Origin of the sequence: Pseudoselenomonas ruminis (assembly GCF_008271295.1) — a bacterium.
Classification (GTDB): Bacteria; Bacillota; Negativicutes; order Selenomonadales; family Selenomonadaceae; genus Selenomonas_A; species Selenomonas_A ruminis.
Window position 1 is genome coordinate 230,687 of sequence record NZ_VTOY01000002.1, and the last position, 115,343, is coordinate 346,029.

The window sequence follows — 115,343 nt, forward strand, 5'->3', positions numbered from 1 at the left end:
GCCTTTCTTGCAAATAATCGGTGTAGCCATACACGTCTTGAAGGGAGAACTGCTCCCTTCCTAACTGCTCCACACAATAAAGTACGTCCATCAGCCAGCCACGAGAGTTTATTTTGGTAGCGGCTAAAGCAGCAGTGGCAGAAACCCTTTCACAAACAAGCTGCGAATCTATGACTTCTTGCTGACTGATAACTGGAATAATTCCCTTGGAAGGAATATTTTTCCATGCAATATTACAACCAGTCCAACCTGCACGTCTAGCATTTTGTCCCAAGGGTTTGCGCTTAATAATGATTTCTGGGGTAAAAAAGTATTTGGGAATAAGCCAAAGATTTTCCACCATATACTCCGGTCGTCTATATTCCATAACGAACAAATGCGGATTATGGTCATCTGCCAGTCTTGCCATCATGGTATCATAGGCCCCATCAGTTATCACACTACCAAAGGGGCCATTATGGCTTTTCAATTCAAAAACATTATGGCAGTGAGGACACTGTAAATCTGCCACAGGCTTGTTATTTTTCAAAGCGTTCAAGTGCAGCGCCCCACACATCACACAGTACATATTGTCTGCCGCCCATGCCTCCGTTTATTACCCGGGCCTTTTGCTGCGGGCTGTGGTATGAATTGCCTAGCTCAGCATCCATATGTATATCCATGCTGTTTCTCCTTTTAGCGAATATCTAATTAAACAGCAACCTCTTTCGCAAAATAACACGATTTTATTTTATCATGCAGCCACTCCAAAAAACAATGCCAGTATCTGCCACGCCAAAAGGCACCCCCATAACTGATCCTATTGGTGGTATTGCGGAGCACGCAGAAACTCGGGTGGGCTTTGACGCCGCGGTCGCGGTAGCCTTGGTCGAGGGGCGCGAGGCTTTTGACGAGCTGGGTTTGGATGCAGGTGGCGAGCTTTCCGCCCGCGCCTTCCGTGCTATAACAGTAGGTTTCGGCGCCCCTGCCGCCGCCCTTGTTACCCGACAGTTACCCGACAGTTACCCGACAGACACCCCAAAAACACGCACAAAAAAAGCCTCGTGAAAACTCACGAGACCAATGATTTCAATGGCAGAGAGGGTGGGATTCGAACCCACGGTGGCTATTAACCACACTTGATTTCGAGTCAAGCACCTTCGACCACTCGGACACCTCTCCGTGTTCGTTGCGAACAAAAATATTATACCACATGCTATTGGCTATTGTAAAGATATCTCAGGCAATAAAAGGAAATTTATATCGTTAAAAGTTTCTTAAAAATTTTATCGTTTCTTATTGCATATCTTGATTCTTTCCTCTATAATAAACTTGCGGTCCTGCACAGACCGACGACGCTCTATCGGGAGGTTTTGGTTTGAATAAACAAAACGCTGACCGGGCCACCGCTAGCTTCGCTTTATTGGAGGAGGATTTTTTCCTGCTTCAAGCCAAAGCCGAGGATGTCCTTCTTGATGCGGTCGGACTAGGTCAAAAAATGCAGGCAGCTTTTGACCGCCATAGTGACATTATGAGCTCTGCAGTGCTGAGGAAGGCTCTGTACAGTAAAAAATGAACTGATGGCGCAGAAAGCCCCCGGATTTTACATCCGGGGGCTTTTCCTTTTATACAGTCTGTATCTGATGTTTACGCCGCTGCTGGAACAACAGGATTATCGCAAAGATGGCAATACCGATAACATCGGTCAAAAGGCCCGGCTTAATCATCAGCAGGCCGCCAACGACCAGCAAAATGCGTTCTGGCGCCCGGCAATTATCTGCCAGATAACCAATGAGCGCCGAGGACAATGCCACCATGCCGATAAGCGCCGTTACCGTTGAAAGCAGCAAGTCGACAGCCGTCCCTTCCATCATCAGGATAACCGGCGACAGCACGAAAATGTAGGGAATGATGAACGCCGCAATAGCCAGCTTCGAAGCATTGACACCCGTTTTCAGCGCATTGCCACCACTTATGCCAGCCCCGGCATAAGCAGCTAATGCCACCGGCGGCGTTACATCGGCAATGATGCCAAAGTAAAACACAAACATATGCGCCGCCAAAACCGGTACACCCATCTGTACGAGCGCCGGAGCCGCAATCGTCGACGTAATGACATAGTTAGCCGTAGTCGGCACGCCCATACCCAAAATGATCGCCGTAATCATCGTGAAAAACATCGTCGGCAGCAACATTCCACCGGACAATTCCAACAGACCAGACGCCAATTTAAGTCCGACACCTGTTTTGGTTACTACACCAATGATAATACCCGCTGCAGCGCAAGCTACCAATACGCCCAAGACATTGCGGGCACCTTTTTCCAAGCCACGGACAATCTCAATCGGCTTCATGCGGGTTGACTTGCGAAGGGCCGAGCAGACAATGGACAAGACGATTGCCACCAGCGCAGCCCGCATCGGCGTATACCCTGACACGAGTAAATAGACAATAAGGATCAGCGGTAAAGCCAGATGACCGCGTTCCTTCAAAAGTGTCAGGATTTTGGGCAGCTGATCACGCGGAATCCCCTTGAGGTTCTTACGCTTTGCCTCAAAATGGACGCCCAGCCAAACGCCAGCAAAATAGAGCAATGCTGGAACCACAGCCGCTTTGACAATGTCGATATACGGCACACCGACAAATTCTGCCATAAGAAAGGCTGCAGCGCCCATTACTGGAGGCATCAGCTGACCGCCCGTGGAAGCTGCTGCCTCTACAGCGCCAGCAAAGTTCTTATGATACCCAAGCTTTTTCATCATCGGAATCGTAAGCGACCCTGTACCAACGACATTGGCAACCGAACTACCGGATACCGTTCCCATCAAGCCAGAAGACAGCACCGCCACTTTGGCCGGACCACCGCTGGCCCAGCCGGCAATGGCATTGGCCAAATCGATGAAGAATTTCCCCAGCCCCGTAGATTCCAGATATGCTCCAAAGAGGATAAATAAGAAAATAAACGTCGAAGAAACACCCAAAGGAATACCAAAGATCCCCTCGGTCGTAAAATACAGATGGCTGACCAACTGCGAAAGCGTCAGTCCGCGATGGGCCAACACGCCCGGCATGTACGGCCCAGCAAAAGCATAGCCCAGGAACACCAAGACTACGCAAACCATCGGCAGTCCTACAACACGACGGGTAGCCTCAATGACCAGCAAAATCCCCACAGCACCTACGACCAAATCGACATCCGAAACGGTACCCGCCCGCAAAACGAGATTCTGAAATTCGTAGATGATATAGGCAGGAGCAGCTGCCCCCAAGACAGCCAACACCAAATCCAATGGGTGAATTTTATGGCGCGACCAAGATTTGCAAGTCGGGTATAAAAGATATACCAACGCCAAGCCAAACCCAAGATGAATACCACGCTGCAGCTGTGCATCCAGCACGCCAAAAGTAGCGGTGTACAGCTGAAATACCGAGAACGCTATGGCAATAGCCGCCACGATTTTCGCCATAAAGCCCGTATACTCCATGGTATCGGACTCTTTATCGAATTCCTTCAGGACGTCCTCGGCTCTCTTTGCTTCAGACTCTTTCATGATAACAAACCCTTTCCTAGTGAATTGACATAGATTTCTACCGGCGTTCCCGGTGGATATGATTCATAGACACGGTATTCCCGCCCCTCCAGATAAAGTGTCAGCTTCGTACCGACTCCGGTCCGGAGTGTGAGGGCAGGAAAATGCCGCTCCATATTATCCATGATGTAGTAATCGCCCTCCTGCCGGAAATCTCCCTCTCCTTCCAGGAAAGGCAGGCCGACACCAAAGGACTGATATTTCGTAGAATGAAGGACAAAACTGCGGCCATCTGCATCAACTGCCAGATTTTCCTCCACCGGCGTTTTCTGAACCGAATGGATAAAGCGGATGGAAAACTCCGTACCGGGGACAGCCCGCATTACCGCTACGCGGTTGCCGCCTGCCTTCACAAACAAATACGGCCTGCTGAGAATATATGCACTTCCCAGCAATATGCCAATAATAAAGAGCCAAACCACCGGCCGTTTCCACCAACACAATTTTATCACATTCCCCTCACATAATTAGCCTTCCTCATTTTGATTGAGGAAGGCTAATCCCTTTTCTTATTCCTTGAAGAACTTCTCTGCACCAGCGTTCATCGGCAAGGACATTCCCTTCATAGCTCCATCTTTCGTGATGAGCTTGCCAACGGAATGGGCAGCCTGCAGACGGTCAAGGTTGGAGAAGATAGCCTTGGCAATCTCATAACCAAGCTTATCATCCACTTTGTCCGTAGCGACCAGCATAGCCATAACGGAAATCGTCTGAACTTCCTCATTGAACCCTGCATAAGTTCCGGCCGGAATCGTCGTCTTCGTATAGAACGGATACTTTGCAATCAGAGCATCAGCCTTATCACTGTCTACCGGCAGCAGGCGAATCTTGTTCTGAGAACTGATATCCTGCACCGATGCCGTCGGGTAACCTGCCGTCAGGAAAGCTGCATCAACGTTGCCGTCCTTGAGGGCACTGGCACCTTCTGCAAAGGAAAGGTACTGAACTTCGATGTCGTTATAGGTGATGCCATATGCTTCGAGAATCTGGCGGGCATTGGCCTCAGCACCAGAACCAGCTGCGCCAACAGCGACTTTCTTGCCCTTCAAATCCTTAATGGACTTGATGCCCGAGCTGTCCAGCGTTACAAACTGGCAAGTCTCCGGATACAGCGTAGCAATGCCGCGGATGTTGTCCACTTTCTTATCCTGGAACATCTCCGTGCCATTTACGGCATAATAGGTAATATCATTCTGAACAATAGCCAGATCCACCGAGCCATCCTTCAGCATATTGATATTTGCCACCGTAGCACCGGTACTCTGAGCACTGGCGTTCATACCTTTGATATCCTTGTTGAGGATTTCTGCCATTGCACCGCCAATGGGATAATACGTACCAGCTGTACCGCCCGTCGCGATATTCAGGAATTTCTTGCCGCCGTCATCGCCACCGCAGCCTGTGAGCAGCGCCGCTGAAACGACCATCGCCATACCAATGGCTGCCAATTTCTTGAATTTACCAAAGTCCATACAAACGCCTCCTATGTCCATTTTTTCATACAATATTTTTCATATCATGTATGTAATTATAGCATAGTATATATACACAATCAATAAGCACGTTATGAAAAATATCGCTATTTGTAAAGTATATCTGTATACATTACACATCAATCAGTCATAAACACTTGAAGAAGTTTCGTCAAAGCCTCTTGATCTGCCGCAGCCATAGTCTCCCGCGCTGAATGCATGGCGAGAATCGGCACCCCAATATCCATTGTGCGCATGGGAACCAATGCCGATGCCAGCGAACCAAGGGTCGAGCCGCCACGGCTGTCACTGCGATTGACGAACTGCTGCCATTTAATGCCCTTTGCCTCGCAAAGCCCGCGAATCACCGCCACCGCCTCGGCGTCACCGGCATAAGACTGGCTGCAAGCCTGTTTCAGCGTAAGGCCGCCGCCAAGCACCGGCCGGACCGACGGATCAGTTTTGTCGGCATAGTTTGGATGAACGGCATGAGCCACATCAACCGAAAGCATGAATCCGGCGGCGATATCCCGCAACAAGTCTTCCTGCTCTTTTCCCAGGGAAGTGTACATGCGCTGCAGTACCTGCATAAGTACAGCCGATGCCGCTCCCTGCTTCGTACAGCTGCCTACTTCTTCGTTGTCAAATAGGGCAATGAGCCGCACCCCGTCGCAGGATTCCACTGCACTGATCCCATCGAGGCAGGCTTTTACCGAAGTGAGATTGTCAAGGCGCGGCGAAGACAACATTTCCTCATGCAGCCCCACCGTGCAGCCATTTTCCACCGGGTAGAGCGATAACTCATAGGAAAGGATATCCTCAGCAGCTGTATCCAGTTCCGCTGACAGCCAGTCCAAAAAGAACGCCTTGGCATCGTTTTCCTCCTCCGAAGATTCAGCTCCACCGAATGCAGCCGCAAGCGGCAGCATATCCGTCTGGGCATTTAGTTTCCCCTCGTCATTCACCTCCCGGTCCATATGAATCGCCAAACTCGGAATTGTCACCAGCGGGCGCTCAAAATCAACAAGCCGGATTTCCGGATTAAAGGCATCTTCGCCACGGATTACAACTTTTCCTGCTAACGACAGGGGCCGATCGAGCCAGGTGCGCAAAATCAGGCCGCCGTATTTTTCGACATTCAGCAGGCCGCATTTTTCTTTTACCATGCCAGCCTGCGGCTTCAGCCGAAAGCACGGAAAATCCGTATGCGCCGCCGCCATTCTAAGCGGTCCCTCCGACTCGCCCACCACAAATGCCAGCAAAGTCGAATCATATACCGTTACAAAATACTTTCCCCCCCGCTCAAGCTGCCAGGAATCCGCCAGCGAAAGCTCCCGGAAACCTGCCAGCCGAAGCCGCATCGCACTTGCCTGCACCGTATGGAATGGCGTCGGGCATTCGCCAATAAAATCCAGCAATTCTTCCATTTCAGTATTCATCCAATCAGTCCTTTACTTCAATTAATAATTGTATTATACCACCTCCTTCATCATGCACCCGGCCACCAGTTCCTGTATCGCCTTGGTCGGGCACTTGGCAAGACAGGTGGGGTTATCACAGGTCTTGCAGATTTCCTGATCCACCACGGCCACGAACCGGTCAATCTTGATAGCGCCGTGTTCACAGCTGCGCATGCAGAGACCACAGCCAATGCAGGCATTCTGACAGAGTTTCTTGGCCACTGGCCCCTTGTCGTGCGAACTGCATGCGACCTGTACCGGCGCCGCAAAACTCTGGAGTGTCAAGAGGGCCTGCGGGCAGGTCGAAACGCATTTTCCACAGCCAGTACAGATTGCCTTATCGACCACCGGCAGTCCGTCTGCCCCCATCGAAAGCGCCCCAAACGGGCAGGCGCGCACGCAGTTGCCAAAACCGATGCAACCATATTTGCAGCCCTTGGGCCCGCCCTGAATGAGTTTTGCCGCCGCACAGTCATGAATGCCCTCATATCTAGCCGCCATTACTGCCGCCGTTTTCGTACCGCGGCATTTCAGCTGCGCATATTTTGGTTCGGCGGCCTCAGCTTTTTTCCCCGTAAGTTCTGCCACCTTTTCGGCTACGGCGGCTTTGCCCGGCACACAGAGATTCGGCGGCACATTCTCATCCTCGACAACAGCCTCCGCATACTTGGCACAGCCGGCATAGCCACAGGCGCCACACTGTCCCTTGGGCAGGATGTCCTCTACCTCGTGGATGAGCGGATTCACCTCCATCGCAAATCGTTTATCGGCTAGTGCCAGCACCACGCCAAAGAACGTACCGACGCTCACCAGCACGACAATAATCATAATCGCAGTATTTATCATTGCTCACGCGCCCCCTCACAGCATTCCCGAAAAGCCCAGAAACGCCAGCGAAAGCATTCCTGCCAAAATAAAGGCAATACCAATTCCCTCAAGCGGTTTCGGAACATCGGCATAGGCCAGCTTTTCCCGCAGCGATGCCATCAGGATAATTGCCAGCGCAAAGCCCAGTCCTGAGCCAATAGCAAACACAATGCTTTTGAGCAGGCTGTAACTGTTCTCCACATTGAGAAGCGGCACCGCCAGCACGATACAGTTCGTAGCAATGAGCAGCAGATAAATGCCCCACATATTGTAGAGTGCCGGGGCCTGCTTCTTGATGATGAGTTCCAGCAGCTGCACAAAACTTGCCGTCAGCACGACGAATACAATCGTCGTAAGAAACGTCAGTCCCAAGGGCTGCAGCACAAAAAAGTACACAATCCAAGCCAAGATCGAACTCATGGTCATAACTGAAGTAACCGCCATGCCCATGCCCACGGAGGCACTGAGATTTTTGGAAATCCCAAAGAAAATGCAAAGCCCCAGAAACTTTGTCAGCACAAAGTTGTTGACGACAACTGCGCCGATAAACAAGGTAAGATATTCTGCCATTACGACTCAGCTCCCTTCATCAACTCCATGCGGCGCGCTTCCTTCGCCTTCTTTTCCTCTACGTGTTTGTTCCAAGTTTTCGTTGCCGCTACCAGATAACCAATCAGGATAAACGCCCCTGGCGGCAGTACCATCATCAGCATCGGATTATAGCCGTCACCGAACACCGGCATTCCCAGAATCGTCCCAGCACCGACAAGCTCACGGATCACCGAGATAATCAGCATGGCCAGCGTAAACCCGCACCCCATGCCAAAACCATCCGCAAAGGATTTCACCACACCATGCTTGGACGCATAGACTTCCGCCCGGGCCAAAATGATGGCAAAAACGACCACCAGCGCCAAATAGATTCCCAGCGCCTTGTAAAGCTCCGGGAAATACGCCTGCAAGACCAGCTGGGCCACCGTAACAATTGTCGCGATTGAAGTGATATAAACCGGCACGCGTACCTTGGGATTTACCCAATTCCGCACGATGGAGACTACCACGTTATTCGTCGTAATGACAAAGGTAACCGTAAGCCCCATCGTAAGGCCGTTGATGACGGTTGTAGTCACAGCCAAAGCCGGGCAAAGCGACAAGGCAAGGATAAAAATCGGATTCTCAGCCACGAGGCCTTTGCTGAAGATATTCCATAATTCCTTCATGTCATTTTCCTCCCTGCAAAGCTGCCACTTCCTCGACAGCCTGTTTGACTCCCCGCGTCACTGCCCGCGAGGAAATCGTCGCACCGGTCATCGCCTGAATGTCCTCTTTATCCGCAGGGTCCTTCGTGACCACAAGATGTTCCCTTTCCTTGCCAGCGAACTGCTGCCGGAAGGCGGGCTTCTGAGCATTATCACCGAGACCCGGCGTCTCGTTGTGTTCCAGGATATTGTAATCGATGACCTTGGCGTCCACCGTCACCGCTACCAGCAGCTTGATTTTGCCGCCATACCCCTTCGTCTCACTGGGGACGATATAGGCGGTGATCCTGCCGTCCTTTTTCGCGGCAAACCAGCCCTCATGACCGCTCACTTCCTCAAAAGACTCCGCCTCGGGGACCAAAGCCTTCATGGATTCCTGCTTCATCAGCTCCGCCTTCTGCGCCGCCACCGGAGCCGTCACGTAATAGACCGAACCAATGACCACGCCAGAGATAAAGCAGGCCATTGCCAGATTCGAAGCAATCTTCACAATCGAATGTTCCTCAGCCATCACTTGTCACCTCCAGCCCCAAAGATACGCGGTTTGGTAAAGCGGTCAATCAGCGGCGTCAACGCATTCATCAAGAGAATCGAATAGCAGACCCCCTCTGGATAACCGCCCACAAGACGAATCAACACCGTAATAGCTCCAGCCCCGATGGCAAAGATAACCTGTCCCTTGACGGTCATCGGAATCGTAACCATATCCGTAGCCATAAAGAACGCCCCCAGCATCAATCCCCCGGCCATCATATGGAAAAGCGGATCCCCGGAAAACAGCCCTGCGGGACCAAAGACGAAGGTCAATACCCCCACCGTACCAATCATAACTACCGGTACGATCCAATTCACATACCCTTTTCCAATCAGATACAGTCCACCGATAAGCAGTAATACCGTGCTGGTCTCCCCCAATGAACCATTGCGGGTTCCGATAAACATATTCCAATACAGATTAGCCTGTCCGCCAAACGTCGATAACAGCGCATCATACCCCTGCAGCTTGAGGATATTCAGCGGAGTTGCACTGGTCATAGCATCAACACCAGCACGCATATCCTGCATCTTCGTCCAGGTGGTCATCGCCACCGGCCAGGAGACCATCAGCGCCGCGCGGCCGATATGGGCCGGGTTGAAAATATTGAACCCCAAACCACCCATGGACTGTTTGGCTACGACAATAGCCAGTACCGAGCCAATTGCCACCATATACGGCGGCAGGACAGGCGACATCGACATCGCCAATAGCAGGCCCGTTATACAGGCACTGCCATCAAAAGCCGTGACCGGCTGATGCATGGCCTTCTGCCAGACGTATTCCGACGCCACGGCAAAGACGACACCTACTACCATATTGACAAGTGCCGGAACGCCAAACCACCAAACGGCAAACGCCGCCGCTGGGAGCAGCGCTGCATTTACGCGCCACATAATCCCCGAAATCGTCTCGCCATCGCGAATATGCGGGGAACTGGAAATCGTATACTCACTCATGCCTTCGCCCCCTCTTTCTTCGCCTGCTCCGCCTTGGCTTTGGCCTTTGCCATCTCAGCGCGCACAAATCCCTTGGCATTGCGGATATACTGCACGATATTCCGCTTCGCCGGGCAGATATAGGTGCAGCAGCCACACTCCACGCAATTCATCAGACCATACGAATCACGGCAGGCAGTAAAGTCCTGACGCTGCGACAAAATCGAAAGCATGCTGGGCACCAGCCCCATCGGGCAGGCTTTGACACAGCGCCCGCAGCGGATACAGTTCATTTCCGGGCCATGTTCCGTAAGCTTGCGCGTCAATGCCAGAATACCAGACGAGCCCTTCATCACCGGAACTTCCTCGGTAAACTGCGCCATGCCCATCATCGGGCCGCCCGCGAGCAATTTGTCCGGCTCTTCTTTAAACCCGCCGCAGAACGCGATGGCGTCGCTGTACTTCGTGCCAATGCGCACGCATAGATTCTTCGGCTCAGCAACTGCATCGCCCGAAACCGTCATAATGCGCTCCGTAAGCGGCAGGCCGCGCACTACGGCGTCATCAATTGCCGCCACAGTCCCGACATTCTGCACCACAGCCCCCACATCCATCGGCAGGCCCCCCATGGGAACCTCACGGTCTGCGATAACCTTAATCAGCATTTTCTCCGCGCCCTGCGGATACTTCGTCTTCAGTGCCGCCACCTCAATTTCCGTGCCCTCGCAGGCCTTTTTCATGGCGGCAGCCGCCTCAGGTTTGTTATCCTCAATGCCGATTACACTGCGTTTGACACCCAGCACCCGGGCAAGAATCTGTGCCCCTTCCACAATCTTTGCCGGCATCTCCAGCATCAGCCGGTAATCCGCTGTCAAATACGGCTCACACTCTGCGCCGTTAAGAATCAATATATCCACTGGTTTCGCCGGTTTAAGCTTGATATGTGCGGGGAACGTCGCTCCCCCCATACCGACAATACCGGCGGACTGGATGGCGGTTAGAATCTCCTCATTCGTCATCGCCTGCCAATCCCGCGCCAGCGGCAAACCATCAGCCCAGCTGTCCTCGCCATCGTTTTCAATCACGACTGCCTGACAGCTGATGCGCCCCGAATGCGGACGCTCCTCAATGCGGATGACCTTACCGGATACCGGGGCATGAATATCCGCATGCATAAAAGCCGGACTCGTGCCAATAAGCTCTCCCCGCTTTACGAGATCACCAACCTTCACACATGGCGCACAAGGCGCACCGATATGCTGGCTCATCGGTACGACAACTTCGGCCGGCGCCGGCATCACCTCGATAGGCTTATCCTTTGCCAGCTCCTTGCCATCATGCGGATGAATCCCGCCTAGAAAACTCCTGAACATGAACAATCACCTCATAGCTCCCTAAAATATCTGAAACGGTCAATCATCCAAAATCTCTACGATTACCGGTTTCATCCTTTGCTGCTTTGCCACCTGCCGGTCAAATAACCGGATTGTGAATAGCGACAAAACGAAAAAAAAGCCCGCGCCAGCTTCCGCCCAAAACGGATAGTCCTCCCCAATGCCAATCGCCAGCTGCCAGCCGAGCACGGCTCCCACCGCCGCCGACAACAGCGGCAGTACAAACACGACGAAAGCTCCTGTCAGCACATGGGCTTCCTGCATGGCAAACCGCACGCGCTGTCCTGGCTGGGCGCCGATTCGATTGACGGCTTCTACCATCACCTGACGGCTTGAGGGACAGGCGCCACAGCCAGAACACTCCGCATGACGCCCCACCTTGATGCTGGCCAGACCATCCTGGACCTTCACGACCAGACCTTCCTCTTGTTTCATCCAGCCACCTCCTCATTTTTCCTATTGTCTAGATTCGTTTTTTGTTCCAAATTTCCTTGTTTTTTATCATTTGTGAAAGTTTTATTTTACACGGACACAAAAAAAGCCTCCCGAAAACGGAAGACTTTTTCCTATCACTATTCAGGTTTAAAATACACGACAATGCCGCGGCCTTTATCCACCAGCGTATTCGGCGGAATGCTCTGCCCGGTCGCAAAACCTGACCCCTCGCTTTCAAAGCTCAGGCCCTTGTCGCTGGCAAGACGCGCCGCCTCACGGAGACTTTTCCCTGTGAAGTCCGGCATGACAATCATCCCGTCCGGCACAACGCCTTCATAGCCTTTTATCGGTTTCGGCTGCGGCGTCTTGGGCGGGTCCATGCCCGCAAACGGGTCGCTGGACGGAGCAATCCGCAGATAGCGGAACAATTGCGAGAAAATCCGGCTGGCTACCGGCGCCGCAATCTGACCGCCGTAATAGTTGCCCTGGCTCGGGTCATCAATCATGACCAAAACCGTCAGCTGCGGATCCTCAACTGGTGCAAAACCACAGAACGAGGCAATATAACGCCCCTCCATATAACCGGCACCATCCTCACGGATTTTCTGGGCTGTACCCGTCTTACCTGCAATGCGGTAACCCTTGACGCCAGCCTTGGCACCACCGCCACTGGCGACGACCTGCTCCAAAAGGCCAACGAGCGTCTTATCCGTAGCCGATTCAATCGTACGGCGTACCTCCTGCGGACTGCGCTCCTCATAAACCGAGCCGTCCGCATTGCGGATGGACTTGACGATATGCGGCTTCAACAATACACCATCATTGGCAATCGCCGACATCGCCGTCACGAGCTGAAGCGGCGTCACGGCGATACTCTGGCCAATCGACATCGTAGCAATATCCGAGTCGCGCATCTGCTCGGGGTCGAAGAGAATACCACTCTCCTCAGCCGGCAAATCAATGCCCGTGGCCTCACCGAAGCCAAACTTCTTCGCATATTCCGTAATCTTGTCTGCTCCCAGCCGCAGGCCTACCTGCGCAAAACCGGTGTTGAGCGACTGCTTGACGACATCGGTAAACGTGACCGTACCAAAGCTCGTACCGCTCCAGTTCTGGATGCGGCGCCCCGACACCATGACATACCCCGGATCGACAAAGACCTGATTCGGCGTAACCACCTGTTCCTGCAGGGCCGCACCGGCCACCACGGATTTAAAGGTCGAACCCGGCTCATAAATAAACGACACCGCCCGGTTCTTCCAAACCTCTGGCTTGTAGTCCCAGAACTTATTCGGGTTATAGGACGGACGCGATGCCATCGCCAAAACCTCACCGGTCTTTGGATTCATGACTACGCAGGTAATGGACTTTGGCCGGTTCTCTGCCACGGCCCGGTCAAGTTCCTGCTCGACAATGAACTGGATACCACTGTCAATCGTGAGCTCAACCGTCTTGCAGTAATCGCCACGGTAATGGCGGCTGCTGGAAAAGATCGAATCGAGAATCGGCCGGTCCCGGCGGTCTGTCGTCAGATATTTTTCCCTGATTTCCCCCTTCAGCAGGCTGTCCAGTGCCTGTTCTACCCCGTCAAGTCCCTTGTCGTCCGTACCGACAAAGCCAAGGACATTGGCCGCTAAAACATCGTTGGGGTAATAGCGCTTTGCCTCATCGCGGAACCCAAGACAGGTAGAATAGCCCTTCTCCTTGATGAGTGCCCGCACTGCCTCATATTCCGACTGTTCCATGCGTCGCTTGACCCAGACAAAACCGCCGCCCACGGCAATATCATCGAGAACGTCCTGCTCCGTTTTCTCAATCAGCGGTGCCAAATCCGCCGCCAAAGCCTGCGGATCATCCACATGATTCGGATCCACGTACAGGGATTTCGTCATGGTACTAACCGCCAGCTCGCGCCCATTGCGGTCAATGATGGCGCCGCGCGGCGACTGGATGGCATAATCATGGCCTACCTGATTTTTCATACGCTCCGACAGCTCATTTCCCTGTACCAGCTGCAGCCAGCCATAGCGCAAGACGACTACTCCCAAAATAAAAAGCATAAACATAGCCAATGCGGTAATATGCTTTTGCGTCTCGTATCGTCTTTTCTTCATTCCTCTATATCACTCCTGTCGTGAAACGACATACTTACCGAAATTATACTCCTTATATCATACCACAAAAAAACCTCCCCCTAAAGGGGAAGGCTTATATTACCAGTGATACTTCTCACCGCGATTGATTTTAAAACAGCGATAAATCTGCTCGACGAGCAACAGCCGCACCATCTGATGCGTGAACGTCAGCTGTGAAAAACTCAGCCGCTCATCCGCCGCCGCCCGCACCTCTTTCGAAAGGCCAAAGGCGCCGCCAATCAGGAACGTAATATTGCTGCGTCCCTGAATCCCCAGCTGGTCCAGCTTCTCCGCGAGCTTTTCCGACGGCATCTCCTTGCCGAATACGTCGAGCACAAAGAGGAAACTTCCCGCAGGCACCAGCTTCAAGAGTTTCTCGCCCTCCTTCTGCAGAACCTGTTCTTTCTCTGCCGCCGACGGCTCATCGGGCATCTTTTCCTCGTGGATTTCCTTTATCTCCACCTGCGCAAAGGGGCGGAGCCGCTTCATGAACTCCGCAATCCCTGCACTCAGATACTTTTCTTTTATTTTGCCTGCACAGACAATCGTAATCTTCATTAATTCTTATCCTGCGGCATTTCCTCGAGAACGACATCGACATTCTTCTGCTTGCCGTTGCGGTCAAAGGTTACCTTCACCGTATCGCCGACCTTGTGGTCTGCAATCTTAGAACGGAGGTCCTGAACGCTGTTCGTCTCCTGGCCATCGAGTTTCAGGATGATATCGCCGCGCTGCAAGCCAGCTTTGCCACTCGGGCCATTGAGCGTCAGCTGGAAGACATAGACGCCCTTGTCGATATTGAGCTGATAGCCATAGCGGGCTGCCGTCTGCGGGTCAAATACCGATACGCCAAGATACGGACGAGCTACATAACCCTTTTCCATAATCTCGTTGATGACATTCTGTACGGTATTGATAGGAATGGAAAATCCCATGCCTTCAACGCCGTTGGCTGCTACCTTGGCACTATTGATGCCGATGACCTCGCCATCTGCATTGACCAAAGCACCGCCTGAGTTGCCCGGATTGATAGCCGCATCCGTCTGCAACAATTTCACGCGCTTATCGCTGATGTCGAGCGTACGGTTCAGCGCACTGATAACACCGCTCGTCACACTGCCCTGGAACTCCAGGCCCATCGGATTGCCGATAGCGATGGCCGGCTCACCAACAACAATCTTGTCCGAATCGCCAAACTTTGCCACCGGCAGATTGCCATCATCCACACGGACAACCGCCAAATCCGTCATCTCATCAGCACCAATCAGCTTGCCCTTGAGCGTGCGGCCATCGGCCAGCGAAACAATGAGTTCCTTGGCATTGCTGATAACATGGTTATTCGTCACGATATAGCTCTTGCCGCCATCATTCTTGAAGATAACGCCCGAACCAACGCCCTCGGTTTCCACCGGATTGTTGAACCAGTCGCGCGCCACGGCCTTATTCGTGATGCCAACCACCGTCGGGCCAACAACCTTAGCCGCACGAACGACCGGCGTGTTGCGTGCATCCGACAGCGTCTGATTACTTGCCGCCTGCTGAACCGCAGCTGCGCTGGAAGACGAGGAATGGTCCGCCTGTCCTGCCGAACATCCCGAGAACGAAACCACCGACATTGCTACCATCAAAGCAGCAACCAGATTTTTCTTTTTTTTATTATTCATAGACTTAAAGAACGATTTCATAAAAATCCCTCCAAAGATATATTTACCCTGATACAGCCTCAGTCTGACTCGTCATGATTATCTCCTGCCGAATCCCCTGCCGCTCAAGAATCGCCTGCACCGTATCCCGTGCCAAATCCGGACGATTATTCTCCTCTGACAAATGCGCGAGGAACACCTTCTGCGGACGCCGCTTCATCCGGGCAATCGCCCAAGCCGCATCCGAATTGGCCAAATGACCACGATTCGAAAGAATGCGCCGCTTAAGCGGCCATGGATACGAACCATTTTTCAGCACCTCGGGGTCATGATTGGCCTCCAACACCAACGTGTCGGCGCCTTCAATCGCCGCCTGGACATTGGCCGTAACAAACCCAAGGTCCGTCGCCAGCGCCATACACTGCGAACCCTGTATTCGATACCCAACAGGATCAGCCGCATCGTGCGACGTTGAAAAAGGTGTCACTGACAGCCCTGCCAGCTTGAATCCCGATTCCACCGGGCAGATGCATTCTGGTGGAAGCTGGGCGCGGCAGCTCATATTCTCAAACGTCGCCCGACGCGAAAAAATTGGCAGGTGATACCACTTCGACAGTGTCACAAGCCCCGCGATATGGTCGCGATGCTCATGGGTAATCAGCACGCCATCAAGACTGGCTGCATCGACGCCCTGCGCCAGAAGCGCCTTCTTGATACGCGTCGCGCTGATGCCTGCATCCAGCAGCAATCGGCACCCATCCATTTCCACATAAACCGCGTTGCCTTTGCTCCCGCTGGCCAACACTGAAACCTGCATATACCTGCTAACTCCTATCCTAATCTTTGACTCTGAAAACTATCTGCAAAAGCCCGGTGCCAAAAGCACCGGGCACGAGACCTATTATACACTTTTCCACTCACACTGTCATGCAGACATTGTGTCCATCATACATACTTTATAGCTATTGGCAAAAGTTCACGCATGCTATGTACTACCTCATCTGTATTAAGCACATGTATAGCAAACGGCTCCTCACCAAAGTTCATGATATTTCGCAGATTCACCGTTCGTTCTTCATCCGCCGCAATCTTCAACAGCCATTTGGCGCAATTATTGCCACATGTCGAAACATTAAACACCATATCCGGCATGAACTTCACCAGCATCAAAGTCTTCACACCGCCCGACAAACGCTCCGGCGCAATCTTTCCCAACACAGGGCTGTCGATAACACCTGACCCCAGCACTTCCGACTTATCAACATCAGCAATCATCTGCTTGGAAAAATCATCGACAATCCAATTATCATCATAACTGTTCTTAAAAAATACCGCTGTATTAAATATCGCCTCAGGCATATCACCATAAAAAACATGTAGCAAATCTATCACCATCCCCATCGATTCATTAGCGGCTTCATAACAGCCAAAATCTTCATCTTATTTGCCTCATGCAAATACACAGGGTTCAGCTTATTCTTCACATACTGATACAACGTTCCCCTCGTGCTATCCTGCAAAATCGTTGTAAAAAACTGTTCCCAACTAAAATACTTTTCACTGTCGATATAATCATAGGGGGTGGCTAATATATCCGTCAAATTTTCCTTAGTAATAAGACCCGATTGCAAAATAAGCCACTCAAACGACTCTGGCAAATAAAGATATATACCATCACGAAGCTTCATAAGCTCCGTGATGCGTTCCATCTCAGGACCAAAGGCCGCTCCATCAGCTACCACCAGCACGGGCTCGTGGCAAGCCATAATAGCCGCCGCCACATTTGACTTTCCTCCAGCCGAAGCACAGGTAACTCCCTTGTCCGTGCCCACCTCTGAGAAAAACTGATACCCCGCACGCGAATCTTCTGTAAGCAGCTTCTTTATAGGCTTCGGCTGTCCCATTGGTATGTTCTCATACAGTCTATAGAACTCATGATAAGACGCCTGCAACTTGCCATATTTCCCCGAATTACGAATCCCATATATCTCATCTACGCTATAAGGAATGTTTTCTAAACGTTCCCGTGTGACAATAACATAATAGTTAGACGTTTTCTTTATCGCCTCAGCAAACTCCTGTGACAAAACAAAATTATGCCCCTCATCGATGAACACAATACTGTTTTCCAGCTCTGCAATATCGCGCTCCCATTTGCGCCCTGACAAAACCACACATTCTTTATCGCATTTTATCGTAATACCGCTATCAATACCATTTTCATTGCAGTCACGAATCATCTCCACCAAGGTAGTCTTCCCCGTGGCACTCTGACCGCGAATAACGGTAATATTGCGCCTGATAGTAAACTTATACTGTAAACGCCGGCTATTTATCACAACATCATAACTGCCACGCAAATTCTCACCTCATTTAGACTGATTCGACACAATCTTTCACTCGATTAACACGCTCATTTATTAAACAGCTCTCCATAGAGCCGTTTAATATCTTCCCCAAACTTTATATTGCTGATATAATTCTCAAACTTTTTCATAAATCGTCACCCCATCGCGTACAATTTCCTGCAACAATTCCTGTGAGTAATCATACCTGTCCATATCTAAAATATCAAACATCAGCAAAGTCCAAACTTTCTCATCAACATCTAACGAAAAATTCGTAAAGTCTGCACAACCATAAACTGCTAAATCTACGTCACTTTTCGGATGGTTATCCCCCCGAGCTCGCGACCCGAACAAAACACCCCGCTGAACATCATACGCTTCAGCCAGTTCCTTTATCCCCGCAATAACCTTTTCTGGCAAATCCATTCCAATCACTCCGTCATCCGCCGATACCACAGTTGCATAAACTGCTCATACTCGGGTATTTGCCCTGCTAATTTTATGGCCAATTCCTCATCATAAGTATACGCAGTAAGATTGCGTGCATCGACCATCTTCAATGCCAACACCGTTTCTTCGTCTGAAAATACCTTCACATCACGCAACGCACGGATTACAGCCTTAGGCGAAGCAACATCCAAGCCCTCTGCATCACGCAAATAATCCTTGCCACACTTCCACATGATTTCAAAACAAAACTCAAACCGCTGAATCAAGCCGTCTCGTTCCATCTCTGAGAGTTGTTCCTTCGTAACAGCCTCGTGAAGTTTCGCCAATGCTCGTGAAGCAGTTGCAAAACGCTTTGTTATTTCCATTGAATACCATCCTTCCGTATTTCCTGCAAAAGCGTTTGAGAAGCCTGTTGCATATCCACCACATCGACGCGGTAAGGAATCGTCGACTCCTCCAACTGCTCACGAAGTTCGCCAATCTTTAACACTCCAGATACACCATCTGGATATTCAACAGCTACATCGACATCAGATCCCTGCCGCGCCGTCCCCTTCGCCCATGAACCGAACAAATAAATATGAACGGATTCATCACGCATGTAATCCAAGAAAAAATCCTTTACCCGCTTTACATGCTCATTCATAAAAGCATTCTCCATATTTTCCTGAAGTCCTTATTCCATATATCTCATCTACACTATAAGGAATGTATCCCACTCTCTTCATGTGTCAGCTCATTAGAATCCATATATCAAATAAATCGGCACCATCAAGGAACAAACGTTTGTTATATATACGTTTGTGCTAGTTTATCACACTCTCGTACCTCTTCCAGCATCGTCAAGCAGTTCAGGATGACGCACAAGCCACCCCGTAAGCTCACACCAGGCATCGCGCTCCTCACGGAACTGCTCTTTATCGCGCTCAAATGGCAACAATTCTTCTGCAACAGCCAATTGCTGAGCTAAACTATCCCGATAGTCACCAATCCTATCACTAGTCATCCAACAATAAGGCGTAACTACATGATCTATAGGCTCCGTCAACGGCTTAGCAATAGAATGATACTCAAATCCTTTTGGGGCAATCAATTCCACAATAGTCGGCATAATATTCATATGCCCACCAATCGTATTGCCCACCATCATATCCTTCTTTAACTCCGGATGCGACATTGCAAATGATGTTAACAACGACTCACGAAGATTGGGTTCGTTTCTCCCTATGACATCGCACTGGAACGGAATCAGGTTAATCGTATGATCTCCTGTCACCACAAACAAACTATCGGGGTATTCGTCCCGCATCTGTTCGGCAAAACGAATCAACGATTGATCCGCATACCAAATGCCGCCCATTTGTTTTACAACCTTATGATCATGCTTGAGCTTCTCCGGCGCATCAGGCATTACCTTCTCAACGTCAAAACCATACTCCTCATACGGCATATTATACGGACCATGGTTCGACGTGGTATAGACAAAATGAAATACCGGCCGGCCATCATCGGTTTCTTTGATCAGCTTGGCTGCTTCTTCCAAAAATATATGGTCATAAATCCCCAGCCAGGTCTTAGGCGAATCCGGCGGACAAAAATCCGGTCCGCCATGGCAGCGATCGAATCCAATAGCGGGTGCGAAATGTTCCAAACTCCCCCAATTCATTCCGCCGCCATACCAGAACTCGGTACGATAGCCCAGTTTCTTCAACTGCAACGGCAAAGAAGTCGGCACATTGCCATACCAGAAATCTTTATTTTCGTTAAGTTCCAAGTCTGCATCATAGATACCAGCCAGCAAACTTACCAGCGATGGCTGGGAAATCATCCCCGCCGGCAAGAAGTTATTCATGACAAAAGCATTCGACTCTTCCCGGAACCGCATACTTGCATCCATAAGATGCAAATAATGGAACGGTGCATCAAAAGGCGATTGCCCATGACTCTCTCCAAAAAGGAAAAAAATGTGTTGGGGCTTTTGTATTCTGGCGCCCTTTGCCTCATGGCAAAAAAAGGATAGCGGCGAAACATTCGCAGGCCAATCCCCCTGCAATATCGGCTTCATGATTGCACGCGCCTCATCATCCGCATGACGTAAAGCCGCACATACCTCATGCTTACATGCCAGTTCCAACGCAACCAAATCATCGATTACAGCCTTGCCCATAAAAATATCATTCTTGACAATCGCTGGCACTTCATCCCATTCCGGCTTATGACGATGATTCAAAGTTCCCCCATAGCGAAACCAATAAAAAAGCACAATGGCACAAACGAACACTATCGCATTCAGAACATACTGCATGACATTAGAAGAAAGTTCCACATATCCAATGCTGGGAAGGTGCAGTATCCCATTCCCTAAAATCCAACAAAGACAGCCATAGGGAATATATCCCAACAAAATCCAGCCGCCATGATTCTGATTGAAGAAAATATCGATAAGATTTTTTTTATCTGCATTACCCCCCAGTTTGATTGTCACATTGAACGTATCCCGAAAATGATAGTAGAAAATCATCTTCCCAAAAAAAGCTGTATAAAGCACGAGCAGATACAGCATAAGACCAAACAGTCTTACACGATCACCGATAGCATAATACGAAGGAATAAAAGCTGCCGGTATCGTGACCAACACCAAAGAAAACAGAAAAACGTATGCGTTAAAATCCATTCCCCACCAAAAACCATAGCGGAAACATTCTATCCATTTCTTCCATTCCCCAACAGGACTCTTCTTGGGGCCATAACGCATAATAAATACCAATCGAAAAATACCACAGACAATAGGTGCTACAATCATTAATTTCAAATCCTGCTGCCACCCGAACCAAAAGGCTGAACCCATATTGATCCCCCTAACTGCGAATTAAATATCATCCCTTGCTATTGTATTGCTCTCCTTCATCCCGTTTTTCGTACATCTGAAACTATCTATTTTTATTTCTACTGCAAATAATCCGGATATTATTCTATACTCCCCTTAATATCCAGCTCTTCTTCCAGCTTTTGCAAATGCTCCTTGACATTATCCCTCGTCACTAGCACACCGAAATTCCTTTGACCATTATGGAATATCCGATCTACAATCATATCGCCGACCATTGGCCGATAATGACTTGTTTCATAATAATAGTAATTATTGGTCGTAATCTCATTCAAGCCGCTGAAATCATAGTAATTGGTCAACTGAGCCAGCTGATATTTGAACGCGTTAAGCTCCGATATATCATTGCTGCGATAGGTAACCGCATTAACAGGATTAACGAAAACGATCAACTCAATCCCATTATCATCACAGAGTTCCTTTAGTTTTGTAAGGCTTTCCATGGTTTCGGCTATCCGATTCCCCTTATATTCATACGGTTTCGAAAAGCGTTCATCCTGAAGATGTTTTTCTACATTGGCTTCGATATACTCATCCACTTCCGGATGCAGCGGTCTTCCTGATCCATATATATCATAAACACTGCCTCTGCTGGCATCTTCCTTTTTCAACTTTGGTTTTTTCAGTAAATATAACGCATAGGTCTTCCATAATGTGTCGTCCCGATAAGGAACTCTTAACAAATCATTTTCATGCTGTTTCGGATCTACTCGTATCGAAAAATCATCCAAACCAATCATAACCTGCTTGATACTGACACCATGTTTGACCATATCCTGCAAATCAAGCAGCCACTCTTCTGGTAACCCTTCCGAATACGTCATATTATAATAACGCAGGCCATTATCAATTTTATTCAAATCGATATTACCAATACGCGATGAACCAAAGCAAAATGCATTATATTTTTCCGGATTAGAAAGTATATATCGCATCTTTACAAAATGCTGATTAGGTTCCACACGCTTGACACTAAAATCCGTATTTAAAACGCCAGAAGAATCAAAAATATAATTGCAAGCCATAGTTCCAAACATAGCCAGCAAAAATATCCCCAACAAACGGAAAACGTATTTTTTCATTCTGCTCATCCCTCTTTAAAATTGGAAATAAAGAAACTCGGAATAATTATTCAAATGCCACATAGCCCAAATAAGCATTGCTGCTGTAACTATCAGCCATTTATTATTCGCTGTGAATTTCTTCATCAACACCAAGGGATTCGGCACAAATGCCAATAATGCTACCATGCCAATCATTTCCAGCAAATGTCTGCTCTCCTTGCCATGAGCGCCTAGGAGACTTTGATAATCGGCCATGCTGCCTAATACCTGCATAGCTTCATGGACACTTCCCGCACGGAAAAACACCCAGCAAATTACCACACAAAGGAATGTCATCCCCCAATTCAACACTTTGGGCAGTGCGATGCCAGCTTTACGCCAAGCATGATTGATCATCAGCAAAGCACCATGCATCCCCCCCCAGATTACAAAAGTCCATCCAGCACCATGCCATAAACCGATTATCAGCATGGATACAAAGAGATTCCGCATCTTCCTGAACTCACCATGACGATTACCGCCCATCGGAATATAGAGGTAATTCTTCACCCACAAGCCTAACGTCATATGCCAACGCCGCCAAAAATCAATAATGCTTCGCGACTGATAAGGGGAATTAAAGTTGACGGGCATATCCAGATTGAATAACAACGCTAATCCAATGGCCATTTCGCTATACCCAGAAAAATCAAAGTACAATTGCAGCGTATACGACAAAGCGCCCAGCCATGCCTGCACACAAGTCAGCGAATCCGCATGGCTGAATGCCTCATTCGCATAAATAGCCAGTTTATCTGCTATAACCACCTTTTTAAACAAGCCCATGGTAAAAATCGTCAAGCCACGAGCAATATTGTCATAGTTGATACGGAACGTTTTATCCGCAATGAACTGCGGAATCATTTCCTTGTGATTGATGATTGGCCCAGCAATCAAATGCGGAAAAATCGTAACAAATTCCAGATATGTCAGGAAAGATTCGTTCCGTGCTTCTCCCCGATACGCATCCACCAAATACGCAGTCTGCGTAAAGGTAAAAAACGAAATACCAAGTGGCAGGACTATATGTGGCAAATCAAACATATCTGCCCCCGCCAAAGCATTCACCGTACCTAGGAAAAAATCTGTATACTTGAAATACCCTAACAATAGGACATTCACAACAATACCAAAAGTCAGCCATACCCGATTGCCATTGCAACGCTCCAACTGCCTCCCCACAAGATAGTTAAAGCTGATCGAAGCAAAAAGCAACGGCACATAGCGAACATCCCAATAGCCATAAAAGAAAAACGACGCCAGCACCAGCCAAAGCGTAGCCGCACGTTTCTGTCCACCATGCCCTAATGCAAAAAAGCCCGCAAAGGTAAGGGGCAAAAAGAGCAAAATAAACTCATACGAATTAAATAACACCTAAATTCTCCTTACATATTGTGTAATATAAGCGTCCCTCTAGTATTTTATGCAAATTCATTCAATTTATCGATAATATCGCTTATGATGAATTCATTTTCTAAATCTTACGCTGAAGCTTTTCAAGCACTCGAAGATTACTGCAAAAAATATCATACTTTTTCATATATAATCATCCCATTCTGTTCAATTTCCTTCTTCAACTCATCAGACACCTTAGCATCCATATACCGCTATATCCACATCAGCTCTTTTACCTTTTTAACTTTACACAATGCCATTCTAACCAATAAATACAAATATTCGCCGACTTCATAATTGAAATCAGCGATTAACGAGCATGTTTAGTTATCCATTGAACAGCCTCTTCATAAGTCCATGTATTATCAGCGATACCTATGACCATAACTTCCATTTCATCTATTGTATAGTCTAGGCTTACTCTGTTCATGATTAAGAATACTTCCATCGCATGAACAGCCGTTCGTTTATTTCCATCCACAAAAGCATGATTGTTAGCGATTCCATAGAGCAATCTCGCAGCTTTTTCGTAAATACTAGGAAATAAATCCTGACCACCAAATGTTTGAAAAGGGGCATTCACTGCCGATTCGAGCAAAGCCATATCCCGAACACCATCTTCCACCGGAATATCACTTTCTTCTAATTCAGCATGAAATTCTAAAATATCCTCTAACAGAATTTCTGTTATATAGTCTCTTGAAATCATTTAAATGCTAATCTCCTATATAGTTCCGCATTCTTTTTCATGACTTCTTTGGACACCTCGCGCATTGCCTCTTTTATAGCTATGCTGTTTTTCGAATTGAGAACAATTCTTTGCGAACTTTGCCCCTTGTTTTCTTTCCCTATTGTCTTCATCACGGATAACACCTCCTACACTTAATCAAAGCATAGCATTAATCTCAGCTGATTTCAATATGAAGTTGTCTGTGAACATGATGGAATTTGTAAATGATTTTACAAATTTAAATTTAAATAAAAGCTTCATTTCTCCACAAAAATTATCATCTCCCAACATTACCTTCTGCAACTCAATACCACATTACAAATCTTATCTACAGTGGCGTCATCCAAATCTGCATAAAGCGGTAATGTCAAAACATGCTTGCTCATATGCAATGCGACTGGTGTAGCATTTACATCAAAAGCATTATGGAAACATTCAAATGTATTGGTAAGTGGATAGAAATATTTTCTTGCACCGATTCCCTCTTTAGCCAAAGCTTCAAAAACTTCATTCCGAGTTGCACCAAACTGCTTTTCTTCAAACACTACTGGGAAGTACGCATAATTAGGGTCTACATCCTTCTGCACAGGATTCAACTGCAAACCTTCCACATCTTCTAAATGTTCTCGATAACGTTCTACTACCTTCTTGCGTTTTGCAATCTCCTCATCTACATGCCGCAGGTTACAAATCCCCATGGCTGCACAGAATTCATTCATCTTAGCGTTAGCACCTACTGCATCTACACATTCTGGGCCGCGAATACCAAAATTCTTCAGCCGGTATAATTTCAAACCAAACTCTTCATCCTTAAAACAAGCCGCACCACCTTCAATACTGTTAAATACCTTTGTTGCATGGAAGCTGAAGCAGGAGACATCACCGAAAGCAGCTGTACTCTTGCCCTTATATTTCACGCCAAAAGTATGCGCCGCATCATAAATAACTTTCAGCTCATATTTCCTGGCAATCCGCTCAATTTCTTCAACATTGCATACATTACCATAAACATGCACAGGCATAATTGCACAAGTTTTGTCTGTAATCAGCGATTCAATCTTATTCACGTCCATTGTGAAATCTACTGGATTAATATCACAGAACACAGGTGTAAGACCATTCCGAACAATTGCATGGGTAGTCGAAGCAAAGGTAAACGGCGTAGTTATAACTTCTCCTTGCAGATTCAGCGCCTGCAAGGAAAGTTCCAGTGCCATATGACCGTTAGTAAACAAATCAATATTATCAATTCCAAAATATTTCTGTAATTCTTTTTGAAGCGTCTTATGTTTTACCCCCATATTGGTAAGCCAATGCGTATCCCAAATATCTCTTATTTCATCTACAAACTCTTCGATACTAGGCAGAGACGACCGCGTCACTAAAATATTATTCATTGTATTTTACTCCTTTTTATATAAGCGTTGGAGTTGCATTTCTTCTTTAAAATCTTTCAGCATTGTTATATAATCATACTGTGGTTTATATCCCAACTCTATTTTTGCTGGAGTTATGTCCATTATATATTGTGGTGCATTTGGTTTATCTGGGCAGAACTTGATGGGATTATTATTTCCAAACACTTCTATAATCCCTTTAATTTGTTCAAGGAGAGATATTCCTTCTCCTGTCCCCACATTGTAATAACCGCCATCACGGTCAACTATTAATGCTTTATATAACATTTGACAAAAATCTTTTACATAAATCATATCCTTTACTCTGGAACAATCACCCCAAACCTCCATAGTTTTGCCAGCTGCAGCCATATCCATCAATATTCTATAGCCAATACGACGTTCTATACCATCAACATAATATCTGTCCTGTTTAGAATATAAATATATTGTTGGTAATCTAAAAATAAAATTTTTCACTCCATACATTTGATGATAGTTTTCCAAAAGATCCACTGCAAAGTTCTTTGTCATCACATATACAGTGTGATCTGAATTAAATTTAAATTTTCTTGGCATTTTCGCCGTCAACAGGACATCAAATTCACCATAATCCTTAATATCACCAAAACTTTGCATGAATAAAATTCTGTCAACTTTGTTTTGACGACCATACTCAAGAATATTCAGCGTTCCTGTAATATTAACATCGATATATTTCTGCGGATTATAGCCTTTCATTCGTGCTGGCATCAATCCTGCAAAGTCAACAATTGCGAATGGATCAGTAGGCAATACGTCAAAATCTTCTTTCCTAGAGATATTCACAGAACAGTACGAAACATTTGACGCATAATCAAAAACATGAAATTCTTTTCTATGTCCTACCGCATAAATATCATAATCTATCTTATGCGACAATAGCCAATCAACAAAATAACGTCCCACATCCCCCGTAGCTCCAAACACAACAATTTTTTTCATGATTCTCTACCATCCATTTCTACTATCAATAAAAGTCAAAAAGCGGCACACTAAAATCTTCCCATCTAAAAAGGGGATTCGACGCTATGATTCGCCTAATGGTATTGATCTCTCCAGCGTCGCATCAGTATAAGGGATTTTACTATCCGCGACAAAAGATTACGGCAAATATATAATGTATCCGCTTTATTCCAAAGCTTATCAAAGCACAGTTGATCATTATCAACAATATACAGCCGCTTATTATCCTCTAAGTTTATTGACGTAAGCAAGAAACAAACTTCTATCTTGAAATAGTGAAATTCAACACCAAAACTTATGCACCCCTCGCTCATTGAGGCACAACCATAACACAAATTACGATTATTTATTTTATACTTTCAATAAACATCACAATTAAACACACCTGCTACTTATTTTAATTCATTATCATGAACCCTTGACACTTTTATAAGAAATTATTTCTCTATATCCATCAATCTCTTTCCACATAATCATCTCTCTTACTCTACCACTACCTTCACATATCTATTCATGTGTTTTAAAGCCTGTTGAGTTTCTTCAATACTATCAAATTTCAAGACCAAAGTACCTATTGTTTCATTTGCCCCCGTGAAATCGCGAACATCATCTCCTAAATTTACCCACAAATCACATTCTATAACATGATTCTGTGCAAATTTATCATCAATAATTAATTCCTTGAACTTTCCTTTTTTATTACTATGGATAATATACTCTGCCCAAGCTCCTCTATATAGTGGATCACGCAACTTTTGAATAGGTAGGCCTAACGCACCACGAATATTTGCTTCTATCAGGTCTTCGCCACAGGCCATAAAAAGCATTTCTGACAATCTATTGCCACCACCACGCGGAGATACTTCCATAATATATGCTTTACCATCTGTACAAACGCGTGTCTCAACATTATATATAGATGTCCCTAAATGCAATAAATTAATCAAACGCTGCAACTCACTACGCAGTTCTTTCTGAGCTGAAACTGGCATATTAGAAGGCCAGCTATAACTAGATGGCGTATACGGATTTACAGCATTAGCATCAAAATATTGACAGTCAAAGCTAGCAAAAACCAGTTCATCATTAACAGAAAAGCAATCTGTATCCGATGAACACCCTACTTTTTCCAAATACGCTTCTATAATAATTCGTTTGGATAAAGAGTTATTAAAGGCAAGTTCTACAGCCTGCTGCAAACCCGACAAATCATCAACACGAGAAACGCCTTTACTACCTGCAGAATCCACGGGCTTCACAATAACCGGAAAATCAAACTCTGTTATATCCCGTATCACGTTCTCTGCCGAATCATACCCTCTTGCATTAGGAACATTAAAATTATTTTTCTTTAAAAAATCACGAAATTTATCTTTATTTTGTAAAATCTTTACAGACTCATACGGGCATCCTGGCAAATTTAATTTTTCAGCCACATATGCTGCTGTTATTACGCCTGGATCTGTAGCAAACGACATAATTCCGTCAATGTTAATTTTTTTTGCCAGTGACAAAACAGCCTCTTTATCTACAATGCTAACATTATAATATTCATCTGAATACTTATGTCCTATATTATTAGGCAAATAATCACACGTTATTACATGCACTCCCATTGCTTGAGCTTTTTCTATAACAGGAATAACATATCGAGATCCCCCAAGTATCAATAGTTTTTTCATATTTTTCCCTTTTCATTAAAATTTTATTGTACACGAAACTTGTCATGGAGTATATGGCTACGATACCATCTTTTAAGATATAAATAAAACAATCTTATATAAGAATGATGGTACGATACTTTATATAACATACTTTTTGACAATTTACCAGCATTTATTCCTCTTCTAACTTCCATAAAACGTATCAATTCTAGGCATTCCACCTGATGATCTGTCGCATTATTCTTTGCCCACTCTATAAGTTCAGCGTACCAGTGATCCATTTTTTCAAAATCATACATTAAATTTGCCGAAAAACTACTTCCCTTAGTAGTTACATGCCTATATGCTGACATCTTTTCCTGAATGCAATGAATTTTCCCACTGGCTACTAAGACAAAGAATTGTATTCTATCCCCTGGGCTAAGTGCCTTCTCCATAATAGACCAATCTAGTCCTATAAAAAATGGATTCCGATACATAACAGTTGCAGTTTGTCCTGGCAATACATCATTATACCAATGTACGTCTGTATATTCTTCATCTTTACATTCTGGATACTCCTCATCTAATGGCTGTGAATCATCACCTACAACCAAACAATTATGTGCAACAGCTATATAATCTGGATGTGCTTCTAAATACGAAATCTGCTTTTCCAATTTCAAAGGATCTATCCAATAGTCATCTCCCTCAAGGATAATAACATATTTTCCCTTTGCCATATGACTCAATCTTACAAAAGCATTATTAGTAGTATTGTATGTATTCTCATCTAAGTAGAGCATTTTAAAACGATTTGGATACTTTTTCTCATAATCTTTTAGAATATGTCGCGTATTGTCAGGAGAACAATCTTCTGCAACCAAAATTTCAAAGTCATATTTAGTTTTCTGCGCTAAAATACTATCAAGAGCCTGCCCAATATATTTTTCTTGACCATACGTAACAACACATACACTCAAAATACATTCTTTCGACATCGATTATTCTCCATTTCACAAGACACACAATAATCTACTATATAAAAAGGAATAGCTAATAATTATCAGCAATTTCTCCTACCATTTTTTATTCCGTTATAGATTGCATAAGCCCTTTTTACATGGAAATGTTTCAATTTCTTTTTCAACTGTTTATAATAAAGTGTTTCAAAACTTTCAACTTTCTCCGGATGCCATCTGCCGATGAATATCCGCCAACTCCGGATTACATGGTAATCACGGTAAGAGGTACTCTTCTTGCGGGCGCTGGCGCTTTCTTTGTGATAGATGAAACTTTTTTCCGCATAGGTAAAGTGATACCCTTTTTCCTTTGCTCTGGCTGCCAGTTCCAACTCCTCGCAGTAGAGGAAATAGGACTCATCCAATATGCCCACATCCTCAATCAATTTTTTGGACATAATGAAGGACGGGCCCGACAGGGTGTCGATAGGAAGACCTGCTTTCATCGCTTTGGCGGCAGAATTCGTACCTACACCATGCAGGACAAAATTGTCGAAATCTGCCGTATTGCCGACTAATTGCACCTTTTCCCGTTCATCATAGTAGCAGACAACGCAGCCTACGCCACCGGCACCAGTTGCCTGCTCTTTCGCTACCATCTCGCGCAGGCTGTCGGCATCGACTTCTGTGTCATTGTTCAGAATCCAGACATATTCGCAATCGTCTTGTGCCAGCGCATAGCGTATGCCTACATTATTTCCGCCGGAATAACCACGATTTTCATCCGTAGTCAGGAGAACCGGTGCCTTGCCGCTTCGTTTCTGCCAGGCCCGAATCCGCGCCACAGAATCATCTGCCGAAGCATTATCTACAACTACTGCACAATAATTGTCGTAGTTGAGGTCATACACACTTTCCAGACACTTTATCGTATAGTCTGGATTCTTATAATTGAGTATTACAATATAGACTTTTGGCTGCATCTTACACCTCTTGCCTAAAGAATGATTCCATCCAATATTCCTTCGTATAACGGCTCGTAACATCCTTATCCAACAGGAATTCCGTCGACATGAACTGTGGCAGTTCAGCCAAAACACGCTGATTCAGCAGGAATACGTTGTTCTCATTATAGAAGTCGTAGTGGACGACATCATCATTATTCGTAATCAGCTTTTTGCCAAAGAATATACATTCCATGGAGCGCAGTGTGATGCCAGATTGGCCTGCGCTGGTAAAGTCCAGAACAGCATTGCTTTCTGCAATAGCCTTGGCAATCTGCATGTAAGGAATGCGCTCCTTGAGCAGATGTGCGGATTGCTCCTGTGTGTATTTTGTCCGTTTATCCGGAACTACACGGTAATAGAACGACAACCCGTTTTTACGGAATTCCTGTTCCAAGTCCTGCAGAGACTTCATTCGTCCTTTGTCTGAACCAATGAACAGAATGTCCTGCTGGATATCCATTGGCAGGTTCTTGATTTCATCGTATTCTTCCTCATATTCGTAGAAATAATGGCGGAAGTTTATTGCAGCTTTTTTTGCCTGTCTGCGGTCAAAGCTATAGATTTCACAACCATACTTTTTGTAGCGGGCTGGATCGTTTCTGGCACCTTCGGTGAAGGTATTGACATAATAAAGGATAATCCTTGCCTGCGGATTGTTTTTCTGAATGTATTCTATGACGTCTGTCCCGCGAATGCCATCCAGGATGATGAAGGTATCATACTCCTGCACGCGGTCAGCCCAGCTGCCATACCACTCCCGCATACTATGTACAAAGGGCAGATGCTCATACAACTTGAACTTTCGCTTCGCAGGTTTGTCCGGAATATGATAGACCTCTTCTACATCGATATTGTCATATTGCATAAATCTGCCCGAACCGCCCAATAATAAAATACGATGCTTTTCAAATTCAAACATGAGCCACCTCTTCAATCAAACTCTGCCATTTATCCCATACGAACTCAGGAGCAAAGTTTTCCATGTGACGGTGTCCGGCTTCGCCCATCTGCTCACGGAGCTGGCTGTCCAGCATCAACTGCTTCAGCGACTGTGTCAGCGCATCCACACCATCATCACAGCGCCAGCCCATTTCTCCATGCTTTACGATTGTGTCATCGGGATAACATTCACGGTATACCACTACTGGCACCCCCGCACTCATAGCCTCGCACAGCGCCAGACCGAATCCTTCTATCCGACTGGGGAAGGCGAATATATCTGCCTGTTTATAAGCCTCGAAGATATCCTTTACTGTGCCGGCAAATACAATCCGATCACCGAGATTCCGATTTTTCACGAACTGCTGACATTTTTTCGCGAAACGGCGATTATCCGCCGCACCATACAGATAAAGATCCCAATCCGGGAATTCTGCAGCCAATTTGCTGAAGGCCTCTAACAATAAATGCTGACGCTTGCCGCTGCCTTCCAGCCGGCCTACGGTAACGATACGATGCTTTTGCTGGCTCTCCAGATTCGCCCTGCGCTCTTCCATATATTCAGTAGGCACCTGCACTACAGGATTCGGAATGCTGATCAGTTTAGGAATTTCCCATGATTCCATCATTGGGATAAAGCGCTCCTGCAAAACCTGCACTGCCGCACAACGTTTCCATATGGACTTGATGCGTTCCCTATCGCCCTGAATATCCAATGGATTGCCATGGTACATGGAAATCACGGGAATTTCCTGCTTCCCCAAAGCAGACAACGCAATATAAGCACTATCCGCATCGATGGTCAGGATGATATCCGGCTGCCATTCCCTTATCTTATGCCGCAATCTTTTGCTGAAAATATCTTCGATGTATTTTCTTTTCGGATCGGAAAATCTGCGACTGCCGATTTTTAATTTTTTTCCTCCCAATGCCCGCAACAACTCACGCTTAGCCCGTTGCCACTGCCAGGATAGGCTGGTAAAAGGATTCGCTCCCTGTTCATGGGCCAGGTTAAAAAAGTCCACCGCTTCATCCAACGGATGCCACGGCAGTCCTTTTTCCTTGTTCATACAGAGGATTGCAGTTTTATAGCCGCGCCGGCTCAGAACATTGGCCATTTCGCAGATGATTTTTTCTGCACCGCCAGTATACCCTACTACCTGATTTTCATCAACGATCAAAATTCGTTTCATCGAAATATCACTCATTATCTAACAGTTTCATTGCTGCGGCCAACACCATATCCGGCGTTATCTTCCAAAGACATTTCGGCTGGGGATTGCTCGGGCAATCCTCTGCCTTCACACTACAGGGGCAGCAGTCTTCCCGGCTAGTGAATACCACCGCTTTGTCATTCTGCGGATACCAGCGGTCAGGAAGCGTGCAACCATACATTGTGACCATGGGGACCCCCGTTGTCGCAGCGATATGTGTAGCACCTGTATCCACAGTAATCAGCAGATCCGCCTTGCCAATCAGTGCAGCCAGATCAATCAATGTGGTATCACCACAAAAGTTTTGTACAGGTTCATCCATGGCCGCAATCACTTCATCGGCATATTCTCGGTCACCGGGAGCACCTACGATGAAGAAGCTGGCATTATATCGCTTCGCTAAATCCGACACGACCTGCGCAAAATATTCTTTGGGCCAGGTCTTTAAAGCAAATGTCCCCTTCACACAAAGAGCAATTTTTTTATCTGCGGCCGGCAATCTCCCAATCAGTTCTGCGGCCTTGTCTTCGGCCTCCGGAGTAATTCTGGCAAACACAGGTTTTGCATGTTCCGTAAGGCCTGTGAACTTGCGCACAATGGTCTGATAAGTCTCGGCCTGCAGGGTATGGATCAAATCATGGTCAATATTCACTACATCGGTATACAACCAGGTAACCCGGCTCGGCTTATCGTCAAATACTTTACTGGGGCCAACCCGACATGGGATTCCCGCCAGCCAGCAAAGCAAGGCAGGACGCAGTTTGCGGTCAAAGGATATGGACAGATCAAAATGACGATCCTTGATGTCTTTGACCATCTCCAGCATCTTGCCCAGAGAATTCTGTTTGGCCTTGTAATCAAATACTATGACTTCATCGATGACCGGATTATTCTCCACAGCCTGACGAACCACCGGTTTGACCAGCATTGTGACTTTGGCCTCCGGGTAAGCTTTTTTCAACAAGGCTATTGCACTGGTTGTAAGAACTACATCTCCCAGATTCACCAATGCATTGACCAGAATGTTCTTATATTGTTTCATTTGAATATCTTCTCCATATTGGCTGTAATCTGTGCATCTACATCATCCTGAAAAGCAAAGCGCTTGCGGTATACAGCACGTTTGCGGGTAGGGACTTCCTCCATGGTCTTGCGCGGCTCAATCAACGGAATTTCATAGAATCTGGGATCATCCGTCACATGACCGCCAGCTTCTTCCCAAAACGCACCGAAATCGGTCTTGAGCTTGCGATCGCGACGTACATGATTCATGGCATAATACCCATCATTGGATACCGCATATATATGCCTTACCCCTAAAGCTCTCGCCACCGCCATGGTCATATAAAGGATGAGGTTCTTGGTGCGGTAACGATGTGCCCGCTTGGTGGTATCCTTGACAAGCTCCCTGGCCCCTTCCATGTTAGGCCCTTGCATGGCACCAATCCACAAGGCATCCTCCCCGTTTTTATCTTTGTTCAACCAAAACATAATCTGATATAACGGCTGGCCACCAAAAAGCATAACCACGGACAACAGGCCTTCCTTGCGTTGGCCGATATGGAAAAACAACGATGCCTGCCAATCCACATCCTCATCTGCCGATTGCCAAATCTTCACATTCCGGCTCTGACACAGATCTGTGAATTTTTCCGGCAGCAATTTTTCCTGCAGATAACGGTAATGATTCTTTATCAGCTCTGCCCGCTCTTGAAAGGTAGAACCTTTGTAGAAAAACCCCCGCGTCACCTGCTCCAATGGATAAAACTTTGCCTGAAAAGTCGCTTTGCGCAGAGAATCCTCACAAAAAAAGGTATACAAATTCTTCATATCACCATAGTGCAGATAAACGCGCAGCAAAAAAACAATCAACCTATGCTTTTCACGCCAGTTTTTCACATCATATATCTGTTTTCCTATTGTGATAAAATCTATCATCCAAGCACCTCAATCTTCCCTCTACTTACTCTGCTAACGCCGCGATATTTTGCGCCAGGATACGCGGAGAATAATCCGCATAGGCTTTTGCCAGTTCCTGCTGATACATCATTTTCTGCTCGTCGTAATGGTTCACGAAGTCCTCGAGTGCCGCCGTCAACCCTTGCATATCGCCATTGGCGAAGGATTTTCCTATATCATACCTTGCTAGTATCTCCGGATTCACATTATCCGCCATAATTACAGGTTTCTGATACCCCATCGCATTGCTAATCAAAGCCGAAGTATGGTAGAGATACCGCTCATTCCCATAGGGAATGGCGAGCGCATCTACACTGGCCAGACCTTTTTGCCATTCGATGCCAATCAAAGGCTTATGCAAAAATTCCACCAGCGGATTTTCCTTGTATTTCCGGATAATGCGGTCAAAATCATCGGCATCCGCCTGCGTCTGGGTAGCCCCCTGTACAAAAAGTTTCACCTTGCGGTCATATTTTCCGGCCAAAAATGCCTGCAGGAACAGTTCCAGATTCTTTTCACGGCGATACTGTCCAAAGAAACCAATCGTCAAGACCTCATCTGCCTCTGGAAACGATGGCGCATATTCGATGTCGCGCGGGATGTAGTTAGGCGGCCCATATACCCGCAGATGTTTGGCAGTCAAGTCCAGTTTGTCCTTGGCAAAAGTCTGCACCCCGATGCGGACATTCGGACGATGATCAAAGACCTTGGCTTCTGCGTTGAGTTTTCTTGCCTCAGCCGGCGTCGCGCCGTGTATCAGGAACAAAACCGGCAGCGGCGAATTTTTCAGCGGGCTGTGTTTCAGCGCCCGTAGGTAACGGTAGGTGGCCGAAGGGAAAATAATGGCATCGAAAGCGTCCTTTTTCGCAAAGTCATACATAGCCTTATACCATTTTTGCCGATGCCATTCCCGCTTCGCCGACAGGAGGATTTTCTTGATACCATGCGCACCACGATACGATACGCCAGTTCCCGGAATATGATGAACCGGAACACCATAGTTCCATTTGAATTCATGTCCTTCCGGCACATAGAATTCCACACTATGTCCCAACGCCGTCAATTCTTCCACCAATATACGGTCAAAATCAATCTCGTGCCCGCCTGGTGTAACTACACTTTCCATTATTGCAAAACGCATATTTAACCTTCCCTACTATGCAACATTTATACGGTCATCTGTGGATACTTTTCTATAAACCAATCGTATTCCGGTATATCGGACAAAGCCTCTCTGGGCAATTTTTTCAATTTTGTATTCGACCACCAAATACAACCTTGTTCCACCTGTTTTTTTATAAAAGCATCCCGTTCATTTTCCGGCATTTTCAGAACTTCATTGTTCATTCCATCAGACGTTGTGTATATCTTACGCTTGATTACCTCCACGCCCCCTAATGATGAAAAATGCCATCCTCCTTCTACAAGGGGTAAATTATTCCGTAACCGCCGCAATCCCTGCGGTGTCGTAAAGTTTTTACCTTTGCTGATGATGGAACCGCACCAATGATAAGGACATTCATAGTTCGCAAAGAACTCGAACATCCGTTGCTCACAGACCACCGGACTATGATCCAAAAAATCCAGCAGATTATTTTTTTTGGTGGCATACGGCAAGGCTTTCAACAGGCAGCGTCCGTTCCGCGACAGCCCCCGTACCCCGCTTCGTTCCGCCACATAGCCCGAAGGTTTGAAAATATTGACCGGAACCTGGCCTTCTTTCATTCGTCTCAATACATTAGGGTCTGGCAATTCATCCACATCGCCAATAATCACAATATCATCCGGATGGCAGTCGGTCAAACCATGACGGATGTAATTGCGCTGGTATATTTCGATGGACCAGTCATCCGTATAAGGAATACCGTCTTCTATCTGCAAATACCGTATCTTGTCCCAGTATTGCGCGATTTTATCTTTCTGCTGTTCCAGATAGAATGGCTTTACCCCATTTTGAAACGTGCGGTTTGCCTCGACAATAACGAAGAAATCCACAACATCATACAACATTTTCAAGCGCCATTCCAAAAGCTCTATTTCGTTATAAAATGTAAAGCAATCATAAATTCTCACGTGTATTCTCCCATAACGTAAAACTTTCTAACAACATATTATACCACATCCCCTATAAAAAAATCCGCACTTTCCGTGCGGATTTCGCATTTATTTCCTTACAATAGTCCACTGCCAAAGTATACGAGCAATCCCAGCAGGATAATGAATGGCAGGTATATCTTCATCCCCAAAACCAACAACTGACTTTCGTTGCCGCGGCCGACAGCGCCAATGGCGGCGACACCGATGGCAATACTCTGCGGGGCAATGAGCTTTCCTGCACATGCCCCCGTGGCATTCGCGGCTGCGATCCATACCTGCATGCTTTCGGTAGCACCGATAGCAATGGCGGCATCCATCTGCAGCTTGCCTAAAAGGATGCAAGTGCTCGTTGCTGAGCCTGTGATGAATCCGCCTACCGACCCAATGAAAGCGGCAATAGCCGGATACAGGAGCCCCGTCGCTGCCACGGTATGGTCGGCAATCGTCGTCGTCATGCCACTGTACCCCATAACCTTAGCCGTAGCAATAATGCTGACAATGGTTACAAACGTCGGCCGCAGACTGGTTATCGTTTTCCGCAGGACCAGCGCCATATCACGCGCTGGTGTTTTCTGCAGGCATCCACTGAGGAATGTGGCGAAGAAAATCACCATGCCCGGCGTAGCAATCCAGTGGAAGGTATAAGGACTGCCGCCCTCACCTTTGTAAATGAGCACCGAAGTGCGAATCTGCGAGATGGAATCATAGATTGCCGGCACCAGCTTACTTGTCAGCAGCAGCAGGATGAAAATCAGCACAAACGGCAGCCAGGCAAAAAAAGCCTGTTCTTTACTGACCGACGGGGCATCGTCCCGCTGCAACACATAGGAATCTTCCTGCGGCGGGCAGAATCGCACCACACCGACTATAGCGCCCATCGTGCAGATTGCACCAGCAACGCCTGCCAGTTCCGGGCCAAGGAAAAACGATACCCCCAGCTGCGTAAGCACGTAACTGCCGCCTGCCGCCAGGCATACCGGCACTACCCCTTTTACTGCCCGCCAGCCACCACCGGCAATTGCCACCATCAGAAAGGGACAAAACATTCCCAGTATGCTGACTTGCAAAGCCACATAAGTAGCAAGCTGAACCGGGTCCGTCCCCATGATTCCCGATAAAGTCACCAGCGGAATTCCAATCGACCCATAGGCCGAAGGCACAAAATTCGCTACCAGACAGACCGCAACTGCACAGACAGGATTTATCCCCATCCCGGCGAGCATACTTGCAGGGATAGCCACTGCCGTGCCGAATCCTGCCATGCCCTCCAAAAAACCGCCAAACCCCAAAGCAATGAGCAAAATGAGTATGCGGTAATCACTGCTGACAGAAGTAAGCATAGCTTTTATCCGCTCCATGCCTCCTGTATGCACCGACAAATGATAGGTATAGATCGTTGCCGTGATAATGAGCAGAATCGGCCAACAGGCTAGTGCTGTTCCTTCCAGCACTGCACTGGCCGTATAATCCCAAGGCAAACCAAAAAAATTGACGCTGGCCCAAAGCGATAACAGCAGGGCTACGGGACAAGCCTTCCAAGCTGCCATTTTCAACACGGAGAGGGCCAGAATCAGCCACAGAATCGGAAGAATGGCAAAAAACAACAACGTCACAAGGAATCCCCCCTTGTAATATTTTCTTGCTTCGAAAACAGATACGGTGCCACTAACATTCGTTTGAAATCCTGCCGGATTCCTGCAAAGAAACGTGAAAACATGCTACCTCACAATCTATCCTTCACGCAAGCGAGCAGACTGCCGGATTTGTAAGGGAGCCCCGTAAGCCCAGCTCTCTTCGCACATTCCATGTCGCCATCGCTGTCTCCTACAAAATAGGATTTTGACCGGTCAATCCGGTACTGCTCACAAGCCCTGTCAATCATCCCGGTTGCAGGTTTACGGCAGTCACATACTTTGGTATACACTGGGGCTTTGCCCTCCGGATGATGCGGGCAGAAAAAGAGCGCATCGAGATGCGCTCCTATCCTGGCAAGTTCCGCGTTCATCCAGTCGTAGACTTTCCTTACATCTTCTTCTGGATAATACCCACGGGCAATACCGCTCTGATTGGTAACAAGGATAGCAAGATAGCCCCGGTCATTGACGTATTTTATGGCCTCTTTAGCCCCTTCAATCCAGATAAAATCTTCCGGACGATGCAGATAATGAATATCCACATTCAAGGTTCCATCGCGGTCAAAAAAGACCGCTTTTTTATTTTCCGTATGCAAAATAACCACCATTGTCGAGGAACTCGACGTATTCTTTTACCGCATCGCCCATCTCGTGGAATCCCTCATCATAACCAGCGGCCAAAAGCTTTGTCGTATCTGCTTCCGTATAGTTCTGGTATTTGCCCTTGAGAACTTCCGGGAATTCCCGATAGGAGATTTCGCCCTTGCCCATAGCGGCGATAACGGCCTTCGCAACTTCGTTGTACGTATGTGCCTGGCCCGTACCACAGTTGTAAATGCCGCTTTTCCCCTTGTTCTCCCAGAACCAGAGGTTGACGTTTACAACATCTTTGACATAGACAAAGTCACGGCGCTGCTCGCCATCTTTGACCGGCGTGCCGTTGATATCGCCCCAGCCCTTGAACAGGCGTACCTTGCCCGATTCGTTAATCTGATTGTAAAGCTGATAGAAGATGGACGCCATCTTGCCTTTATGATGTTCCTGAGGACCGTAGACGTTGAAATACTTGAGCCCGACAATCTGGCTCTTGGCTTCCGGCATGACCTGACGGACGTAGCGATCAAAAGCCAGCTTCGAGAACGCATAGGGATTCAATGCATCTTCGCATTCATCCCCCTCGCGGAAGCCATGTTTGCCGCTGCCGTACGTCGATGCAGAAGAAGCATAGAGGAACGGAATGCGATGCTGCAGGCAGAAATGCAGCAGAGATTTGGAATACTCATAGTTGACGCGCATCATGAAGTTGACATCGTACTCCATCGTATCGGAGCAGGCACCTTCATGGAACACCGCATCGATATCGGTACCATCAAAATCATCGTTTTCGATAGACTGCATGAAATCATCTTTATGCTGATAGTCGATGAACTGCAGTCCGCGCAGATTTTTGTAGTTCTGCCCATCTTTCAAGTCGTCGACGATAAGGATATCCGTGCGTCCACGGCGATTGAGCTCCTTGACGATGTTACTGCCGATAAAACCGGCACCTCCGGTTACGATTATCATATTCGGTTCCTCCTAAGCTTACAATACTTCCAAAAGTTCCTCTTTGCTCACGGCATAAGTTCCAAGTTTAGCCACGACTACGCTGGCTGCCAGATTGGCCATCCGGGCACTTTCCACCGGCAAAATGCCGCCAGCAATCCCGGCTGTGAATACGGCGATAACGGTATCGCCTGCACCAGACACATCGTAGACCTCCTGGGCCTTTGTCGGAATATGCGTGATGCTCTCATTGGTTACCAGCGTCATGCCATTTTCCGAACGCGTTACGATGATGTTCTTCAACTGGTATTTTTCCATGGCATAATGTGCGGCTTTTTCGACGGCTGCATCTTCATTTTTGATGCGCTCGGGCAGTATCTCATTGATTTCCTTGAGATTCGGCGTAATATAATCTGCTCCGGCATATTTATTCCAGTCGCTACCCTTGGGATCGATAACGACCGGCACATTCTGTTCGTGCGCGGCCGCAATGATCTGCTGGCAAGTCTCCGGCGTGCAGCATCCCTTACCGTAATCCGAGATGATGATAGCATCCACTCCATCGGACAATGCTCTGCGGACGTAGTCATGCAGCTTAGCTGCCTCACTGCCAACCACAGGTTCTGCCTCCTCAAAGTCCAGGCGCATCATCTGCTGATGACCGCCAATGATGCGCAGCTTCGTAGTAGTCGGCCGGCCCGTACGAACGAGGCCTTTATGGGATATGCCGCGCTCGTCAAATTTATCCAGCAGGCTTTGGCAATGATAATCCTCACCAACAAAACCCGTGATGTCCGTAGCACAGCCCAACAACGCTAAGTTATGTGCCACATTTGCGGCACCGCCCAATGTCTCCTTGGACGACAGCACATGGGTGATTGGCACCGGTGCTTCTGGCGAAATCCGCGTGACCTCGCCATAGAAATATTTATCCAACATGACATCGCCCACGACCAAGATCCGGCATGACGGCAGGCCAGTCGCGACAAAATCATGTATTTTCTGCTTGTCCATACTACACCTCTTTTATGCTTCCACAATCCGGCACTGATACTCGCCGTAGTGTCGCGGCAATTTATATGCCGGCCTTCCCTGGTATTTATCCAGCAGTTCATCCACATACTTCATGACGACAGCCGGTTTTATCTGCTTCATGCAGGCGAGGTTTTCCTCGCCCTGATGGGGGCATTCGTGAATGCCGCAGGGATGGCAGTCGACCGGTGCCTTTATGAGCACGGAACGCGCATCATAGGGATAGAACCCCGGTACCGGGCTGGCACCGAACATGGTAACCACCGGCACATTCATAGCCACGCCAACATGCATAGGGCCGCTGTCCGTCGTCAGGAACAGACAGCAACGGCGCAAAAGGCCAGCAAGTACGGAAAGGCTTACTTTACCGGTAAAAATATGAAGTGCTCTGCTATCCCGATTTTCCATCTGCGCGATACACGTTTCGACAATCCGGCAATCCATCGGACCGCCGAAGAAAGCGATTTGATAGCCACGGTCGATAAGTTCATCAGCGCATTGCGCGAAATAACTATCCTGCCAGCGTTTCGTCCGCCAGCTGGCGCCGATATTGAAGGCAATGACCTTGTCCTCGGAGGCAAAATGCTCAGCCCATAAAGCATCCGCTTCTTTTTCCGCTGCTTCCGGCAGCCACATTTCCAGCCCGCCATCGTCGATTTTCTCCACGCCAACTGCCTGTTTCAGCACCTCCAAATGAGCATGTACCTGATGTTTCCAGCCCGGCACATACCGATATGGCGGCAGCAGCTGAAACGGCCCGCGGCCGATGTGATGCGCCACCGACGGATTCTGCATGACTTCGTCAAACAGCAGAGAAAATCCCGGTTTGCTGTACCCGACGATGCGTTTCGCACCACTGAAGGCTGCGATAGCCGAGGCCCGTTCGTTGCGATGCAGGTTGATGACCAAATCGAATTTTTTCTTGCGAAGGCCCGCGATAAACTGCCAAAGAGAACCGAAATGGTCGTCCTTGCCCTTTTTGTCGATTAGCAGACATTCATCGATATGCTTATTGTGCTCCACGAGGTCGCGGAGCTTCTTGTCGGCCAGCAAACTGATGCGGGCATCGGGATAATTCGCCCGAAGGGTACGCAAGACTGGCGTTGCCAGCATCAAGTCACCGATATGCATCAAATTGATTACCAGGATATTCTTGTATTCCATGAGATTCCTTCCCACTTAATTCATAGTTGTTCCTTTTTCGAGCAGCCACCAGGATAGCGTACGCATCATCGGCAGGTAGGTATCCAGCTGTGCGCGTCCGGCGGCAGCATCGCCACCAGCCACTCCCGGCAGGGATTCCGTCTGGTCATTTTCTACCTGTCCCATTACCTGATTGCTGAGCCAGTAGCCACGATTAAACGCCACTGGCGCCTCACCGATAGCCGGGGCAATCGCATGATAGGTGAACCCCTTCGGTGCAATGAGGTTGATGAGCGTCGGCGCAATCCCCGTATGCCCACCCACTGCATTGGCCGGCAAAATGTCTTTGGTCACGCCTTGCCCATACAGAACAAACGGCACGCTCTGGAACTCGAACATTGTCGGTTTGGGGCCAGGGTTCGTACGGACCGCATGGTCACCCGTGATGACAAACAAGCTGTCCGGGTATTTCGCCATGGTTTCGCGGACAAATTCTGTGACCACTTTGTCCATGTACCAATAATGCCCGATTTCTAAAGCCAGCGTATCCGGATCCGAGGCATCCGGGATGATTTCCTGCACCACGGCCTTCGCTTTCTCCAGATCAAAGCCTTCCGCTGCCACATCGACATTATACGGCGGATGGTTCGACGTCGTCATGATGAGATGCACCGTCGGCGGTTCATCCCCCAGGCTCTTTCCCAGTGCCGCAAACAAATTCCGGTCATTCGTTCCCCAAGTATTCGTCTTAGGCGCCTGGAAATCCGGATACCCATAGAAATGGTCGAACCCCTGCGCCAAGGCCAGCTTCCGGATATTATCCCAGGAAGGCGTACCACCATACCAGAAATCGACCTGATAACCCAGTTCTTTGAACTGCGGCGCCATCGCCGTCGGATAGACTTCCTTGAAGCTTCGCGGCTGGTAATTCGCCCGGACATTGACCTCTGACAGGCCGGTAATCATGCCCGTGATGGCGATAGAGGTAAAATCCCCATTGGGCATGAACGACTGCGTGTAATATCCCTGCGGAGCCTTGGCCAGGCTTTTGATTCCATCCGCCGCATGAAGCCGCTCATATTTTTCAAGCATTGGCCACTGCGCCCAGCTCTCACCAAGAATGATAAAGATGTGCTTCGGCTTAGCGATTTTCGCCCCCGGTGCCTGCCGCGTAATATACGGACGGATATCGTCCCCAACTGCCGCAGTGCCATTAAGCGCGGCCGCCTTTTCCGCCATTTCGCGGACCTGGTCTTTCTTGACGCCGTAAATGTCGCCGGCTTTCATCCGCTTTTCCGACTGGATGGCCCGATAGATGCCCTGCACGTCGTCCAAAATACATTCGTTGAGGAATTCATCCTTCGTGACACCGGCATTTTCCCAGTTGATGCCCGTCGCATAGTTGAAACCACCGCCAAAGCGGGTCACAAAGCCAAACGACACCGTTGCCAAAAACAGCACGAGCATCGTCAAGACCGGCCGCGTACGGACCATGTTCGGCAAGGCCAACGTCCCCATGCGCTCGAGCAGCACTTTTAGCATATACCAGCTCACCGCGGTAAGCGCAATGGCTATGGCCAGCCTCCATGGAAGCCCGTACTCCTGCACCATCATCATAAAGATCGCACTGCGGTCATCGTGAACGCCCTGCATGACCTGCAGTCCATACGTCATATGGAATTCTTCATAATAAGGAAACCGCGCTTCAAAAAGCACGGCCAGCAAAAACGAAGCGGCCGTACCAATCCCGAGGCGGATTTTCTCCCAGGACCAGCGCGGGTTCAAAATCCCCGGCAAAGTGACCAGCACAAAACTAAGCAAAGTGAAACCGCCGGCACTTTTGAGCGACAGCCGCAGCCCTGTCCAATTCGCCTGCAGGATGTCTCCTGTCCCCACATCGCTTCCCATGAAATTGGCCAACAATCCCATAAACGCGACACGGTAAAGGCAAAGCAAGAACAGCAGGAAGAAGAAGAGCTTCAAATCCTGCTGGATGTTGCGAAAATATTTTTCCAATCGCCCCTGCGGGCGATTTCCATTCGTATCATAGCGACTAATCCGCATCGATAATCTCCTTACCGTCAAATCGTCAGTAATTCCTTGATTTTCTCCTCAACCTGATTCACCTGGATATTGGCCAGGCAGTCGAGTTTTTTCGGGCAGGCCCGTTTCCAGCAGTACTTGCAGGAACGATCCACCTCGATGGCATTAGCAAGCTGCCCATAGGGGCCGTTGCGGTTGGCATCCGTCGGGCCCATGAGCATGATGGTTTTCGTGCCGACACCAGCTGAAAGATGGACAGGCCCCGTGTCACCGCCGATTACGAGCTGCGCATTCTGCAAGATATAGGTAAGCTGCTTGAAATTCGTACTGCCTACCAGATTGATTGGCGGTATTTCTGTCTTGGCACAGATTTCTGCCGCGCGCTGCTCATCGACAACACCGCCGCCCACGATGACAGGTATCAGCCGCTGGTCATAAAGCCAGTCGCTGAGTGCGGCGAAGTTCTCCACCGGCCAGCGTTTATTCGGCCAGTTGGCGCCGATGGCAAAAACCACATAGGGATTTTCCATATTGGCACCAGCCTGGCTGAAAATCCGGCGGGTCAAATCCGCCTCGCGTTCCGGCACTTCGAGCGGGAATACCACCTTGTCCACGCGGCAGCCGATGGCCCGGGCTACATCGAGATAACGCTCGACGATATGGCCCTCTGCATTAGGCCCGATGACCGGTTTTGATATCTTATCGCTGAACTCGCGCATGTTGCACATGCCAAGCTTTACCGGCGCCTGTCCAAGGCGGGCAATTGCCGCCGATTTGAAGAGCCCCTGCAAATCCAGCACGGCATCGTAACGGCGCTGCTGGATTTTTCGCTTGAGCGGGCCATAATTTGCCAGAAAACCGCCCAGCGATTTGAATTTTTTCTTTTCGAAAACGATGATTTCATCGATGTAGGGATTCATCGTCAACAGGTCGTAAGCCGGCGGCTCTACAACCCAGGTCAAATGCGCATCGGGATATGTTTCCTTGATGGCATGCGCTACCGGCAATGCATGAATGACATCGCCGATGGCACTTAATTTCACTACCAGTATATTTTTCATCGAGGCCTTAGTCCTCTCCCTGTTTAATCTTCTTGATGACATTCGTAGTCGAGCGTCCCTCGACCATGTTTACGAATTCGACTTTGCCGCCATAGCCCATGACAATTTTAGCTTCGGGCAGCGTATCGAGGGTGTAGTCGCCGCCCTTGACGTAGACATCCGGCTTGACCTTGGCAATCAAGTTTTCCGCTGTCTGCTCGCCAAACAGGACCACGTAGTCAACGGCCTTCAGTGCTCCTACGACCTTGGCGCGGTCCAATTCACTGTTGATCGGACGGCTCGGGCCCTTGTTGGCACGGACCGAAGCATCCGTATTGAGGCCCAGCACGAGGCAGTCGCCAAAGGAGCGGGCCTTCTCGAGGTAAGTAACATGGCCGGCATGCAAAATGTCAAAACAGCCATTGGTAAAGACGACTTTTTTGCCTCCTTTGCGAAGCACTTCGCAAAAAGCGGCGATATCGTCAGTGGAAATCAGCATATCATTTCTCCAATACTTTTTTCAGTTCATCTTTGCTAACCGTACTCGTTCCGAGTTTGCGGACGGCAATTCCGCTGGCGATATTGGAAAGCTCGGCCGCTCTTGCCGGCTCCACCCCTGCCGAAAGCGCCAGAATGACCGTAGCCACGCAGGTATCACCAGCACCGGATACATCGAATACTTCACTCTTGTCGGATACGGGGATGTTGTGAATCGCCCCATCTTTTTCGAGCAGCACCATGCCAAGTTCGCCGCGCGTTACGAGAACGCCATCGGCGTCGAGTTCTTCGAGGAGCTCCTGACCGGCCGCATAGATATCCTCCTCCGTCGGCAGTTCCCTGCCAACAGCCGCCGCAATCTCGGCGTCGTTCTGCTTGACATAGCCGATGTCTTTGAAGCGGTGGATGTCATAGCGCGAATCGACGATACTCGGGATATCATGGGCCCGGCAGAAACTTATGAGCTGCTGCTGTATCTTCGGCGTCACCGTACCCGAGCCGTAATCGCTGATAACGACACCGTCGATATCCGGCAGCAGGTTCTCAATATACTGCATGATTTCCGACTCGAACGCCGGTGTCATCGGCGCATCGCTCTCCTTATCGATGCGCACAATCTGCTGGCTGACCGTTGCGCGGCCGCCAGCAATGACGCGCGTCTTGGAAATCGTCGGACGCTTCTCATCGCAGAAAAGGCCATCGGTATTGGCGCCGTTTTTCTCCAGCGCTGCCTTGAGGCCGCGCGCCGCGTTGTCGAGGCCGAGCAGGCCAACGGCAAAGACATTGCCGCCCAGCGTGGCCACATTGTTGACGACATTGGCCGCACCACCGGCGACGATTTTTTCGCCAGCCTGCTGCAAAACGAGGACCGGCGCTTCCCGGGAAATGCGGGAGATGCGCCCATCGAGGTATATATCGGCAACCATATCACCAATAACCAGGATATTCTTTCCCTGTATTTCTTCCAAAACAGGTTCCAGTTCTTTTTTCATCGTTATAAATCCTTCTTTGAACTAGTCTCACCGCCGCCGATTACCACGGATTGAACTGCCAGCGGACGCTCCAGCGGTTGGTCATCGACTTGTAGCGCAGGATGATGTCCGAGCAGTGCAGGCTGTGGAACCAGTAATAGTCGACGTTCTTCCATTTGCTGTGGTCGAGGTCGTACTTGGTGCCAACGGCCAGACGATTCCGGTCATCGATGCGATAGCTGAAACCGCTCTGCAATTTCTTGCTGAAATCATCGGTATCATAGTTGAACAGTGAATTCTGAGCGTTCTTCTTGTCGTAATGATAGCCCGCATAAGCGGCCCAACGGTCGTTGAAGTCCTTGGTCAATACAGCCGAGCCCTTCATGCCCGATACCTTGGAATCATCATAAGACTCATGCGTGATGGTATAGCCCGTATTGAGATAGAGCGTATAGCGATGGAATTTAATCGGGTCATAGCCAAGGCCTGCCCCGTACTCGCCATGGTTGCTGTGGATTCCGCTTTCATACCAGCGCCCGTATTCGCCGCCGACATTGTAGGTGAAATGCGTGCCGGCCAGATGGTCGCTGTAATTTAAGAAATACGACGGTTCTTTCTTGAGCCACTTGTCGTCATCGTCTTCAAAATAGCCATACTTCACGCCCGTGCGCAGATAGCCATTGTTGAAGGTCAGGTCGTAGTTGCTGCGCCAGCCGTCAGCTGTAGTTACCAATACATTGGCATTCGCGCTCAGATTTTTCTGCAGCGGGAACTCCAAATCCCACTTAAGGTATAATTTATCGTCGTTGTTATAACCGATGCGCGGCAGGAAGTTTTCTTTGCCCGATGCGCCCGGCGTGATATCCTTCTCATAGTGCTTGCGCGAAAAAATCGGCGTTCCCTTGAGATAGAGTTTTACCTTGTCCATCATCATCTTCTTCTGCGGATAGATGGTGATTTTCTTGGCGGCGAAATGATAATCCGGTTTCTTGGCACTGCACTCCGTCTCCGTGGCATCATAGGCCACCATATGGTCCGGATAGAACTCAAAGCGCTTGGCCGTGATGTAATGCGCATCAGCCCTGCCCTTGACATCCACCATCGAACCGGTCTTCTTGCCATAGTTATAGTGCGCCTTATAGCCGTCGAGCGTAATCCGCATCTGTCCCGGCGTCATCTGCAGGACATGGGCCTTTTCCGGAATCTCGATATCCTGGGTCTTCACGTTGCCCGTGACGTTCTCGCCCTGGAAGCGATGTGCGTCCAGCTGCAGGATATCGACCTTGCCCTTGGCGATAAAACTGCCATCGCGTTCATCGTAGGTGAGGTCATCGCCCTCAAAGGCCACCGGCGACGGCTGCGTCTTATCAAGCGGATGGCGCAGATGCTTCTCCATTGCCTTGGCATCGGCCAGCAGTTTTTTCTGCTCGTCCGTCAGACGGTTCTTGCGCGCCTGGCGATGTTCATTTTCAATGTAATCGAGGACCTGAATGCCCGTATCCGAATCGGCATGATAATCCTTAGCCGATACCGTGCCGGAAGCTGCTGGCAGCACCACTGCCGCCGCCATAAGTCCGGCCAGGATTTTCTTCTCTTTATTCATCAAAAGGTACTCCTTCTGTAAACGCAATTAAAAATCGGCAAACCACTTTCTATTATAACGCCATTATTCCCGTTTTGCCAACGGCAAAACCTCACCGCCCGGCGAAAACGATAAAGCCTTCCTCAACGAGGAAGGCTGAAAACTTTTATTTGGTTTTACTGAGCCGTCGTCGCAACACCGTAGAGAACCGTGTCCGACTTCGTCTGCACGTAGAATTCCGTACCTTCCGGCAGTTCGATATTCTTACCGTTGATGAAAGCACCGCCGATAATGCCGATTGGTCCCAGCACCGCAATGCCGGCCAGGCTGGCACCAGCAGCCATGGCGAGGTTCTTCATTTCCTTCTGGGATTCCTCACCGATGAGCGTCTCAACATAGGTGCCATCAATTGCCTTCGTCTTCTTGAAGTCAATCTGTACTTCGGCGTTGCGGCCGAAGTTCTTGGCCTGTTTTACTTTCGTGACAACGCCCTCGCCCGGCTCGCCTTTGGCAAAGACCAGACGGTTGTTGACGATTACATCGCTTGCCACCTGGAAGCGGACCGTGTCGCCCTTCTTGAGCTCTTTGGAATTTACCGGATCAACCAGTGCCACCTTGATAAGCGTATTGGCCGGCACCTCTACCTGTGCAATCGGCAGCGTTGCCGTGCCGAAGGACACTTTGGACAATTCCGTGATACGCTTCTGATACGTTCCCTCCGACGTCTTGCCGCCAATGGTCATCTCCATATCGGCAATGCGTTTTTCTACGGAATTCATGCTGACCTTGTGGTCGACATTCCATTCGATAGCATTGAGGTCGGCCATGACCGACGTCTTGCCGTTATTGGTATAAAGCTCGTCGTAAATAGCATCAACGCGGGCCATCATGCTGCCCGTACGATGCGTTCCATTGTAATCTTTCTCCAGTTTATTGATGCGGTCAGTCAGCGCGCCAGTCTGCTCCGTACCATAGGTGTCTTTCTCAATTGCTGCCAGTTTATCCTGGACTGTTGCCGGCGTTGCGGCGGCGGCCATACTCACCGACGATGCCAGCATAATCGTGCTAAGGAATGCACTGCACAGTTTACGGAATTTCATGAACAATCTCCTCCGTTTCATTTTTTGACTTTGTCTACCATTGTACCATAAATTTTCTTGGATTACTTGAAATCCTGCTGAAATACTGATTAAGAGATTCTTATTCTTCTGTCCGCCGCTGTGAATCTTCGTAGTGACTCGATTTCGTCTCCGGATTATGCGAACCAGCCGGCTCGGGATGAATCAGAATATCAAACGTTCCGAGCTCTTCGCGAATCTTTTCTTCCAATTCATCACAGACCGCATGGACGCGCGAAAGGTGCATATTGCCATCAAAGAGCACATGAACGTCAAGCAATTTATAGGAACCAGACTTGCGCGTGCGCAGGCAGTGGCAGCTCTCTACCTCAGGAACGCTCTCGATAATCTTTACGATGTGGTCCTCCTGCTCCTCCGGCAGGCTGGCATCGGTGAGTTCCATCGCTGATTCACTCACCATGCGCCAGCCAGCCCGGAAGATAATTCCGGCCACAAAGATGGCAATGACCGAGTCGAGCCAGGCCCAGCCCGTAAGCTGCATGAGTGCGAGACCGACGAGAACGCCTACCGATGTCCAGACATCCGACTGCAAATGCAGGCCATCAGCTTCTAACGCCTGCGATCCGGTGAGTTTGGCCACATAAATCAAGCGCCGCGACACCAGCACATTGACCAGGATGGATACGACCATGATAGCGATACCATATTCCAGGAACTCTGGCACTGCCGCCTCCTGGAATTTCAGCACCGATTCGTAAAGGATACCGCCCGCGGCGGCAACAATAAGCAGCGCTTCGACGGCAGCCGAGAGGTTTTCGAATTTTCCATGACCGTAATCATGCTCTTCATCTGGCGGTACCAGCGACTTTTTTATCGCCCAAAACGCGATAAGTGCCGCCACTAAATCCACGCCGGAATGCAGGGCCTCCGATATCAAACTCACAGCGCCGACATAGATACCAACGATTAGTTTCAAGATTACCAGCATCGTGTTGGATATAATCGAAAAATACGCGGTACGCTTTTTTAATCCTGCATGTTCCATCATAATCATCCCTCTTTATACGATAAGCCTTCCTCTGTGGAGGAAGGCTGTCATTTCCGTGTTATTTTTTCTGCTCATAAATGAAGTCTACAATTTCCCGGTAGGCAGACTCAGGGCCATATTTCATCACCATCTGCGGAGTATCACTTTTCTCCAGCTGCTTGCGCGTATCGTACTGCTGGGTCTTCGACGCCAGGACCTGATATTCACTGCGGGCCGGGTCGAACTTCACATATTGAAGATAGCGCCGGTTGGTATACGCCTTGACGATAGCAATGCGCGCTGTAATAATCTCGCGGGTCTCCTCCTGCGGCGGCAAAATCACCGGCGGCTTGGCCGGGTCGGCCGACGGAATGGGGTTTGGGTAAACCGTCTCGGTAACCTCCGAAAAAGCGATGGAATTCACATCGACATAATAGCCGGTGCCACCGTCCGCATCGACAAACTGCATATTCTCCTCCGCCTGGCAAATGCTGCTGATCAGCAGCATTGCCAGCAGGCAAAGCGGTAAAAAGCGTTTTATTTGCATCGGATTCGCTTCCTTTTATAACCATACTGTTTAAACGGTTACTATTATAATGTAGGACCCCCGCCGGCGCAAGCAATTTAACCGAATTCTAAATCAGCAGATGCGCGGAACGATATTCCCCAGCGGCATATCGACCACGCGGATGCCGCCGATAGCCGTGCGCAAACCGACCTGCCCCTTGGCCGACTCCGTGACCTCGCCGATGATGCGCGCATCGCGGCCGTATTTGTTCTGCTTCATAACATCCAATACCGTGTCAGCTTTATCCGCTGGCACAAATGCCACGCACTTGCCCTCATTGGCCAGATAGAGCGGGTCGAAACCGAGGATATCGCAAACACCCTGCACTTCCTCATGAATCGGCAAAGCCTCTTCGTCGATAAGAATGCCGCAATCTGAAGCCTCTGCAATCTCATTGAGGACTGCGGCTACGCCGCCACGGGTCGGATCGCGAAGCACTGCAATATCGGGTGCCGCCTCAAGCATTGCCTTGGTCATGTGACAAAGCGGTGCACAGTCCGTCTTGATGGTATCCGGCAGCGTAAGGCCATGACGGCCAGCCAGGATTGCCGCCGCATGGTCACCGATATAGCCTGAGAGGATGACCTTCATGCCAGGCTTGACGTTTTTCGGCGAGATATGCGTACCGCGAATGACATCGCCGATACCGGCCGTGTTGATAAAGATGCCATCGGCTTTGCCCTTCTCGACGACCTTCGTATCACCCGTGACGATATAGATGCCCGCCTCGTCGGCCATCTGGCGCATCGTCGCGAGGATTTCCTTGAGGTCTTTCACCGGAAAGCCTTCCTCGATGATGAGACCGGCCGAAATATAGCGCGGAATCGCGCCCGTCATCGCCAGGTCATTGACCGTGCCGCAGACTGCGAGCTTGCCGATATTGCCGCCCGCAAAGAACAGCGGCTGCACGACATACGAATCCGTCGTAAAGGCCACCTGCCCGCCCATTTGCACCTGTGCTCCATCGTGAAGCTCATTGAGCAATGGATTGCCATAAGCCGGCAGAATAACTTCCTCCATGAGTTCCTGGCTCAACTTGCCGCCGGCACCATGCGCCAGCGTTACTTTATCACTTACCATATTCGAATCTCCCCTGACCATATTTATACCAGGCGGCACAAACACCCTCAACCGAAACCATGCAGGGTCCGATAGCATGTGTCGGCACACAGGCCTTGCCAAACAGCGGGCACTCTTTCGGCGTCACGATGCCGCGAAGCACTTCGCCGCAGCGGCAAGCCGTCTTTTTCGGTGCTGGAAGCTCTACCGCCGCCAACGGCATGACCTGTTCAATGTCGTAGGCCTTGTATGTTTCTCTCATGCGAAGGCCCGAAAGCGGCACAATGCCCATGCCGCGCCACCCCGTATCCGCAGGCTCATAGACCGTATCCGTAATGCGCTGGGACACCGGATTGCCCTCAGGCCGCACGACATCCTCATACTCATTTTCTACTTTGGCCTCACCATTTGCCACCTGTTTGACCAGGCGATAAAGGGCACGCAAAATCTGCAGTGGTTCAAATCCGGTGACCACTCCCGGCACATGGTATTTTTCTACAATAGGCTCGTAAATGCCAGTTCCTGTTACCACCGAAACATGCCCCGGCAGAATAAAGCCATCCACATGTACCTGCTCGTCATTAAGCAGCACTTCCATAACCGGCGGCACCAGTTTATGCGCAGAGAGCATAAAGAGATTCTTAATCCCCTGCTGCTCCGCAGCCAGCACCGTAGCCGCCGCCGTCGGCGCCGTCGTCTCAAAGCCAACGGCCAGGAATACGACCTTCTTGTCCGGATTATCCTTCGCCACCGGAATGGAATCCATCGGTGAATAGACGATGCGGATGTCCGCCCCATTCGTCTTGGCTTCGCCCAGGCTGGACTTCGTACCAGGGACTTTCAGCATATCGCCAAACGTCGTGATGATGACATCGGGATGCTGCGCATAGGCGATGGCCTTGTCCATATAATCATCCGGCGTCACGCAGACCGGACACCCCGGACCCGAAACGAGCTCCACATTATCCGGCAGCAGCTGGCGGATACCCGCCCGGAAAATCGCGACCGTATGCGTTCCGCAGACCTCCATAAATCGCAGTTTGCGGCCCGTCTTATCGGCCATTGCCTTTATCTCTTTGACCAGCCGTTGGGCCAGTTCGCGTTCTTCCTTCTTAGTCATGAGCAGCCGACTCCTCAATCGTATCGACGGTTCGCGGCGCACCATTCATTTCTGCCAGCAGGGCGTTGTTTTCCTCCGCATCCTTCTCGTCGACAATCTGCATGGCAAACCCTGCATGTACGAGAACGAAATCGCCAGGCTTTGCCTCTGGCAGCAGCATCATCGAAACCTCGCGGCTGACACCGGAAATCTCTACTTTACCAATGGCATTTTCTATTTCTAGCACTTTTGCTGGTACTGCAAGACACATATTACCGCTCCTTATCTTTCGTCCGGATAGCCTCTTCTGCTACCACGCCAAAATCCATCGCATCCGGAACCTCTTTTTTCTTTGGCTCAATCCCCCAGGCCCGAAGCTCTGCCAAGGCCTTTTCCACGACCTGGGGCAGCAGTTTCTGCATGCCCTCGGACAGTTCCACCCCGGCCTCCAGGTCATAAGGCTGCGCGCCCATAACGATGACTTCTGGTATCTTATGCCCCGTTACCGTAAGCAGTCCGAGGACATCCTGAATCCCCACTTCATGCGCAGACAGTTTATCCTGGAAATGCTCCATGACATTATCATTGTGGAAACAAAACAGCGTTCCCGGTTCGGCCCCGCCATTGATCGAGTCAATGACCAGCAGTTTATCCGTTCCGGTTATATACTGGGTAAGTTCGATTCCAAGCGTACCGCCATCGACGAGCTGGACATTTTCAGGAAACTCATAATGCGCATCGAGGTATTCCACCACGCGCACGCCAAAGCCCTCGTCGCGCAGAATTACATTGCCCACCCCAAGAATCGTTACTTCCGACCGGTGCAGGACGTTGTCGATGCTCGAAACATGCTCCGAGCCATTACCAAATACATCAGCCATTTTTCTTCTCCGCTACTTTTTTCTTCAGCCAGTCACACCACTCATCAATGCCCTGCCCGGTCGTGCAGGAAATCTCCAGCACCTTCATGCCGGGATGGAGCGTCGTGATGTCCTCTTTGGCCGACTCCATATTGAAATTGCAGTACGGCAGGATATCGACTTTGTTCAGCATGGCAATGGCTGATTCCTTGAAGATAAGCGGATATTTCAGTGGTTTATCGTCACCTTCGGTAATCGAAAGCACGACGGCCTTATCATCTTCGCCGACGGCAAACTCGGCCGGGCAGACCAGATTGCCGACATTCTCGACAATCAAGAGGTCCAGGTTGTCAAGATCCATCTGCTGGGCGACTTTCTGCACCATCGGCGCATCCAAATGACAGCCGCCAGCGGTATTGATTTGGATGACGGGAACGCCATGACGTTCGATGCGGTCCGCATCCTTGCTCGTAAAAAGGTCGCCCTCGATAACGGCCATCTTAAGCTCGTCTTTAAGCTTTTCCATCGTCTTTTCGAGCACCGATGTCTTGCCGGCTCCCGGCGAGCCCATCAGATTGACGACGTATACCCCCTTGGCGGCAAACATCGCCTGATTTTCCGCCGCAATGCGGTCGTTTTCCCCCAAAATATTTTTCATGACCTGAATCTCTGCCATGTCAGTCCACCTCCAAATACTCTACCTTCATTTCGCGTCCCGAAATCGTCGTAAGGACACCATCCTTACATTCCGGACACCAGAAATCATAATGCTCAATGTGGAATTCCTTGCCACACTTGCTGCATTTTCCCATAAGGGGCACATCCTTGATGACGAGCTTTGCCCCCTCGGCAATCGTCCCCTTCACCAGCATATCAAACGAAAACCGCAGGGATTCCTGCTCCACACCAGACATCTCGCCGATGAGCAGTCCGACTTCGGCTATCCGCTTGGCTTCGTTTTGTTTGGCATAATCCAGGGCAATATCTAAGATGCCCTCCGCCAGCGCCATTTCATGCATAGTTTTTCCTCCTGCACCTCAAGGCCTCCTGCAGCCTATCTGTACATAACAAAGGGACCGCCGCATTATAGCAGCGGTCCCCCTCATACTAACGCATCAATTACAAAGCAGCCTCAAGACCACGTGCGCTGAATACACCGATGATATCCATAAGCTTTGTCTTGGCCGGTGCATAATCTACCACCGTTTCGCCATCATGTGCATGGATATGGACAAAGAGCACGCCCGGAAGGCCCAGCAGAGCTTTCTCAACCTCTTTGGCGTTTTCTTCCGTATAGCCTTTTACAAAGAACTGGAGACGCGTATTGCCATTCGTCTCACCACAGCCGCATTCTTTACACATAATCTGATTCTCCTTTTGTCTGACTGATTGGTTACGTTTTATTTTGCCTCTTTCGGTGGCTCTACCTCATTGGCATCCTTCGGAACATGCTCCAGGAATTTCACCCCAGAGAACATGGAAGATGCCTCGCCTTCGGCCTCCATGATATCTGCCCGCAGTACCATGTAGACATGACCGATGGCAAAGAGGATGATGAGCCAGGCAACGATGTGATGTACCCAATGGGTCATCATCTCACCGCCCAGGACTACATTGACCCAGCCGAAAAGCAGGCCGCCGATTTCCGACGGCTCCGTCATGTAGTACATCGCAAATCCCGTGAGGATTTCTACCAGTACCATTGCGTAGAGGCCGGCATACGAAGAACGTGCCAGCGGATTACGCAAAAACGGCGCATGACTCGGTTTCAAAAGCATGTAGTGGAGTGCTACGTCAATCGTCTCACTGTAAAAGTGACCTTCCCATACGCGCGGGAAAAGGCGGTCACCCTTGTTCACGATGAAGCCATAGATGCGCAGGATAAACGCTGCACAGAAGGCAAACGCCGCGATAAAGTGGATATTTCTTACCCAGTCCATGGACATGGATGTGTAGGTCGGTTCAATGCCCAGCACAGTCACCGGTTTGGTAACCAGCAGTCCCGTGATGAACAGCACGACGATAGCCAGCACCATGATCCAATGGAAAATCCGCAAATACGGACTGAACAGGTAGTAGATTTTACGCTTTTCTTCTTTCATTCTACTGTTCCCTTCCTTTCCATCCGGTATCCGGCTTATTTCTCAACGTGCGTGCCAGAATACGGATCCGTGGTGATGACGTTTATCTTCTCGCCTTTCGCATTGAACATATGCGTTGCACAAGCCATGCACGGGTCGAAGGAACGGACGACCTTGACAATCTCGAGCGGCTTGTCCGGAACCTTGACCTGTGTGTCCATCATAGCCATCTCATAAGCGCCGTGGCCAGCCTTATCATCACGCGGGCAAGCACTCCAGGTCGTCGGAACGATGCACTGGTAGTTGTCCGTCTTGCCATCCTTGATGGCAATATAGTGGGACAGTGCCCCGCGCGGAGCCTCGTAGATGCCAACGCCTTCGCACTCTTTCGGCCAAGTTGACGGGTCCCATTTCTCGTTGCTCGCGACTTTCGTATCGCCAGTCTTGAGGTTGGCAATGAGCTTGTCGAAGAAGTACTTGTTGATCTCGGCAGCCAGCTGGCAGTCGAGTGCACGGGCAGCCGTACGGCCGACCATCGTCGGGAGCCAGACTTCCGGAGCCAGGCCGAGGACCTTCGATACGGCATCGATCTGATCCATCATCATTTTCTCCGCCCAAGTCAGCTCGCCGAGCAAGCCCTTCTTAGCCTTGACATAGATAATGATATAGCGGGCCAGCGGACCGACCTCGCAGAGCTTGCCATTCCATTTCGGCGTCTTGAGCCAGGAGTACTTGCCCGTCTCATTGAGAGCCTTCCACTCGGTAGCCGAGCCCTCTTTCGGCCCCGTGTATTTCGGCGAGGTGACGCCATCCCACGGGTTCAGTGCAGCTTCGCTCTTAGCCGGATACTCGTACCAAGAGTGATCGACGCTCTCGGTAAATACCTTGCGGTCCGCAAAATCCTCGCCATTGACCTCGGTGACTTTGCAGCCAGCGAGCCCCTTACCGAAGTCTTCAACAACACCATTGCAGCGGATCAGCAGGTTCTTGAAGAAGCCACCGTTCTTCGTGCCGCTGAACGGCTCTTCCGGATAAGCACCATAGCCGAGCACGCAGGTCTTGGCCATACCACCGCCATCGACACGGCCAGCTTTGACGTAAGCAGAGCCGATCGCCAGAAGATCCGGCAGATAATAGTTGTTGACCAGTGAACGGCCCATGTTGATAGCACGATCGACGATGTCGAGGCGGGCCGTATTGACCGGTGCATTGCCGTCCTCCAGCGAGATGGAGCACGGCATACCGCCGACAACATAGTGCGGATGCGGGTTCTTGCCGCCGAAGATGACGTGCGGCGTAACCAGCTCACGCTGCTTGTCGAGCATCTCGAGATAGTGAGCTACAGCCAGGAGATGAACCTCTGGCGGCAGCAGTTTGTAATCCGGATGGTCCCACCAATTTGCCGAGAAAATGCCGAGCTGGCCGCTCTCGACAATAGCCTTGACCTTTTCCTGGATCTGCGCAAAATACTGCGGCGTGGCAGCCGGGAAATCATGCTCAAAAGCCTCCGTTACCGACGTGCCCGGAGCACGGAAGGGAAGCTTATAGGTATTCAAGACAGTATTCTGCAGGTTAGCGGTAGCAATGGGGTCAGCGGCAGCTGCCTCCAGCGGACTTACCCAGTCCAGGGCATGCAGATGGTAAAAATGGACAATGTGGTCCTGTACCGTCAGCGTAGCTGCCATGATGTTGCGGATATAATGAGCGTTCTTCGGAATCGTGATGCCCAGAGCATCCTCCACCGCACGGACAGCTCCCAAGGCATGGGCCGTCGTGCAAACGCCGCAAATGCGCTGGATATATGCCCAAGCATCACGCGGATCACGGTCCTTCATGACGAGCTCAAGACCGCGCCATGCTGTACCGGACGAAAGGGCATCGGTTACCTTGCCCGTTGCTTCATCTACCTGAACCTCAACACGAAGATGACCTTCGATACGGGTTACCGGATCTACTACTACGTGTTTCATTTATTCTTCACCTGCTCCCTCGTTCTTCTTTTCATCAGCAATGCGTTTTTTCTTCTGAACAACGCTTGCCGCGGCATGACCGGCGACACCGACTGCCGTAGCGGCAGCCATGACAGCACCGATCTGATCGACATCACCGATTGGCTGGCCGAATTTCGGCAGACGCTCGGTCATCGCACCATCATCCCAGAAGTGCGCGTTGGAGCAGCCGATGCACGGAGCACCGGACTGGATGGGGTAGCTCATGCCCTGGAACCAGCGCAGATTGCCGCAGGAGTTATACGTCTCCGGACCGCGGCAGCCCAGCTTGTAGAGGCACCAGCCAGCCTTAGCGCCAGCATCATCAAAGCTTTCTGCAAACATGCCGGCATCAAAGAACGGACGGCGATAGCAAGTATCATGAATACGGTTGCCATAGAACTGTTTCGGACGGCCTTCGCCATCAAGGGGCGGAACCGTCCCAAACAGGGCGATATGCATGACGACACCCGTCATGACTTCCGGAATCGGCGGGCAGCCCGGAACATTTACCACCGGCGTGCCGCCAGTGAAATACCCGATCCCCGAAGATCCCGTCGGATTTGGTTTTGCAGCCTGGATACCGCCAGATACGGCACAGGTGCCATACGCGATAACTGCTTTCGCATTCTGAGCCGCATGCTGAAGCAGATGCGTGAAGGTGTGTCCGCCGGACATGCAGTATACCCCGTTGTCCTTCGTGCAGGCAGCACCCTCAACGCAAAGGATATAGTTTCCTTTGTACTTCTCAATAGTCTCCTCAAGATGCGCTTCAAACGGAGCACCGGATGCAGCGCTCAGCAGATGGTCATACTCCAGAGCAATCTGGCTCAATACCAAGTCAGATGCCAGCGGTGCACCGGAACGGATGAACGATTCATCACACCCCGTGCACTCATGACCATGAATCCAAACGACTACCGGCAGCGGTTTCTGTTCCGCAGCCTCAACGACCTTCGATACCTGATCTGTGCTGAGTCCCATCAGAGACGTCAGCGCGACGCAGCTCTTGACGAACGTGCGGCGGCTCATGCCTTTTTTGAGATATAAATCCCACATACTCTCCCGTTTGTCCACTTTTTTACCTCCTCATTATTATCCGTATGGATACTTGCATATAGAATCCCTCAGACTGATGGCTCAATATCAGCCGGCAGAAGGTACCCAACAAGATACTTCCATTATACGCTCATAAAAAATAAAAAACTACAATTAAAGTCACATGCATGTATAGATATTACTAATAAGGGTATAGGAAAAAAGATTAACCCTCCCTAGGGGATTCATACTTGTCTTATTTTCTTTCGCCATCCAGGGGAAATTTTCCTGCTTACAGCAATAAGAAATAGAAAAAAACGCAGCTAAAAAATAACTCAATTCATCGCAGAAATCATCGTTTTCCAATCAACCGCCCTGCCATCCAAAAGAACTTCCTCCAGAGATTCCCCCACATAGCGAAGCTTCAGCGAGAAAAAGTCCGAGCGCGTTTCGAGCAAGCGGAAGAAAATCTTGTCTCCCTCCCAAACGGGAAGTTCATAAACCTTGCGCTTGTCAATCCATTCCAAAGTCCCTTCATCACATTCCCCGATTTCCCCTTCGAAGCCCGTGGCCGTATAGAGAAACATATACTCGGTCTGCCAGCGGTCCGAAATAAAGGTGATGATGCCGCGCAATTTATAATCGGTCAGCTCGAGACTCGTTTCTTCCCGGCACTCGCGCAGCAGACATTCCTCCGGACATTCATCCGCTTCAAAATGACCGCCAATGCCGACCCATTTGTCCTTGTTGATGTCCTTTTCCTTTTTCACACGGTGCATCATCAGATACTTTCCCGCGCGTTCGATATAACAAAGCGTGGTCTGATTGCTTTTTGCCAACTTATTTTCCCCCGATTTTCAAACTCTCATTCATGCTGCCCGTCCGATAGCCCTGCATATCCATGGTTACATAGTCAAAGCCGATTTTTTGGAAGGCGGCCACGATTTCACGCCGGATTTCCGGCTCCATAAAACGGCCGATTTCATCCGGCAGCAATTCAATCCGGGCAAGATTGCCATGGCGGCGCACACGGAACTGCCGGACGCCCTTGCTCATGAGATATTCCTCCGCCCGGTTGACCTCCAGCAGTTTCTCCGCCGAAAGTTCCTCCCCATAGACGAATCGCGATGCCAGGCAGGCAAACGACGGCTTATTCCAGGTAGGCAGCCCCATTTCTTCCGAAAGGCTGCGGATATCCTGTTTTCCCATACCGGCATGGTAAAGCGGGCTTTTTATCGCCAGTTCCTGAAGTGCCCGCCGTCCCGGCCGGTAGTCGCCGTCATCATCGCGATTAGAGCCATCCACCACAAAATTCAGCCCATTTTGCCCGGCCAGCTCCTTAAACTGGCTAAACAGTGCATGCTTGCAGCGATAGCAGCGGTCTTCGGGATTCATGCGAATGCCGTCAAGGGCCAGCACATCAAAGTTTTTTATGATATGGCGCACGCCTTCTTGTTGTGCAAACGCCTTTGCTTCCTCCACATCGCGATCCGGCACAAACACCGACGAAGCGGTAACCGCCACGCACTTCTCCCCAAGGGTCTCATGGGCCACCCGCAGCAGGAACGTCGAGTCCACACCGCCGGAAAACGCCACCATCACGCTGCCCAATTCCCGCAAATATGCTTTTAAATTCACTAATTTCTCGTACAAATTGTTATCCATGTTTTCCTCTTTCTTTTCCATCGTCATTCAGCCAGCGAAAAATCCTGCTGGACCTGCTGCAGCATCTCATCAAAACCATGCGCGGTTCTAAGCTGCAGGCGGCGGTCGCAAATCATGCCGCGTACTTCTGTCGGCAATTTTCCCAAGAAGGCCTTTCCTTCTTCCGGTCCTAAGACAAAGACCGCCGTCGTCAGCAAATCCGAAATCATACCAGCATCCGGCAAACTGCCATCTACAACAATCGTATCGCTGACAGCACCGCTATTGGCCGGCCGGCCCGTCCGCGGGTCAAGGATATGATGGTAGCGGACGCCAGCCTGTTCAAAAAAGCGCTCATAATCTCCCGAGGTGGATAAGGCCGCATTGGATAGTTCCACTACCCCCAAGCGGCTTTCTTTGTCCTCACTTCGCGGATGGCGGATGCCCACGCGCCAGCTTCCACCTTTGGTATTTTTCCCCAGCGCGTAAATCGAACTTGCGCCAAGATTTATGAGGCCATCTCTGATGCCGTATTGCTCATAAATCTTGCGCACCTCATCGGCGGCAAAGCCCTTGGCTATCCCACCGAGGTCAAGGCTCATTCCCGGTTCCCGCAGCCGGGCGCACTTCGTTTCCGGATCTAGCTCCAATTTCTGCCAGCCGGTTTTCGCCTTTGCCTGTGCCAGTTCAGTCTCCGTGGGAACTTTTGCCTTGTCCGTTCCTATCCCCCATAGTTCTACGAGCGGCCCGGCCGTCACATCCCAAGCACCATCGCTGATCCGGCTGTATTCCTGCGATACCTCGAGCATGTGGAAGACTTCCGGGTGAAGCGGAATCCACGCACCGTTACCCGCGGCATCTGCCAATTTTTTCAGGTCACTATTCTCTCCGTGTAGGCTGGCCATCCCATCGATTTCCTGAAGCCTCACGATGCTTTCCCGCACGGCAGCATCGGCCTTTTCGCCAACCGCCGTCAGCGTCACCACGGTATCCATGACCATGACCGTCTTCTGAACGGGTTCTTTTCTCCCACAGCCCGTCAATAAAACGGTCCCCATCACCAGCAGCAAAACGATACCTGCCGCCAGCCAAAGTTTCCGCATAGCCGCCCACCTCCTAATAAATCATTATTTTTATTATAACGCCATTGTTCAAATTTTGCCGCAGGCAAAAAATTCTTCTTAGCGTTTCAACGAGGCAGGAGTTTTTTCCTCATCGCCTCCCCTTACGTTCACGGCCCCAGCTATAGCGCCGACAGAACATCTTATTCCGAGTTATAACGCCATTGTTCAAATTTTGCCGCATGCAAAATATTCCTCTTAAAAAGAATCTTTTTCTCATGACAAAAAGTGGCAGGAATTTTCGCACAACGAGCGAAATATTAATAGTATCATAATAAACAATAAGGGAAGTGATGATATGAATATTCGCCTGCACGCTGACAAATTAGCTTATTTTTTTATCGCCTTTGCGATTTATCTTTTGATTCGCGCTTTTGCTACGGCACTCATGATTCCGCTCGTCAACGTACTGCTCTATGTTTCTATCGCTACATCACTTCTTGCCAGCAACGTTCCTCGTGTCATTGACATCCCGTTGCATTACGCGTACCCGATACGTTGCGTCGAATTCTTCACCTTCGGCATCGCCATCGTCTGCTTTATCGTGCTTTGCCTGAAACACATTTGGATATAATAGCTAACAAGTAAAAGCCACCCCGTTGACCTGACTACATCAACGGGGTGGCTTTTTTACTATCCTTTATGCCTTGGCCGCGGCATCCCAGCCTACCTGCAAAGCTTTCATATTCTGTTCTACCGTATGCGGCGGGACACGCCCCGCCACCGATTTCTTAATCGTATCGAACGACACGATGCCCGTCAGATGCACCAACGCCCCCAGCGCTACGATGTTCGCAAAGAGCGGCTTTCCGACCTCTTCAATGGCCAGCTTTGTAATTGGTATGCGGACTACCTGCGGAAAATCCGGCGTTTCCGGAACCAGGCTGTCATCTAACACCAAGAGCCCTTTCGGATTAAGGTCATGATAATATTTATCCGCCGCCTTCTGCGTCATCGCCAGCACCAAATCCGGCACCAATACATGCGGATGGAAGATTTTGCCATCATCGATGATTACCTCAGACTTCGAGGCACCGCCGCGTGCTTCCGGTCCATAGGACTGGGACTGGACGGCTTCTTTTCCTTCCATAACCGCCGCCTCTGCCAAAATGATAGCTGCCGTAATAACGCCCTGTCCGCCGGAACCGGATAATCTCAGCTGTTTTCTCATTTTGCTGCACCTCCTGCCCGCTCGATGACCTGGTCATAGGCCGTATCATAATCCATCGCTTCTGCCTTGTAGAAGCAGCCGATGGGGAACTTCTCGCCGGTCTTTTTCTCCTCCGGCAGCTTGTCCCAGGCCGCTTTCATTACGGCATTATCGCGCATCCACATCATCATATTGGCCGGACTGCCCATTTTATTCTTGCGGCCATACGCCGTCGGGCACTGAACCAGTGCCTCGATGAACGAAAAGCCCTTATTGTCAAAACCATCGGCAATCATATCGACCAGATGCTTCTCATGGAAAGCCGTCGAACGGGCGACATAAGTTGCCCCGGCTGCCTCCGCCAGGTGGCAGGCATCAAACGGACGGTCAACCGAACCATACGGAGCCGTGGTAGCCTTTTTCCCCAGCGGCGTCATCGGTGAAGCCTGACCACCAGTCATACCGTAAATGTTGTTGTTAAAGAGCACTACCGTGAGGTCAATATTGCGGCGGCAGCCGTGAATGAAGTGATTGCCGCCAATCGCCGTGCAGTCACCATCACCAGTGATGACTACGACATTGAGGTCAGGATTGGCCAGCTTGATTCCCGTTGCAAACGGAATAGCACGGCCATGGGCCGTATGCAGCGTATCAAAATCCATATAGCCCGAAGCACGGGACGAGCAGCCAATACCAGAAACAATAACAGTGTTATCCTGGGACAAGCCCTTCTTCTCAATCGCCTGTACAATCGCCTTCATGGCAATTCCATTGCCGCAGCCCGGGCACCAGAGGTGCGGGAGACGGTTTTGACGGAAATATTTTTCGTAACTTCTCTCCATGATTATGCCTCCCCGCAAAGTGCATCGATGCCAGCTTCAATCTCAGCCGGCTCAAAAGCCTTCATATTGTATTTGCCGCAAAGCTCTACCTTGCACTGCCCATTGGCTGCCCGGCGAACTTCATGGACAACCTGGCCGTAGTTGAGCTCTGCCACCATAATCCCTTTGACTTTAGCTGCCAGCCGCTCAATCGCTTTATCGGCAAACGGCCAGATGGTCATAAGGCGGAGAAGGCCGACCTTCTGCCCCTTCTTGCGGGCATTCTGTACCGCTTCATAGGCCGTACGGGCCGTACCGCCAAAGGATACAACGGCATACTCCGCATCATCCATAAAGTATTCTTCCGTATGGATGATTTCCTCCCCAACACGGGCAATTTTCTCGTGCAGGCGTTGAATCGATTTTTCCGTAACTTCCGGACTGCCCACCGGGAAACCCGTATCATCATGGATAAGGCCCGTCACATGGATGCGATAGCCCGTACCAAAATCAGCAACATTCGGCACGAGGTCTTCATCCGGGGCAAAGGGCTGATAACCCTCCGCCCGGGTCTTCTTCGGCGCACGGCGCGGATAGAGCTCGAGCTCGCTCGCCTCCGGCAGTTCTACCTTTTCACGCAGATGGCCGACCACCTCGTCCATCAGCAAAACGACCGGCGTACGGAAGCGTTCCGCATAGTTGACTGCCATGACCGTTGCATCATATGTCTCACGGACACTCCACGGCGAAAGGGCAATAACCGGATGGTCACCATGCGTTCCCCAGCGGGTCTGCATGACATCGCCCTGCGACGGTGCCGTAGGCTGGCCGGTGGAGGGACCGACGCGCTGAACATTTACTAGTACGCAGGGAATCTCAGCACAAGCCGCATAGCCAATGAGCTCCTGCTTCAGCGAAAAGCCCGGACCGGAAGTAGCATCCATCGCTTTCTGTCCGGCAAGCGATGCCCCGAGAATAGCCCCCATGCTGGCTATTTCATCTTCCATCTGGACGAACTTGCCACCAACTTTCGGCAGCAGTTTTGCCATAGTCTCCGCCACCTCGGTGGACGGCGTAATCGGATACCCCGCGAAGAAACGGACCCCAGCGGCAATAGCACCTTCCGCGCAAGCCTCATTTCCCTGCATCAATCTTGCCTTGCTCATGCTTCTGCCCCCTTATCCACAAAAATCGCATAATCCGGGCAGCGTAATTCACACTGACCACAAGCGATGCATGCATCGCCATTTGCTACCTGCACCTTGCCGAGCTCATCGAGCGCCAGCACCTGTTTGGGACAAAACGCAACGCAAATTCCACAGCCTTTGCATCTGCCCATCTTGATGGTGATTTCTGACTTCATCGGGGTCCCTCCTAGTAACAACACACCATTAGGTCAATCAATACACTAATATGCCATAAATATATAGAAACTATATATATTTGCAATATACTTTTACATCATAGCAGATAGTCGTATAAAAATCCAGCTTTTATGTAAATTAAATATATGTATAAAAAAAACAGCATTCTTTTTTATATTGATTTCCACCAGCCCAAAAACAGCTATCATCCTGCCATATAAAAAAGGAGTTCGCCACAAGCGGACGAACTCCTTTTTGTTTTTTATAGAAAGACAAATCATGCTTCCACAGTCTGTTTTTTTCCTACCCGGCCCGACAAAATGACACCGGTAAGCACCAGCACCGCACCGATGAAACTGCTCAGGCTGAACGGCTCGTGAAGATAAATAACACCAATCATAGCCGCAAAAACCGGCTCGAGGCAAAAGAGAATCCCCACCCGCTCGGCCGAAGTGTACTTCTGAGCCACCATCTGAGCGATAAAGCCAAAAGCCGAACAAACGAGACCAAGATACAGCATCCCAAACCAACCGGAACCACCAGCCGGCATAGCCGGCGGCTCCAGCAGCAGCGAGAGCAAAAGGCCCCAGAATCCTGCCACCCCGAACTGGATGACGCCAAGCGGCAGCGGGTCAAGCCGCGTAAGCAGACGGCTCATATAGCAAACCTGCCCGGCATTGATCAATGCCCCCACCAGGCACAACACATCGCCAGGATTGACATGCAGCCCATCGTGCAGCGTCAAAAAGCCAATTCCGGCAACGGAAATTGCCGATGTTCCTACCACTCCGCGCTGAAGCGGACGATGGTAAACAAATTTTTCCACAAAGGGGATGAACACGACCATCAAACTCGTAATAAAGCCCGCATTCGACGTAGTTGTCGACTCCAGCCCGATAACCATGGCACTAAAGGACACCACGACCACCGAACCGATGATAAAGCCGGCTTTCAGCAAATCCCAGCCAACAGACCGCCAGGCCTTCCCCAGGAAAACAGCGGAGGCGGCAAATGCAATGAGGAAACGATATGCGACCAGGGTAAACGGGCCAATAGAAGCCAGCCCTTCCTTCATAAATAAATAAGAGGATCCCCAGCAAAAAGTTACCAATAACATGAGCATCTCTGCACGTTTCGTATTCATTCAGAAATCTCCATCTTTCTTACCAAATCTAATCTTGCCAGCCAGCCTTTCCCCAACGGAAAAACAGCGCCGACAAGACTAGATTTTAACAGAAAGGCCTGCCGTTGGCTACACTTTCCCAAAATTTTGGTGAACACTATTACAAATACCTTTTCCAAATTTATCTTGGATAAAATAAAAACAATGACTATATCATGTTATAATTAAGATCGAAAGTAAACAAAGGGAGGTTCTCTCATGCAGAATTTCAATTTCAAGTGCCCAACAGAAATCGTCTTTGGCCGCGGTGCCGAAGAACAAGTTGCTGATAAGCTGCGCGCTTATGGCGCCAGCCGGATTTTCGTCATCTATGGCGGCGGCAGTGTAGTAAAAACCGGTCTGCTCTCCAAAGTAGAGCGCATCTTGCTCGCATCCGGACTGGCTTTCCAGGTCATGGGAGGCGTCCAGCCAAATCCGCGCCTCTCACTGGTACGTCAGGGCGTGCGCATGGCCACGGCCTTCCATGCCGATTTCATTCTGGCTATTGGCGGCGGCAGTGTCATCGATTCCGCCAAGGCAATTGCCCACGGCACCGCCAACCCCGGCATCGATGTCTGGGATTTCTGGAGCGGCCGCGCCAAACTGACAAAATCCATGCCCGTGGCCAGCATCCTGACGCTGGCCGCTGCCGGCAGCGAGACCAGTGATTCTGCGGTCATCACTAACGAGGAAACCGGCAAAAAGGCAGGCCTCAACACGCCATTCAACCGCCCCGCCATCGCCTTTATGAATCCGGAACTCACCTTTACGGTTCCGAAGAAACAGCTCGTCTGCGGCAGCTGCGACATCCTTATGCACACGCTCGAGCGCTATTTCACCAGCGTCAAAGAAACCAATGCCTTCACCGACATGGTTGCCGAAGCCCTTATGAAGAATATCATCGCGCAGACCAAAATCGCTGTCGATGACCAGACCAACTACGACGCCATGAGTGAAATCATGTGGTGCGGCAGTGTTTCCCACTGCAACTTCACCGAGCTTGGCCGCTGCAAAGATTTCACCTGTCACAAACTCGGCCACGAACTCAGTGGCAAGTTCGACGTCACTCACGGTGCTTCGCTTACCACCATCTGGCCAGCCTGGGCAAAGTATGTATGGCAGGATGACCCGGAGCGCTTTGCCACCTTCGCCGAACGCATCTGGAATATCACCACCGGCACTACCGCCGAGAAGGCTAAAGCCGGCATTGAAAAAACGGTCGAATACTTCCGCTCGCTGGACATGCCGACCAACTTCACCGAACTCGGCATCGGCATCCAAGACAAGCGAAGCCTCGAATACTTGGCGGACATGGCTACTGCTGAAGACACCAAAAAACTCGGCAACTTCCATCCTCTGGACAAAGCTGCCGCCATCGAAATCTATCAGTTAGCCAATCACTAAATATGCCTTGTAAAAGGGACTGTGAAATTACAGTTTGCAGGGGAGTATTACCCAGTTCGTGTTCGAGTTAAGTCGCCGGCGGCGGTGGCCCCAGTACCAACGCTCCACCGGTGACAACCCGCTACAAGAAATTTTTGCCTTTTAATTAAGAGTTGGAAAACAGTTAAACGCGCTTCGCTTGGACGAAACTGCTTTTCCAACGAGAACGCAGGCAAAAATTTCTTGCTTCACGCGGAACGTCAAGGCTACGCTTATGGTACTGGGGCCCCCGCCGCCTCGGTTAGAGCCGGCACGAATTGCTGCTCCCTCGGAGGGTGAAGCTCGGGGAAATTCGCCACAGACTCAGCCGCCGCTAGGGGCAGTGCCATAAACGAAGCGTTTGATGTTTTCCGTGAAGAACGAAATTTTTATCCTCACCGTTCGTCGAAAAATTGCTACCGTTCAAGCGAAGCGCGTTTTGCAACTTTTTCGATGCTTAATTAAAGATAAAAATTTCGTTTAGGAAAACATCTCCCGCGTAGTGTTGGCACTGTTCCTAGCGGCGGCGAAGTGCTGTTTCGAATGAGATTCTTGTAACCTGCAAACTGTAATTTCACAGCTTCTTTTTTCGCTCCCTATTCGGCCACACAGCTGGTATTGCGCCCCTGTGCCTTAGCGGCATAAAGCACCTTATCGGCTCTGCCGTAAACATCAGAAAAACCTTCCTGATTGCGGACCATCACACCGCCGATACTGATGGTGACGCCCATCCCCAAATCTGCTTCTTCAAAATTTTTGACCGCCACAGAATTGAGCCGTTCACAGAAATCACACAAAAAATCATAGCCGGCAATTTTCGGCAGATAAATGCAAAATTCATCACCGCCCAAACGTCCTATGACATCAGTTTCACGTATCGATGCGCGAAGGCTTTCCGTGAGTTTTTGCAACACGCGGTCGCCTGCCATATGCCCCATCGTATCATTGATTTCCTTGAAGTGGTCCACATCCAGCATGACAAAACCGCTGACCGCACGTTCCGGACGCTCTTTGAGCATGCGTTCGATAAGGAAGCGCACCGTTCCAGAGTTGTAAACCGCCGTCAAACCATCAAGCTCCGCCCGGGCGCGCAGGGCTTCTTCCTCGCGTACTTCACGGGTGACGTCCATCAGGATTCCCACGGTTGAACACAAGTTTCCGTGCTTGTCATTAAACGAATTGCAGCGGACCCGGAATATTCCCTTGGTTCCATCCTGCCGGACTATCTCCAGATTATTCTCTTCCTTTGCTGCCTCCAGGATGCGCGGAATATTGTCTAGTCCCTTCCGGAGCTGGGGATTCCGCGTATTCCCCATCACCTTCGAAAACTGGAAGATATGCCTGGGAACGCCCAGCATTACCGAAAAATGCTCCGACAACAACAGTTCGTCATTAACCGCATCATATTCAAACATATACATATCCGATGCGCCCAACACCCACCAATAGCGTTCCTGCCGGGAACGAAGTTGAAGCCTCGCATAAAAAAGCTCCCCGAGCAGTAACAGGATGGCCACGCCCATCACTATGATTATCCCCCATAGTGCTTCATTGCTGAAACTGCCTACGATATCTCCCATAGGATCTCCTCATTATTTTCATCGCATTTCTTATCAATCTAAACTGCTTCTAATTTTACTACAAGAGTCCTTCAATCGCAAGGACTATTTTCCTATTTGAAAGTTTTATTCCCGTGGATTTCCCGCCCGCTATCTTTTCCCGTTTCTCCAGCTGTGTTATAATCTATCTAGATAACGGAACCATTTATGGAAAAGGTAGGATTTTATACTATGCACATGAGACACTCTCAACTTTTGAACATCGTCAACCAAAAGAAACGGGTTGCCGTCACCGAACTAGCCAAAGCACTTGACGTATCTGAAGTAACTGTCCGCAAAGATTTGAATCTCTTGGAACACAAAGGACTGCTGCGCCGCGAACATGGCTATGCTGCCATGACTGCCAGTGATGACATCGCCAACCACCTTTCCTTCAATTATGAGCGCAAACGCCTCATCGCACATCGGGCAGCGGAAAGCATCCACAACGGCGAAACCGTCATGATTGAGTCAGGCGGCTGCTGTGCCCTGCTGGCGGAAGAACTGGCGGCAAACCGTCGTGACATCACGATTATCACCAATTCAGCGTTCATTGCCGATTTCATCCGCAAACAGCCGAATGCACATGTCATCCTGCTCGGCGGCGAATACCAGAATGAGTCCCAGGTTATGGTCGGCCCGATGGTTCGCAATTGCGTCAAGAACTTCTACGTCAACAAGTTCTTTGTGGGCACCGATGGTCTCAACGAACAGGGCTTCATGTCCAATGACCTCATGCGCGCCGAAGCAGCCCGCGCTATGGCCGAAAGCGCCAGCCAAGTCATCGTTCTCACCGAGTCCACCAAGTTTAAAGCCAGCGGCGTTGTCTCCCTGCTTCCACTGGAGAAGATAAGCGCCGTCTACACCGACGACCAGGCCGACAGCGAGTCGCTGACGATGCTCAACAACAACGGCATTCATGTCTATCCCTATTGATTTTTCCTGCGGAAAAATTTATCGTCACCACGGTAAAAAGTCCTTGCGAAATTACAGAAACCTGTTATAATTGTTTCTTGTGAGTTGGTACTAATATGAACTTACAAATAAACAAACAGGAGGGAAACGATAATGCGCGACTTGGCAAAAGTCCTCGGTCAGGAAATTGATAGTCTTGAGTTCCGTGCCGCTTGGGAAGAGAGTTCCATGGAATACGATTTTATGGACCGTATTGTAACGGTATGCGCCCAGGTAGCTCGCAACGCGGAAAAGAACAACGGTTGATTCGTTGCTGAAATAAATAAGGCATCACTTCGAACCTTATCGAAGTGATGCCTTTTTTTTGCGTTTTTTGGCCGTTTCCTTAACCGACTGAACAGAATTCTTAAAGAAATGAATCTCTTTATGTTCACTGCGCGCAATGTCTGCCTCAAACATCCGGTTCCACGGGAAGGTCACCTGTATCTCTTCCAGGCTCTTAAACGGCGGCAGATTCTGCTCGGCAAACCGGGCAATCATCTGACTCGTACGGATGCCGACTGCCTTGCGTTTCTCATCAAGACTGCCGTAGTAGCCCTCCCCACGAAGCCAGCTCAGCTGGCGCTGCACGGTATTGCGTATATTGCTCTGATAGACCCAATCGTCAAGATAACGGGTCAATAACAATTCCTCAATATCATTTGGCTGCATATACTTGGTCAACATCCCGGCACCGATGACAAAGCCCGTGCTGTTCGTTGCCGTATTCCAGCCGGCATAAGCCCGGATTTTAAAGAGCAGGCCCCGTTTTCGAAGCTCTTCCATCAGTGCATTATCGGCACCATTGGCATAGAGGATATCGGCAATCCCTACGAGATAGCCCTTTTGCACATAATCTTCAACGAGACCGGCAAAATAAACGGAGCTGTGCCGCGCCGACGCGCTGTCATTTGACGGGTCATTTGCCTCATAAGTCTTGCCCTGGACATCAGTGTTGACCATCAGCACCAAATCAGCCCGCGCCGGGTCAGTAGTTAGCATTCCATTGGCCGCCGCCACCGCCGAACGGATAGAATCGCTGATTTTCTCATCAGAATAGGCTGGGACCGTAGCAGCCCCCTGCCCCCAATTGTATTTGACATAAACCGAGGGAACTTCCTTATGCGCGATATTCACCGCCCGTGAAATCAGCAGCATTCCCATTTCATCAATGCCCGCCATAATCTGGAAACGGGCCGTATCGAGGTCCTGACTCTCTTCAATCAAATGGCGGCTTTCCTTATGAGTCTGCGAATACGGGGCATTGTCATCCCGGCCCAGAATCAGATAATTAAAGGTATTCTCCCGGGCCATCCGGATGAGCTTTTCATTAATCGAATAATTCTTCTTCCGGCGGTCCAGCCAGTCCTTGAGGTCCGCTGCAGGAATCAATTTCTGCAGGAAGGCAGACTCTTTCTGCTCCCGCTTCGTCAGTCCCTTTAATTCTTCCTTGTCCTTGAGTACCGTATAGCGGAAAATATCGGAACCATAGCTCCGATAATAATCCGGTTCCTCACGCCCGGAAGCTTCGCCTGACTTTGGCGTTCGCATAATCGAACCAAAGACGTAAAGCGGCAGCTTGGGGTAAGCCTGATGAAGCTTGCGGAAGCGCTCGGTACGAGTCAAAAGCTCTGTCTCCGAGCAGCTGTGCTTTCTGGAACCAACCAGGCTGCCATACAGCATGGAGTCCGAAGAAATCACGGCTGCATCGGCATCGTCAAGGTTATCTTCCAGCCAGCCCCAAAGTTCCTCCGGATTTCCGAGATTCTGGCGGTCGCCAAGCAATTTGTCCGGTGGTACTACCACCTCAACGCCCAACTTTTGCGCCACCTCAACCGTTTGCTTATTCGATATTGGCCGGTTGTCATGCGGCACATAGATTATTTTCTGTACGGCAGACGTTTCCTTCTCCTTATGCCGGGCAGAAGCTGCTGGCAGTACCAAAACCATCATCAGCAAAACCGCCAGCAACGACAGAATTCGTCGTCTCAACGAATCGCGCTCCCTTCTTTCGTGTTTTCGTTTAGTCCTCCGTTTCATCCGCAACGAGCTGCATGAGCACGTTCTTCACAGAATCCGGAACATTGAGCTTGGTCTGGAATTCAATCCCGCCCTCTTTGGGCACAGCTCCCTCCACCTCGATGAGGTCCAACAGGCGGTAGCCTTGAAACTCCGCCTTGCCAAAATCTGAGGCAGCCAGGACTTTGCTGTAATCGATGTTTATCGTATTGCGATGAATATTCACCGGCAAATCATCCGAAATCTCGATTTTTCCCACCAAACGCTCCGCCATAGACAACGAAATACGCGAAAAAACCCAGGACATCAATCCATGCGAGGGAATATTGCGCTCCCTGACCTGATAAACCGCATAGGACTTATCACCAGAATGGACAAATTCCTTGATTTCGCCAGACAGTTCAATCTTGCCAACAGAGGTCGTATCCGTCACGATGTCCATGCGGCCATTCGCGTGTGATACCACCTTGAGCGCCGTTACCCGTCCATTGGCAGGAATCCGTTGTGCAATGGCCTCATTCACCACCTCATCGGGGACGAATAGCTTTCCCTGACTGATTTCCTGCAGGGATTCCCGATTCCAGGTATGCTGAATGACTTGAATCACCGGCCCATAATCCTGGACCTTTTCCTCAAGTTTTGACCAGTCAATTGTTTGCAGCTGTTCCTGCCAGCTGGCGGGTAAATCAATCATGTTCCTTATTCCTCCGAATCGCCGCCCTTGAGCTGGCGGATATCCTGCCACAAATCGCGGGCGCGTTTATAAATCTGGACTTCGTTGTTGCGGATGTTTTGGTCACCGATGATGCGGGAAATATACTGGGTAGATTTCTCATAATCCTTCATGCGGAAATAAATCGCACCAATCAGGTACATGGCCATCGTGTCCGACATGCCATTAATCGGATAACGCTCGGTCATCAGCGATTTATCGTAGAGTTCCGCCGCCCGTTTGAGCATTTCCATCTCATTTTCTTCGTCTTCGGCGTCGCGATAAATCCAGGCAAGTTCGAGGTAGAGTCCTGCACGTTTTGCCAGCGGCTGGTCCGTCAATTCGGCATAGAAAATCGCCAGCTTGAACGAGGCTACCGCCTCCGGTATCTTGCGCTCTTCCACAAATTCCAGACCCAATTTGCGCTTGGACAGGAATTCCTGGATTTTGCGCTTATGAAGTTCCGGAATCGTTCCTAAGAAAGTCTTCTCATCCGCAGCAAAACCGCATTTCTCACAAAACCAAATCTTGTAAAAATATGGGTTAAACCGCTGGTAATGAACGCAGAAATCTTCATCCATGCGTTCCATCAGCAGTTTGGACTTCGTCTTTACCACGCGCGTCGATTCCCCACAAATCGGACACGTTTTTTCTACTACAAAAGTAAATTCTCCCATAATGTCCCCCTTATACGAATTGATTCCTTTTAGACAATATCTTTAGCATACCACACCAATCTGGAAAAATAAATGAAGACTGATGCCTCATTCATACCGCAGGGCTTCAATCGGGTCAAGTTTGGCGGCTTTCCGTGCCGGATAGATGCCAAAGAACAACCCTGTCCCAACGGCAAACACAAACGAAATAACAATCGGTGCTACCGTGATAACCGTCTTGAAATTTCCCACCGTTGCGATAATTTGCGATACCGCGCAGCCAACTACAATTCCAATGATACCGCCAATGACACCAATGACCATCGACTCGATGAGGAACTGCGTCATGATGTTCATGAACGTAGCCCCCAGCGCCTTGCGGATACCAATTTCCCGCGTGCGCTCGGTCACCGATACCATCATGATGTTCATAATGCCAATGCCGCCAACGAGCAGGGAAATTCCCGCAATCGCACCGAGCAGCATCGTCAGCATCGTAGTGGACTGATTGACCGTTTCCATCAGACTGGTAAGATTGCGGACGTTAAAGTCATTCTCCTTGTCCCCGACCAGATGATGGCGCGTGCGCAAAAGCGTTTCTACCTCCGCCTGAACCTGGTCCATGTATTTCTGGTCACTGACCTGAATGTTGATGGACTGGACATAGGTAATGCCGAGCATGCGCTCCTGCGCAGTCGTGATTGGCACATAAATCATATCGTCCTGATCCTGGCCCATCGAGGACTGCCCCTTGGAATCGAGCAGGCCGATGACCTTATACGGCTGATTGTTGATGCGGATATTCTTGCCCACTGGATTCTCTTTGGCAAATAGATTCGATGCCACCGTCGTTCCGATAACCGCCACACGGCTTCGCTTATTCATATCATTAAGCGAGATAAACGAACCGTTGCTGACGGACAAGGATCGGATGGACATAAACTCGGGCGTTACGCCCTGTACCGTTGTCTTCCAGTTGTTATTTCCATAAACGACCTGATAAGAACTCGATACCGATGGCGAAACATAATCGATATTTTTTATCTTGTTCTTGATTGCCTCCGCATCATCGTATTTAAGCGTCTGCATTGAGCCGGCCGCGCCGCGGACACCACCGCGGTTTGACGAACCTGGCGATACAATCAGCATGTTAGAACCCAGGCTGGCAATCGAACTTGTGACATTGCTGCGCACGCCCATACCGACCGACACCAATGCGATAACCGCACCGACACCGATAATGATGCCCAGCATAGTCAGCAAACTGCGCATCTTATTGGCATAAAGGGAAGTAAGCGCCATCTGGAAGCTTTCACTAAACAACATCCATGACCACACCCTTTCCCTCGTCACGGGTTATTTTGCCATCGCGCACCAAAAGCTGACGGCTCGCACAGGCGGCAATTTCCGGTTCATGCGTAACCAGGATTATCGTGCGCCCCTTTTCGTGCATCGTCTCAAAGATTTCCATTATTTCCTTCGTCGACTTCGTATCCAGATTACCGGTCGGTTCATCGGCCATAATGATATGCGGGTCGTTGACGAGCGCCCGGGCAATAGCCACGCGCTGGCGCTGGCCGCCGGACAATTCATTAGGCTGATGGTCGGCACGGTCCCCAAGACCTACTGCCTCCAGATAGTATCGGGCCCGCTCCAGCCGCTCTTTGCGCCCCACGCCTGCATAGACAAGTGGCAGGGCGACATTTTCGAGGGCTGAGATGCGCGAGAGCAGATTGAAGTTCTGGAAGACGAAGCCGATTTTCCGATTGCGCGTAATGGCCAGCTTATCATCACTGAGGCCGGCCACTTCCTCACCATCAAGCTTGTATGAGCCCTCCGACGGCCGGTCGAGACAACCGAGGATATTCATAAGGGTCGACTTGCCCGACCCCGACGGCCCCATCAAGGCGGCAAATTCGCCTTGATAAATATTGGTCGTGATACCATCGAGGGCTGCGAGCTCCTCGCCACCGATATGATAAATTTTCCGGATGCCGGAAAGCTGTATGGTCGGATAACGATTTTCCTTTTTTTCCATAGTTTACCCTGCTTTCCTCACCTTACATCGGCGGTGGACCGCCCTGATTCTTTTTGCTGCTTGTTTTGGCTGCAGACGTTTTGGCCGTATACGTATTTACGACCTGCTCGCCTTCTGAAAGCCCGGAAATAATCTCCACGTATTCATCGCTGTAAATGCCGGTCTCCACATAGCGGTTTTCCTGCGTCCCGTCTGGATTCTTGACGATAACATAGGAACCATTCGCATCCGTCTTGAGCGTCGAAATAGGCACAGCCAAGGCATCCGGCTTTTCCGCCGTATTGATTTCAACACGAGCCGTCATCGCTGGCAGCAATTCGTTATCGGGGTCATCAACATCAAGCGTCACATAATAGTAGATGACGCTGGCCGACGTCGACGACGAACTCGACGAAGAAGAAGTATCCCAGCTATTGCTCGTATCCGTCTGCGAGATATTCGTAACGCGGGCCGTAAAGGTCTTGCCGGTATAGCTGTCCACCGTAAAGGTAGCCGTCTGGCCTACCTTTACACTGCCGATATCCGTCTCATCGACCTTAGCCTGAATCTGTTTCGTTGACAAATCGGCAATGCGCATGATGACAGTCGGACTGCTCGTCCCCTGTACCGCCATCGTACCCGGCGTCTTGGGCTCACCAATGACTACGCCCGACATCGGTGCCGTAATCGTCATCTCATTCATGTCCGACTGCGCTTCTGAAAGAGATGACACCGCCGTCTCATAATTCATCTGTGCATCCTCTAACTCCGCCTGTGTATTGGCACCGATGCTGTAGAGATAGCTGACACGGTCGTATTTCGCCTTCGTATTCGTCACCTTAATCTGCGCCTGGTCGCGTTTGGCTTCGTAGTCTTTGCCCTCCAGCGTAGCCACCGTCTGTCCGGCCGTAACCGTATCATTTTCCTTTACCAGTACGCTCTTGATACGTGCCGTGACCTTGGAACTTACCTCAACCGAATTTACCGGACGAATTGTTCCTGTCGCCGATACCGTCGATTTCATGTCCATGCGGATGACATCCGTCGTTTCCACCGCCGCGGCTTTTTTCGCCTGCTGCTGCCCTTGATAATATTTCCAGCCGCCAAAGGCTGCTGCCGCCAAAACCAGGACAGCTATTCCGGTCTTGACCTTCCAATCGAATCTAAGCTTCATTTCGTTTCTCCATCTCTTTCTGCCTGCTTCTGCTCTGCGGCCCGCAATGCCTCTGCCGTATCGCCAGCGCGTTCCGCTATGGACGACTGCGAAAGCGTCGCATCGACATCGTTTTCCAGATCACCAGCCGCCGCGGTTTCACTGGCATTCAAACCAATCCCCATCGCATTTTCTACCGTTGCCTTATAGCGCGCATAATCATACTGCGCACTGATCTGATTCAGCCGTGCTGTGGACAGCGCCTCCTGCGCATCGATGATATCGAGCATCAGGCCTTCGCCTGCACGGTATTTCTCCCTGGCGATATAGTAATCCTGCTCGGCCTGATTGACGGCATCCTTCGTAGAATTAAACCGTTTTTCCGCCTCGCGCATGCTATAGTATGCCTGACGGACCGAAAGGTCAATATCTTCCTTATCCTTCAGCAAATTGAGCCGGGCGATATCGTAATCCGTTTTGGCCGATTTCACCTCTGCCCGGGTGAGACCGCCATCAAAGATATTCCACGACAGGCCGACCCCCGCCGAAGCCCCATGACTCGACGAACTCGACGGCTTGTATTTTTCCGTCTGGTCGAGCCCCAGGCTGACCTTTAGCGATGGCAGATAGCCTGCCTTGGCGGCCTTTATCGCCTGCTCCTGCTGTTCGAGCTTATACTGGTCAACCAGCAAGTCCTTGCGGTTTTTATAAGCGTAATCGATGCAGTCATTCATATCGATGCCAAACACATCATAGGAAAAATCCGACGTGAGGTTCAGTGGTTCCGTGCGGTCCATATTCATGTAATTGCGCAGCGTCGCCAAATCGACCTCATAATTGTTCTCAGCCTTGATGAGATTCTGCTGGGCATTGCTGAGCTCTACCGAAGAGCGGATTACATCAATCCGCGCCTTAGCACCAGCGGAATAAAGCTGATTGACATTGTTGTAATGTTCCTTGTACTTGTCGACAGTCTCCTGACGGACACCTACTGTTTTCTTCGCTTCGAGCGCATTATAATACGCCTTGATTACATTGAGTTTAAGATTTTCGCGTTCGCGTTCCGTCTGCAAATCGGCCGACTGCACGCCAATTTTCGCCTGTTTAATCGTTGCCTGATTTTTCCCCCCGGAATAAATCGGAATAGAAACCGTTGCCGCTAATTTTCCCGACGCATCCGTTGCACCCGAATCCTTCTTTTCCGCATTGAGTTCACCAGTAACAGCAGGAGCAACACCATTCTGGATCTTGGCCTTTTCCAGCTTATATTTAGCAGAATCCTCGCCCTTCTGCGTGACCTTTAGTCCCGTATTCTCAGCCAATGCCCGATTGATAGCATCCTGAAGCGAAACATCTGCCGCATAAGCTGCCGGCGTCATCATAAACATAGCACCGGCCAAGGCCAGTGCCAGGTGGTTCTTTTTATTTTTCATGATGCGGTGATAATTCATGAAGGTTTTCCTCCTACAGGTTCATCTAAAAAAGTCTACTCTCTCTATTCTATACTTTACTACAAATTCCTCCAACTGTCTGAACCTATTTTATCAGATTATGATAAAATAGAATAGTTGCGTAAACATAAAGAAACGTTAAGAAAAACATTAAGATAGGAGCCATTTTTCATGGATAACCCATATTTTGACCAGGCACTGGAACTGTTGCGCCGCTTCTACGGCTATCGCAGCTTCCGCCCGGCACAGGAGCCAATAATAAACAGCCTGCTTTCCGGCAAAGACACCGTTGCCATCATGCCAACCGGTGCTGGCAAAAGCATCTGTTTCCAGATTCCCGCCATGATTTTTCCAGGGCTGACCCTGGTCATCTCTCCGTTGATTTCCCTGATGAAAGACCAGGTTGATGCCCTTGCCGAACAGGGCATCCCCGCCACCTATATCAATAGTACACTGTCACTAGCCGAATCCGACGCACGCCTCAACGCGATTGCCGCAGGGCAGTACAAGCTGGTCTACGTCGCCCCGGAGCGGCTCGATACCAGTTACTTCCAGTACATTCTCGAGCACCAGCCCATCTCCATGGTAGCCGTCGACGAAGCTCACTGCCTGTCACAATGGGGGCATGATTTCCGCCCGAGCTACCGTCAGATCGCACCATTTATCGCCGGACTCCCGCACCGCCCGCTCGTAGCCGCCTTTACCGCCACGGCGACACCGGAAGTAAAAGACGACATCATAAAACTGCTGAACTTAAGCGACCCGCAGATTCACATCACGGGCTTTGACCGTCCCAATCTCTACTTCGAAGTCCGCCGCGGCGAAGACAAAAAGAAATTCATCGTCAGCTATGTCAAAAACCATCCGGACGAATCCGGCATCATCTATGCCGCCACCCGCAAAGAAGTCGATAAAGTCTACGAACTTTTGAAGAAAAAGAAACTTGCCGTCGGCCGCTATCATGCCGGTCTTACCGAAAAACAGCGCACCAAGGCACAGGATGATTTCCTCTACGATAACGTTCAGGTCATCGTGGCCACCAACGCCTTCGGCATGGGAATCGACAAAAGCAACGTCCGCTACGTCATCCACTACAACATGCCCAAAAACATCGAAGCCTACTATCAGGAAGCAGGCCGCGCCGGGCGCGATGGCGAACCGGGCACCTGCATCCTGCTCTTTTCCCCGCAGGACCCCATGACGCAAAAATACCTCATCGATGTATCGGTAGAAGACCCGCAGCGCAAAGCCCACAATCTCGGCCGCCTGCAGAAAATGGTCGACTACTGTCATACCCCGGAATGCCTGCGCCATTTCATCATCCATTATTTCGGCGATAACACCGCCCCCGAAACCTGCGGCAACTGTGGCAACTGCAAAGCCGGTCTTGAGCGCGTTGACGTCACCATCGACGCCCAAAAGGTTTTCTCGTGCATCTACCGCATGCGCGAACGCTTCGGGCTGACGCTGGTCGCTCAGGTTCTCAAAGGTTCCAACGATAAACGCGTCAAACAGTTCCATTTTGAAGAACTCTCCACCTATGGTCTCATGAAAGAACGCAGCCTTGCCGATATAAAACTTCTTATTCAGCGCTTTATCGCCACCGACTATCTGGCCCTTACCGAAAGCCAGTATCCAGTACTCACCTTACAGCCCAGCGCCTATGCCGTGCTCAAAGGACAGGAAAAAGTCTATCAGGCCGTGCCGAAACCAGAACAGGAAAAAGAACCGGCTGCTCCGGAACTCTTTGATTACCTCCGCGCCCTGCGCAAAGAAATTGCCGCCCGTGACCACATCCCGCCATACGTGGTATTCTCCGATGCCACCCTGCGCGACATGTGCCGCGTCCAGCCCGAAACACTCGACGAAATGCTAAGCGTAAAAGGCATCGGCGAATTAAAGCTGGAAAAATACGGCGAAGCTTTCCTGGAATGTATTCGTGAACATCGGTAATACTGTAATTAAAAAGGACCGCTGACTCTCTTTTGAGTCAACGGTCCTTCTCATTCTCAGCACTGCTGTTTTACAATTTTCCCTGCAATACTTCTTTTGCTTTTTCCAGCTGAACATCGGAAGCATCACCTTCGTGGAAATCTACTTCTACATCCGGCTCGATGCCGATACCGTCGATGCAGCGGCCATTTGGTGTGTAGTACTTGGCAATGGTGAGTTTCAACCCGTCATCTTCAAACAGCGGAACGACCACCTGTACCGACCCTTTGCCGTAGGATTTCGTTCCTACCAGCGTACCGGCTCCCGTGTCCTGCAGGGCACCAGCCAGGATTTCCGAGGCACTGGCACTGTTGCCATCAATCAGCACCACCACAGGAACCTTCGGCGCTTCGAGCTCCGAGTCGTGTTCTTCCTTAGAACCATCGCGCTGTACGACCGAAACAATCGGCCCCTTTGGTACGAGCATATTCGCTACTTCGACACAGCTCTTGATGAGTCCGCCCGGATTCTCACGCAAATCGAGGACCAGCCCTTTCATGCCAGCTTCCTCAAGCTTCTGGAACTCCTCTTGGAACTCTTTGCCTGTATTCTCCCCAAATGACGCGATGCGGATATAGCCCATCTCGGTTCCCTCAATCATTTTGCCTTTCGCTGAACGAATCGTAATGGTATCGCGCTTGATGGTATAATCTTCATCCTCACTGCCTGCCCGATGGATTGTCAGCTTGACATCCGTGCCGACTTCGCCACGGATGTGCATGGAGACTTCCTCCGGCTGGTATTCGGTAACGGGGACATCGTCCACCGCTACAATCTCATCGTTGGCCTTGAGGCCTGCCGCCTCGCCTGGCGTCCCCTCGAGAACCGAGACAATCGTGACTTTGTTGTCCTTGAAGCCCATCGTCACGCCAATGCCGCCGAAGGCACCTGCCGTATGTTCCTTGAGAGATTTGTACATATCCGCCTTCATGTAAATGGAATGCGGGTCACCGAGGGATTTGACCATGCCATCGATAGCACCATCCATGAGTGCCTGCGAATCGACATCACTCACATACCGCAGCTCAATCATCCGCTTAACGCCCAGGAAACGAACCATATCGAGCGTCCGCTGTCCATCGAGCCCTAGCAGGGACGCCAGTCCCATCAGCGTCAACAAACTGGAGATAAGGGCAGTCGCCACGATTCCCAGGACGATTTTCTTTTTCTTCAAACTATGCACCTTCTATCTATTGACCGGTCAAGTGTTACAAGTAGTTATACGGACTTACGGGTTCGCCGCCGCTTCTTACCTCGAAGTGGCAATGGGGACCGGTACTGTTGCCCGTTGAGCCGCAGTAGGCAATCGTCTCGCCCTGACTGACCTGCTGGCCAGCTGACACCGCCAGCGACTGGTTATGCCCATAAAGGGTCGTGATACCGCCGCCATGGTTGATGATAACGGTGTTGCCATAACCGGAAATCCAGCCGGCGTATTCAACGGTGCCAGACTGCGCCGCCGCAATCGGCGTGCCGTAATCGGCGCCAATGTCGATGCCGCTGTGGTATTTGCGCGTTCCCGAAATCGGATGGGTACGCCAGCCGAATTCGGAAGTCACCGTACCGCCCACCGGCCAAATCATCGAACCATCACCCGATACCGGCAGATTTGCCATACTGCTTCGTTGGAGCATCAGGGCAATCTGTTTGGAAGCCGCCATGAGTTCGTCGTACTCGCGGTCGACCGTCGCCTTATCAGACTTCATTTTGTCAATGAGTTCCTGCCGGCGGCGAACCTTCTCCTCCATAACCTGCTTGGCCTGACGGGCCTTTAATTCCTGTTCCTCGCGGATTTTTTTATCCTTTTCGAGACTGGCCTGAGTGGCCTCGATATCCTTCTTTTCATCGAGAACGCCATGCACCAGGTCATAATCCTGGCGAATGATTTTCTTGAGTAAATCCATGCGGGTCATAAAGTCCGAAAAATCCTTGGCCCCAAACAGCACATCCAGATACGAAATCTGGCCATTGATATAGATATCGCGAACGCGTTTGGCCAGTCGCGCGCTTTTTACTTCATAATCTGCCTTGACTTCTTTTAGCCGCACTTCGTTATCGGCCATGCGCGCGGTCGTCTCGTCAAACGCTTCTTTGAATTTTTTGTGTTCGTTTATTGCCGCCTCGGCTTCTTCATCGAGCAGACGCTTTTCCTCCGACAGGGATTCGAGCTTTTGCGACAGCGCCTCACTGGCCGCTTTCTTCTGCTCGGCCTTGCGCTCATAGTCGGCCTTGTCATCCTCGAGCGAAGCCAGCGCCGTTTGCGCTGGCACCGTCATAAAACAGTTCACGGCAAGCATTGCCGCCGTCATCCGTTCCACAGTTTTCTTCTTCATCGTCTTCCTCCCAGCCTCATGCCTTCAGGAACCGCTTCAGGGAAATCGCTGACCCCAAAGCGCCGATTATCATGCCGGATAATACGATGACTACCGTAATATAATTCATAAACGGATACTGCGGCATCAACGGGAAAAATGCCAGCGTGCTGTAAATTTTCGCCGCCATCGCCGCATAGAAGCTGCGCAAGGATACCGCGGCGATGACACCGCCGACAAAGCCGAGCACGACGCCTTCAAGCATAAACGGCCAGCGGATAAACCAATCCGTTGCCCCGACGTATTTCATGATAGCAATTTCCTTGCGGCGGGCAAATACCGTCAGCCGGATCGTATTGGATATGATGAAGAGCGTTGCTCCTGCCAACAGCACCATAAGTGCCAGGCCGAACAAGCGGATAAGCCGCGTGATATCAAAGAGATGCTGCACGACGTCCTGTCCATATTTGGCCGACTCGACACCATCCATCTTTTCGATGACCTTGGCGGCCGTTTCAACCATATCGGGATGCGATACCGTGATTTCAAAGGCATTTGGCAATGGATTCTTATCCCCCAACGCCTCCAGCAGATATTTCTGGTCACCCAGGCGCTCGGACAAGCGCTCCTTTGCCTCTTCCCGGCTCACGTATTTCACCGATTCAATGCCCTGCATCTTCTCGATGTCCTGCTTGATCTCCTCACGCTGGCTCGGCATCACCTTGTCTTCGAGATAAACGCTGATTTGTACCTCGGACTCCAAGGTCGAGGCCAGCCGGTTCATATTGAGCACGAGCGTCAGGAAGACCCCCAGTACAAACAAGGATACGGCCACGGTACCGATTGAGGCGAATGACATCCAGTTGTTGCGCTTCAGCGAACGGGCAACCTCCTGGATATAGTATTCCCCATTCCTAAGCTTCATAGCCATAGCCTCCTCTCAGCTGGTCGCGGACGATTTGCCCGTTTTCGATGGCAATGACGCGCTTTTTCATCGTATCGACAATCGCCCGGTCATGGGTAGCCATGACAATCGTCGTTCCCGCCTTATTGATGCGCTTGAAAATATCCATGATATCCCAGCTGGTATCCGGGTCAAGATTGCCCGTCGGCTCATCGGCGATGACGATCGCCGGATCGTTGACAATCGCCCGGGCAATCGCCACGCGCTGCTGCTCACCACCCGAAAGCTGCGAGGGAAAGCATTTATACTTATCCCGCAGCCCTACGACATCGAGCACCGAATTGACGCTTCGCTGCATCAGGCGGCGCGGTGCCTCGATAACCTGCATGGCAAACGCCACATTCTCGAACACCGTCTTATCGGGCAGCAGGCGGTAATCCTGGAAGATAACACCAAGCTCGCGGCGCAGATACGGAACCTCACGGTGCTCCATATGCACGACATCGTGGCCATTGACCATCAGCTTGCCGCTGGTTGGAAGCTCCTCGCGGAACAACATCTTGATAAACGTCGATTTGCCGGCACCACTAGCACCAACGATAAAGACAAATTCGCCCTTCTTGATATCGACATTGACATGGTCTAATGCGACCGTGCCCGTATCGTATTGCTTACAAATATTGCGCATATGTATCATAAGAATCTCATCCTTTACATACTTATACTGTTCAAAAAACACTATTTTTTATTTTACCATACATATCTTAAAATTAGCAAAAAGCCTTCCTGTTTTAAGGAAGGCTTTTTATTATTTATGTGCTAAATTAAGCGCGAGTTCCGCATTGCTTGCCGCTTGGTCGCGGAGCTTCACCAGCAGTTCTGCATTCTGCTGGCGGAAGGTCTGCTTGTCGTTCCACTTCCGGCGAATCTCCGCCATCAGTTCATCGGCTGTCACATCGCGCAAATTGCCAACAGGCTCTTCGCCGATTGACTGCAGGAAGCGGTCAATTTTGGGGTCATAGGATATTCCAATCATCGGGACTCCCATTACGCCGGCAAAAATCAACGCATGAAGGCGAATCCCCAGCATGAGATCCATATTGCCAACGATTGACAGGAACTCACTCGTTGTATATTCATCTTTGAGGACGGTACAAGGTTCTTTTGTCCTCGCCGCAATAGCCTGCGCTGCCCGAACATCATCGGGGAACTGCATGGGAACAAAGACGACCCGGGCACCTAGTTCCCGAACCACCCGGTCCGAAACCTCTGCCAACACCTCTTTGTAGTGGGTCCAGCCCAGCCATTCACGAACGGAGATGCCCACCACCGGCTTGGCTCCATCGGCGTGATAGGCCTTGAATATCGCCCGCCCCGCTTCACGGTCCACCGGATGGATGGCCAGCACGGGGTCAGCCGTGCAATGAATCGGTGGCTTATGGATTCCCAACCGGGAAAGCTCTGCTAAAGACCCTTGGTCGCGAACGGTTATGAGATCCACTCGATTGCCAATCCATTTCATAGCAAAGGCCGCAACTCGTCCCAGGATAGGGCCAATCCCCTGCGCATAAAGCATCACTTTGGTGCCCAGGAATCGCGCCAGAAAAATGATTGCCAGATAATAATAGAGACTGCGCCGGCTCGTGACATTCTGCAACAGACTGCCACCACCGCTGATCAAAAGATCCGCCTGGCGAAGTTCGCGAATGATGGCGGGAAGCCCCAGCCAGGAAATCGCCGCAACGCCATGACGTCTACGCGTATCTTCGGGATTTGCAGAAATCACCGTAATATGAAGTTTTGGGTCGAGATCTCCGAGGACCTCCAGCATTGCGGCCAGCATTGCCTCGTCACCGGCATTCTTCGAGCCGTAATATCCCGATACGACGATCCTGCTCATGAATCTGCCCTACTCCCCTTTGCTTTTGCCAAAATAACCTGCCAAAGTTCCACCAAAACCATGGCAATCGCACCGATGCCAGCGCCCATAACAATACCGCCAATGCCGCGCATGAACGACATATAGATTGGCGTGCGCATATGTGCAAACGTCTCAACCATGGACCCCTGACCAATCGTAGCCACGAGAACCAAGGCAAAGAATACCATCGTCGGCCACTTCCGCAGAACAGCCATAGCCGCCAGCATAAAGGCCGGATGTCCGATCAAGAGCTCTTTCGTCCGCGGACGGGCATAGAAGGCCTGCTCCAGGAGCGCCCGGAAACGAAGTTCCGACTGTGCCACCGGCATACCAGAAGTATGACCGCTGCGGGCCACAAAAATGACACCAGCCACCAGCACGAAGAACAGCACCAACAGCGTCTTGACGCGAACCGGCATATCGAGAATCTTCTTGAGCTGATTGAGCACGCCATCCGTATCATCCATTTTGCCATCGAAAATGTCAAAACGCTGCAGGAAAGCAATGCCGACCAAAATCAATGGCATGACAAAGGTCAGTTTGATACCGCGGAAAATCTGGAATTCCAACAGATATTCCGTATCTGCCAGCGAACCAGACAGATATGCGGCACCAACGTACGACATAGCGCCCGTAACAAAAAGTGCCAGGGCTGCCGTGATGATCAAACGCGGCAGAGCGACTCCCGCTTTATTCTTGAACGAACGAATGCGGTCAAGCTGGAAGATAACCGCGAGGGCGGGGAAAACATTGGCGCTGGCCAATGCCGCCAGCACGCGGATTTTCGTGCCATTTCCCATCACCATCGGCACCGCTGCAGCCAGCGCAAACACGGCAAACAGCAAGTACGCATATTTCGGCCGCGCATTGAGCCAAGGAATCACCAAGGTCAGATACAGGACCACCGCAGCCGCCACACCTACCATTACCAGGGCGCGAAGCACCTTGCTCGGGTAGAATGGTACAAAGGTAGCAGCCGGTCCAATGGTATAGCCATGTGCTACCAACTTGTCATGCGTATCGCGGAAATATTTCATATTCGTCTCAAGAAGCGTCATATTCGGAGACGGCGTATCGTAGATGCGCATGAGGTCAATGCGGATATTGCGTTCTTCATCCGTATTCGACCAACGCTCAACGATTGCATCAATCTTTAATTTGGGCTGCTCATCTTTCGGAACCGAATAGAGGCGGGCCACTTTATCATACCCAAGCCCTTTGGCGACTTCCTCCATCCCGCTCTGCTTGAAGAACTGCAGCTGGGTCGTTGCCTCGATGAGGCCAAAGGTCAAATTGCGATCCTTCATCTCATCGATCGTAGTCTGCAACGCTTTCGGGGCACCAAGTACCTGCTTACCCGAGAATACGATTTCCGAAACCTTATAACCATCCAAACGGTCAAAAACAGCCTGAACATCTTCCGGCGTGCAGTCCTCGTAATTGCTCGGCCGCGCCAGGACATAGAATCCGGCATCATTTACCGCTTTGAGTTCATCGGTTGGCATACCAATGTTCAGCTTCAGGAAGGATTCGTAATGGGCTTTTACTGCCATGACTTCTTCCGTCCCGACCGTAAACAGCTCCACTCGGTCATTTCCCAAACGGCGTGGAAGATCCTCTTTGAGTTCTTTCCAGGTCTGGGCATCGTGACCGACAACATAGACTTCATTGCCCTTAATCTTGCCAGCAGCAATGAGATTCTGCCAGAGCGGGTCCGCTAAACGGCCACTATGATAGTCTGCGAGCAACTGACTGCCGGCAATAGCCGTAGCCTTGCCATTCTCATTGAACTTCTTAAACGTCGTTTCATATACAGCCAGCGAAGTGATACCAGCGTCTTTCGCCTGACGCAGAACATCCTCGGCCGGCAATCCTTCACGGTCAGCCAGCTCCAAAAGACCCTCGTAATCAATCGCCATATCTACTTGGCGATTTTGCTGTTCCACACCATGGCGCTGAAAACCGATAGCGAGCGCAGCCACCAGGCCGATAACAATTGGCAGTATCAGCCATCGGTTGTACTTGAATACCTTCATTATTTTTCCACCTTATTCCTTGTTATCCCGGCTGGCAGTAAGGATTACTGCCCCATCGGTCTGCTCTACCTGACGGATTTTCATGCCAAAGGGCAGTTTATTCGGTGCCGTCAGCTGGATATTGCCAAACATGTCGCCGAGCTTGGCCGTACCGATACGGGTATTTTTCATATCAAGTCTCGTCATGAAAAAATACAACGAGCCACTGTCTTCGAGAATCTTCCCCTCCATCTCGATATCAGCCACGCGGCCAAAGACCTTCGCATTAGCCGTCACCAGAATCCGCTCCCGGTTGATATCGACTTGGACATTCTCGATTTTGTCAATCTTGCGCTGGAGGACTTCGCGCAGATTTTCCTCATCCACGATTCCCTTTAAGGTAAGTTCCTCCGCATTTTGCACTTGAACGCCTTCCTCTCGGAACAGAGCCGGCATATCGAGCTGGACATTGCGGCCTTTAAGCGTCAATTCCTTCAAGTAGACCTGTCCCACCTTGGCTTGATGCAGCACGGCATCCAGGTTTTGAATCCGCCCCAACGCCAACAAGGCCGACGGACTCGAGCCAAGGGTCACCTGGACATCTTGAGTAGCAGCCCGCTGCCCCAGTTTGGTCCGGAAGGTTGACTGTGCCAGAAACGGCAGCACCGTTTCGCTTGACACGATTAATATTATGAATAACAAGCCCAGAATAGTCAAGCTTTTTCGCAAATCAAATCCCTCACAATGGAACAAGGAGCCAGGAACTACCATCCTGACTCCTCAAAAATCAAAATTCGTGATTGGCCTTGGCATTCAAGAATGCGCGAATGAACGGATCGATTTCGCCATCCATGACGGCCTGGACATTACCGGTTTCATGATTCGTGCGATGATCCTTGACCATGGTGTACGGCTGGAATACATACGACCGAATCTGGCTGCCCCACTCGATATTCTGCTGGTCGCCCTCGAGTTTGGCAAGCTCTGCTTCCTTCTTCTCGAGCTCGAGTTCAAAGAGTTTTGCACGGAGCATTTTGAGGCACTGTTCGCGGTTCTGGAGCTGTGAACGCTCATTCTGACACTGAACGACGATCCCCGTCGGCTCATGCGTCATGCGAACTGCCGAAGACGTCTTATTGATGTGCTGACCACCGGCACCAGACGCGCGGTAGGTATCGACGCGAACATCCGACATATTGATGTCGACCTCAACGGCATCGTCGATTTCCGGCATAATATCGCAGGCCGAGAACGACGTATGACGGCGGGCGTTGGCATCAAACGGCGAAATGCGCACGAGACGATGAACACCTTTTTCCGATTTCAAGAAACCATAGGCATTGTGTCCCTTGATAAAGAGCGTTGCCGACTTAACACCAGCTTCATCGCCCGGCAGCAAGTCTGCCGTCTCAACGGTAAATCCATGACGCTCAGCCCAACGGCCATACATGCGCAGAAGCATCTGCGTCCAATCCTGCGCCTCCGTTCCGCCAGCACCAGCGTGCAGCGTAAGGATGGCATTGTTGGCATCATAGGGACCAGAGAGCAATACCTCGAGCTGGAGGGCTTCCAGGCCTTCGGCTACCGCATCGAGCTCGGCCTTGATTTCCTCTTCCATGCTCTGGTCGTCTTCTTCCATGCCCATCTCGAACATGGTCTCAGCATCTTCATACTTACTCAAAAGACTCTTATACTTGTCCACGCTGATCTTGACATCGTTGAGTTCCTGATTGATTTTCTGTGCCTGCTCGGCATCGTCCCAGAAAGTCGGCTCGCCCATCTTATACTCGAGTTCGGCGATTTTCTCTTCCTTTGCCGGAACTTCCAGGGATACTTCCATCTGGGAAAGTTTTTCCTTGAGCTCTCCCAGTTGTGGTTTTAAATCTTCTAACATGGTTCCACCTTTACTTTATCGCAAATCACTGCTGGCTTATTCGTTTCTGCCACAACAGTTCTTATACTTCTTGCCACTGCCACAAGGACACGGATCATTGCGGCCAACTTTCTGACCGTCGTTTGTCACCGGCTTTTTCTTTGCGCCGGCAGCACTGACTTCATCGCCATGGGAAGCCTGCGCATTCTGCAGATGGTCGGAAAGCTGGGAACGCTGCTGCTCGATGGTCTTCTCGAGCTTCTGTTTCTGCGTCTCGTTAGCAGCGGGGGCCTCGCCCTCCGGCTGTGTTTCCATTGCCTGCTGCTGTTCCGGCGTGATGATGCTTACATGATACATCATCGAAGCGATCTGATCCTGAATTGCAGCTTCCATCTCCTCAAACATGTCAAGGGCTTCGATTTTATACTCGACAAGCGGGTTGCGCTGACCATAGGCCCGGAGGTTGATACCCTCACGCAACATGTCCATATGATCGAGGTGCTCCATCCATTTGTTATCTACGACGCGAAGCATAACGACTTTCTCGAGTTCGCGCATATTCTCTTCGCCAAAAAGGAGCTCGCGCTGATGATAGCCGTCTTCGGCAACTTTCTCCAGCTCTTCCTTGAGATCATCACGACTCATAGCGGCAAGTTCTTCCTTCTTGAGTCGTCCTGCCGGAGCGTAAATCTTCTCGGCATCCTCGATGAGTCCATCGAGCTGCCACTCCTCCGGATACAGCTGCTCATTGGCATACTGATTCATCTCGTCTTTGATGATATGCTTGACCATTCCCATGATGTTCTCGCGCAGGTTATCCCCCGTGAGAATCTTGCGGCGTTCGCCATACATGACTTCACGCTGCTGATTCATGACATCATCGTACTCGAGGACATGTTTACGAATGTCGAAGTTACGCGCCTCCACCTTCTTCTGGGCATGTTCGATGGAGTTGGTGATGAGCTTATGCTCGATTGGCTCATCTTCCTCCATACCGAGCTTGTCCATCATGCCCGAGATGCGATCCGAAGCGAAAAGACGCAACAAGTCATCTTCGAGCGACAGGAAGAAACGGGACTCACCTGGATCACCCTGACGGCCCGAACGGCCGCGCAGCTGATTATCGATGCGACGGGACTCATGGCGCTCTGTACCAACGATGAAGAGACCACCGAGCTCGGCTACCCCTTCACCCAGTTTGATGTCCGTACCACGGCCTGCCATGTTGGTAGCGATGGTAACCGCACCACGCTGGCCAGCATCGGCAATGATTTCCGCCTCTTTCTCATGGAACTTCGCATTGAGAACATTGTGCGGAATGCCGCGTTTATGAAGCACAGCACTGAGTTCTTCTGACTGCGTAATCGAAGTCGTACCGATAAGTACCGGCTGCCCCTTCTGGTGCAGTTCTTCTACCAGCTTGCCGACGGCTTTGTACTTCGCCTTTTTCGTCTTGTAGATGAGATCCGGATGATCGATACGCTGTACCGGCCGGTTGGTCGGTACTACGATAACCGGCAGATTGTAAATCTTCAGGAACTCGTCTTCCTCGGTCTTAGCCGTACCAGTCATACCGCCCAGCTTGTCATACATGCGGAAGTAGTTCTGGAACGTAATCGTAGCCAGCGTCTGGGATTCACGCTGAATCTTGACGCCTTCCTTTGCCTCGATTGCCTGATGCAAACCATCGGAGTAACGGCGGCCTTCCATGAGGCGTCCTGTAAACTCATCGACGATGATGACCTCATCCCCACGAACGACATAGTCGCGGTCACGTTTCATCAGTGCCTTGGCACGAAGTGCTGCGGTAAAGCAGTGCGAAAGCTCAATATTTTCCGGTGCATAGAGGTTGTTGATACCGAGAATCTTCTCGATTTTCGGCACCACACTGTCGGCCGGCGCAACGGTTTTCTGTTTTTCGTCGACCGTATAGTCCGTCCCCTCTTTGAGTCCGGCAACGGCACGGGCCATGACCGCATACATATCAGTCGATTTAGCGCCCGGTCCGGAAATAATCAGCGGCGTACGCGCCTCATCGATAAGGATAGAGTCAACCTCATCGACGATGGCGAAGTTGAGCTCACGCTGAACCATCTGGTCCGGATAGATAACCATGTTGTCGCGCAGGTAATCGAAACCAAACTCGTTATTCGTACCAAACGTAACATCACAGCCATATGCATATTTGCGCTCTGGGAAATCCATATCATGAACGACAAGACCAACCGTAAGGCCAAGATAACGGTAGAGCTTGCCCATTTCCTCACTATCGCGACGAGCCAGGTAGTCATTGACCGTAATCATATGAACGCCCTTGCCTGCCAAAGCATTGAGGTAAACCGGCAGCGTTGCGACAAGAGTCTTACCTTCACCGGTACGCATCTCGGCAATTTTGCCTTCATGCAGGCACATACCACCGATGAGCTGAACATCGAAGTGACGCATGCCCAGCACGCGGCGTGATGCCTCGCGTACGACCGCGAAAGCCTCCGGCAGGAGATCATCCATCGTTTCCCCAGCCGCCAGACGCTCTCTGAACTTATTCGTATAGCCAGTCAGCTTATCATCCGTCAGATTCTGCATCTGCGGCTCGAGTGCGTTGATTTTCTCGACGACCTCGCGATAACGGGCTATCTCTTTATCGTTATTGTCACCTAAGAATCTTTTGAGAAATCCCAGCAAACAAAATCACTCCACTTCATTAATAGTCTTACCTTACAATATTAACAAACTGCTTGCTATAAGTCAATTAATGCAAGATTATTATCCAACTCTTTTCCTATATATAATAAGGAAAGGCATCAAAAAAGACCTTCCCCGCAGGGAAGGTCCGAATTTTCCATGTTAGTTTCCGGATTCGATCAGGCCATAATTGCCATCCGTACGCTTGTAGACGACGTTGACTTCTTCCGTCTCAGAATCACGGAACACGAAGAAGTTGTGGTTCAGAAGATTCATCTGCATAACAGCTTCCTGAACATCCATCGGTTTTACGATGAATCGTTTCGTCTTCACGACCTTGTACTCCTCATCCTCCTGTTTCTCCGGGATAACCGAAGACTGCAGCGCCTCAGCCTTAAATCCACCACCACGGAAACGACGAGCCAGTTTCGTTTTCTGTTTATGAATCTGACGCTCCAGTTTTTCTACGACCAGATCAATCGACGTGTACATGTCCATCGTGGCTTCCTCGCCGCGAAGCAGGATTCCGCCCTGGACCGGTACCGTAACCTCCACAATATGGCGGCCTTTGGATACCGTGAGAAGCACGGAAATGTCACCGACATTTTCAAAGTACTTCGTGACTTTGCCAACGCGTTTCTCTACGTACTCACGCAGGGAAGGAGTGATTTCGATGTTCTTGCCTCTTACAGTGAATGTTGCCATAAGACACATCCCCTTTCTTATGATGGACCACGGCTTTTGCCATGGCTCTAATCGTATTAACCTTCCTCTCGGTAGGTTTATATTCTTAGTATTCGCCACAATATGCGGAATCCCTTCTTTTCCTTGCCAAGAAAAATCTGAAATTTCTATGAGAACTTGCCGCACTGCCAGCCAATCAAAAAATCCCAGTTCCAAGAACTGGGATTCGTCATCGATTATTAGGCAGTCTTTACGACATTCGAAGCCTGCGGGCCGCGAGCGCCTTCCACGATATCAAACTCTACAGCCTGACCTTCGTTCAGCGTCTTGAACCCTTCGTCCTGAATTGCCGAAAAATGTACAAATACATCATCGCCGTCTTCGCGGGCAATGAAGCCATAGCCTTTTTCTGCACTAAACCATTTAACTTTGCCAACCATTGAGATTCCTCCTAAGTAGAAACTACCTTTTCCACATTTCCTGTGGTCACTCTCAATTATAATTGTTAGTAATTAAACTGTCAATATTTCTTATGTATATCTCGCCGGTTTTGAACGATATTTTGTCTCTTTATGAGACACAAATAACCATTAAAGTACTTTCGATAAGAACAGTTTTGTGCGTTCCTGCTGCGGATTTTCGAACACATCTTTCGGTGTGCCCTGCTCAATGATGCGTCCCTCATCCACAAACAACAGGCGATCGCCAACCTCGCGGGCAAAGCCCATCTCATGGGTGACAATAACCATCGTCATACCAGCCTTAGCCAGCTTGCGCATGACATCGAGCACCTCACCGACCATCTCCGGGTCGAGGGCCGAAGTCGGTTCGTCAAACAGCATGACTTTCGGCTTCATCGCCAGTGCCCGGGCAATCGCCACGCGCTGCTGCTGGCCGCCCGAGAGCTGCGTCGGATAATTGTCCGCCTTGTCTGCCACCCCGACACGAGCCAGCAGTTCCCTTGCTTCCTTCTCGGCCGCTTCCCTCGAAACCTTGCGCACCTTCATCGGCGCCAGCATGATGTTTTCGAGAACCGTCATATGCGGGAACAGATTGAACCGCTGGAAAACCATGCCGACTTCCTCACGGACTTTATTGATATTGGCCTCACCATCGAGCAAAATGCCATCGACGCTGACTTTGCCCTTGGTCGGAACCTCCAGGTAATTCATGCAGCGCAGCAGCGTGCTCTTGCCCGAGCCAGACGGTCCAATGATGACAACGACTTCTTTTTCTTTTATGTTCAGGTCAACGCCCTTCAATACCTGGACGTCACCGTATGATTTATACAGGTTCTCAATGTTTATCATCAGTCTTGAACCTCCATTCGAGATAAGCGACAAAACGGGAAATCGACAGCGTCATAATCAGATAGATAATCGCTACACAGGTCCAGATTTCCACCGATGCATACGTCTTGGCAATAATCAGCTGGCCACGGCGCGTGAGCTCCTCAAAGCCAATGACCGATACCAGCGACGAATCCTTGAGCAAGGCGATAAACTCATTGCCAAGCTGCGGGATAACGCGTTTGAACGCCTGCGGCACGATGATATAGCGCATCGTCTGCACCCAGGTCATGCCGAGTGAACGTCCGGCCTCCATCTGTCCCTTGTCGATGGACTGAATGCCCGAACGGAAAATCTCGGCCACATAAGCACCAGAGTTTAACCCGCAGGCACTGATTGCTGCGACATAAGGGTCACTGCGCTGACCGGTCAAAAGCGGCAGCGCAAAATAAACGAGGAAAATCTGGATCAAGAGCGGTGTCCCGCGGAAAAAATCGACATATATCGCCGCAATAATACGGAAAATGCGAATGCGGACAATGCGGGCAATCCCCATAAACAAGCCGATAATGATGCCGACGGCTACCGAAAGCGCTGTAATCTTAATCGTGATTCCTGCGCCCAACAGCAAGAGCGGGAACGAATCCTGCACCAGTTGGAAATTAAAATCCATAATACCTCACCTAATCCTCTTAATGATTATTTGCTAATAATTATTCACTCACCTGTAAACCTATAAACCTATTATATTTCAATGTCTCCCACATGTCAACATTGACCAAGTTTGTCTTTTATGCAAAAAAAATCATCGGTGAAATATATCACCGATGATTTTTTATACAGGTTTACTGATTATTTTTTCTCACCAAACCATTTAGCAAAGATTTTGTCATACTCGCCGTTCTCTTTGAGTTTCTTCAGCGCAGCATTGACTTTTTCCTGAAGCTCTTTGTTGTCCTTGCCGATAGCAATACCATAATCTTCAGCCGTCAGCTTCTCTTCGAGAGCCTTGACGCCCTGAGCGCCGTTCTTCGTGATGAAGTAATCGTTGACCGGACGATCATTTACGACTGCATCGACGCCGCCAGCTTTAAGTTCCATAAAGCAGTCAGCCGGTGTGTTGAGAACTTTGACCTCAACGCCTTCAATCTTTTTGACCTCAGCCTCACTGGTCGTGCCAATCTGAACGGCTACCTTCTTACCCTTGAGGTCCGAGAACTTCGTGATTGCCTTCTCATCACTGCGGACGACCATCGTCAAACCGGACTGATAATACGGATCCGAGAAGAGAACATTCTGTTTGCGCTCATCGTTGATGGTCATGCCAGAGATGATGACATCGATATTTTTCCCCTGAAGTGCCGGAATCAAGCCATCGAAGCCCAGGTTCTGAATATCCACCTCATAACCCATCTCTTTGGCGATTGCACGAATCAGGTCCATATCAAATCCCTGATAATCCTTCTGGCTCTCGTCCTGGAACTCAAACGGTGCAAAATCGATTGAAGAACCAACCTTGAGCACCTTAGCGCCCGAGCCGCTGCCCGAAGACGTATTGCTGCTGCCACCACAGCCAGCCAGTGCAAATACCGCAAATGCACAGCCTGCGATAAGTGCAAGTACCTTTTTCATTTTCATGAAAATCCCTACTTTCTCAAATATTTTCGCGTTTACATTGAAACAAATAAAGCCCGAGCGTTTCGCTCGGGCTCCATTGCTCACGCACATTTATTATTATAGCACACACTGAGCAAACTTCAAGAGATTACTCTCTCTCAGCTCTTTTTTTGTCGAAGCAGTCACGGCAGTATACCGGACGGTCATTTTTCGGCTCGAACGGAACTTCCGTCTCTTTGCCGCACTCAGCGCAGATTACTTTGTACATCTGGCGCTGCTCGCCACCCTCACGGGTACGACGGCGTTTGTCACGGCAGTCACGGCAACGTGCCGGTTCGTTCTCGAAACCTTTCTCAGCGTAGAATTCCTGCTCACCAGCGGTGAACGTGAACTCTTTACCACAGTCTTTGCATACGAGTGTCTTGTCTTCGAAAGCCATAAGATAATCCCCTTACTAGAAAAAAAATAATTTATTAAGATGTCCCCACTTCTCAAAGTGTTATAAAACGCTAAGAATCAAGAACGTCCCTTACGGTATTATACTTGACTACTGTCAAAAATGCAAGTTTTTTTAATATAGTTTAATTTGTGCAAAAATTCTTCCATATCTGACGATAACCATTTTGCAGCGCATTCATGTATTTTTTACTGTCCATGAGCGGCGATTTGAGCAAATTAGCCCGCAAACCGGAGTGATACGCTCCCACCAGCTCGGGCGATTTCCCCAATTGAACGGCACGGCGCACGTAGTTTAAATCGTTCTCCACCACGAGTTCCCGCACGCCGGCATTCGTGAGAATCGACGCGCCGAACCGTGCCCCATGGCTGCGTCCCCGCAGGCTTACCACCGGCACCCCCATAAAGAGTGCCTCACAAGTCGTAAGACCACCATTATAAGGCATTGCATCCAGTGCGATATCAATATCCCGATACTGCTCCAAATAATCCGGACTATACGGGCGCAATTCAATCCGGGCCATATTCACGCCTAGACGCGCCAGGCGCTCCTTCACTATAGCCTTTCCCGAAGGAATGCTGCAGATTTTCCCCTTGATTACCAGCCGGGAATCGGGAACCTGATCCAGGATACTGCGCCACATCAGCAGCGTCTCATCGGTCACCTTCGCAAAGTTGTTGAAACTGCCAAACGTAACATACCCATTGCGCAGGCAAGGGGCCTCCGTTCCCGCTGCCGGTATCTCTCGGGCAAATCCCGGACGATAGCAAAGATGCGAATCGGGAAGGCGAAGAATCTTCTCCGTAAAGCCCTCAGCCGTCACTTCCCCCGTCGGCAGGCACACTTCGTCGGACAGGAAATAATCCACCGTAGAAAGCCCCGTCGTATTCATATAGCCAATCCCGGCCAGCTGCACTGGTGCCGGCCGGTAAGCCATAATTGGCAGGCAGCTTCCCTGCGTATGGCCAGACAAATCCATCAAAATGTCAATCTGATCCTCAGCAATGAGCCGGGCAGCCGTCCGCGGACTGCGTCCTCTAAGATCCCGCCAATGAACATGGCAGGCCCTTATTTTCTTCGTAACATGGTCAGAACGCCCTGTCGAATAACAGTAGACCGAAAAATGTTCGCCATCATACCCCTTTAATAGTGGCTCCAAAAAGGAGGCCACAGCATGCTCGCGAAAATCCGGAGACAAATAGCCAATGCGTAGCTTTTTCTCTGGCAGCTTCTTCACATCCTCATGAAGATACGGCGTAATCGAAAGCATCGGTTCATAAGCCTCTGCCGCTGCACGGCTCTCAAAGATAGACTGCTCCCGATAATTGCTCATAAAGAGATACTTGCTGTACATCTCTGCTTTTTCCAGCGGGTCCTCACAGATTTCACTGCGGGCTAAAAGCTCCTTTGCCGCCTTATCCGGACGTGCCGCCAGATACTCAGCATCTGCCAGCCAGCCACGGGCTTTCTTCAGGATATGCGTCAACACACCGAAGTATGCATCATCTGGTTCCAAGGCATTTCGCTTTCGTTCCACCTCGGCGATAATCTCCTGCAACAGCGGAATTTCCTCATCCAGACGGAACTCCACGGCAGCCAGGCCAGCTTTCACCATGCGTCCCCGCAAATGCTTCGGTTTCTTGGCCAGGATTTCCTCCACCAGGGCCTGCGCTTCCTCACGCTCACCGGAATACAGGGCGGCCTCAGCCATAACGGCCGCACCGTCCATACTCTCCGCATCCATATCCCAAAGTTCCCGTGCACAGGCGCGCATCCCCTTCGGGTCGCCCTCTGCCGCAAACTTATCCGCCAAGCTAAGCCAATTCAAAGCATCGTGATCCATTCCAAAAGAACTCCTAATTTGTCTCATAGTTTCGCATATTTTCCTATATTCTACAAAGTTGATTAATTTCCTGCTTCTCTTTACAAAAAAAGCCCTTCCAATTAGGAAAGGCCTTCTCTTACACTTCCGGATTCAATTCCCCACCGTATTCTTTTACAAAGATCTTCTGATATCCTTTATACTCCTTCGCCAGTGGTTTTTCCTTCGGGCAATGGATACACCAGAAATCTTTTTCTTGATTGGGAACCACAACTTTGAGCCCACGCCGCTGCATCTCCTTGCAAAGCGACGTATCATAGAGATGGAATCCCGTAAACAAATCCTCGCGCCACGGAATGTCATACTGCGTCGCGATAAAGAGACCATCGACAGCCTCCACCTCTTGGCAGTTTCCCTCCGGCTCTCGGCAATGCGAATCCACGACACTCTCGGGCTCGCAGGCGTGAAGCACGCGGCCATACGTCCGCAAACCGTCCCACCAGACACCGCTTCGCGGCAAACTACGGCAGCCAATCACACCGACCGCTCCCACCGTTTTATCTGCAAAGAGCTGCTTCAAATCGCGCACCAACTGCTTGTTGACCACCAGCGTATCCTGATGCAGATAAACTTTATATTTTGCATCCGACTGATTCATGCCAATATTATAGCCTTCGCACATCGAAGAAGCGCCCCTCACGGGGATAAACTCTGCCGTCATGCCAGCCGGAATCTTGAGGCTCTCCAAATAAAGGCGGCATTCGCTATACCAGTCCTCACTATTGACGCAGGTAATGAAGGCTACCTTTGTGTCGTCCAAATCTTTTTTTATCGTCAAATCCATCCTCAACCCTCACTTCATTCCCTGCAGCTCCTGCTCGATTTTATCAATCCACCGAAGCTCATCTTGCGAAGTAGCATTTTCGCGCGTGCATTCGAGCATCGCCAAAATCTCATCGAGCTCCCGACGCGAATACTTCATCAACCGCCGATAAAACGATTCCGGATGGAACACCGCCTGACGGATAAAATTCGCCGTATAATCGGGGAACAGCGAAATCTGTTCATAGAACGCCCAAAACAAGCGGCACTGATTTTCCGCATCCACATCATACTCAATGCGGTGCAGATAATCGGAAAGCTCTTTGCGCTGCTCTTTCGTATACATCGACTTCAAAAGTGCCATTTCCGGCATCGAACGATCCGCCTGCACCAGCCAGAACTCCGTCTCCAAATCCTCATGGATATTTTCAAAACCTGCCGCCACCAGCCGCTCCACAATATCTGTGTCAGCCCGGCGTACCTGCGGCCGCACGCGGACATTTTTATAATACGACGCATAAAGCAGGCGCTCAAACTCCGTTTTGGCATAAAGTCTCGTCACCAGATGGTAGAAATGTCCCTCCATCATCTCCTCGAGTATCGACCAGTGACGGATGTTGCGGAAACTCGTCAAAAACGAGCCCGTCTGCTTCAGATACATTGAAAAGCCCGCCGCGATATCCTGCGGATTGGCCACCGCCTCCAGCGTCAGATCCGAAATAATGTAATCAAAAAACTCCCGCTCAAAGGGCAGCCGCTCCGACAGATAGTCCACCACACGGAAATCCACCTGACAGTTCCCATAAGGCTCGATGGCCTCCTCCTCAGCCGCCACGGCAAAAATCTCCGCCTGCGGAAACATTTGTCTAAGTTCCGGCAGATAATAAAGGCTTTCCACCACCAAAATCCGATACGGCAGTCCCCCCGCCTGCAAAAATTCCAAAAGTTCCGGCTTTATCTCTTCCGCCATCGCAATCCCCCATCAGTTAAACATTCACCCAAGATTCTTATCAACATTATATCATATAGTGCGTATTTCTACCCTGTCTACCAATTCTTCATCGTTGTATATATGGATTTTATTCCATATATCTGATATAATATTAATTCATAAAGAATAAAATCTATATACCAGAAAGTGAGGGAATTATGAAACTTATAGAACGAAAAGAATACATGGAGTTTTTGAAGCGTCATAAGAACAAAAATATTATAAAAGTGGTTTCCGGAGTCAGACGCTGCGGAAAGTCAAAACTTTTCGAGTTATTCCAAAACGATCTTTTAGCGCAAGGTGTTCCCAGAGAAAATATTATCAGTATCAATTTTGAAGACTTGGCTTTTGAAGATCTGCAGGAATACCATGCTCTTTATAAGTATGTTATCTCTCACATGCAGCCAACAGGAATGAATTATATCTTCCTAGATGAAATACAACATGTACCGGATTTTGAAAAGGCTGTCGACAGTCTTTTCATCAAAGAAAATACCGATATCTACATTACCGGCTCCAACGCATATTTCATGTCCGGTGATCTGGCTACCATGCTCTCGGGCCGTTATGTCGAGCTAAAAATGCTTCCCCTATCATTCAAAGAGCATTATGAGGCCAGCAGTTTTAAGTCCAACCATTCTCTTCGGGAAATCTATGAACATTATATTACGGAAAGTTCCTTCCCCTATACTTTACAGCTGGAAGGTAAACAACAGGACATCAACGAGTATTTGCTCGGTCTCTATAATACTGTCATCCTAAAGGATGTAGTAGGACGACTGCATGTGAATGATGTCAAGATGCTTGAAAGCATTGTCAAATACCTTTTTGCAAATGTGGGAAGTCTTCTCTCTATACGCAAGATTGCTGCCTCCCTGACTAGTGCAGGCCGTAAAATTGATAGCAAAACGGTTGAGAAATATCTGACCGGTCTACAGGACAGTATGCTCATTTATCAAGCTGAGCGGTTCGACATCAAAGGCAAGGAATTGTTGAAGATTAATCCGAAATACTATATAACCGATGCAGCATTGCGATATCTAAAGGTAGGACGGCATGGACAGGATGCAGGACATATCCTGGAAAATACCGTGTATCTGGAGTTATTACGCCGTGGCTATGAAGTATACGTAGGTTCCATGACAAACGGCGAAGTAGATTTCGTTGCCAAAAACGCTCAAGGTCTTGCCTATTATCAAGTTTCTGAATCGACACTTCAAACAGAAGTCATGGAACGAGAACTAAAGCCATTGCAACGAATCAAGGACAACTATCCAAAGTACTTACTAACCCTTGATGAAGTCGGTGCTACGGCAGATTATGATGGCATACGCAAAGAAAATGTACTGAAATGGTTATTGGATAAATAAAAACATTACATCCCAATTATCAAACCAATGCTTCAATGCCGCCGGATATTCCCTAATTTGAGGCAGGATTTTATCGGTAACATCAGATCTGCCCCCCCTCTGAAGCATCGTTCCCATCATTTGCTTGATGGTACCACCGAGCAAATCTTTTAGGGCATCTTGGATGTCTGTGGCTCTTTCGATGTTGTACTCTTAGAACAGTAGAAATGACCGATGGCACGTTTGCCATCGGTCATTTCTACTTTGTGAATCTCTTTTTTCTGTCTTGCCATGATAAAAGGCCTCCTATGATTTGATTATAGTTTATCATAGAAGACCTTATGTTTTCGAGGAAAGTTAATTTACAGAGATTTTTTCACACTCGGGGCTGCGGAATGTCGGCGCATACATTGCAATCTTTGTATCTTTAGCTAAACCATATTTTTCACGGAATTTGCACCGGATGTTGTCTCTATCATTAATCAGTGCATCCACCCGAGCTGAGCCGGTACGTATCATTTTTCCATGATACAGCATTCCGAGCGCCGCATGTTCTTCCCCCCAAGCAGAGTTGATGACAAACAAGTCAATCATACGCGAATCATGTTCTGTTACCATTCTCGCTATCTTTGAAAACGAGCCCCCACGCTCGAGACCAATCGGCTTGATTGCAATACTTGCATGCCAAGTCTGCAGATAAAACTGCCCTAGACGTTTCCGGCATTCGAGCTGCTTACGGCTGTTGTCGACCCAGACTGCCGCCGTAGATAGTTCGTACGCACGATTCTTGAGTGTATTCTTTACCTTGCGAATGCCAGCTGGGAATTCCTTGCTCATATCATCGACGAGCCAGACAAGGTCTAAATCCTGCCGGCGGCGCAACAGTTCCAAGGCAATGTATTTCGGATTGCAGGAAAAGCCAGTCGTTCCTTCAATGGTGGTAAAAACTATCTTCTTGGGGTTGATTGGATACTTGCGGCAATAATAAAATTCCCGCGCCTGCTTCCTTCCCTGTCACAAGCGGCGACGTATATATCTGTCCTCTTTCGATAGCTTCAAAATCCTTCGTCCTCTCTTCCTACAATATAATAAATATATTCGACTTACAGCCCGTTTCTCCTTCTTTTACACGCATCGTTTCTTATCTCTTCCCTATGTATAAACAGCTTATGTATACTTTCTATTATATAGAATTTATGTTCTTTAAGTGATATAATATCAGTAAGAACATAGGTTTTGTACGAAACAAATCTCTTGCAACACATCTTGAATTTTTTTATAATTTAAGAAAGAAGGTGTCTAAAACGGTATCACAAGAAGAATTGCGTCGGCAACGAAATTTAACACGCATCCAGCGATTCAAATTACTGGATGATACCTTTTTTAACAGTTGTTTCGACGGGTATCCACAAGGAATGGAATTACTCCTGCGCATCATTAAGGGGCGTAATGATCTGAAAATCGTTGATATGATTACCCAAAATACTGTTCCTAACCTTTACGGACGTGAAGTTCGTTTTGACGTTTTTGCCAAAGACACTGAGGGAATCTCCTACGATTTCGAAGTCCAGCGAAGCGACGCTGGAGCTATCCCACTTCGAGCCCGCTATAACAGCAGTCTACTCGATGCTATGGAAGTACAGAAAAATACCCATTGGAAAGATTTACCCAAAACTTGTGTGATATTCATTACCGAACATGATGTTTTAAAAGGCAGTAAACCAATCTACCATATTCACCGAACTATTCACGAAATGGAAAATTCTCTATTCCATGACGGTGCGGATATCATCTATGTGAATGCCGCATGTCAATCTACCGATGATTCACTTGGCCGATTGATGCATGACTTTCACTGTACCGATGCCGACGATATGTACTATCCCGAACTAGCGGAACGAGTCCGTTTTTACAAAACTAACGATAAAGGGGTGACTAAGATGTGCGAAATCATGAATGAAGTATTAAATGAGGGCCGTGCAGAGGGCCTCACTGAAGGATTACTGACAGCAATCCGCAATCTGATGGCAGCACAACATCTAAGCGCTCAAGACGCCATGAACATCCTTAACATTCCTACCGAACTGCGCGAAAAGCTCCTCTCAAAACTCTAATAAATTGTAAGTGCTAAACCATCCGGTGTTATCAATAGCTGAAACGAGCCTGACCACGGTATAGATGGTCAGGCTCATCTTATTTGCAGTTCTGTTGAACTTCTTCGTCCCAAGGGAGAAAGTTTTCCAGCAGTTCAGGATGTATCTTGAAATTTATATTGGGCAGGTTTTCAAACAGATAAGTTAAGTAGCGGAATGGCTCAAGACCGTTAGCTTTGCTCGTTTCTACAATACTATAAACGGCAGCACTTGCGGCTGCCCCCTTTGGCAATGCGCTGAACAGCCAGTTCTTGCGGCCAATAGTGAAGTTTCGGATGGCTCGTTCGCAAATATTGTTGGATAAGGCAATATTACCATCCTGTAAAAATACGCTGAGCCCGTTTCTATGGTTGAGTGCGTAGGCTTCAAAAGCTCTGCGTGCATGCAATCTACCAGCGGCATGAGCCAGTCTTCTGCTGACCGGATTACCCAGTTGGCCAGTGTAGCACGGGAAAGAGCTATGCCAATGGATTTCCATTCCTGTTCCTGGCGGTAAAGCGGCATGGAAAACTGGTATTTCTGCGCAATGACATGTGCCACGCTGGACGGCGAGGCGATAGACTTTGCCAGCACCGTCTGCGGCATCGGTGGCTTTTCGATGGAAAAATGTTCTTGTTTCCGGCATTCCAGACACTGGAAGGACTCCCGGTAAAAGTCGATGACTTTTACGGTTGCAGGAATGAACTGCACTTCCGTACAGATTTTCTCGCGCCCCATGGATGTGAGCGGTGTTCCGCAACGTTTGCAGATACGCTCATCTTCTGGCAGGGTGATTACACATTCCTCATGCGGAACATCTTTCAGAATCTGTTCAAGATGGCCTTTCTGCTTCTTGTGACGCTTGTGAGCAGGAACTTCAATGATTGGCTCTGGAGCACTGCCTTTGGTCTCGACCTCAGCTTCGTCGAAAATATTGATTTCCTCGACATCGCCCAGAATCCTTTTCGTTTTCTCTGTACGTGAACCAAAGGCCATTTTCTTCAATTGAGCAATCTGTTCCTTGAGACAGTCAATTTCATAGCGAAGGTCACTGAATCTATGCGGTTTTGCATTTCTTGTTCGCGGATATCTGTCATGAAAAGCCTCCTAGTTTTCTCTGCCCATTATACCACAAAAAGCCCGCGAATTCAGTATTTACACGGGCTGAGCTATCCACAGATTTACAGTTGTTGTGCACTGTTTAAGATTAAAAGCTGTATGCAGGGGAGACCTTTTGTACAGCTTTAGGCTGTGAGATGGACAAGCCTTCGGTAAGCCAGCGAAGCTGCTGCTCGGAAATTTCCAGCAGGTCTTCCAGCGTGTCCGGCCATTGATACTGACCATTTTCCAAGCGTTTGTAGAGCAAGCGGAATCCTGTCTCATCCCATAGCAGTCCCTTGATACGGTCTTTACAGCGTCCGCAGAAAAGGAACAAAGCCGGCTGATGCGAGTCTAGCTGAAATTTCGACAGTACCAGCGCGGCAAGGCCGTCGATGGACTTGCTCATATCGGTACGTCCACAGGCAAGATAAACATGATCTGCAGTAAGATTACGGACTAACATATCCCAAACACTTCTTTAATGCACCGGAGCGTCTGCATAAGCATCTCATTGGAAGTCTGTTCATTTACTTCCAGGCTTACGGGGCCGCAGAAAAGTTTCAACGATGAGGATTGTGTCTGAACGGCTGCCGTAACGGTTGTTGCTGACAGTACGGCAACCTGAGGATTTGTCGTGCTTTTTTCTGGAAGTTGTGGCAGAGATTCCAGCGCCTCCTCGCGAATCTTGCGAAGCCAATAGTAAAAAGCATTATATTTGATATCTTGCTGACGACAATATTCTGTGACGCTGAAACCACTTTGTTGCTGGGCAATAACAAGCTGCTTCCAGTAATCCATGGATTTCTGGTGCTTGATTTGTTGAATTTTTGTCAAAACTAAGGCCTCCTTGTGTGAAATATGGTTAAAATGGCTTTTCTGGTTTTCTTGCTTTTTCATGTGAGTCATTTTAGCCAATTATCTCATAAGGGAGGCAGGGATTAAATACACCGTATTATTTTGCGGTTACAAAAGACCGGCAGACAAATCTACCGGCCAAAGAAATTTTATATTGTCCTCTTGACGGAGAGCAGTTCACATGATCCCCGGTATATTCACCGCCCGTTTTTCATATACTATACTCAATGCCTCTTTCGGTCCTAGCCATCTTTTTAAATACATAAATTTATAACACTTAAGTATAAACATCATCAACATCTAAAAAATTATGAAAATTAATTCACCCCATCACCCCCTCTTTAAAAAAGAGGCCAAAGTTTGTATATCTTTTCAAGGAATTATTTCGTTCTTTTATAAAATCCCATGTTTCTTGCCATGATCCAGCAACACTAAAATCAGATTGCGAAATAAATTTGACAAAGCCCTCCACATCATCACAATACTTATCAGCAAACTCCTCGGCTTTATCTCTTTTATCACGATCATCTACATTAGGATTATTGTGAAGTACATGTTCTAAATTACACGAAAAATAGAACACCTTATACGGTATTGTGTAAAACTTACCTACCAATTTCGTAACTAACAATCTATTAAGATTTTCTATTTTATGCTTATTCCTTGAAACAACTTTTTCTATAGAATCACCTATTATCGCAAAGTCTTGGTATATCCACTTTGAACAAGGCTTCATTTCTTTTATAAAATCCTTTGTAACATACGCTCCATCCATATCAACCAAATGTATTACAGCCAACACATCGCTTTCAAATAACTTTATCTCATCCAATTTATCATGTATTTGCGAATTGATCTCATCTATTATATTATCAGGTTTTATATCATAAGCTGAAGTTATATCCGTGCCAATAACTTGAAAAAATTCTTTTTTAGGTGCTAAATACTTTTTAATAATCTCACCTAGTGATAATTCGTCTGTGTCTCCTTCCACTAAAAACAATACCGCTTTATTCGTTACATCACTCATATTGACAAATCCTTTCCTGCCATACGAAATGCTCGATTAATAGAATATATATCAATATCTTCACATAACTTTTCTTTTTGGCCACCTATAGATAAACTTCTTAGATAAGTATCCCTAACATTATTAGTCTCTTTTACATTTACCAAACTAACATATCTTCTTTTAGGATTAACTGTAGTAAACTTTATTGATTCCTTTCCTATCGTTTCCAATATCCGTAAATTATGTGATGTGAAAAATAATTGGCCCTTACAATTCTTGTATAACACTTGTAACAAATTTCCTAATAAATATTCAAATATACCAGAATCCAGTTCATCTACTATTAAACAGATTGCCTCATCCGTGTACAATGCAACCATTGCATTTAACAGTGATACTATTTTTATTACCCCCGCAGATTCACAACGTAATGGAACACGAACGGTTCCTCTAGAAGAAACTAATTCTATCTTATGTCCTTCCATACCATCATTCAATAATTGTTTACCATAATCTTCAACCTCAACACGCATATTAGGTACAATTGCTTCTAACACTTTATTAATTGCTTTTAACGAAGGAACTAATGCTTCATACATTTTTAATGGTATAACAGAAGTTTCCTGTAATGATACTGGTATTATCCCCTTGTCTATCTTGTGCACATTTTTTCTTGTAATATTAATCGGTATCAAAAACTGCATATTAATTATGCCATTATCTTTATTAGTAATTACAAACATCTTCATTCGTGCAAAATATTTAATTTCTTTCACACCTATGGAAACTGTTTCATCCATATAGTTTCCACTAAAAATTTTATATCCATCTTCTGAAAACAATAATGAGGTACCATTATTGGCAGCCATTTTCTTAGCTACCGCAAACTCCACTACTCTTTGATTTGAATTATCTATAAATTTTCTGTATGCATTATCCGGACCATATTTATCATTACCATCAAACAAAGAACAATAAAAAGCATTTTTTTTATGTGAATTATTTTTAATATCCTTATACGATAGTTTTTCTTCATACACTCTACATTTATTATCTATAAAGCGTAACGTATATTCATACCAAAATATATACTTAAAATTTTCTCCACAAACAACAAATTCAACCTCTACTTGTGCACTCTCCTTTCCCTTATATATATATTCTTCTGCCCTATCTGGCAATCCATTTCCTAACAATAGTTTTTGTAGTAATGACAGTGCATCTATTGCTGCTGTTTTTCCCGAGCCATTCTGCCCATACAATCCACAAATATCACCTTTTCTCTGTTCTAAATTCTCTAATTTACCAAAAGAAATATCACCCCATTCAACATTTTTAAAATTTTTAAGATTTAAATTTGTTATCCTCACAACTGCATGTTTCATAAAATTTTCGAGTAGACAGTCTCGATACTCCTTTCTGATATTTTATTCTCGTAACAGGATTGCCTACTTCCCATCACTAGATCGAATTTGCTCTTCTATTGATCCCAGCTTAAATTAATTATTTTCTTTACATTTCAACATACATATTCATATCAAAATTTTCGCTCACTTATCCCCCCCTCCACACAGACTAGCAACTTAGTATCCGCAAATCACACAATCTACACTAAGCTCCTCTCTTATTATATTATACTTTTTTATACTTAGTCAAAACTTTTATGAAAACGTTATAAAAAATGCCGATTTCTATAAAATAACGATTCTTTATTTATATTAATTTGAATATTAATATAAATAAGCACTAACTAATCCCATTAACTCCCCCCTTCGACATACTTTACCAACATGTCGAAGGGGCCTGTTCATGAAAATCTATAGCTTTAATTTGAATATACCGGGGCTCATGTCACCGCCTGTCCGGAAAAGTGAAACCGCTTGGACCTATCTATAATGAGATAGGCAGCTTTGGTGTAAATCTACTTACAGGGAGGTTATCCCATGTCCAGAGACAAACCCAATTATCGCAAAATTCTGCGGTTAAGCTCTAAAGGGCTAAGCCAACAGGATATCGCAACCAGCGTTGCCGCTTCCAAGAAGACGGTGAATCGAATTCTCCACCTGGCCAAGGAACATAATATTTCTTGGCTTTGCCTAAGTCGCAAACCAACGACGACCTAGCAAAGATATTTTTCTCACCTGCAAAAGAAACAGCAACCAGTCGCCCCATGCCAAACCTTGAGCACATCCATAAGGAACTCAAGCGTAACGGCGTCAACAAGAAATTGCTTTGGCGTGAATACATCGAGCACTGCCGTCTTAGCAAGCAACAGCCTCTCATGTATTCCCAGTTCTGCTATTACATTCAGCAGGATGAAGAGAAACGCCAGGCAACAATGCATATTCCACGCAATCTGGGTGAGCGCATCGAGGTAGACTGGGCTGGTGATCCTGCTTATGTCATTGACCAGGTTACCGGCAAGAAAATCAAAGCATGGGTATTTGTTGCTGTCCTGCCATACAGTCAATATACCTTTGTTGAGGCCTTTACCGATCAGCGACAAAAATCATGGCTACAGGCGCATGTCGACATGTACGCATTCTTTGTTGGTGTCACAAAACTGCTGGTACCGGATAACTGCAAGACTGCAGTTATCCGCAATACCGACTGGTATAATCCAAAACTCAACACGTCGTATCATGAACTGGCTACGTACTACGACACTGTAGTCATGCCTGCCAGAGTCCGCAAACCAAAGGATAAATCTTCAGCTGAGGGCAATGTTGGGCACATCTCCACATGGATCATCGCGGCATTGCGAGACGAGCAGTTCTTTTCTCTCGCTGAACTTAATGCTACCATCCGTGAGCACGTAGATGCATGGAACCATCGCTTGTTCCAGAAACGTGAAGGTTCTCCTGCGGAGCGTTTCCTCATGGAGGAGAAACCTTGTCTGGCAAACCTGCCAGCATATCCATATGAGATTGCGGAGTGGAAGACAGCTACAGTCCAGTATAACTACCATATTTCAGTAGAGAGCATGTTGTATTCTGACCCCTACGAGTACATCCATAAAACAGTAGATATCCGCATCACAGATTCACTCATTGAGGTATTTTACAATCACACCAGAATTGCTTCTCATCCGCGTCTGTATGGCCGCAAAGGGCAATACAGCACAATGCAGGAACATATGCCAGCAAATCATCAGAAGTTCTTGGCCTGGAATGGCGACCGTTTCCGAAAATGGGCTGAATCCATCGGCGTCAGCACCTATCAGGTCATTGACTCGATTCTTACTTCACATGCTATTGAGCAGCAAGGCTATCGAAGCTGTATGGGGCTTCTCCGTCTTGGTGAAAAGCACGGCACCGGTAACCTTGAGGACGCTTGCAGACAGGCCCTGTCATTTTCATCCTATCCAAGTTACAAAGGAATCAAGAACCTGTTGGCCACCCAAAGGCCAAAGGAACCGGAAGTTCCAAAGCCACATGACTTAACCAGAGGCGCTGCTTACTTTGCAAGGAAGAAGAACAATGACTGACCAGAGCACCATGGATCGTCTCCATGTCATGAAACTGACCAAGATGGCAGAAAACTATTTGCTTCAAGAGCAGGAGCCGCGCATCAAAGAGATGAGTTTCGACGAACGTTTTGCACTCATGGTCGATGCGGAATACCGCAGCCATGTCAACAACCGCAGAGCTCGCTACCGTAAGGCAGCTCAACTTGAACAGCCTAATGCTCGTATTGAGGAAATCAACTACGAGGCAGGGCGTACGCTGAATCGGCGCAGGATTGAACAGTTGGCAACCTGTGCATACATCGACCAGTCAATTAATGTCTTTGTCACCGGCAAGACTGGAGAGGGTAAGACTTATCTGGCATGTGCTCTTGGCAACTGTGCCATTGACCTCGACATCAAGACGCTGTTTGTTCGCATCCCAGACTTTCTCATAGAGATGGAAGAAGCGAAACAGACAGGAACTTACAGCAAAGCACTGAAGAAGTATCTGAAGCCAAAGCTTCTCATCTTGGACGAGTGGCTACTGGAGCGTCCTAACGAGAATGAATGCCATGACATTGCAGATCTCATCCACAAACGTCGTCGGCAGTCCTCAACGATTTTCTGTTCGCAGTATCCATCTGAAGAATGGTACGACCAGCTTGGTGGAGCCAACAATCCGCTGGCTGAAGCTGTGTTGGATCGTATTATCCATGATGCGTACGAACTTCGCATCGAGGCGACTAACCAGAATAAGGATATCTCCATGCGTGAAGTCTATCGCGTTAAGCTTGACGATGAAGAATAGCCTGATATCTCAGCGTAACTGCTTCTAGGCAAATGGGAGCCATCAGTCTCGGGAATGATGGTTCCCTCGTGCCCAGAAACGGCACACTAAAAAATCAGAAAGGAGCGGTTTCTTTGGCCCGGTATATTCAGTTTCCTTGAACAAGTTCTGGATGTCCTCCATGCTGGTGACGTTGCTTTCCTGCAGCAGTGCCCTAATCTTCTTCCGACGAGCTTGCTCTTCTGGTGTGCGTGCTTTTCTACTCATCAAAATACCTCCCAGTGATGTTCTAATTTTACATCACTGGGGAGGTTTACACAAAATCCGGGGTAGACTCCACATCAAGGCGTATGGTTATTATGCAAACACTTCATCATCAATAGCGCAACAAAATCTGCATTCTCCCGAAATTCTAATTGCGTCACATCATCGACAACCAACTGTATCTTTTCCAATGGTAACTTCCCCACAGCTTCACGCATTGGTCCTTTAAACAAATAGTCCATAAAATAAAGTTCCAACATAGATCTAATTACCGGACTATGCTTTATCTTGTCACTTTTCCTTATATATAATTGTAACCATTGGAATGCCTTGATGCAGGAAGAAATATAATTTTTTATCCGCTCCTCGATAGTCCCCAAATGCGTTACCGAATTACCGTGTACACGATAACGATATTTCGTAGCTGGCAACAATAAATATTTATCTGCTTCTATAAGTACAGGAATTTGAAATAAGCTATCCTCATAATACTTCATATCACGGAAATAGATTCCATGCGTTATTAGAAAATCACGGCGTATTAGCCGTCCCCACGGAACTGTTGGCAATATTTGCTGAAATAATGCTTTAACACGACTATGAATATCTGTTGGCAACAAATATTCCCGATTGGTAATAGGATATTCCTGCCACACTGCCTCACTGGCTGTATTTTCCTCTCGCGACTTACACCCCATCAGGACAACCTCTGCCCCACTTTCCTCGGCTGCCCGATAAAGATTTGCTAGGTAATCTAACTCAACTTCATCATCAGCATCGATAAAAGTTACATATTTGCCGCTTGCTGCTTGCAAACCAACATTTCGTACCACAGCAGCTCCCGAATTCTTTTCCGTCCGCAATAATCTAACCTTTGGCAATGCCGCAACTTCCTGACAAATACTAAAACTATTATCTAATGAATGGTCCTCTACAAGAATAAGTTCAAAATTTTTAAATGTTTGGCCCAAAATACTTTCCAGACAAGGACGCAGCCAATGACCAGCATTATATACCGGTACAATAACAGATACAGCAGAGTGCTCGCCCTTTTTCCTGTCATTCCAATCAGATGCACGTTTCATCAGCAACGCTGCCATTTCTTCATTAAAAAACATCGGCTCGATTCCACGATAATCCTGAAACGTTCTTATCGCCTTCTCAGCCTCCTGCCCAGCCTTTTCATATAATTGAGCCTCGGCCAAACACTCTGCATACTCAGCATGAAACTCAGCAATCTCTGGGAATTCTTTGACAGCCGATTTTACAGCGGCCAGCCGTTCAAAATATTTATCTCGCCTATCTGCTAATAAATGCAACAATATCCGCCAACTCCGGCTAGCATACGTTACCATCCGCCGCCCCAAACCGACATCCAGCCAGGCATAATGTAAAGCCTGCTCGTTATCTGCCAAGCCATAGTAGGCATCAGCTAAGAAACCATATAACCGTTGCGGTCTGGCTGTTTGCCGCAGTTCCTTTAGCAATATCCTCAGATTGCGCTCCGCCTTATTTCTGCTAAGCTTACCAGAATATCCCGTATGTATCAAACAGCACCTATCCCGCGGAACAGCTGCAACATTTTGGATTTCTTTCCCCCGCTCGCATAATTGTTCATGTATAAGCCCTTCATAACGGAATTGAGAATCCCTGCGAAATAACCGCATCACATATAATTCCGCCAACATTTCCCCATAGTTATCATAATCAACATCCCGACGCCAAATCAATAACGCCGGAACATTTGCTTGTTGCGCCTTCGACACTGCCATGGGAATATGAACCGCACTTCCCTCAGCAAAATATTCATCAGCATCCAGAAAAAGAATCCAATCTCCCCGGCATTGCTCGATAGCAAAATTTCTGGCCGCCGAAAAATCATCCTGCCAAGGAAAAGAAATAACCCTTGCCCCAAGCATTTCTGCCAACTCAATAGTGCCATCGGTTGATCCCGTATCCACTACCACCAGCTCATCATAACAACCAGCACAACTTGCTATTGATTTCTGCAATGCCATCCGTTCATCGCGGACAATATAACAAAGCGTAATCATTATCATTCCTCTATCTTCGCATTTGCAGCCTTATCCTGCAACAATCGCTCAATCGCTTTAAAAACCATCTGCGGACTAATAAGCCGCGAACATTCCATCGACCTATCATTCCCCAGCCCCTGATAAGGGCACAGCTGCTGCGTAAATAACACATGCGCATCATTAAAACAACCACCACAAGCCATCCTGTTTCTCACCCGGTATTGATTTGGAAATTCAAACCAATCCTGTGTAAAGCCGCCAATGAGTACCACTGGACAGCCCACAAGATTAGCCAGCCAGGATAAACCGCTGCTAAGACCGATAAAAAACTCTGCTTGTGCCAGCATATCTGCCCGCTCTTCTAATGGGATATTCCCCGTGAAATTCTCTGCTCCTGCTGGAATCTCCGTTACATATCCTGCCTGCTCCTGCCGTTTTTCCCTATCGATACATAACACACGATAGCCAGCCGCTTTCAATGCTGCTACTACTACATCCCAGCCTCCCGGGTAAAGCCACCCCTTAATCGCCCCTGAAGCTTGCACACCAATACAAACATACGGCTCAGCAATCAAACTTTTTCTTGGTGTCCATGTTAACGCCGGAGCTTTCACAGGAAGATTCAGCAGATATTTTCCACCATCTTCCATCGGAACACTTCGTCCATCCACGGGCATCCAATCAGGAGCAGCCAACGATGCATTGGCAAAAACCACCGCATAAGTATCCGCCATGATACTCTCCTGATATTCTAAATCGGGAAACAACCGTGCGCAAAGACCACGCATATAATCAGGCACATAATAAGATACATCCGCCTGATAAATCTCTTGATAATAGCGGATATACGGAAGAAATGCCAGCGTATCGCCTAACCCCTTACTGCAACACAAAAAGAACACCTTCTGCTCCGTTGGATCAAAAAAATGCTCAAAAACCTTCTCCCCAGCATAATAAACCTCAATATGCCAAGGAATGATATATTTCTCTTTTGATTCCAGAATCTGTTCTGAAACCTCTCCCGAAAAAAATACCTGTCCCGACTCGGCATTTGACATTCTGACATACCAATCGCCTGCCGGCACTTGCAACCGTAAACCATTATTGAAATCTATTTTTAAATCTTTAATTCCCGTTTCACCGCGCACCTCGCCAAAAAGGGCATCAATCTTAGCAAAAAATCCCACATACTCCTGAAATGCGTGATCATTGTTTAACTTTGTTGCCGGTGTACACGAAAAATACTGTATGGGATATGATAACATTAGCTCTCTTCCTTCGCCCAATTACTCATTGTCGAATGCACATTGGCATGTTCTAGATAATATTGTTCATCCTCGGGCAGATTGTCGTAATCATAATACCAGGGTAAATGCCAGGCCCGCATCTGACCATTTGTACGAGCAGATAACCGCAGGCTATAATGACGACAATTTGCATATAACGCAAAGGTTGTATCGACAGCAGCATAGTCAAAGCCCTGTTCCCAATGCGTCTGACAGAATTTGGCCTGAATCTGTTGAATACGGTCACGAAATCTAACAGTTATATCTTCCGTCACCAACCCCAGCCCTATCTTTTTCAGCATAGGATGTCTTCTAGCAAAAGACAGCAAAACATTCACGATATTACCAGTACAAGAGTCGGTTGGCAATACATCTGAATCGGTATAAACATAAGGCGTACGGATATCCAACCGCGATAGGATTCTGCTTTCCCACAGTGCCTTATACCCATAGTTTTTTTCCAGTCGGATTACCTGGACTCTATTTTCTCCCCCAAGCTCTTCATAATAAGCCAACAATTTAGGGTAGGTAGACTGATTATCCAGGATATATATTCTGCGATAGCCATGAACAATCAGCCAATTTACCAGCTTTTTCAAACATTCCAACCGATTATAAGAATTAATAAATATCGGCACATTAAAACCATCCATATCCGGCCACATAGTCGCAAATGGATGAGTACAGAGCACACGGCCAGCCTCAGCATTCTGCAACACTTCAGCAAATCGGCCATGCAACTCATTCGCCTTTTGATAACATACCATCGCTGCAGCTATATCTCCCTGCTGATGCCACGCATTTCCTAGCAGGAACCAGGCGATTTCATCGTCCGGTTTCTGTTCCAGATATTCTACGAAACTTCCACAGGTTCCCTGCCAATCCGCTGATACATATTTAGCCCATGCATCGAGATATTGCAAAAACACCGTCAGCTTCGGCATAACATCACGAAATGGCCGCAGATACTCTACGGCCATATATCCATCCCCTTCTGCTATTGCATCCATTGCTGCCGGCACTAGATATTCTACCACTTCATTAAAATTTTGCGAGGCTTCTTTATCCCCCTGCTTCTTTTGCCGATATAGATCCAAAATTGCCCGTGCTTTCATCTCATCACCCATCATTCCGGATTAACATTAACAATTCAGCAGTTTTTTCCTGCAGCAGCTCCCGATCACGATATGTTTCAACATTCAGTCTTATCAATGATTCTGTATTCGATTTGCGTAGATTAAACCGCCAATTTTCAAACTCTACCGATATACCATCAATCTTCGAAACCTCGCCCATAGAACCATATTTATCCTCGACA

Annotated in this window: 116 protein-coding genes, 1 tRNA gene and 2 pseudogenes (2 of these 119 running past the window's edge); 10 read left to right on the forward strand and 109 right to left on the reverse strand. The window is 48.9% G+C overall.

The window, feature by feature from the left end:
- From FZ040_RS04785 to FZ040_RS04790, 3 genes are all read right to left on the reverse strand, one after another.
- Positions 1 to 538 carry the 5' portion of a DpnI domain-containing protein gene (locus FZ040_RS04785; RefSeq protein WP_255448752.1) on the reverse strand. It extends 140 nt beyond the left edge of the window, so 538 of the gene's 678 nt are visible here — the first part of the coding sequence; it begins with the start codon at positions 536 to 538; the stop codon falls past the left edge of the window.
- Entirely contained in the window at positions 519 to 662 is a 144-nt protein-coding gene (locus tag FZ040_RS13950; RefSeq protein ID WP_187620260.1) for a hypothetical protein, read from the reverse strand. The genes FZ040_RS04785 and FZ040_RS13950 overlap by 20 nt, the downstream gene beginning before the upstream one ends.
- A gap of 410 nt (positions 663 to 1,072) precedes the next feature.
- Positions 1,073 to 1,161 (reverse strand) — tRNA-Ser (locus tag FZ040_RS04790).
- Positions 1,162 to 1,357: 196 nt separating this feature from the next.
- Between FZ040_RS04790 and FZ040_RS04795 the strand changes: the two genes are divergently transcribed.
- Positions 1,358 to 1,555, forward strand: coding sequence for a hypothetical protein (locus tag FZ040_RS04795; protein ID WP_149170952.1), 198 nt, complete (start codon positions 1,358 to 1,360; stop codon positions 1,553 to 1,555).
- A 49-nt stretch (positions 1,556 to 1,604) separates the two neighbouring features.
- On the opposite strand, the gene FZ040_RS04800 is transcribed toward FZ040_RS04795, so the two are convergent.
- The 62 genes from FZ040_RS04800 to FZ040_RS05100 form a co-directional block, all read right to left on the reverse strand.
- Positions 1,605 to 3,530: a TRAP transporter permease gene (locus FZ040_RS04800; RefSeq protein WP_149170953.1), complete on the reverse strand. Its 1,926-nt coding sequence runs from the start codon at positions 3,528 to 3,530 to the stop codon at positions 1,605 to 1,607.
- Positions 3,527 to 3,922, reverse strand: coding sequence for a DUF1850 domain-containing protein (locus FZ040_RS04805; RefSeq protein ID WP_439653907.1), 396 nt, complete (start codon positions 3,920 to 3,922; stop codon positions 3,527 to 3,529). Before FZ040_RS04805 ends, FZ040_RS04800 begins: the two co-directional genes overlap by 4 nt.
- A gap of 156 nt (positions 3,923 to 4,078) precedes the next feature.
- The gene (locus FZ040_RS04810) at positions 4,079 to 5,041 is read right to left on the reverse strand and encodes a TAXI family TRAP transporter solute-binding subunit (protein ID WP_149170954.1); all 963 of its coding nucleotides are present in this window, start codon (positions 5,039 to 5,041) and stop codon (positions 4,079 to 4,081) included.
- Positions 5,042 to 5,181: 140 nt separating this feature from the next.
- Positions 5,182 to 6,480 (reverse strand): M18 family aminopeptidase, encoded by a 1,299-nt coding sequence (locus tag FZ040_RS04815; RefSeq protein ID WP_149170955.1) that lies wholly within the window; start codon positions 6,478 to 6,480, stop codon positions 5,182 to 5,184.
- Between the two features lie 33 nt (positions 6,481 to 6,513).
- Positions 6,514 to 7,347 (reverse strand): RnfABCDGE type electron transport complex subunit B, encoded by an 834-nt coding sequence (gene rnfB / locus FZ040_RS04820; RefSeq protein WP_149170956.1) that lies wholly within the window; start codon positions 7,345 to 7,347, stop codon positions 6,514 to 6,516.
- 15 nt (positions 7,348 to 7,362) lie between these two features.
- A complete protein-coding gene (locus FZ040_RS04825; protein ID WP_033170468.1) occupies positions 7,363 to 7,938 on the reverse strand; it encodes an electron transport complex protein RnfA in 576 nt (191 codons plus the stop codon).
- Positions 7,938 to 8,588, reverse strand: coding sequence for an electron transport complex subunit RsxE (gene rsxE, locus FZ040_RS04830; protein WP_149170957.1), 651 nt, complete (start codon positions 8,586 to 8,588; stop codon positions 7,938 to 7,940). The genes FZ040_RS04825 and rsxE overlap by 1 nt, the downstream gene beginning before the upstream one ends.
- A gap of 1 nt (position 8,589) precedes the next feature.
- Positions 8,590 to 9,138 carry an RnfABCDGE type electron transport complex subunit G gene (locus FZ040_RS04835; RefSeq protein WP_149170958.1) on the reverse strand — a complete coding sequence of 183 codons (549 nt, stop codon included), beginning with the start codon at positions 9,136 to 9,138 and terminating at the stop codon, positions 8,590 to 8,592.
- On the reverse strand, positions 9,138 to 10,121 hold the full coding sequence (locus FZ040_RS04840; RefSeq protein ID WP_149170959.1) for an RnfABCDGE type electron transport complex subunit D: 984 nt from the start codon (positions 10,119 to 10,121) through the stop codon (positions 9,138 to 9,140). Before FZ040_RS04840 ends, FZ040_RS04835 begins: the two co-directional genes overlap by 1 nt.
- Positions 10,118 to 11,473, reverse strand: coding sequence for an electron transport complex subunit RsxC (rsxC, locus tag FZ040_RS04845; protein ID WP_149170960.1), 1,356 nt, complete (start codon positions 11,471 to 11,473; stop codon positions 10,118 to 10,120). The genes FZ040_RS04840 and rsxC overlap by 4 nt, the downstream gene beginning before the upstream one ends.
- Before the next feature lie 39 nt (positions 11,474 to 11,512).
- Positions 11,513 to 11,929 (reverse strand): SoxR reducing system RseC family protein, encoded by a 417-nt coding sequence (locus FZ040_RS04850; RefSeq protein WP_149170961.1) that lies wholly within the window; start codon positions 11,927 to 11,929, stop codon positions 11,513 to 11,515.
- Between the two features lie 137 nt (positions 11,930 to 12,066).
- Positions 12,067 to 14,043, reverse strand: coding sequence for a penicillin-binding protein (locus FZ040_RS04855; RefSeq protein ID WP_149170962.1), 1,977 nt, complete (start codon positions 14,041 to 14,043; stop codon positions 12,067 to 12,069).
- Positions 14,044 to 14,142: 99 nt separating this feature from the next.
- Positions 14,143 to 14,622, reverse strand: coding sequence for a 23S rRNA (pseudouridine(1915)-N(3))-methyltransferase RlmH (gene rlmH, locus FZ040_RS04860; protein WP_149170963.1), 480 nt, complete (start codon positions 14,620 to 14,622; stop codon positions 14,143 to 14,145).
- Positions 14,622 to 15,728 carry a S1C family serine protease gene (locus FZ040_RS04865; RefSeq protein ID WP_149171078.1) on the reverse strand — a complete coding sequence of 369 codons (1,107 nt, stop codon included), beginning with the start codon at positions 15,726 to 15,728 and terminating at the stop codon, positions 14,622 to 14,624. Before FZ040_RS04865 ends, rlmH begins: the two co-directional genes overlap by 1 nt.
- 43 nt (positions 15,729 to 15,771) lie before the next feature.
- On the reverse strand, positions 15,772 to 16,524 hold the full coding sequence (locus tag FZ040_RS04870; RefSeq protein WP_149170964.1) for an MBL fold metallo-hydrolase: 753 nt from the start codon (positions 16,522 to 16,524) through the stop codon (positions 15,772 to 15,774).
- Between the two features lie 128 nt (positions 16,525 to 16,652).
- The gene (locus FZ040_RS04875; RefSeq protein WP_149170965.1) at positions 16,653 to 17,090 is read right to left on the reverse strand and encodes a DUF4869 domain-containing protein; all 438 of its coding nucleotides are present in this window, start codon (positions 17,088 to 17,090) and stop codon (positions 16,653 to 16,655) included.
- A 5-nt stretch (positions 17,091 to 17,095) separates the two neighbouring features.
- On the reverse strand, positions 17,096 to 18,067 hold the full coding sequence (locus FZ040_RS04880; RefSeq protein WP_149170966.1) for a phosphoenolpyruvate carboxykinase (ATP): 972 nt from the start codon (positions 18,065 to 18,067) through the stop codon (positions 17,096 to 17,098).
- 123 nt (positions 18,068 to 18,190) lie between these two features.
- The gene (locus tag FZ040_RS04885) at positions 18,191 to 18,481 is read right to left on the reverse strand and encodes a nucleotidyltransferase family protein (RefSeq protein WP_149170967.1); all 291 of its coding nucleotides are present in this window, start codon (positions 18,479 to 18,481) and stop codon (positions 18,191 to 18,193) included.
- Between the two features lie 5 nt (positions 18,482 to 18,486).
- Positions 18,487 to 18,870, reverse strand: a complete 384-nt coding sequence (locus tag FZ040_RS04890) for an HI0074 family nucleotidyltransferase substrate-binding subunit (RefSeq protein ID WP_149170968.1) — start codon at positions 18,868 to 18,870, stop codon at positions 18,487 to 18,489.
- Positions 18,861 to 19,151 (reverse strand): type VII toxin-antitoxin system MntA family adenylyltransferase antitoxin, encoded by a 291-nt coding sequence (mntA, locus tag FZ040_RS04895; RefSeq protein ID WP_187620247.1) that lies wholly within the window; start codon positions 19,149 to 19,151, stop codon positions 18,861 to 18,863. The genes FZ040_RS04890 and mntA overlap by 10 nt, the downstream gene beginning before the upstream one ends.
- Before the next feature lie 168 nt (positions 19,152 to 19,319).
- Complete coding sequence (locus tag FZ040_RS04900; protein ID WP_149170970.1) at positions 19,320 to 21,353, reverse strand: LTA synthase family protein; 2,034 nt, start codon at positions 21,351 to 21,353, stop codon at positions 19,320 to 19,322.
- Between the two features lie 119 nt (positions 21,354 to 21,472).
- Positions 21,473 to 22,474, reverse strand: a complete 1,002-nt coding sequence (locus FZ040_RS04905) for a hypothetical protein (RefSeq protein WP_149170971.1) — start codon at positions 22,472 to 22,474, stop codon at positions 21,473 to 21,475.
- Between the two features lie 15 nt (positions 22,475 to 22,489).
- The gene (locus FZ040_RS04910; protein ID WP_149170972.1) at positions 22,490 to 23,869 is read right to left on the reverse strand and encodes an MBOAT family O-acyltransferase; all 1,380 of its coding nucleotides are present in this window, start codon (positions 23,867 to 23,869) and stop codon (positions 22,490 to 22,492) included.
- Positions 23,870 to 24,200: 331 nt separating this feature from the next.
- Positions 24,201 to 24,599 (reverse strand): type II toxin-antitoxin system death-on-curing family toxin, encoded by a 399-nt coding sequence (locus tag FZ040_RS04915; RefSeq protein WP_149170973.1) that lies wholly within the window; start codon positions 24,597 to 24,599, stop codon positions 24,201 to 24,203.
- A complete protein-coding gene (locus tag FZ040_RS13955; RefSeq protein WP_187620248.1) occupies positions 24,596 to 24,754 on the reverse strand; it encodes a hypothetical protein in 159 nt (52 codons plus the stop codon). The genes FZ040_RS04915 and FZ040_RS13955 overlap by 4 nt, the downstream gene beginning before the upstream one ends.
- A 156-nt stretch (positions 24,755 to 24,910) precedes the next feature.
- A complete protein-coding gene (locus FZ040_RS04920) occupies positions 24,911 to 26,017 on the reverse strand; it encodes a DegT/DnrJ/EryC1/StrS family aminotransferase (RefSeq protein ID WP_149170974.1) in 1,107 nt (368 codons plus the stop codon).
- A 6-nt stretch (positions 26,018 to 26,023) separates the two neighbouring features.
- Positions 26,024 to 27,001 carry an NAD-dependent epimerase/dehydratase family protein gene (locus tag FZ040_RS04925; protein WP_149170975.1) on the reverse strand — a complete coding sequence of 326 codons (978 nt, stop codon included), beginning with the start codon at positions 26,999 to 27,001 and terminating at the stop codon, positions 26,024 to 26,026.
- Between the two features lie 503 nt (positions 27,002 to 27,504).
- Positions 27,505 to 28,704, reverse strand: a complete 1,200-nt coding sequence (locus FZ040_RS04930) for an ATP-grasp domain-containing protein (protein WP_149170976.1) — start codon at positions 28,702 to 28,704, stop codon at positions 27,505 to 27,507.
- 23 nt (positions 28,705 to 28,727) lie between these two features.
- Positions 28,728 to 29,666, reverse strand: coding sequence for a glycosyltransferase (locus tag FZ040_RS04935; RefSeq protein WP_149170977.1), 939 nt, complete (start codon positions 29,664 to 29,666; stop codon positions 28,728 to 28,730).
- Between the two features lie 65 nt (positions 29,667 to 29,731).
- Positions 29,732 to 30,610 carry a glycosyltransferase family 2 protein gene (locus FZ040_RS04940; RefSeq protein ID WP_187620249.1) on the reverse strand — a complete coding sequence of 293 codons (879 nt, stop codon included), beginning with the start codon at positions 30,608 to 30,610 and terminating at the stop codon, positions 29,732 to 29,734.
- A gap of 1 nt (position 30,611) precedes the next feature.
- Positions 30,612 to 31,553 (reverse strand): WaaS/CpsH family glycosyltransferase, encoded by a 942-nt coding sequence (locus tag FZ040_RS04945; protein ID WP_149170979.1) that lies wholly within the window; start codon positions 31,551 to 31,553, stop codon positions 30,612 to 30,614.
- Complete coding sequence (locus tag FZ040_RS04950) at positions 31,546 to 32,766, reverse strand: glycosyltransferase (RefSeq protein ID WP_187620250.1); 1,221 nt, start codon at positions 32,764 to 32,766, stop codon at positions 31,546 to 31,548. Before FZ040_RS04950 ends, FZ040_RS04945 begins: the two co-directional genes overlap by 8 nt.
- 7 nt (positions 32,767 to 32,773) lie before the next feature.
- A complete protein-coding gene (locus FZ040_RS04955; RefSeq protein ID WP_149170981.1) occupies positions 32,774 to 33,829 on the reverse strand; it encodes a glycosyltransferase family 9 protein in 1,056 nt (351 codons plus the stop codon).
- Positions 33,826 to 34,725, reverse strand: coding sequence for a VirK/YbjX family protein (locus FZ040_RS04960; protein ID WP_149170982.1), 900 nt, complete (start codon positions 34,723 to 34,725; stop codon positions 33,826 to 33,828). Before FZ040_RS04960 ends, FZ040_RS04955 begins: the two co-directional genes overlap by 4 nt.
- 25 nt (positions 34,726 to 34,750) lie before the next feature.
- Positions 34,751 to 35,887: a glycosyltransferase gene (locus tag FZ040_RS04965; RefSeq protein WP_149170983.1), complete on the reverse strand. Its 1,137-nt coding sequence runs from the start codon at positions 35,885 to 35,887 to the stop codon at positions 34,751 to 34,753.
- 26 nt (positions 35,888 to 35,913) lie between these two features.
- Positions 35,914 to 36,819 (reverse strand): glycosyltransferase family 17 protein, encoded by a 906-nt coding sequence (locus FZ040_RS04970; protein WP_149170984.1) that lies wholly within the window; start codon positions 36,817 to 36,819, stop codon positions 35,914 to 35,916.
- 98 nt (positions 36,820 to 36,917) lie between these two features.
- Positions 36,918 to 38,456: an L-lactate permease gene (locus FZ040_RS04975; protein WP_149170985.1), complete on the reverse strand. Its 1,539-nt coding sequence runs from the start codon at positions 38,454 to 38,456 to the stop codon at positions 36,918 to 36,920.
- A gap of 110 nt (positions 38,457 to 38,566) precedes the next feature.
- Positions 38,567 to 39,085 (reverse strand): D-glycero-alpha-D-manno-heptose-1,7-bisphosphate 7-phosphatase, encoded by a 519-nt coding sequence (locus tag FZ040_RS04980; protein ID WP_149170986.1) that lies wholly within the window; start codon positions 39,083 to 39,085, stop codon positions 38,567 to 38,569.
- Entirely contained in the window at positions 39,057 to 40,043 is a 987-nt protein-coding gene (gene rfaD, locus FZ040_RS04985) for an ADP-glyceromanno-heptose 6-epimerase (protein ID WP_149170987.1), read from the reverse strand. Before rfaD ends, FZ040_RS04980 begins: the two co-directional genes overlap by 29 nt.
- Before the next feature lie 18 nt (positions 40,044 to 40,061).
- A complete protein-coding gene (rfaE1, locus tag FZ040_RS04990) occupies positions 40,062 to 41,036 on the reverse strand; it encodes a D-glycero-beta-D-manno-heptose-7-phosphate kinase (RefSeq protein WP_033170438.1) in 975 nt (324 codons plus the stop codon).
- A gap of 12 nt (positions 41,037 to 41,048) precedes the next feature.
- Positions 41,049 to 42,218 (reverse strand): glycosyltransferase family 9 protein, encoded by a 1,170-nt coding sequence (locus FZ040_RS04995; RefSeq protein ID WP_149170988.1) that lies wholly within the window; start codon positions 42,216 to 42,218, stop codon positions 41,049 to 41,051.
- A gap of 15 nt (positions 42,219 to 42,233) precedes the next feature.
- On the reverse strand, positions 42,234 to 44,261 hold the full coding sequence (locus FZ040_RS05000) for an LTA synthase family protein (RefSeq protein WP_149170989.1): 2,028 nt from the start codon (positions 44,259 to 44,261) through the stop codon (positions 42,234 to 42,236).
- 17 nt (positions 44,262 to 44,278) lie between these two features.
- Entirely contained in the window at positions 44,279 to 45,301 is a 1,023-nt protein-coding gene (locus tag FZ040_RS05005) for a glycosyltransferase family 9 protein (protein WP_149170990.1), read from the reverse strand.
- A gap of 7 nt (positions 45,302 to 45,308) precedes the next feature.
- Positions 45,309 to 45,779: a D-glycero-beta-D-manno-heptose 1-phosphate adenylyltransferase gene (gene rfaE2, locus FZ040_RS05010; protein WP_149170991.1), complete on the reverse strand. Its 471-nt coding sequence runs from the start codon at positions 45,777 to 45,779 to the stop codon at positions 45,309 to 45,311.
- Between the two features lies 1 nt (position 45,780).
- On the reverse strand, positions 45,781 to 46,770 hold the full coding sequence (locus FZ040_RS05015) for a bifunctional heptose 7-phosphate kinase/heptose 1-phosphate adenyltransferase (protein WP_149170992.1): 990 nt from the start codon (positions 46,768 to 46,770) through the stop codon (positions 45,781 to 45,783).
- 40 nt (positions 46,771 to 46,810) lie between these two features.
- Entirely contained in the window at positions 46,811 to 48,352 is a 1,542-nt protein-coding gene (locus FZ040_RS05020) for an LPS-assembly protein LptD (protein WP_149170993.1), read from the reverse strand.
- Positions 48,353 to 48,507: 155 nt separating this feature from the next.
- A complete protein-coding gene (locus tag FZ040_RS05025; protein ID WP_149170994.1) occupies positions 48,508 to 49,431 on the reverse strand; it encodes a hypothetical protein in 924 nt (307 codons plus the stop codon).
- A 100-nt stretch (positions 49,432 to 49,531) separates the two neighbouring features.
- Entirely contained in the window at positions 49,532 to 50,464 is a 933-nt protein-coding gene (locus FZ040_RS05030; protein ID WP_439653905.1) for a cation diffusion facilitator family transporter, read from the reverse strand.
- A 52-nt stretch (positions 50,465 to 50,516) separates the two neighbouring features.
- The gene (locus FZ040_RS05035) at positions 50,517 to 50,984 is read right to left on the reverse strand and encodes a hypothetical protein (RefSeq protein ID WP_149170996.1); all 468 of its coding nucleotides are present in this window, start codon (positions 50,982 to 50,984) and stop codon (positions 50,517 to 50,519) included.
- A 93-nt stretch (positions 50,985 to 51,077) separates the two neighbouring features.
- Positions 51,078 to 52,085 carry a hydrogenase expression/formation protein HypE gene (hypE, locus tag FZ040_RS05040; protein WP_149170997.1) on the reverse strand — a complete coding sequence of 336 codons (1,008 nt, stop codon included), beginning with the start codon at positions 52,083 to 52,085 and terminating at the stop codon, positions 51,078 to 51,080.
- Positions 52,075 to 53,127: a hydrogenase formation protein HypD gene (gene hypD / locus FZ040_RS05045; RefSeq protein ID WP_255448764.1), complete on the reverse strand. Its 1,053-nt coding sequence runs from the start codon at positions 53,125 to 53,127 to the stop codon at positions 52,075 to 52,077. The genes hypE and hypD overlap by 11 nt, the downstream gene beginning before the upstream one ends.
- A 49-nt stretch (positions 53,128 to 53,176) precedes the next feature.
- The gene (locus FZ040_RS05050; protein ID WP_149170999.1) at positions 53,177 to 53,434 is read right to left on the reverse strand and encodes a HypC/HybG/HupF family hydrogenase formation chaperone; all 258 of its coding nucleotides are present in this window, start codon (positions 53,432 to 53,434) and stop codon (positions 53,177 to 53,179) included.
- A gap of 1 nt (position 53,435) precedes the next feature.
- Positions 53,436 to 54,044, reverse strand: a complete 609-nt coding sequence (locus FZ040_RS05055; RefSeq protein WP_149171000.1) for a HyaD/HybD family hydrogenase maturation endopeptidase — start codon at positions 54,042 to 54,044, stop codon at positions 53,436 to 53,438.
- On the reverse strand, positions 54,037 to 54,699 hold the full coding sequence (gene hypB / locus FZ040_RS05060) for a hydrogenase nickel incorporation protein HypB (protein WP_149171001.1): 663 nt from the start codon (positions 54,697 to 54,699) through the stop codon (positions 54,037 to 54,039). Before hypB ends, FZ040_RS05055 begins: the two co-directional genes overlap by 8 nt.
- A 1-nt stretch (position 54,700) precedes the next feature.
- Entirely contained in the window at positions 54,701 to 55,042 is a 342-nt protein-coding gene (gene hypA / locus FZ040_RS05065) for a hydrogenase maturation nickel metallochaperone HypA (protein ID WP_149171002.1), read from the reverse strand.
- 100 nt (positions 55,043 to 55,142) lie between these two features.
- Positions 55,143 to 55,385 (reverse strand): hypothetical protein, encoded by a 243-nt coding sequence (locus FZ040_RS05070; RefSeq protein ID WP_033170425.1) that lies wholly within the window; start codon positions 55,383 to 55,385, stop codon positions 55,143 to 55,145.
- Between the two features lie 38 nt (positions 55,386 to 55,423).
- On the reverse strand, positions 55,424 to 56,125 hold the full coding sequence (cybH, locus tag FZ040_RS05075; RefSeq protein ID WP_149171003.1) for a Ni/Fe-hydrogenase, b-type cytochrome subunit: 702 nt from the start codon (positions 56,123 to 56,125) through the stop codon (positions 55,424 to 55,426).
- A gap of 35 nt (positions 56,126 to 56,160) precedes the next feature.
- Positions 56,161 to 58,074, reverse strand: coding sequence for a nickel-dependent hydrogenase large subunit (locus FZ040_RS05080; protein ID WP_149171004.1), 1,914 nt, complete (start codon positions 58,072 to 58,074; stop codon positions 56,161 to 56,163).
- Complete coding sequence (locus FZ040_RS05085) at positions 58,075 to 59,169, reverse strand: hydrogenase small subunit (RefSeq protein WP_033170422.1); 1,095 nt, start codon at positions 59,167 to 59,169, stop codon at positions 58,075 to 58,077.
- A 296-nt stretch (positions 59,170 to 59,465) separates the two neighbouring features.
- Positions 59,466 to 59,969: an NUDIX hydrolase gene (locus FZ040_RS05090; RefSeq protein WP_149171005.1), complete on the reverse strand. Its 504-nt coding sequence runs from the start codon at positions 59,967 to 59,969 to the stop codon at positions 59,466 to 59,468.
- Position 59,970: 1 nt separating this feature from the next.
- Positions 59,971 to 60,795, reverse strand: coding sequence for an ATP-dependent sacrificial sulfur transferase LarE (gene larE / locus FZ040_RS05095; protein ID WP_149171006.1), 825 nt, complete (start codon positions 60,793 to 60,795; stop codon positions 59,971 to 59,973).
- Positions 60,796 to 60,818: 23 nt separating this feature from the next.
- A complete protein-coding gene (locus tag FZ040_RS05100) occupies positions 60,819 to 61,877 on the reverse strand; it encodes an FAD:protein FMN transferase (protein WP_149171007.1) in 1,059 nt (352 codons plus the stop codon).
- Between the two features lie 316 nt (positions 61,878 to 62,193).
- On the opposite strand from FZ040_RS05100, the gene FZ040_RS05105 reads away from it, so the two are divergent.
- Positions 62,194 to 62,469, forward strand: a complete 276-nt coding sequence (locus FZ040_RS05105) for a hypothetical protein (RefSeq protein WP_149171008.1) — start codon at positions 62,194 to 62,196, stop codon at positions 62,467 to 62,469.
- 66 nt (positions 62,470 to 62,535) lie between these two features.
- Here the strand turns inward: FZ040_RS05105 and FZ040_RS05110 are convergent, their stop codons facing one another.
- From FZ040_RS05110 to FZ040_RS05130, 5 genes are all read right to left on the reverse strand, one after another.
- Positions 62,536 to 63,066, reverse strand: a complete 531-nt coding sequence (locus FZ040_RS05110) for a 2-oxoacid:acceptor oxidoreductase family protein (protein WP_149171009.1) — start codon at positions 63,064 to 63,066, stop codon at positions 62,536 to 62,538.
- Positions 63,063 to 63,887: a 2-oxoacid:ferredoxin oxidoreductase subunit beta gene (locus tag FZ040_RS05115; protein ID WP_149171010.1), complete on the reverse strand. Its 825-nt coding sequence runs from the start codon at positions 63,885 to 63,887 to the stop codon at positions 63,063 to 63,065. The genes FZ040_RS05110 and FZ040_RS05115 overlap by 4 nt, the downstream gene beginning before the upstream one ends.
- Positions 63,888 to 63,889: 2 nt before the next feature.
- On the reverse strand, positions 63,890 to 65,032 hold the full coding sequence (locus FZ040_RS05120; RefSeq protein WP_149171011.1) for a 2-oxoacid:acceptor oxidoreductase subunit alpha: 1,143 nt from the start codon (positions 65,030 to 65,032) through the stop codon (positions 63,890 to 63,892).
- Positions 65,029 to 65,229 (reverse strand): 4Fe-4S dicluster domain-containing protein, encoded by a 201-nt coding sequence (locus tag FZ040_RS05125; protein ID WP_033170414.1) that lies wholly within the window; start codon positions 65,227 to 65,229, stop codon positions 65,029 to 65,031. The genes FZ040_RS05120 and FZ040_RS05125 overlap by 4 nt, the downstream gene beginning before the upstream one ends.
- Before the next feature lie 278 nt (positions 65,230 to 65,507).
- Positions 65,508 to 66,374, reverse strand: coding sequence for a DMT family transporter (locus FZ040_RS05130; RefSeq protein WP_149171012.1), 867 nt, complete (start codon positions 66,372 to 66,374; stop codon positions 65,508 to 65,510).
- Positions 66,375 to 66,611: 237 nt separating this feature from the next.
- On the opposite strand from FZ040_RS05130, the gene FZ040_RS05135 reads away from it, so the two are divergent.
- On the forward strand, positions 66,612 to 67,796 hold the full coding sequence (locus FZ040_RS05135) for an iron-containing alcohol dehydrogenase (protein ID WP_149171013.1): 1,185 nt from the start codon (positions 66,612 to 66,614) through the stop codon (positions 67,794 to 67,796).
- A gap of 614 nt (positions 67,797 to 68,410) precedes the next feature.
- Here the strand turns inward: FZ040_RS05135 and FZ040_RS05140 are convergent.
- Positions 68,411 to 69,394, reverse strand: a complete 984-nt coding sequence (locus FZ040_RS05140) for a sensor domain-containing diguanylate cyclase (protein WP_149171014.1) — start codon at positions 69,392 to 69,394, stop codon at positions 68,411 to 68,413.
- A gap of 210 nt (positions 69,395 to 69,604) precedes the next feature.
- Here FZ040_RS05140 and FZ040_RS05145 point away from each other — a divergent pair, with 210 nt between their 5' ends.
- Together FZ040_RS05145 and FZ040_RS13960 are read left to right on the forward strand one after the other, a co-directional pair.
- Entirely contained in the window at positions 69,605 to 70,348 is a 744-nt protein-coding gene (locus FZ040_RS05145; RefSeq protein WP_149171015.1) for a DeoR/GlpR family DNA-binding transcription regulator, read from the forward strand.
- A 132-nt stretch (positions 70,349 to 70,480) separates the two neighbouring features.
- Complete coding sequence (locus FZ040_RS13960; protein WP_156033552.1) at positions 70,481 to 70,633, forward strand: hypothetical protein; 153 nt, start codon at positions 70,481 to 70,483, stop codon at positions 70,631 to 70,633.
- Positions 70,634 to 70,669: 36 nt separating this feature from the next.
- Here FZ040_RS13960 and FZ040_RS05150 read toward each other — a convergent pair whose 3' ends face one another.
- From FZ040_RS05150 to FZ040_RS05180, 7 genes are all read right to left on the reverse strand, one after another.
- Entirely contained in the window at positions 70,670 to 72,319 is a 1,650-nt protein-coding gene (locus FZ040_RS05150) for a DUF4127 family protein (RefSeq protein ID WP_439653908.1), read from the reverse strand.
- A 70-nt stretch (positions 72,320 to 72,389) separates the two neighbouring features.
- Complete coding sequence (locus FZ040_RS05155) at positions 72,390 to 73,079, reverse strand: hypothetical protein (protein WP_149171017.1); 690 nt, start codon at positions 73,077 to 73,079, stop codon at positions 72,390 to 72,392.
- A 5-nt stretch (positions 73,080 to 73,084) separates the two neighbouring features.
- Entirely contained in the window at positions 73,085 to 73,774 is a 690-nt protein-coding gene (locus FZ040_RS05160) for a DUF2225 domain-containing protein (protein ID WP_149171018.1), read from the reverse strand.
- 87 nt (positions 73,775 to 73,861) lie between these two features.
- Positions 73,862 to 75,079, reverse strand: a complete 1,218-nt coding sequence (locus FZ040_RS05165; protein ID WP_149171019.1) for an ABC transporter permease — start codon at positions 75,077 to 75,079, stop codon at positions 73,862 to 73,864.
- The gene (locus tag FZ040_RS05170) at positions 75,069 to 75,791 is read right to left on the reverse strand and encodes an ABC transporter ATP-binding protein (protein ID WP_149171020.1); all 723 of its coding nucleotides are present in this window, start codon (positions 75,789 to 75,791) and stop codon (positions 75,069 to 75,071) included. The genes FZ040_RS05165 and FZ040_RS05170 overlap by 11 nt, the downstream gene beginning before the upstream one ends.
- A 22-nt stretch (positions 75,792 to 75,813) precedes the next feature.
- Positions 75,814 to 76,944 carry an efflux RND transporter periplasmic adaptor subunit gene (locus FZ040_RS05175; RefSeq protein ID WP_149171021.1) on the reverse strand — a complete coding sequence of 377 codons (1,131 nt, stop codon included), beginning with the start codon at positions 76,942 to 76,944 and terminating at the stop codon, positions 75,814 to 75,816.
- Complete coding sequence (locus FZ040_RS05180) at positions 76,941 to 78,374, reverse strand: TolC family protein (protein ID WP_255448755.1); 1,434 nt, start codon at positions 78,372 to 78,374, stop codon at positions 76,941 to 76,943. The genes FZ040_RS05175 and FZ040_RS05180 overlap by 4 nt, the downstream gene beginning before the upstream one ends.
- A 171-nt stretch (positions 78,375 to 78,545) precedes the next feature.
- Between FZ040_RS05180 and recQ the strand changes: the two genes are divergently transcribed.
- A complete protein-coding gene (gene recQ, locus FZ040_RS05185; protein WP_149171022.1) occupies positions 78,546 to 80,327 on the forward strand; it encodes a DNA helicase RecQ in 1,782 nt (593 codons plus the stop codon).
- A gap of 70 nt (positions 80,328 to 80,397) precedes the next feature.
- Here recQ and FZ040_RS05190 read toward each other — a convergent pair whose 3' ends face one another.
- The 18 genes from FZ040_RS05190 to FZ040_RS05275 all read right to left on the reverse strand — a co-directional run bounded on the left by FZ040_RS05190 (position 80,398) and on the right by FZ040_RS05275 (position 99,734).
- On the reverse strand, positions 80,398 to 81,540 hold the full coding sequence (locus tag FZ040_RS05190; RefSeq protein WP_149171023.1) for a S41 family peptidase: 1,143 nt from the start codon (positions 81,538 to 81,540) through the stop codon (positions 80,398 to 80,400).
- A 34-nt stretch (positions 81,541 to 81,574) separates the two neighbouring features.
- On the reverse strand, positions 81,575 to 82,699 hold the full coding sequence (locus FZ040_RS05195) for a murein hydrolase activator EnvC family protein (protein WP_439653906.1): 1,125 nt from the start codon (positions 82,697 to 82,699) through the stop codon (positions 81,575 to 81,577).
- A 16-nt stretch (positions 82,700 to 82,715) separates the two neighbouring features.
- Positions 82,716 to 83,603 carry a permease-like cell division protein FtsX gene (gene ftsX / locus FZ040_RS05200; protein WP_149171024.1) on the reverse strand — a complete coding sequence of 296 codons (888 nt, stop codon included), beginning with the start codon at positions 83,601 to 83,603 and terminating at the stop codon, positions 82,716 to 82,718.
- Positions 83,593 to 84,279, reverse strand: coding sequence for a cell division ATP-binding protein FtsE (gene ftsE, locus FZ040_RS05205; RefSeq protein WP_033171395.1), 687 nt, complete (start codon positions 84,277 to 84,279; stop codon positions 83,593 to 83,595). The genes ftsX and ftsE overlap by 11 nt, the downstream gene beginning before the upstream one ends.
- Before the next feature lie 111 nt (positions 84,280 to 84,390).
- The gene (gene csaB, locus FZ040_RS05210) at positions 84,391 to 85,482 is read right to left on the reverse strand and encodes a polysaccharide pyruvyl transferase CsaB (RefSeq protein ID WP_149171025.1); all 1,092 of its coding nucleotides are present in this window, start codon (positions 85,480 to 85,482) and stop codon (positions 84,391 to 84,393) included.
- Entirely contained in the window at positions 85,479 to 87,539 is a 2,061-nt protein-coding gene (locus FZ040_RS05215) for a DUF5693 family protein (protein WP_149171026.1), read from the reverse strand. The genes csaB and FZ040_RS05215 overlap by 4 nt, the downstream gene beginning before the upstream one ends.
- 12 nt (positions 87,540 to 87,551) lie before the next feature.
- Positions 87,552 to 88,247, reverse strand: a complete 696-nt coding sequence (locus FZ040_RS05220) for an LmeA family phospholipid-binding protein (protein WP_187620251.1) — start codon at positions 88,245 to 88,247, stop codon at positions 87,552 to 87,554.
- A 58-nt stretch (positions 88,248 to 88,305) separates the two neighbouring features.
- A complete protein-coding gene (gene prfB, locus FZ040_RS05225; RefSeq protein WP_033171392.1) occupies positions 88,306 to 89,412 on the reverse strand; it encodes a peptide chain release factor 2 in 1,107 nt (368 codons plus the stop codon).
- Between the two features lie 36 nt (positions 89,413 to 89,448).
- Positions 89,449 to 92,073, reverse strand: a complete 2,625-nt coding sequence (secA, locus tag FZ040_RS05230) for a preprotein translocase subunit SecA (RefSeq protein ID WP_149171027.1) — start codon at positions 92,071 to 92,073, stop codon at positions 89,449 to 89,451.
- A 162-nt stretch (positions 92,074 to 92,235) separates the two neighbouring features.
- The gene (gene hpf / locus FZ040_RS05235; RefSeq protein WP_033171390.1) at positions 92,236 to 92,778 is read right to left on the reverse strand and encodes a ribosome hibernation-promoting factor, HPF/YfiA family; all 543 of its coding nucleotides are present in this window, start codon (positions 92,776 to 92,778) and stop codon (positions 92,236 to 92,238) included.
- A gap of 218 nt (positions 92,779 to 92,996) precedes the next feature.
- Complete coding sequence (locus tag FZ040_RS05240; RefSeq protein WP_074515525.1) at positions 92,997 to 93,197, reverse strand: cold shock domain-containing protein; 201 nt, start codon at positions 93,195 to 93,197, stop codon at positions 92,997 to 92,999.
- Between the two features lie 150 nt (positions 93,198 to 93,347).
- A complete protein-coding gene (locus FZ040_RS05245; protein WP_149171028.1) occupies positions 93,348 to 94,067 on the reverse strand; it encodes an amino acid ABC transporter ATP-binding protein in 720 nt (239 codons plus the stop codon).
- Positions 94,054 to 94,719 carry an amino acid ABC transporter permease gene (locus tag FZ040_RS05250; protein WP_149171029.1) on the reverse strand — a complete coding sequence of 222 codons (666 nt, stop codon included), beginning with the start codon at positions 94,717 to 94,719 and terminating at the stop codon, positions 94,054 to 94,056. The genes FZ040_RS05245 and FZ040_RS05250 overlap by 14 nt, the downstream gene beginning before the upstream one ends.
- A 179-nt stretch (positions 94,720 to 94,898) precedes the next feature.
- Entirely contained in the window at positions 94,899 to 95,684 is a 786-nt protein-coding gene (locus FZ040_RS05255) for a basic amino acid ABC transporter substrate-binding protein (RefSeq protein WP_149171030.1), read from the reverse strand.
- Positions 95,685 to 95,811: 127 nt separating this feature from the next.
- Positions 95,812 to 96,102 (reverse strand): zinc-ribbon domain containing protein, encoded by a 291-nt coding sequence (locus FZ040_RS05260; protein ID WP_149171031.1) that lies wholly within the window; start codon positions 96,100 to 96,102, stop codon positions 95,812 to 95,814.
- A 142-nt stretch (positions 96,103 to 96,244) separates the two neighbouring features.
- A complete protein-coding gene (locus tag FZ040_RS05265) occupies positions 96,245 to 97,963 on the reverse strand; it encodes an O-linked N-acetylglucosamine transferase, SPINDLY family protein (protein ID WP_149171032.1) in 1,719 nt (572 codons plus the stop codon).
- A 118-nt stretch (positions 97,964 to 98,081) separates the two neighbouring features.
- Positions 98,082 to 98,786: a glycosyltransferase family protein gene (locus FZ040_RS05270; RefSeq protein ID WP_187620252.1), complete on the reverse strand. Its 705-nt coding sequence runs from the start codon at positions 98,784 to 98,786 to the stop codon at positions 98,082 to 98,084.
- A gap of 9 nt (positions 98,787 to 98,795) precedes the next feature.
- Positions 98,796 to 99,734 (reverse strand): methyltransferase domain-containing protein, encoded by a 939-nt coding sequence (locus FZ040_RS05275; RefSeq protein ID WP_149171034.1) that lies wholly within the window; start codon positions 99,732 to 99,734, stop codon positions 98,796 to 98,798.
- A gap of 179 nt (positions 99,735 to 99,913) precedes the next feature.
- On the opposite strand from FZ040_RS05275, the gene FZ040_RS05280 reads away from it, so the two are divergent.
- Positions 99,914 to 101,125, forward strand: coding sequence for an ATP-binding protein (locus FZ040_RS05280; protein ID WP_149171035.1), 1,212 nt, complete (start codon positions 99,914 to 99,916; stop codon positions 101,123 to 101,125).
- A gap of 108 nt (positions 101,126 to 101,233) precedes the next feature.
- Here the strand turns inward: FZ040_RS05280 and FZ040_RS05285 are convergent.
- Positions 101,234 to 101,397, reverse strand: a pseudogene (locus FZ040_RS05285) (IS256 family transposase); the annotation flags it as partial.
- Positions 101,398 to 101,461: 64 nt separating this feature from the next.
- Complete coding sequence (locus tag FZ040_RS05290) at positions 101,462 to 102,070, reverse strand: CDP-glycerol glycerophosphotransferase family protein (RefSeq protein WP_149171036.1); 609 nt, start codon at positions 102,068 to 102,070, stop codon at positions 101,462 to 101,464.
- Between the two features lie 329 nt (positions 102,071 to 102,399).
- On the opposite strand from FZ040_RS05290, the gene FZ040_RS05295 reads away from it, so the two are divergent.
- Entirely contained in the window at positions 102,400 to 103,218 is an 819-nt protein-coding gene (locus tag FZ040_RS05295) for a PD-(D/E)XK nuclease family transposase (protein WP_187620253.1), read from the forward strand.
- Between the two features lie 79 nt (positions 103,219 to 103,297).
- On the opposite strand, the gene FZ040_RS14340 is transcribed toward FZ040_RS05295, so the two are convergent.
- The 6 genes and pseudogenes from FZ040_RS14340 to FZ040_RS05325 all read right to left on the reverse strand — a co-directional run bounded on the left by FZ040_RS14340 (position 103,298) and on the right by FZ040_RS05325 (position 107,589).
- Positions 103,298 to 103,735: an IS66 family transposase gene (locus tag FZ040_RS14340; RefSeq protein WP_369407136.1), complete on the reverse strand. Its 438-nt coding sequence runs from the start codon at positions 103,733 to 103,735 to the stop codon at positions 103,298 to 103,300.
- Positions 103,678 to 104,232: pseudogene (locus FZ040_RS14230) on the reverse strand (transposase); the annotation flags it as partial. The gene FZ040_RS14340 and the pseudogene FZ040_RS14230, both read right to left, overlap by 58 nt.
- Before the next feature lie 211 nt (positions 104,233 to 104,443).
- The gene (tnpB, locus tag FZ040_RS05310; protein WP_149171038.1) at positions 104,444 to 104,800 is read right to left on the reverse strand and encodes an IS66 family insertion sequence element accessory protein TnpB; all 357 of its coding nucleotides are present in this window, start codon (positions 104,798 to 104,800) and stop codon (positions 104,444 to 104,446) included.
- Complete coding sequence (tnpA, locus tag FZ040_RS05315; RefSeq protein ID WP_187620256.1) at positions 104,794 to 105,171, reverse strand: IS66 family insertion sequence element accessory protein TnpA; 378 nt, start codon at positions 105,169 to 105,171, stop codon at positions 104,794 to 104,796. Before tnpA ends, tnpB begins: the two co-directional genes overlap by 7 nt.
- Positions 105,172 to 105,514: 343 nt before the next feature.
- On the reverse strand, positions 105,515 to 106,222 hold the full coding sequence (locus FZ040_RS05320; RefSeq protein WP_149171040.1) for a hypothetical protein: 708 nt from the start codon (positions 106,220 to 106,222) through the stop codon (positions 105,515 to 105,517).
- Positions 106,219 to 107,589, reverse strand: a complete 1,371-nt coding sequence (locus FZ040_RS05325; protein WP_149171041.1) for an ATP-binding protein — start codon at positions 107,587 to 107,589, stop codon at positions 106,219 to 106,221. The genes FZ040_RS05320 and FZ040_RS05325 overlap by 4 nt, the downstream gene beginning before the upstream one ends.
- A gap of 785 nt (positions 107,590 to 108,374) precedes the next feature.
- Between FZ040_RS05325 and istA the strand changes: the two genes are divergently transcribed.
- Together istA and FZ040_RS05335 are read left to right on the forward strand one after the other, a co-directional pair.
- Positions 108,375 to 109,691, forward strand: coding sequence for an IS21 family transposase (gene istA / locus FZ040_RS05330; RefSeq protein ID WP_255448758.1), 1,317 nt, complete (start codon positions 108,375 to 108,377; stop codon positions 109,689 to 109,691).
- Positions 109,684 to 110,460 (forward strand): ATP-binding protein, encoded by a 777-nt coding sequence (locus FZ040_RS05335; RefSeq protein WP_149171042.1) that lies wholly within the window; start codon positions 109,684 to 109,686, stop codon positions 110,458 to 110,460. Before istA ends, FZ040_RS05335 begins: the two co-directional genes overlap by 8 nt.
- Before the next feature lie 42 nt (positions 110,461 to 110,502).
- Here FZ040_RS05335 and FZ040_RS05340 read toward each other — a convergent pair whose 3' ends face one another.
- From FZ040_RS05340 to FZ040_RS05360, 5 genes are all read right to left on the reverse strand, one after another.
- Positions 110,503 to 110,706: a hypothetical protein gene (locus FZ040_RS05340; RefSeq protein ID WP_149171043.1), complete on the reverse strand. Its 204-nt coding sequence runs from the start codon at positions 110,704 to 110,706 to the stop codon at positions 110,503 to 110,505.
- A gap of 74 nt (positions 110,707 to 110,780) precedes the next feature.
- A complete protein-coding gene (locus FZ040_RS05345; protein ID WP_187620257.1) occupies positions 110,781 to 112,757 on the reverse strand; it encodes a glycosyltransferase in 1,977 nt (658 codons plus the stop codon).
- 2 nt (positions 112,758 to 112,759) lie between these two features.
- On the reverse strand, positions 112,760 to 114,004 hold the full coding sequence (locus FZ040_RS05350; RefSeq protein ID WP_149171045.1) for an autotransporter strand-loop-strand O-heptosyltransferase: 1,245 nt from the start codon (positions 114,002 to 114,004) through the stop codon (positions 112,760 to 112,762).
- Positions 114,004 to 115,140: a hypothetical protein gene (locus FZ040_RS05355; RefSeq protein WP_149171046.1), complete on the reverse strand. Its 1,137-nt coding sequence runs from the start codon at positions 115,138 to 115,140 to the stop codon at positions 114,004 to 114,006. Before FZ040_RS05355 ends, FZ040_RS05350 begins: the two co-directional genes overlap by 1 nt.
- Before the next feature lie 4 nt (positions 115,141 to 115,144).
- Positions 115,145 to 115,343 carry the end of a phosphohexomutase domain-containing protein gene (locus tag FZ040_RS05360; RefSeq protein ID WP_149171047.1) on the reverse strand. Its footprint extends 1,160 nt past the window's final position, so the window shows 199 of its 1,359 coding nt (coding positions 1,161-1,359); the start codon falls outside the window, past its right edge; its stop codon occupies positions 115,145 to 115,147.

Coding starts and splice junctions, on each gene's coding strand:
- FZ040_RS13950 (WP_187620260.1), bottom strand. CDS start 662: ATGGATATACATATGGATGCTGAGCTAGGCAATTCATACCACAGCCCG.
- FZ040_RS04800 (WP_149170953.1), bottom strand. CDS start 3,530: ATGAAAGAGTCTGAAGCAAAGAGAGCCGAGGACGTCCTGAAGGAATTC.
- FZ040_RS04810 (WP_149170954.1), bottom strand. CDS start 5,041: ATGGACTTTGGTAAATTCAAGAAATTGGCAGCCATTGGTATGGCGATG.
- FZ040_RS04815 (WP_149170955.1), bottom strand. CDS start 6,480: ATGAATACTGAAATGGAAGAATTGCTGGATTTTATTGGCGAATGCCCG.
- rnfB (WP_149170956.1), bottom strand. CDS start 7,347: ATGATAAATACTGCGATTATGATTATTGTCGTGCTGGTGAGCGTCGGT.
- FZ040_RS04825 (WP_033170468.1), bottom strand. CDS start 7,938: ATGGCAGAATATCTTACCTTGTTTATCGGCGCAGTTGTCGTCAACAAC.
- rsxE (WP_149170957.1), bottom strand. CDS start 8,588: ATGAAGGAATTATGGAATATCTTCAGCAAAGGCCTCGTGGCTGAGAAT.
- FZ040_RS04835 (WP_149170958.1), bottom strand. CDS start 9,138: ATGGCTGAGGAACATTCGATTGTGAAGATTGCTTCGAATCTGGCAATG.
- FZ040_RS04840 (WP_149170959.1), bottom strand. CDS start 10,121: ATGAGTGAGTATACGATTTCCAGTTCCCCGCATATTCGCGATGGCGAG.
- rsxC (WP_149170960.1), bottom strand. CDS start 11,473: ATGTTCAGGAGTTTTCTAGGCGGGATTCATCCGCATGATGGCAAGGAG.
- FZ040_RS04850 (WP_149170961.1), bottom strand. CDS start 11,929: ATGAAACAAGAGGAAGGTCTGGTCGTGAAGGTCCAGGATGGTCTGGCC.
- FZ040_RS04855 (WP_149170962.1), bottom strand. CDS start 14,043: ATGAAGAAAAGACGATACGAGACGCAAAAGCATATTACCGCATTGGCT.
- rlmH (WP_149170963.1), bottom strand. CDS start 14,622: ATGAAGATTACGATTGTCTGTGCAGGCAAAATAAAAGAAAAGTATCTG.
- FZ040_RS04865 (WP_149171078.1), bottom strand. CDS start 15,728: ATGAATAATAAAAAAAAGAAAAATCTGGTTGCTGCTTTGATGGTAGCA.
- FZ040_RS04870 (WP_149170964.1), bottom strand. CDS start 16,524: ATGCAGGTTTCAGTGTTGGCCAGCGGGAGCAAAGGCAACGCGGTTTAT.
- FZ040_RS04885 (WP_149170967.1), bottom strand. CDS start 18,481: ATGGATTTGCCAGAAAAGGTTATTGCGGGGATAAAGGAACTGGCTGAA.
- FZ040_RS04890 (WP_149170968.1), bottom strand. CDS start 18,870: ATGGAAATAACAAAGCGTTTTGCAACTGCTTCACGAGCATTGGCGAAA.
- mntA (WP_187620247.1), bottom strand. CDS start 19,151: ATGAATGAGCATGTAAAGCGGGTAAAGGATTTTTTCTTGGATTACATG.
- FZ040_RS04900 (WP_149170970.1), bottom strand. CDS start 21,353: ATGGGTTCAGCCTTTTGGTTCGGGTGGCAGCAGGATTTGAAATTAATG.
- FZ040_RS04905 (WP_149170971.1), bottom strand. CDS start 22,474: ATGAAAAAATACGTTTTCCGTTTGTTGGGGATATTTTTGCTGGCTATG.
- FZ040_RS04915 (WP_149170973.1), bottom strand. CDS start 24,599: ATGATTTCAAGAGACTATATAACAGAAATTCTGTTAGAGGATATTTTA.
- FZ040_RS04920 (WP_149170974.1), bottom strand. CDS start 26,017: ATGAATAATATTTTAGTGACGCGGTCGTCTCTGCCTAGTATCGAAGAG.
- FZ040_RS04925 (WP_149170975.1), bottom strand. CDS start 27,001: ATGAAAAAAATTGTTGTGTTTGGAGCTACGGGGGATGTGGGACGTTAT.
- FZ040_RS04930 (WP_149170976.1), bottom strand. CDS start 28,704: ATGAAAAAACTATTGATACTTGGGGGATCTCGATATGTTATTCCTGTT.
- FZ040_RS04935 (WP_149170977.1), bottom strand. CDS start 29,666: ATGTCGAAAGAATGTATTTTGAGTGTATGTGTTGTTACGTATGGTCAA.
- FZ040_RS04940 (WP_187620249.1), bottom strand. CDS start 30,610: ATGCAGCCAAAAGTCTATATTGTAATACTCAATTATAAGAATCCAGAC.
- FZ040_RS04945 (WP_149170979.1), bottom strand. CDS start 31,553: ATGTTTGAATTTGAAAAGCATCGTATTTTATTATTGGGCGGTTCGGGC.
- FZ040_RS04950 (WP_187620250.1), bottom strand. CDS start 32,766: ATGAAACGAATTTTGATCGTTGATGAAAATCAGGTAGTAGGGTATACT.
- FZ040_RS04955 (WP_149170981.1), bottom strand. CDS start 33,829: ATGAAACAATATAAGAACATTCTGGTCAATGCATTGGTGAATCTGGGA.
- FZ040_RS04960 (WP_149170982.1), bottom strand. CDS start 34,725: ATGATAGATTTTATCACAATAGGAAAACAGATATATGATGTGAAAAAC.
- FZ040_RS04965 (WP_149170983.1), bottom strand. CDS start 35,887: ATGCGTTTTGCAATAATGGAAAGTGTAGTTACACCAGGCGGGCACGAG.
- FZ040_RS04980 (WP_149170986.1), bottom strand. CDS start 39,085: ATGGTGGTTATTTTGCATACGGAAAATAAAAAAGCGGTCTTTTTTGAC.
- rfaD (WP_149170987.1), bottom strand. CDS start 40,043: ATGATAATCGTAACCGGAGGTGCCGGTTTTATCGGCAGTAACATCGTC.
- rfaE1 (WP_033170438.1), bottom strand. CDS start 41,036: ATGGACAAGCAGAAAATACATGATTTTGTCGCGACTGGCCTGCCGTCA.
- FZ040_RS04995 (WP_149170988.1), bottom strand. CDS start 42,218: ATGGAATACAAGAATATCCTGGTAATCAATTTGATGCATATCGGTGAC.
- FZ040_RS05000 (WP_149170989.1), bottom strand. CDS start 44,261: ATGCGGATTAGTCGCTATGATACGAATGGAAATCGCCCGCAGGGGCGA.
- FZ040_RS05005 (WP_149170990.1), bottom strand. CDS start 45,301: ATGAAAAATATACTGGTAGTGAAATTAAGTGCCATCGGCGATGTCATT.
- rfaE2 (WP_149170991.1), bottom strand. CDS start 45,779: ATGCTGATTTCCACTGACGATATCGCCGCTTTTTGCGAAGTGCTTCGC.
- FZ040_RS05015 (WP_149170992.1), bottom strand. CDS start 46,770: ATGAAAAAAGAACTGGAACCTGTTTTGGAAGAAATACAGGGAAAGAAT.
- FZ040_RS05020 (WP_149170993.1), bottom strand. CDS start 48,352: ATGAATAAAGAGAAGAAAATCCTGGCCGGACTTATGGCGGCGGCAGTG.
- FZ040_RS05025 (WP_149170994.1), bottom strand. CDS start 49,431: ATGAAATTCCGTAAACTGTGCAGTGCATTCCTTAGCACGATTATGCTG.
- FZ040_RS05030 (WP_439653905.1), bottom strand. CDS start 50,464: ATGATTATGATGGAACATGCAGGATTAAAAAAGCGTACCGCGTATTTT.
- FZ040_RS05035 (WP_149170996.1), bottom strand. CDS start 50,984: ATGCAAATAAAACGCTTTTTACCGCTTTGCCTGCTGGCAATGCTGCTG.
- hypE (WP_149170997.1), bottom strand. CDS start 52,085: ATGGTAAGTGATAAAGTAACGCTGGCGCATGGTGCCGGCGGCAAGTTG.
- hypD (WP_255448764.1), bottom strand. CDS start 53,127: ATGGCCGATAAGACGGGCCGCAAACTGCGATTTATGGAGGTCTGCGGA.
- FZ040_RS05050 (WP_149170999.1), bottom strand. CDS start 53,434: ATGTGTCTTGCAGTACCAGCAAAAGTGCTAGAAATAGAAAATGCCATT.
- FZ040_RS05055 (WP_149171000.1), bottom strand. CDS start 54,044: ATGGCTGATGTATTTGGTAATGGCTCGGAGCATGTTTCGAGCATCGAC.
- hypB (WP_149171001.1), bottom strand. CDS start 54,699: ATGGCAGAGATTCAGGTCATGAAAAATATTTTGGGGGAAAACGACCGC.
- hypA (WP_149171002.1), bottom strand. CDS start 55,042: ATGCATGAAATGGCGCTGGCGGAGGGCATCTTAGATATTGCCCTGGAT.
- FZ040_RS05070 (WP_033170425.1), bottom strand. CDS start 55,385: ATGTGTAAAGAATGCGGCTGTGGTGAGACGAATGGCAATACGCGTCTC.
- cybH (WP_149171003.1), bottom strand. CDS start 56,125: ATGAAAGAAGAAAAGCGTAAAATCTACTACCTGTTCAGTCCGTATTTG.
- FZ040_RS05080 (WP_149171004.1), bottom strand. CDS start 58,074: ATGAAACACGTAGTAGTAGATCCGGTAACCCGTATCGAAGGTCATCTT.
- larE (WP_149171006.1), bottom strand. CDS start 60,795: ATGGATAACAATTTGTACGAGAAATTAGTGAATTTAAAAGCATATTTG.
- FZ040_RS05100 (WP_149171007.1), bottom strand. CDS start 61,877: ATGCGGAAACTTTGGCTGGCGGCAGGTATCGTTTTGCTGCTGGTGATG.
- FZ040_RS05105 (WP_149171008.1), top strand. CDS start 62,194: ATGAATATTCGCCTGCACGCTGACAAATTAGCTTATTTTTTTATCGCC.
- FZ040_RS05110 (WP_149171009.1), bottom strand. CDS start 63,066: ATGAGAAAACAGCTGAGATTATCCGGTTCCGGCGGACAGGGCGTTATT.
- FZ040_RS05115 (WP_149171010.1), bottom strand. CDS start 63,887: ATGGAGAGAAGTTACGAAAAATATTTCCGTCAAAACCGTCTCCCGCAC.
- FZ040_RS05120 (WP_149171011.1), bottom strand. CDS start 65,032: ATGAGCAAGGCAAGATTGATGCAGGGAAATGAGGCTTGCGCGGAAGGT.
- FZ040_RS05125 (WP_033170414.1), bottom strand. CDS start 65,229: ATGAAGTCAGAAATCACCATCAAGATGGGCAGATGCAAAGGCTGTGGA.
- FZ040_RS05130 (WP_149171012.1), bottom strand. CDS start 66,374: ATGAATACGAAACGTGCAGAGATGCTCATGTTATTGGTAACTTTTTGC.
- FZ040_RS05135 (WP_149171013.1), top strand. CDS start 66,612: ATGCAGAATTTCAATTTCAAGTGCCCAACAGAAATCGTCTTTGGCCGC.
- FZ040_RS05140 (WP_149171014.1), bottom strand. CDS start 69,394: ATGGGAGATATCGTAGGCAGTTTCAGCAATGAAGCACTATGGGGGATA.
- FZ040_RS05145 (WP_149171015.1), top strand. CDS start 69,605: ATGCACATGAGACACTCTCAACTTTTGAACATCGTCAACCAAAAGAAA.
- FZ040_RS13960 (WP_156033552.1), top strand. CDS start 70,481: ATGCGCGACTTGGCAAAAGTCCTCGGTCAGGAAATTGATAGTCTTGAG.
- FZ040_RS05150 (WP_439653908.1), bottom strand. CDS start 72,319: ATGATGGTTTTGGTACTGCCAGCAGCTTCTGCCCGGCATAAGGAGAAG.
- FZ040_RS05155 (WP_149171017.1), bottom strand. CDS start 73,079: ATGATTGATTTACCCGCCAGCTGGCAGGAACAGCTGCAAACAATTGAC.
- FZ040_RS05160 (WP_149171018.1), bottom strand. CDS start 73,774: ATGGGAGAATTTACTTTTGTAGTAGAAAAAACGTGTCCGATTTGTGGG.
- FZ040_RS05165 (WP_149171019.1), bottom strand. CDS start 75,079: ATGTTGTTTAGTGAAAGCTTCCAGATGGCGCTTACTTCCCTTTATGCC.
- FZ040_RS05170 (WP_149171020.1), bottom strand. CDS start 75,791: ATGGAAAAAAAGGAAAATCGTTATCCGACCATACAGCTTTCCGGCATC.
- FZ040_RS05175 (WP_149171021.1), bottom strand. CDS start 76,944: ATGAAGCTTAGATTCGATTGGAAGGTCAAGACCGGAATAGCTGTCCTG.
- FZ040_RS05180 (WP_255448755.1), bottom strand. CDS start 78,374: ATGAATTATCACCGCATCATGAAAAATAAAAAGAACCACCTGGCACTG.
- recQ (WP_149171022.1), top strand. CDS start 78,546: ATGGATAACCCATATTTTGACCAGGCACTGGAACTGTTGCGCCGCTTC.
- FZ040_RS05195 (WP_439653906.1), bottom strand. CDS start 82,699: ATGAAGAAGAAAACTGTGGAACGGATGACGGCGGCAATGCTTGCCGTG.
- ftsX (WP_149171024.1), bottom strand. CDS start 83,603: ATGAAGCTTAGGAATGGGGAATACTATATCCAGGAGGTTGCCCGTTCG.
- ftsE (WP_033171395.1), bottom strand. CDS start 84,279: ATGATACATATGCGCAATATTTGTAAGCAATACGATACGGGCACGGTC.
- csaB (WP_149171025.1), bottom strand. CDS start 85,482: ATGAGCAGGATCGTCGTATCGGGATATTACGGCTCGAAGAATGCCGGT.
- FZ040_RS05215 (WP_149171026.1), bottom strand. CDS start 87,539: ATGAAGGTATTCAAGTACAACCGATGGCTGATACTGCCAATTGTTATC.
- prfB (WP_033171392.1), bottom strand. CDS start 89,412: ATGTTAGAAGATTTAAAACCACAACTGGGAGAGCTCAAGGAAAAACTT.
- hpf (WP_033171390.1), bottom strand. CDS start 92,778: ATGGCAACATTCACTGTAAGAGGCAAGAACATCGAAATCACTCCTTCC.
- FZ040_RS05240 (WP_074515525.1), bottom strand. CDS start 93,197: ATGGTTGGCAAAGTTAAATGGTTTAGTGCAGAAAAAGGCTATGGCTTC.
- FZ040_RS05245 (WP_149171028.1), bottom strand. CDS start 94,067: ATGATAAACATTGAGAACCTGTATAAATCATACGGTGACGTCCAGGTA.
- FZ040_RS05250 (WP_149171029.1), bottom strand. CDS start 94,719: ATGGATTTTAATTTCCAACTGGTGCAGGATTCGTTCCCGCTCTTGCTG.
- FZ040_RS05255 (WP_149171030.1), bottom strand. CDS start 95,684: ATGAAAATGAAAAAGGTACTTGCACTTATCGCAGGCTGTGCATTTGCG.
- FZ040_RS05260 (WP_149171031.1), bottom strand. CDS start 96,102: ATGGCTTTCGAAGACAAGACACTCGTATGCAAAGACTGTGGTAAAGAG.
- FZ040_RS05265 (WP_149171032.1), bottom strand. CDS start 97,963: ATGGATCACGATGCTTTGAATTGGCTTAGCTTGGCGGATAAGTTTGCG.
- FZ040_RS05270 (WP_187620252.1), bottom strand. CDS start 98,786: ATGGATTTGACGATAAAAAAAGATTTGGACGACACAAAGGTAGCCTTC.
- FZ040_RS05275 (WP_149171034.1), bottom strand. CDS start 99,734: ATGGCGGAAGAGATAAAGCCGGAACTTTTGGAATTTTTGCAGGCGGGG.
- FZ040_RS05280 (WP_149171035.1), top strand. CDS start 99,914: ATGAAACTTATAGAACGAAAAGAATACATGGAGTTTTTGAAGCGTCAT.
- FZ040_RS14340 (WP_369407136.1), bottom strand. CDS start 103,735: ATGGAAATCCATTGGCATAGCTCTTTCCCGTGCTACACTGGCCAACTG.
- tnpB (WP_149171038.1), bottom strand. CDS start 104,800: ATGTTAGTCCGTAATCTTACTGCAGATCATGTTTATCTTGCCTGTGGA.
- FZ040_RS05320 (WP_149171040.1), bottom strand. CDS start 106,222: ATGAGTGATGTAACGAATAAAGCGGTATTGTTTTTAGTGGAAGGAGAC.
- FZ040_RS05325 (WP_149171041.1), bottom strand. CDS start 107,589: ATGAAACATGCAGTTGTGAGGATAACAAATTTAAATCTTAAAAATTTT.
- istA (WP_255448758.1), top strand. CDS start 108,375: ATGCCAAACCTTGAGCACATCCATAAGGAACTCAAGCGTAACGGCGTC.
- FZ040_RS05335 (WP_149171042.1), top strand. CDS start 109,684: ATGACTGACCAGAGCACCATGGATCGTCTCCATGTCATGAAACTGACC.
- FZ040_RS05340 (WP_149171043.1), bottom strand. CDS start 110,706: ATGAGTAGAAAAGCACGCACACCAGAAGAGCAAGCTCGTCGGAAGAAG.
- FZ040_RS05345 (WP_187620257.1), bottom strand. CDS start 112,757: ATGATTACGCTTTGTTATATTGTCCGCGATGAACGGATGGCATTGCAG.
- FZ040_RS05350 (WP_149171045.1), bottom strand. CDS start 114,004: ATGTTATCATATCCCATACAGTATTTTTCGTGTACACCGGCAACAAAG.
- FZ040_RS05355 (WP_149171046.1), bottom strand. CDS start 115,140: ATGAAAGCACGGGCAATTTTGGATCTATATCGGCAAAAGAAGCAGGGG.